107 protein-coding genes and 1 tRNA gene (2 of these 108 cut by a window edge) are annotated in these 114416 nt (G+C 62.8%); 61 read left to right on the top strand and 47 right to left on the bottom strand.

Features of this window, described 5'->3' with window-relative positions; genetic code table 11:
- The 8 genes from NKJ94_RS12975 to lpxK all read left to right on the top strand — a co-directional run.
- Positions 1 to 766 carry the 3' portion of an aminotransferase-like domain-containing protein gene (locus NKJ94_RS12975; protein ID WP_352525448.1) on the top strand. 623 nt of this gene lie to the left of the window's left edge, so the window shows 766 of its 1389 coding nt (coding positions 624–1389); the start codon falls outside the window, past its left edge; it ends in the stop codon at positions 764 to 766.
- Positions 767 to 824: 58 nt separating this feature from the next.
- A complete protein-coding gene (locus NKJ94_RS12970; protein ID WP_352525447.1) occupies positions 825 to 2075 on the top strand; it encodes an NAD(P)/FAD-dependent oxidoreductase in 1251 nt (416 codons plus the stop codon).
- Positions 2076 to 2306: 231 nt separating this feature from the next.
- Complete coding sequence (locus NKJ94_RS12965; RefSeq protein ID WP_352525446.1) at positions 2307 to 3650, top strand: TldD/PmbA family protein; 1344 nt, start codon at positions 2307 to 2309, stop codon at positions 3648 to 3650.
- Entirely contained in the window at positions 3637 to 4443 is an 807-nt protein-coding gene (locus tag NKJ94_RS12960) for a 3'(2'),5'-bisphosphate nucleotidase CysQ (RefSeq protein ID WP_352525445.1), read from the top strand. The genes NKJ94_RS12965 and NKJ94_RS12960 overlap by 14 nt, the downstream gene beginning before the upstream one ends.
- A 73-nt stretch (positions 4444 to 4516) precedes the next feature.
- Positions 4517 to 4762 carry a DUF4170 domain-containing protein gene (locus tag NKJ94_RS12955; RefSeq protein ID WP_352525444.1) on the top strand — a complete coding sequence of 82 codons (246 nt, stop codon included), beginning with the start codon at positions 4517 to 4519 and terminating at the stop codon, positions 4760 to 4762.
- Between the two features lie 5 nt (positions 4763 to 4767).
- Positions 4768 to 5547 carry a lysophospholipid acyltransferase family protein gene (locus NKJ94_RS12950; RefSeq protein ID WP_352525443.1) on the top strand — a complete coding sequence of 260 codons (780 nt, stop codon included), beginning with the start codon at positions 4768 to 4770 and terminating at the stop codon, positions 5545 to 5547.
- Positions 5544 to 6860 (top strand): lipid IV(A) 3-deoxy-D-manno-octulosonic acid transferase, encoded by a 1317-nt coding sequence (gene waaA, locus NKJ94_RS12945; RefSeq protein WP_352525442.1) that lies wholly within the window; start codon positions 5544 to 5546, stop codon positions 6858 to 6860. The genes NKJ94_RS12950 and waaA overlap by 4 nt, the downstream gene beginning before the upstream one ends.
- Position 6861: 1 nt before the next feature.
- Entirely contained in the window at positions 6862 to 7890 is a 1029-nt protein-coding gene (gene lpxK / locus NKJ94_RS12940) for a tetraacyldisaccharide 4'-kinase (protein ID WP_352525441.1), read from the top strand.
- A gap of 275 nt (positions 7891 to 8165) precedes the next feature.
- Here the strand turns inward: lpxK and NKJ94_RS12935 are convergent, their stop codons facing one another.
- Both NKJ94_RS12935 and NKJ94_RS12930 read right to left on the bottom strand, forming a co-directional pair.
- Positions 8166 to 8399: a DUF2093 domain-containing protein gene (locus NKJ94_RS12935; RefSeq protein ID WP_031193470.1), complete on the bottom strand. Its 234-nt coding sequence runs from the start codon at positions 8397 to 8399 to the stop codon at positions 8166 to 8168.
- 130 nt (positions 8400 to 8529) lie between these two features.
- Positions 8530 to 9456: a LysR family transcriptional regulator gene (locus tag NKJ94_RS12930; RefSeq protein WP_352525440.1), complete on the bottom strand. Its 927-nt coding sequence runs from the start codon at positions 9454 to 9456 to the stop codon at positions 8530 to 8532.
- 91 nt (positions 9457 to 9547) lie between these two features.
- Between NKJ94_RS12930 and NKJ94_RS12925 the strand changes: the two genes are divergently transcribed.
- Together NKJ94_RS12925 and NKJ94_RS12920 are read left to right on the top strand one after the other, a co-directional pair.
- The gene (locus tag NKJ94_RS12925) at positions 9548 to 10441 is read left to right on the top strand and encodes a DMT family transporter (RefSeq protein WP_352525438.1); all 894 of its coding nucleotides are present in this window, start codon (positions 9548 to 9550) and stop codon (positions 10439 to 10441) included.
- A gap of 79 nt (positions 10442 to 10520) precedes the next feature.
- A complete protein-coding gene (locus NKJ94_RS12920) occupies positions 10521 to 10865 on the top strand; it encodes a DUF2185 domain-containing protein (protein ID WP_352525436.1) in 345 nt (114 codons plus the stop codon).
- Between the two features lie 35 nt (positions 10866 to 10900).
- Here the strand turns inward: NKJ94_RS12920 and mutL are convergent, their stop codons facing one another.
- Positions 10901 to 12769 (bottom strand): DNA mismatch repair endonuclease MutL, encoded by a 1869-nt coding sequence (gene mutL / locus NKJ94_RS12915; RefSeq protein ID WP_352525435.1) that lies wholly within the window; start codon positions 12767 to 12769, stop codon positions 10901 to 10903.
- 88 nt (positions 12770 to 12857) lie between these two features.
- Entirely contained in the window at positions 12858 to 13760 is a 903-nt protein-coding gene (locus NKJ94_RS12910) for a LysR family transcriptional regulator (protein ID WP_352525434.1), read from the bottom strand.
- A gap of 104 nt (positions 13761 to 13864) precedes the next feature.
- Between NKJ94_RS12910 and NKJ94_RS12905 the strand changes: the two genes are divergently transcribed.
- Positions 13865 to 14854 (top strand): zinc-dependent alcohol dehydrogenase family protein, encoded by a 990-nt coding sequence (locus tag NKJ94_RS12905; protein ID WP_352525433.1) that lies wholly within the window; start codon positions 13865 to 13867, stop codon positions 14852 to 14854.
- Positions 14855 to 14875: 21 nt separating this feature from the next.
- On the opposite strand, the gene NKJ94_RS12900 is transcribed toward NKJ94_RS12905, so the two are convergent.
- Positions 14876 to 15778, bottom strand: a complete 903-nt coding sequence (locus NKJ94_RS12900; RefSeq protein ID WP_352525432.1) for a LysR substrate-binding domain-containing protein — start codon at positions 15776 to 15778, stop codon at positions 14876 to 14878.
- 92 nt (positions 15779 to 15870) lie between these two features.
- On the opposite strand from NKJ94_RS12900, the gene NKJ94_RS12895 reads away from it, so the two are divergent.
- From NKJ94_RS12895 to NKJ94_RS12875, 5 genes are all read left to right on the top strand, one after another.
- Positions 15871 to 17439 (top strand): trimethylamine methyltransferase family protein, encoded by a 1569-nt coding sequence (locus tag NKJ94_RS12895; protein WP_352525431.1) that lies wholly within the window; start codon positions 15871 to 15873, stop codon positions 17437 to 17439.
- 56 nt (positions 17440 to 17495) lie between these two features.
- Positions 17496 to 19145, top strand: coding sequence for an ABC transporter substrate-binding protein (locus NKJ94_RS12890; protein WP_352525430.1), 1650 nt, complete (start codon positions 17496 to 17498; stop codon positions 19143 to 19145).
- A 128-nt stretch (positions 19146 to 19273) separates the two neighbouring features.
- Positions 19274 to 19753, top strand: a complete 480-nt coding sequence (locus tag NKJ94_RS12885) for a DUF3828 domain-containing protein (RefSeq protein ID WP_352525429.1) — start codon at positions 19274 to 19276, stop codon at positions 19751 to 19753.
- Positions 19754 to 19757: 4 nt separating this feature from the next.
- Positions 19758 to 20315, top strand: a complete 558-nt coding sequence (locus NKJ94_RS12880) for a hypothetical protein (RefSeq protein WP_352525428.1) — start codon at positions 19758 to 19760, stop codon at positions 20313 to 20315.
- An 11-nt stretch (positions 20316 to 20326) separates the two neighbouring features.
- Positions 20327 to 21511 carry a mandelate racemase/muconate lactonizing enzyme family protein gene (locus NKJ94_RS12875; protein WP_352525426.1) on the top strand — a complete coding sequence of 395 codons (1185 nt, stop codon included), beginning with the start codon at positions 20327 to 20329 and terminating at the stop codon, positions 21509 to 21511.
- Positions 21512 to 21540: 29 nt separating this feature from the next.
- Here NKJ94_RS12875 and queF read toward each other — a convergent pair whose 3' ends face one another.
- Positions 21541 to 22002 carry a preQ(1) synthase gene (queF, locus tag NKJ94_RS12870; RefSeq protein ID WP_352525424.1) on the bottom strand — a complete coding sequence of 154 codons (462 nt, stop codon included), beginning with the start codon at positions 22000 to 22002 and terminating at the stop codon, positions 21541 to 21543.
- 113 nt (positions 22003 to 22115) lie between these two features.
- Here queF and NKJ94_RS12865 point away from each other — a divergent pair, with 113 nt between their 5' ends.
- Positions 22116 to 24161, top strand: coding sequence for an oxidoreductase (locus NKJ94_RS12865; protein ID WP_352525422.1), 2046 nt, complete (start codon positions 22116 to 22118; stop codon positions 24159 to 24161).
- A gap of 145 nt (positions 24162 to 24306) precedes the next feature.
- On the opposite strand, the gene NKJ94_RS12860 is transcribed toward NKJ94_RS12865, so the two are convergent.
- Entirely contained in the window at positions 24307 to 24714 is a 408-nt protein-coding gene (locus tag NKJ94_RS12860; protein ID WP_352525421.1) for a hypothetical protein, read from the bottom strand.
- Positions 24715 to 24831: 117 nt separating this feature from the next.
- Here NKJ94_RS12860 and NKJ94_RS12855 point away from each other — a divergent pair, with 117 nt between their 5' ends.
- Both NKJ94_RS12855 and NKJ94_RS12850 read left to right on the top strand, forming a co-directional pair.
- Positions 24832 to 25260 (top strand): MarR family winged helix-turn-helix transcriptional regulator, encoded by a 429-nt coding sequence (locus NKJ94_RS12855; RefSeq protein ID WP_352525420.1) that lies wholly within the window; start codon positions 24832 to 24834, stop codon positions 25258 to 25260.
- Positions 25261 to 25282: 22 nt separating this feature from the next.
- Complete coding sequence (locus tag NKJ94_RS12850) at positions 25283 to 25459, top strand: type II toxin-antitoxin system Phd/YefM family antitoxin (protein WP_352525419.1); 177 nt, start codon at positions 25283 to 25285, stop codon at positions 25457 to 25459.
- Between the two features lie 60 nt (positions 25460 to 25519).
- Here the strand turns inward: NKJ94_RS12850 and NKJ94_RS12845 are convergent, their stop codons facing one another.
- Positions 25520 to 27592: a putative bifunctional diguanylate cyclase/phosphodiesterase gene (locus NKJ94_RS12845; protein ID WP_352525418.1), complete on the bottom strand. Its 2073-nt coding sequence runs from the start codon at positions 27590 to 27592 to the stop codon at positions 25520 to 25522.
- A 266-nt stretch (positions 27593 to 27858) separates the two neighbouring features.
- Between NKJ94_RS12845 and NKJ94_RS12840 the strand changes: the two genes are divergently transcribed.
- Genes NKJ94_RS12840 through NKJ94_RS12830 form a run of 3 tightly spaced genes read left to right on the top strand, consistent with a single transcriptional unit; the run spans position 27859 to position 30800 of the window.
- The gene (locus NKJ94_RS12840; RefSeq protein ID WP_352525416.1) at positions 27859 to 29046 is read left to right on the top strand and encodes a glycine C-acetyltransferase; all 1188 of its coding nucleotides are present in this window, start codon (positions 27859 to 27861) and stop codon (positions 29044 to 29046) included.
- Positions 29047 to 29098: 52 nt separating this feature from the next.
- Positions 29099 to 30133 (top strand): L-threonine 3-dehydrogenase, encoded by a 1035-nt coding sequence (tdh, locus tag NKJ94_RS12835; protein WP_352525415.1) that lies wholly within the window; start codon positions 29099 to 29101, stop codon positions 30131 to 30133.
- Positions 30134 to 30176: 43 nt separating this feature from the next.
- Positions 30177 to 30800 (top strand): DUF4304 domain-containing protein, encoded by a 624-nt coding sequence (locus NKJ94_RS12830; RefSeq protein ID WP_352525413.1) that lies wholly within the window; start codon positions 30177 to 30179, stop codon positions 30798 to 30800.
- Between the two features lie 32 nt (positions 30801 to 30832).
- Here NKJ94_RS12830 and NKJ94_RS12825 read toward each other — a convergent pair whose 3' ends face one another.
- Positions 30833 to 31309, bottom strand: a complete 477-nt coding sequence (locus tag NKJ94_RS12825; protein WP_352525411.1) for a MarR family winged helix-turn-helix transcriptional regulator — start codon at positions 31307 to 31309, stop codon at positions 30833 to 30835.
- Between the two features lie 119 nt (positions 31310 to 31428).
- Here NKJ94_RS12825 and hmgA point away from each other — a divergent pair, with 119 nt between their 5' ends.
- The 5 genes from hmgA to NKJ94_RS12800 are packed head-to-tail and all read left to right on the top strand — an operon-like array spanning position 31429 to position 35530.
- On the top strand, positions 31429 to 32742 hold the full coding sequence (hmgA, locus tag NKJ94_RS12820; protein WP_352525410.1) for a homogentisate 1,2-dioxygenase: 1314 nt from the start codon (positions 31429 to 31431) through the stop codon (positions 32740 to 32742).
- A gap of 10 nt (positions 32743 to 32752) precedes the next feature.
- Positions 32753 to 33640 (top strand): MBL fold metallo-hydrolase, encoded by an 888-nt coding sequence (locus NKJ94_RS12815; protein WP_352525409.1) that lies wholly within the window; start codon positions 32753 to 32755, stop codon positions 33638 to 33640.
- Positions 33637 to 34650 carry a fumarylacetoacetate hydrolase family protein gene (locus tag NKJ94_RS12810; RefSeq protein WP_352525407.1) on the top strand — a complete coding sequence of 338 codons (1014 nt, stop codon included), beginning with the start codon at positions 33637 to 33639 and terminating at the stop codon, positions 34648 to 34650. The genes NKJ94_RS12815 and NKJ94_RS12810 overlap by 4 nt, the downstream gene beginning before the upstream one ends.
- Positions 34651 to 34667: 17 nt before the next feature.
- Complete coding sequence (locus tag NKJ94_RS12805; RefSeq protein WP_352525405.1) at positions 34668 to 34982, top strand: hypothetical protein; 315 nt, start codon at positions 34668 to 34670, stop codon at positions 34980 to 34982.
- Positions 34970 to 35530, top strand: coding sequence for a DinB family protein (locus NKJ94_RS12800; protein WP_352525404.1), 561 nt, complete (start codon positions 34970 to 34972; stop codon positions 35528 to 35530). Before NKJ94_RS12805 ends, NKJ94_RS12800 begins: the two co-directional genes overlap by 13 nt.
- A 23-nt stretch (positions 35531 to 35553) precedes the next feature.
- Here NKJ94_RS12800 and NKJ94_RS12795 read toward each other — a convergent pair whose 3' ends face one another.
- Together NKJ94_RS12795 and hppD are read right to left on the bottom strand one after the other, a co-directional pair.
- The gene (locus NKJ94_RS12795) at positions 35554 to 35778 is read right to left on the bottom strand and encodes a type II toxin-antitoxin system Phd/YefM family antitoxin (protein ID WP_352525403.1); all 225 of its coding nucleotides are present in this window, start codon (positions 35776 to 35778) and stop codon (positions 35554 to 35556) included.
- A gap of 50 nt (positions 35779 to 35828) precedes the next feature.
- The gene (gene hppD / locus NKJ94_RS12790) at positions 35829 to 36941 is read right to left on the bottom strand and encodes a 4-hydroxyphenylpyruvate dioxygenase (protein WP_352525402.1); all 1113 of its coding nucleotides are present in this window, start codon (positions 36939 to 36941) and stop codon (positions 35829 to 35831) included.
- 141 nt (positions 36942 to 37082) lie between these two features.
- Here hppD and NKJ94_RS12785 point away from each other — a divergent pair, with 141 nt between their 5' ends.
- Both NKJ94_RS12785 and NKJ94_RS12780 read left to right on the top strand, forming a co-directional pair.
- On the top strand, positions 37083 to 37550 hold the full coding sequence (locus NKJ94_RS12785) for an Lrp/AsnC family transcriptional regulator (RefSeq protein ID WP_352525401.1): 468 nt from the start codon (positions 37083 to 37085) through the stop codon (positions 37548 to 37550).
- Positions 37551 to 37559: 9 nt separating this feature from the next.
- On the top strand, positions 37560 to 37886 hold the full coding sequence (locus tag NKJ94_RS12780; RefSeq protein ID WP_352525399.1) for a hypothetical protein: 327 nt from the start codon (positions 37560 to 37562) through the stop codon (positions 37884 to 37886).
- A gap of 35 nt (positions 37887 to 37921) precedes the next feature.
- Here NKJ94_RS12780 and NKJ94_RS12775 read toward each other — a convergent pair whose 3' ends face one another.
- The 4 genes from NKJ94_RS12775 to aztA all read right to left on the bottom strand — a co-directional run bounded on the left by NKJ94_RS12775 (position 37922) and on the right by aztA (position 41049).
- Positions 37922 to 38260, bottom strand: a complete 339-nt coding sequence (locus NKJ94_RS12775) for a protein tyrosine phosphatase family protein (RefSeq protein ID WP_352525398.1) — start codon at positions 38258 to 38260, stop codon at positions 37922 to 37924.
- 122 nt (positions 38261 to 38382) lie between these two features.
- A complete protein-coding gene (gene aztC / locus NKJ94_RS12770) occupies positions 38383 to 39324 on the bottom strand; it encodes a zinc ABC transporter substrate-binding protein AztC (RefSeq protein WP_352525396.1) in 942 nt (313 codons plus the stop codon).
- A 22-nt stretch (positions 39325 to 39346) separates the two neighbouring features.
- Positions 39347 to 40222: a zinc ABC transporter permease AztB gene (aztB, locus tag NKJ94_RS12765; protein ID WP_352525475.1), complete on the bottom strand. Its 876-nt coding sequence runs from the start codon at positions 40220 to 40222 to the stop codon at positions 39347 to 39349.
- Entirely contained in the window at positions 40222 to 41049 is an 828-nt protein-coding gene (gene aztA, locus NKJ94_RS12760) for a zinc ABC transporter ATP-binding protein AztA (protein WP_352525395.1), read from the bottom strand. The genes aztB and aztA overlap by 1 nt, the downstream gene beginning before the upstream one ends.
- A gap of 230 nt (positions 41050 to 41279) precedes the next feature.
- Here aztA and NKJ94_RS12755 point away from each other — a divergent pair, with 230 nt between their 5' ends.
- A complete protein-coding gene (locus tag NKJ94_RS12755; RefSeq protein ID WP_095496140.1) occupies positions 41280 to 41624 on the top strand; it encodes a RidA family protein in 345 nt (114 codons plus the stop codon).
- Between the two features lie 168 nt (positions 41625 to 41792).
- Here the strand turns inward: NKJ94_RS12755 and hutC are convergent, their stop codons facing one another.
- Together hutC and NKJ94_RS12745 are read right to left on the bottom strand one after the other, a co-directional pair.
- A complete protein-coding gene (gene hutC, locus NKJ94_RS12750) occupies positions 41793 to 42533 on the bottom strand; it encodes a histidine utilization transcriptional repressor HutC (protein ID WP_352525393.1) in 741 nt (246 codons plus the stop codon).
- 30 nt (positions 42534 to 42563) lie between these two features.
- Positions 42564 to 43919 (bottom strand): formimidoylglutamate deiminase, encoded by a 1356-nt coding sequence (locus NKJ94_RS12745; RefSeq protein WP_352525391.1) that lies wholly within the window; start codon positions 43917 to 43919, stop codon positions 42564 to 42566.
- A 98-nt stretch (positions 43920 to 44017) separates the two neighbouring features.
- On the opposite strand from NKJ94_RS12745, the gene hutI reads away from it, so the two are divergent.
- From hutI to NKJ94_RS12705, 8 genes are all read left to right on the top strand, one after another.
- Positions 44018 to 45253, top strand: coding sequence for an imidazolonepropionase (gene hutI, locus NKJ94_RS12740; protein WP_352525474.1), 1236 nt, complete (start codon positions 44018 to 44020; stop codon positions 45251 to 45253).
- Positions 45250 to 46785, top strand: coding sequence for a histidine ammonia-lyase (gene hutH, locus NKJ94_RS12735; RefSeq protein WP_352525390.1), 1536 nt, complete (start codon positions 45250 to 45252; stop codon positions 46783 to 46785). The genes hutI and hutH overlap by 4 nt, the downstream gene beginning before the upstream one ends.
- Before the next feature lie 454 nt (positions 46786 to 47239).
- Positions 47240 to 48058 (top strand): N-formylglutamate deformylase, encoded by an 819-nt coding sequence (hutG, locus tag NKJ94_RS12730; RefSeq protein ID WP_352525388.1) that lies wholly within the window; start codon positions 47240 to 47242, stop codon positions 48056 to 48058.
- 42 nt (positions 48059 to 48100) lie between these two features.
- Positions 48101 to 49771, top strand: coding sequence for a urocanate hydratase (gene hutU / locus NKJ94_RS12725; protein ID WP_352525386.1), 1671 nt, complete (start codon positions 48101 to 48103; stop codon positions 49769 to 49771).
- Positions 49772 to 49779: 8 nt separating this feature from the next.
- Positions 49780 to 50367 carry a HutD/Ves family protein gene (locus NKJ94_RS12720; protein WP_352525385.1) on the top strand — a complete coding sequence of 196 codons (588 nt, stop codon included), beginning with the start codon at positions 49780 to 49782 and terminating at the stop codon, positions 50365 to 50367.
- A gap of 267 nt (positions 50368 to 50634) precedes the next feature.
- A complete protein-coding gene (locus NKJ94_RS12715) occupies positions 50635 to 59202 on the top strand; it encodes a glycoside hydrolase family 94 protein (protein WP_352525383.1) in 8568 nt (2855 codons plus the stop codon).
- A 364-nt stretch (positions 59203 to 59566) separates the two neighbouring features.
- Positions 59567 to 61336: a glucan ABC transporter ATP-binding protein/ permease gene (locus NKJ94_RS12710; RefSeq protein ID WP_352525382.1), complete on the top strand. Its 1770-nt coding sequence runs from the start codon at positions 59567 to 59569 to the stop codon at positions 61334 to 61336.
- A 270-nt stretch (positions 61337 to 61606) separates the two neighbouring features.
- On the top strand, positions 61607 to 62362 hold the full coding sequence (locus NKJ94_RS12705) for a heme ABC transporter permease (protein WP_352525380.1): 756 nt from the start codon (positions 61607 to 61609) through the stop codon (positions 62360 to 62362).
- A 13-nt stretch (positions 62363 to 62375) separates the two neighbouring features.
- Here NKJ94_RS12705 and NKJ94_RS12700 read toward each other — a convergent pair whose 3' ends face one another.
- Positions 62376 to 63434 (bottom strand): D-TA family PLP-dependent enzyme, encoded by a 1059-nt coding sequence (locus NKJ94_RS12700; RefSeq protein ID WP_352525378.1) that lies wholly within the window; start codon positions 63432 to 63434, stop codon positions 62376 to 62378.
- Between the two features lie 145 nt (positions 63435 to 63579).
- Between NKJ94_RS12700 and NKJ94_RS12695 the strand changes: the two genes are divergently transcribed.
- Entirely contained in the window at positions 63580 to 64266 is a 687-nt protein-coding gene (locus NKJ94_RS12695) for a D-lyxose/D-mannose family sugar isomerase (RefSeq protein WP_352525376.1), read from the top strand.
- Between the two features lie 40 nt (positions 64267 to 64306).
- Here NKJ94_RS12695 and NKJ94_RS12690 read toward each other — a convergent pair whose 3' ends face one another.
- The 7 genes from NKJ94_RS12690 to NKJ94_RS12660 are packed head-to-tail and all read right to left on the bottom strand — an operon-like array spanning position 64307 to position 70628.
- A complete protein-coding gene (locus NKJ94_RS12690; RefSeq protein WP_352525374.1) occupies positions 64307 to 64657 on the bottom strand; it encodes a hypothetical protein in 351 nt (116 codons plus the stop codon).
- 17 nt (positions 64658 to 64674) lie between these two features.
- Complete coding sequence (locus tag NKJ94_RS12685) at positions 64675 to 65541, bottom strand: RDD family protein (RefSeq protein ID WP_352525372.1); 867 nt, start codon at positions 65539 to 65541, stop codon at positions 64675 to 64677.
- Positions 65528 to 66559 carry a stage II sporulation protein M gene (locus tag NKJ94_RS12680; RefSeq protein ID WP_352525370.1) on the bottom strand — a complete coding sequence of 344 codons (1032 nt, stop codon included), beginning with the start codon at positions 66557 to 66559 and terminating at the stop codon, positions 65528 to 65530. The genes NKJ94_RS12685 and NKJ94_RS12680 overlap by 14 nt, the downstream gene beginning before the upstream one ends.
- Positions 66556 to 67818, bottom strand: a complete 1263-nt coding sequence (locus tag NKJ94_RS12675; protein ID WP_352525368.1) for a DUF58 domain-containing protein — start codon at positions 67816 to 67818, stop codon at positions 66556 to 66558. The genes NKJ94_RS12680 and NKJ94_RS12675 overlap by 4 nt, the downstream gene beginning before the upstream one ends.
- A gap of 44 nt (positions 67819 to 67862) precedes the next feature.
- A complete protein-coding gene (locus NKJ94_RS12670) occupies positions 67863 to 68819 on the bottom strand; it encodes an AAA family ATPase (protein ID WP_352525367.1) in 957 nt (318 codons plus the stop codon).
- Positions 68806 to 70005, bottom strand: a complete 1200-nt coding sequence (locus NKJ94_RS12665) for a DUF4350 domain-containing protein (RefSeq protein WP_352525366.1) — start codon at positions 70003 to 70005, stop codon at positions 68806 to 68808. Before NKJ94_RS12665 ends, NKJ94_RS12670 begins: the two co-directional genes overlap by 14 nt.
- The gene (locus tag NKJ94_RS12660) at positions 70002 to 70628 is read right to left on the bottom strand and encodes a DUF4129 domain-containing protein (RefSeq protein ID WP_352525365.1); all 627 of its coding nucleotides are present in this window, start codon (positions 70626 to 70628) and stop codon (positions 70002 to 70004) included. The genes NKJ94_RS12665 and NKJ94_RS12660 overlap by 4 nt, the downstream gene beginning before the upstream one ends.
- 46 nt (positions 70629 to 70674) lie before the next feature.
- Here NKJ94_RS12660 and NKJ94_RS12655 point away from each other — a divergent pair, with 46 nt between their 5' ends.
- Positions 70675 to 71562 (top strand): hypothetical protein, encoded by an 888-nt coding sequence (locus NKJ94_RS12655; RefSeq protein ID WP_352525363.1) that lies wholly within the window; start codon positions 70675 to 70677, stop codon positions 71560 to 71562.
- Positions 71563 to 71626: 64 nt separating this feature from the next.
- Here the strand turns inward: NKJ94_RS12655 and NKJ94_RS12650 are convergent, their stop codons facing one another.
- From NKJ94_RS12650 to NKJ94_RS12640, 3 genes are read right to left on the bottom strand one after another with little or no spacing between them, the layout of a single operon-like run.
- On the bottom strand, positions 71627 to 72406 hold the full coding sequence (locus NKJ94_RS12650; protein ID WP_352525361.1) for an N-formylglutamate amidohydrolase: 780 nt from the start codon (positions 72404 to 72406) through the stop codon (positions 71627 to 71629).
- The gene (locus NKJ94_RS12645; RefSeq protein WP_352525359.1) at positions 72406 to 73725 is read right to left on the bottom strand and encodes a type I glutamate--ammonia ligase; all 1320 of its coding nucleotides are present in this window, start codon (positions 73723 to 73725) and stop codon (positions 72406 to 72408) included. The genes NKJ94_RS12650 and NKJ94_RS12645 overlap by 1 nt, the downstream gene beginning before the upstream one ends.
- A complete protein-coding gene (locus NKJ94_RS12640) occupies positions 73722 to 74369 on the bottom strand; it encodes a cysteine hydrolase family protein (protein ID WP_352525357.1) in 648 nt (215 codons plus the stop codon). Before NKJ94_RS12640 ends, NKJ94_RS12645 begins: the two co-directional genes overlap by 4 nt.
- Before the next feature lie 266 nt (positions 74370 to 74635).
- Between NKJ94_RS12640 and NKJ94_RS12635 the strand changes: the two genes are divergently transcribed.
- The gene (locus NKJ94_RS12635; protein WP_352525356.1) at positions 74636 to 75100 is read left to right on the top strand and encodes a translation initiation factor 2; all 465 of its coding nucleotides are present in this window, start codon (positions 74636 to 74638) and stop codon (positions 75098 to 75100) included.
- 71 nt (positions 75101 to 75171) lie between these two features.
- On the opposite strand, the gene NKJ94_RS12630 is transcribed toward NKJ94_RS12635, so the two are convergent.
- Positions 75172 to 75972 (bottom strand): hypothetical protein, encoded by an 801-nt coding sequence (locus tag NKJ94_RS12630; protein WP_352525354.1) that lies wholly within the window; start codon positions 75970 to 75972, stop codon positions 75172 to 75174.
- 153 nt (positions 75973 to 76125) lie between these two features.
- Positions 76126 to 76437 (bottom strand): hypothetical protein, encoded by a 312-nt coding sequence (locus tag NKJ94_RS12625; protein ID WP_352525352.1) that lies wholly within the window; start codon positions 76435 to 76437, stop codon positions 76126 to 76128.
- 126 nt (positions 76438 to 76563) lie between these two features.
- On the opposite strand from NKJ94_RS12625, the gene NKJ94_RS12620 reads away from it, so the two are divergent.
- Positions 76564 to 76995, top strand: coding sequence for a YybH family protein (locus NKJ94_RS12620; protein ID WP_023674442.1), 432 nt, complete (start codon positions 76564 to 76566; stop codon positions 76993 to 76995).
- A 728-nt stretch (positions 76996 to 77723) separates the two neighbouring features.
- Positions 77724 to 78149, top strand: a complete 426-nt coding sequence (locus NKJ94_RS12615) for a hypothetical protein (RefSeq protein WP_023674443.1) — start codon at positions 77724 to 77726, stop codon at positions 78147 to 78149.
- 155 nt (positions 78150 to 78304) lie between these two features.
- Here the strand turns inward: NKJ94_RS12615 and NKJ94_RS12610 are convergent, their stop codons facing one another.
- The 4 genes from NKJ94_RS12610 to NKJ94_RS12595 all read right to left on the bottom strand — a co-directional run bounded on the left by NKJ94_RS12610 (position 78305) and on the right by NKJ94_RS12595 (position 81656).
- Entirely contained in the window at positions 78305 to 78727 is a 423-nt protein-coding gene (locus NKJ94_RS12610; protein ID WP_023674444.1) for a CBS domain-containing protein, read from the bottom strand.
- The gene (locus NKJ94_RS12605; RefSeq protein WP_352525350.1) at positions 78702 to 79211 is read right to left on the bottom strand and encodes a hypothetical protein; all 510 of its coding nucleotides are present in this window, start codon (positions 79209 to 79211) and stop codon (positions 78702 to 78704) included. Before NKJ94_RS12605 ends, NKJ94_RS12610 begins: the two co-directional genes overlap by 26 nt.
- A 1290-nt stretch (positions 79212 to 80501) precedes the next feature.
- Positions 80502 to 80575 (bottom strand) — tRNA-Gln (locus NKJ94_RS12600).
- A 148-nt stretch (positions 80576 to 80723) separates the two neighbouring features.
- Positions 80724 to 81656: a putative bifunctional lysylphosphatidylglycerol flippase/synthetase gene (locus NKJ94_RS12595; protein ID WP_352525349.1), complete on the bottom strand. Its 933-nt coding sequence runs from the start codon at positions 81654 to 81656 to the stop codon at positions 80724 to 80726.
- Positions 81657 to 81964: 308 nt separating this feature from the next.
- Between NKJ94_RS12595 and NKJ94_RS12590 the strand changes: the two genes are divergently transcribed.
- Positions 81965 to 83398, top strand: coding sequence for a Ppx/GppA phosphatase family protein (locus tag NKJ94_RS12590; RefSeq protein ID WP_352525347.1), 1434 nt, complete (start codon positions 81965 to 81967; stop codon positions 83396 to 83398).
- 37 nt (positions 83399 to 83435) lie between these two features.
- The gene (locus NKJ94_RS12585) at positions 83436 to 84131 is read left to right on the top strand and encodes an RlmE family RNA methyltransferase (protein WP_352525346.1); all 696 of its coding nucleotides are present in this window, start codon (positions 83436 to 83438) and stop codon (positions 84129 to 84131) included.
- A gap of 180 nt (positions 84132 to 84311) precedes the next feature.
- On the opposite strand, the gene NKJ94_RS12580 is transcribed toward NKJ94_RS12585, so the two are convergent.
- Positions 84312 to 85733 (bottom strand): MFS transporter, encoded by a 1422-nt coding sequence (locus NKJ94_RS12580; RefSeq protein WP_352525345.1) that lies wholly within the window; start codon positions 85731 to 85733, stop codon positions 84312 to 84314.
- Between the two features lie 292 nt (positions 85734 to 86025).
- Here NKJ94_RS12580 and guaB point away from each other — a divergent pair, with 292 nt between their 5' ends.
- The 3 genes from guaB to NKJ94_RS12565 are packed head-to-tail and all read left to right on the top strand — an operon-like array spanning position 86026 to position 88547.
- On the top strand, positions 86026 to 87528 hold the full coding sequence (guaB, locus tag NKJ94_RS12575) for an IMP dehydrogenase (RefSeq protein ID WP_352525343.1): 1503 nt from the start codon (positions 86026 to 86028) through the stop codon (positions 87526 to 87528).
- A 31-nt stretch (positions 87529 to 87559) separates the two neighbouring features.
- Positions 87560 to 88099, top strand: a complete 540-nt coding sequence (locus tag NKJ94_RS12570) for a hypothetical protein (RefSeq protein ID WP_352525341.1) — start codon at positions 87560 to 87562, stop codon at positions 88097 to 88099.
- Positions 88100 to 88127: 28 nt separating this feature from the next.
- Positions 88128 to 88547 carry an MAPEG family protein gene (locus NKJ94_RS12565; protein WP_352525473.1) on the top strand — a complete coding sequence of 140 codons (420 nt, stop codon included), beginning with the start codon at positions 88128 to 88130 and terminating at the stop codon, positions 88545 to 88547.
- 5 nt (positions 88548 to 88552) lie between these two features.
- Here the strand turns inward: NKJ94_RS12565 and rnd are convergent, their stop codons facing one another.
- Both rnd and NKJ94_RS12555 read right to left on the bottom strand, forming a co-directional pair.
- Entirely contained in the window at positions 88553 to 89710 is a 1158-nt protein-coding gene (rnd, locus tag NKJ94_RS12560; protein ID WP_352525471.1) for a ribonuclease D, read from the bottom strand.
- Between the two features lie 73 nt (positions 89711 to 89783).
- Positions 89784 to 91031: an MFS transporter gene (locus NKJ94_RS12555; protein ID WP_352525340.1), complete on the bottom strand. Its 1248-nt coding sequence runs from the start codon at positions 91029 to 91031 to the stop codon at positions 89784 to 89786.
- A gap of 303 nt (positions 91032 to 91334) precedes the next feature.
- On the opposite strand from NKJ94_RS12555, the gene NKJ94_RS12550 reads away from it, so the two are divergent.
- From NKJ94_RS12550 to aspS, 4 genes are all read left to right on the top strand, one after another.
- Positions 91335 to 92603, top strand: a complete 1269-nt coding sequence (locus NKJ94_RS12550) for an ABC transporter substrate-binding protein (RefSeq protein WP_352525339.1) — start codon at positions 91335 to 91337, stop codon at positions 92601 to 92603.
- A gap of 68 nt (positions 92604 to 92671) precedes the next feature.
- The gene (locus tag NKJ94_RS12545) at positions 92672 to 93544 is read left to right on the top strand and encodes a carbohydrate ABC transporter permease (RefSeq protein ID WP_352525470.1); all 873 of its coding nucleotides are present in this window, start codon (positions 92672 to 92674) and stop codon (positions 93542 to 93544) included.
- 34 nt (positions 93545 to 93578) lie between these two features.
- A complete protein-coding gene (locus tag NKJ94_RS12540) occupies positions 93579 to 94406 on the top strand; it encodes a carbohydrate ABC transporter permease (RefSeq protein WP_352525469.1) in 828 nt (275 codons plus the stop codon).
- Positions 94407 to 94622: 216 nt separating this feature from the next.
- On the top strand, positions 94623 to 96413 hold the full coding sequence (gene aspS, locus NKJ94_RS12535) for an aspartate--tRNA ligase (RefSeq protein WP_352525468.1): 1791 nt from the start codon (positions 94623 to 94625) through the stop codon (positions 96411 to 96413).
- A gap of 80 nt (positions 96414 to 96493) precedes the next feature.
- Here aspS and NKJ94_RS12530 read toward each other — a convergent pair whose 3' ends face one another.
- On the bottom strand, positions 96494 to 97684 hold the full coding sequence (locus NKJ94_RS12530) for an aq_1923 C-terminal domain (RefSeq protein ID WP_352525338.1): 1191 nt from the start codon (positions 97682 to 97684) through the stop codon (positions 96494 to 96496).
- A gap of 257 nt (positions 97685 to 97941) precedes the next feature.
- Here NKJ94_RS12530 and parC point away from each other — a divergent pair, with 257 nt between their 5' ends.
- Positions 97942 to 100194 (top strand): DNA topoisomerase IV subunit A, encoded by a 2253-nt coding sequence (parC, locus tag NKJ94_RS12525; RefSeq protein WP_352525337.1) that lies wholly within the window; start codon positions 97942 to 97944, stop codon positions 100192 to 100194.
- Between the two features lie 250 nt (positions 100195 to 100444).
- Complete coding sequence (locus NKJ94_RS12520) at positions 100445 to 101665, top strand: AI-2E family transporter (RefSeq protein WP_352525336.1); 1221 nt, start codon at positions 100445 to 100447, stop codon at positions 101663 to 101665.
- Here NKJ94_RS12520 and NKJ94_RS12515 read toward each other — a convergent pair.
- From NKJ94_RS12515 to NKJ94_RS12505, 3 genes are all read right to left on the bottom strand, one after another.
- Positions 101653 to 102549: a DMT family transporter gene (locus tag NKJ94_RS12515; protein ID WP_352525335.1), complete on the bottom strand. Its 897-nt coding sequence runs from the start codon at positions 102547 to 102549 to the stop codon at positions 101653 to 101655. The genes NKJ94_RS12520 and NKJ94_RS12515 overlap by 13 nt on opposite strands.
- A 124-nt stretch (positions 102550 to 102673) precedes the next feature.
- Positions 102674 to 103438 carry an arginyltransferase gene (locus NKJ94_RS12510; RefSeq protein ID WP_352525334.1) on the bottom strand — a complete coding sequence of 255 codons (765 nt, stop codon included), beginning with the start codon at positions 103436 to 103438 and terminating at the stop codon, positions 102674 to 102676.
- 136 nt (positions 103439 to 103574) lie between these two features.
- Positions 103575 to 104045 (bottom strand): RDD family protein, encoded by a 471-nt coding sequence (locus NKJ94_RS12505; RefSeq protein ID WP_352525332.1) that lies wholly within the window; start codon positions 104043 to 104045, stop codon positions 103575 to 103577.
- Positions 104046 to 104257: 212 nt separating this feature from the next.
- Between NKJ94_RS12505 and sthA the strand changes: the two genes are divergently transcribed.
- The 3 genes from sthA to NKJ94_RS12490 all read left to right on the top strand — a co-directional run bounded on the left by sthA (position 104258) and on the right by NKJ94_RS12490 (position 107463).
- Positions 104258 to 105646: a Si-specific NAD(P)(+) transhydrogenase gene (gene sthA / locus NKJ94_RS12500; protein WP_352525331.1), complete on the top strand. Its 1389-nt coding sequence runs from the start codon at positions 104258 to 104260 to the stop codon at positions 105644 to 105646.
- A gap of 159 nt (positions 105647 to 105805) precedes the next feature.
- Complete coding sequence (locus NKJ94_RS12495; protein ID WP_352525329.1) at positions 105806 to 107014, top strand: MFS transporter; 1209 nt, start codon at positions 105806 to 105808, stop codon at positions 107012 to 107014.
- 65 nt (positions 107015 to 107079) lie between these two features.
- Positions 107080 to 107463 (top strand): VOC family protein, encoded by a 384-nt coding sequence (locus tag NKJ94_RS12490; protein ID WP_352525467.1) that lies wholly within the window; start codon positions 107080 to 107082, stop codon positions 107461 to 107463.
- Positions 107464 to 107496: 33 nt separating this feature from the next.
- On the opposite strand, the gene NKJ94_RS12485 is transcribed toward NKJ94_RS12490, so the two are convergent.
- The gene (locus NKJ94_RS12485; RefSeq protein ID WP_352525327.1) at positions 107497 to 108165 is read right to left on the bottom strand and encodes an alpha/beta hydrolase; all 669 of its coding nucleotides are present in this window, start codon (positions 108163 to 108165) and stop codon (positions 107497 to 107499) included.
- 206 nt (positions 108166 to 108371) lie between these two features.
- Here NKJ94_RS12485 and NKJ94_RS12480 point away from each other — a divergent pair, with 206 nt between their 5' ends.
- Entirely contained in the window at positions 108372 to 109547 is a 1176-nt protein-coding gene (locus NKJ94_RS12480; RefSeq protein WP_352525325.1) for an OpgC family protein, read from the top strand.
- A 22-nt stretch (positions 109548 to 109569) separates the two neighbouring features.
- Here the strand turns inward: NKJ94_RS12480 and NKJ94_RS12475 are convergent, their stop codons facing one another.
- Positions 109570 to 110652, bottom strand: coding sequence for a LacI family DNA-binding transcriptional regulator (locus tag NKJ94_RS12475; RefSeq protein WP_352525324.1), 1083 nt, complete (start codon positions 110650 to 110652; stop codon positions 109570 to 109572).
- Positions 110653 to 110964: 312 nt separating this feature from the next.
- Here NKJ94_RS12475 and NKJ94_RS12470 point away from each other — a divergent pair, with 312 nt between their 5' ends.
- Positions 110965 to 111108, top strand: coding sequence for a hypothetical protein (locus NKJ94_RS12470; RefSeq protein WP_352525323.1), 144 nt, complete (start codon positions 110965 to 110967; stop codon positions 111106 to 111108).
- An 82-nt stretch (positions 111109 to 111190) separates the two neighbouring features.
- On the opposite strand, the gene NKJ94_RS12465 is transcribed toward NKJ94_RS12470, so the two are convergent.
- The gene (locus tag NKJ94_RS12465; RefSeq protein WP_352525322.1) at positions 111191 to 111559 is read right to left on the bottom strand and encodes a DUF423 domain-containing protein; all 369 of its coding nucleotides are present in this window, start codon (positions 111557 to 111559) and stop codon (positions 111191 to 111193) included.
- Positions 111560 to 111613: 54 nt separating this feature from the next.
- A complete protein-coding gene (locus tag NKJ94_RS12460; protein ID WP_352525321.1) occupies positions 111614 to 112873 on the bottom strand; it encodes a multidrug efflux MFS transporter in 1260 nt (419 codons plus the stop codon).
- A 170-nt stretch (positions 112874 to 113043) separates the two neighbouring features.
- Between NKJ94_RS12460 and NKJ94_RS12455 the strand changes: the two genes are divergently transcribed.
- The gene (locus NKJ94_RS12455) at positions 113044 to 113706 is read left to right on the top strand and encodes a GntR family transcriptional regulator (RefSeq protein WP_352525319.1); all 663 of its coding nucleotides are present in this window, start codon (positions 113044 to 113046) and stop codon (positions 113704 to 113706) included.
- Between the two features lie 96 nt (positions 113707 to 113802).
- Positions 113803 to 114060, top strand: coding sequence for a DUF982 domain-containing protein (locus tag NKJ94_RS12450; protein WP_023674477.1), 258 nt, complete (start codon positions 113803 to 113805; stop codon positions 114058 to 114060).
- 51 nt (positions 114061 to 114111) lie between these two features.
- Here NKJ94_RS12450 and NKJ94_RS12445 read toward each other — a convergent pair whose 3' ends face one another.
- Positions 114112 to 114270: a hypothetical protein gene (locus NKJ94_RS12445; protein ID WP_352525318.1), complete on the bottom strand. Its 159-nt coding sequence runs from the start codon at positions 114268 to 114270 to the stop codon at positions 114112 to 114114.
- Between the two features lie 122 nt (positions 114271 to 114392).
- Positions 114393 to 114416, bottom strand: partial view of an aldo/keto reductase gene (locus tag NKJ94_RS12440; RefSeq protein ID WP_352525317.1) — the end only. The gene runs 1020 nt beyond the window's last position; 24 of the gene's 1044 nt are visible here — the last part of the coding sequence; its start codon lies beyond the right edge, outside the window; the stop codon is at positions 114393 to 114395.

Genomic DNA, 114416 nt, shown 5'->3' with positions numbered 1-114416 from the left:
GAGAGGCGTCGCCATGGACCGTGGCGGCATGCGGGCCGACGCGTTCGACGCGGCCTGCGCGCAGCTTCGCCCACGCGCGGTCTTCCTGGTCCCCACGCTTCACAATCCGACCACCATCACGCTGGTCGAGGAACGCCGGCACGAGCTGGTGGCTGTGGCCCGCCGCCACAACGTCCTCATCATCGAGGATGATGTCTACCGCCCGCTGGCAGACAATCCGCCGCCATCGCTTGCCAGCCTCGAGCCCGAATTGACGGTTCACGTCGGCGCCTTGTCGAAATGCCTTGCCCCAGGGCTGCGGCTCGGTTTTGTTATCGCGCCACGCGCCATAGCCGGCCAGGTTGCAGCGGCTTTGCGCATCAACTGCTGGAGCATCAGTCCTTTGACTGCACTGATCGGCGCGCGGCTGATAGAAGAGGGCTTGGCGGCGCGCATCATAGAAACGCAGAAGCAGGAGCTTCGCCAGCGCCAGGCCATCCTCACCGAAATCCTCGGCCGCTACGATGTCCAGAACCACCCAACCTCGACGCATGCCTGGCTGCGCCTTCCGGAGCCGTGGCGGGGCGCGGGTTTCGCTCGTACCTGCCTGGAACGTGGCGTTGCCGTGCTCCCGGGTGATGCCTTCGCGGTTGGGCGCGAGCCGGTACAGCACGGCGTGCGTATCAATGTCGGCGCCGCGCGCTCGCTCGACGATCTGCGCACGGCCCTGAACACGATGGCCGAACTGTTATCGGCCGGCCATCTGCAATTGCCTGGCTTCGTCTAGATCATGATCCCAAAAGGTGGGAGCAGGGTTTCGGAACATCATGGTCAAGGATACGGTGGTGGCAACATCTGAGACCACTGACATCGCCATCATCGGTGCCGGCGTTGTTGGACTGGCGACGGCACTCCGGCTCGCAGTTGACGGTCGCGAAGTCCTGCTCATAGACGCCAATGAGCCGGGCTCCGGCGCCTCTTTCGGCAATGCTGGAACGCTTGCCGAATATGCCTGCATGCCGGTAGGCAATCCGGCCGTGCTGCGCTCGTTGCCAAAACTGCTTCTCGATCCGGACAGCCCCTTCGCGCTGCGCTGGGCAGCATTTTTCCAGGTCGCACCCTGGCTGCTCCGCTTCGTGCGGCAGTCGCTTCCAGCCGCCACGCGCGCCAATGCGCTGGCACTCGCGGGGCTTCTTGCCGAAGCCCTGCCCGCCCGGGAGGAGATGGTGGAGGAGGCCGGCATGGCAGACCTGCTGCGACGCAATGGCTGTCTGTACTTGTATCGTCGCGAGAGCGATTTCGCCAAGGCTGCCGGCGGCAGGGCGCTACGCGCCGGGTTTGGCGTCCATCAAGACGTTCTGACGCCAGCAGCGGTGGCCGCGCTGGAGCCCGGCCTCCCCCCAACCGGGGCCAGCGGACTGTACTTCCCGGACTCGATGAATGTCACCGATCCGAAGAAAATGATGCGGCGGTTGCTCAATGCCGCGACCGACAGCGGCGTTTCGGTGGCGCAGGCTGAGATAACCGGACTGCGGGTCGAGGCGGACGGTGTCAGGCTCAGCGGTTCCGGCTTTCGCGTCAAGGCGAACACGGTGGTGATCGCCGCGGGCGCGAAATCACAGGCGTTGGCGATGCAGGCCGGCGACAGGATCCCGCTCGAGACCGAACGCGGATATCATCTCGAATTCCCGACCGAAGCGCCTGTGCTCAATCGTCCGGTCTGTCCTGTCGATCTCGGCTTCTACATGACGCCGATGACCGGCCGGCTGCGTGTTGCCGGAACAGTCGAACTCGGCGGGCTTGCAGCGCCGGCAAATCCGCGCCGGCTGGCACTGCTCGATCGCGGTGTCCGGCAATTCTTTCCCCAACTCGGCCAGCCCTCATCCGAATGGCTCGGGTTCCGGCCGTCGCTGCCCGATTCCCTGCCGGTTATCGGTCCGTCGCGCGCCAGCTCCAGGGTGATCCACGCTTTCGGTCACGGCCACCTCGGCCTGACACTCGCTCCGATCACTGCACGCCTGGTTGCCGAGCGGATCAGTGGTCGCGGCGATCCAGGGCGTGTCGCGACGTTTTCGGCTGATCGCTTCCGCGCCTGACCGATCGAAGGTCACGCCTTCCGGTTGATCAGACCAGCCTAATGCGCAAGATCAAAGATCTACATGGTCTTTATGTGCGTCAAGAAGAACGGACGGCGCTATAGATCGGTCGCGCCGACCTCAGCCGATGCATTTGATTGCCTTCTCCCATTGCAGAAAGCGCACCGGGACAATAGATGGTGCATCAGCGGTTGCCCCTGCAGCCGGCCGCAAATAAACAGGATTATGTGCATGACCGATACGCTCGACGCAGCGAAATTGACCGATCGCGTCGCGGCCCTGGTCGAGGCTGCCAAACGGGCCGGCGCCGATGCCGCCGATGCGGTCGCGGTGCGCGGCCGTTCGACCGGCGTGTCGGTCCGGCTCGGCAAGGTCGAAGGCACAGAGGCGTCCGAGAGCGAGGACGTCTCGTTGCGTGTCTTCGTCGGCAGGCGGGTGGCGAGCGTCTCGGCAACGGCCGCGTCCGACCCTAACATGCTGGCCGAGCGCGCCGTCGCCATGGCCAAAGTGTCGCCTGAGGATCCCTATCAGGGTCTCGCCGATCCGGTCCTGCTGGTCAAGAAGCCACGCGACCTCGATCTGTTCGATGCCACCGAGGTTTCGGCCGACCGATTGAAGGAAGCAGCCCTTGCCGCGGAGGCGGCGGCGCTTGCCGTCAAGGGCGTCACCAATTCGGCCGGCAGCGGTGCCAGTGCCGGGCTTGGCGGGCTGGTGCTCGCCACTTCGCACGGTTTTGTCGGCCATTATGTCGCCTCGCGCTTTTCGCGCTCGACCAGCGTGATCGCCGGCGAGGGCACCGGCATGGAGCGCGATTACGAATTCTCCTCGCGCCAGCATTTTTCCGATCTCGACGCGCCGGAAGACATCGGCCGCAAGGCCGGTGAGCGTGCCGTACGCCGCATTGGCGCGCGCAAGGCTGCGACCGGGCCGGTCGACGTGGTGTTCGATCCGCGCGTGGCGCGCGGCATTGCCGGCCATCTCGCAGGTGCCATCAATGGCGCCGCGGTGGCGCGCAAGACCAGCTTTCTGCGCGACATGATGGGCAAGAAAGTAGCTTCGGCCGCAATCACCGTCAGCGACGAGCCGCTCCGGCGCCGCGGACAGGCCTCGCGCCCATTCGACGGCGAAGGCGTCGAGGGCGAAAAACTGTTCATGGTCGACAAGGGCGTGCTCAACCACTGGTTCCTGTCGACCTCGGCGGCGCGGGAACTAGGCCTCGTCACCAATGGGCGCGGCTCGCGCAACGGCTCCTCGGTCTCGCCGTCATCGACCAATCTCGCCATTGAGCCCGGCGAAAACACGCCGGAAGAGCTGATCAAGTCGCTCAAGACCGGTTTTTACGTCACCGAAGTGTTCGGCCAGGGCGTCGACATGGTGACAGGCGAGTATAGCCGCGGCGCTTCCGGCTTCTGGATCGAAAATGGCGAGCTGGCCTATCCCGTTGCTGAGGTGACCATCGCCTCCAATTTGAAGACCATGTTCCTCAACATGGTTCCGGCGAGTGATCTCGACCGCAATTTCGGCACCGCTGCACCCACGCTTTTGATCGAAGGAATGACCCTTGCCGGAGCTTGATCCGGTCGTCTCGGCCGGCGCTGCTGAAGACCTGCCGCTGCTGCGCGACGCTGCCCGCGAGGCGGGCCTCATCGCTATGCGCTACTTCAACAACAACCCGCAAGTGTGGATGAAGGGCGGCACCTCGCCGGTCAGCGAAGCCGACCACGCCGCCGACAAATATCTGCGCGAGACCTTGCTGGCGGCCCGGCCGGACTATGGCTGGCTGTCGGAGGAAACCGTCGACGACCCGGTAAGGCTTGTCGCGCGCCGCACCTTCGTCGTCGATCCGATCGACGGCACGCGCGGCTTCCTCGAGGGCCTGCCCACGTGGTGCGTCAGCGTCGCGGTGGTCGAGAACGGCCGCACGCTTGCCGGCGTGCTCGACTGCCCGGCGAAGGGCGAAATCTATTGGGCGCTGCCCGGCGAGGGCGCATTCCTGAACGGCAAGCGCATCGGCGTGCGTCCGCCGACGGAAACGGCCGAAATCGCCGGACCGAAGCCGATGATCGACCTGATGCCGGCGAGATGGCACAAACGGCTGAAGCGCGTGCCCTATATTCCTTCGCTCGCCTACCGGCTGGCGATGATCGCCGGCGGCCAGCTCGATGCCACCTTCGTCAAGGCCAACGCGCATGACTGGGACATCGCCGCGGCCGACCTCATCCTGCGCGAGGCAGGCGGCGCCTTGCTCGATCGGCACGGCCGCGCACCGCTCTATGCCGGCGAGGTGATCCGCCACGGGTCGCTCGCCGCCGGCAGTGGCGAACTCCTCACCGTGCTCGCCGGCGTCATCGCCGGGCTGGACAATTGAACATTATCAACGGTTCCAAAGTCGGCAGCTTTGGTCTAGACCTGTCCCAACTCACGATATGTGAAGGATCGACATGGCCGCTGAAGACGGAAAGAAACAGCTGTTGCACCTGGTGTTCGGCGGCGAACTCAAGAAGCTGGGCGGCACCGAATTTCGCGATCTCGACGCGCTCGACATCGTCGGCATCTATCCGGACTATCAATCGGCGCACGCCGTCTGGAAGGCCAAGGCGCAAGCCAGCGTCGACAATGCCCATATGCGTTATTTCGTCGTTCACCTGCACCGGCTGCTCGACCCCGAAAACAAGGCTGCCGGTTGATATCGATGAACCATGAATCGGTGAAGCGATCAGCCCCGCGGTCGGCGGTCAGACGTCGCAAGCCGAAGACGTTCTGGCGCAAGATCCGCGAACCGCTGGCGCAGTCGCGATTCGTCAAGAATGCCATTGCCGCCCTGTTTGCGTATTTCGTCCGCCTTGTCCGCCTGACCAACCGCATGGTCGACGGATCGGCGAAATTTTCCGGCGGCGCCTATGCGCAGCTCGAGCCCGGCATCATCGCGCTCTGGCACGGCCAGCATCTGCTGACCCCGGCCTATTATCCCAAAGGACGGCCCTTGGTTGCCATGGTGTCGCGCAGCGCCGATGCCGAGCTCAACGCGTTGATGGTCGAGAAATTCGGCATCGAGGCGGTGCGCGGCTCCGGCGGGCGCGAAAGCGCAAGGCATCTCGACAAGGGCGGCGCCAAGGCGCTCATCGCCCTCAAAAAGTCGCTCGCCACCGGCAAGAACGTCGCCATGATTGCTGATATTCCCCACGGCACGCCGCGCGATGCGGGGCTCGGTGTCGTTCTTCTGGCGCGGCTGTCCGGCCGGCCGATCCTGCCTGCCGCGATAGCCACCAGCCGCCGCAAGGTGATCGAGGGCAGCTGGGACAAGACGACGATCAACCTGCCCTTCGGCCGCTCCTCGATCGTCGTCGGCACGCCTGTCTTCGTGCCGGCCAACGCCGACGCGACGGAAATGGAACGCAAGCGCCAGGAGGTTACGGCCTCGCTCAATGCCGCAACCGCCGAGGCCTATCGCCTTGTGGACGGTTCGAAATGAGTGTGCGCTGGGCGCGCGCCTTCCTGACCGCATACCGTTTCGCGGGGGCCGCCGCCTACCCGTTGGCCGGGCCTTATGTCGCCTGGCGCACGTCCAGAGGCAAGGAGGATCGCATTCGCCGGCGCGAACGCTACGGCGTCGCCGGACGCGAGCGCCCCGAAGGCCCGGTGATCTGGATCCATGCAGCCAGCGTCGGCGAGACCATCGCCGTCGTGCCGCTGGTCGAGAGCATTCTCGATTACGGCGTCAACATCGTCCTGACGACGGGCACGGTCACCTCGGCACAGGTCGCCGAAGAACGTCTGGGTGACCGCATCATCCACCAATATGTGCCGCTCGACCTCAAGCCGGCGGTCAGCCGCTTCCTCGACCATTGGCAGCCGGACCTGGCGATCATCGCCGAATCGGAGATCTGGCCGATGACCATCCTGGAACTCGGCGCCCGCCGCGTGCCGCAGGTTCTGGTCAATGGCAGGCTGTCCGACCGCTCCTTCAAATCCTGGAAGAAGCGCGCCAACATCGCCGAAGCATTGTTCGAAAATCTCGCCCATGTCGTCGCCCAGTCGGATCTCGATGGCGAGCGCTTCCTTTCGCTCGGCGCCCGGCCGGTCACCGTATCCGGCAATCTCAAGGTCGACACCGCGCCGCCGCCGGTCGACGAACGGGCGCTGTCGGCGCTGAAACGCCAGATCGGCGCCCGCCCGACCTGGGCGGCGATCTCGACCCATGACGGCGAAGAGGTGGTCGCCGCGGAAGTTCACGCCATGCTGCACAAGCGGCATCACGGGCTTTTAACCATCATCGTGCCGCGCCATCCCGATCGCGCCGAGCAGCTGGCCGCGCAGATTTCCGGCATGGGCCTGAAGCTGGCGCAGCGCAGCAAGGGCGACAGGATCACCGCCGATACCGATATCCTGCTCGGCGACACGATCGGCGAGATGGGGCTTTATCTGAGGCTGACGGAAATCGCCTTTGTCGGCCGTTCGCTCACTTCCGAGGGCGGCCAGAACCCGCTGGAACCGGCCATGCTGGAGACGGCGGTGCTTGCCGGCCGCAACGTCCAGAATTTTCGCGAGGCCTATCAGCGCCTGCTCGACAGTGGCGGCGCCAAGCTGGTGCGCGACCGTGATATGCTGGCCGGCGCAGTCAATTTCCTTTTGACCAACGAGGCGGCCCGCCATGAGATGATGGCGGCGGGTGCGGCGACCGTCGACGAGATGCGCGGTGCGCTGGCACACACGCTTAGGTCGCTCGAGCCTTATATCCAGCCGCTGGTCGTCAAGTCGCGCCTGAAGGGCGCAAACGGGCGCTGACGTGACCTCGGAAGCGCCACCCTTCTGGTGGGAAGAGCCGGACTGGCGGGTCACGGCGCTGTCGCCGCTCTCCGCCGTCTATGCGCTTGTCGCCGGTCGCCGCATGCGGCACGCGCCGCGCGAAAAGGTCGAGGCGCCGGTGCTCTGCGTCGGCAACTTCACCGTCGGCGGCACCGGCAAGACGCCGGTGGCGATCGCATTGGCCGAACAGGCCCGGCGCATGCAGCTCAATCCCGGTTTCCTGTCGCGCGGCCATGGTGGCTCCTTTGCGCAGCCGCATATCGTCGATCCGCACCACGACGCCGCCAAGCATGTCGGCGACGAGCCGCTGCTTCTGGCCGAACACGCGCCGGTCGCGGTGACGCCGAACCGGGCCGCCGGCGCCAGACTTCTGCTGGAAAAGCTCGGCTGCGATTTCCTGATCATGGATGACGGTTTTCAGAGCGCGCGCATCCACATCGACTATGCGCTGGTCGTCGTCGACGCGCGCTATGGCATCGGCAACGGCAGCGTCATCCCCGGCGGGCCGCTGCGGGCAAACATCGTCGACCAGCTGGTCTTCACCAGCGCGTTGCTGAAGATGGGCGAGGGCACCGCGGCCGACACGGTCGTGCGCCAGGCAGCGCGCGCCGGGAGGCCGATCTTCGAGGCGCACACCGCCCCGAGCAGCAAGGTGACGCTGGCCGGCAGGCGGTTCCTGGCGTTCGCCGGCATCGGTCATCCCGACAAGTTTTTCGACACTGTCCGCGAGGCCGGCGGCGAGCTTGCGCTGACCAAATCGTTTCCTGACCATCATTTCTATGGCGAGGACGAACTTGCCGAATTGGCGGCGACGGCGCGTAAAGCCGGGCTTGGCCTCATTACCACCGCCAAGGACGCTGCCCGCCTGCGTCATGGCGCAGCGCCGCCGGAATTCCTCGGCCGGCTCGACGTGCTGGAGATCGACACCGTCTTCGAGCTCGACCACGTGCCGCAACGCATCATCGACGAGACACTGGATGCATGGCGGCAGCGCCGGCTGAGAGGCTGACCAGCAGCTGAGCACCGAGGCGATGCGGGGACGGGGATTTTGCATCTTTCCGCTGGTCGCGGCATATTTTGTTCTTGCTTTGTGCCGGCAGCTATGCTACTAATGCAGCTATGCTACTAATTTGGACATGGTGATGATTCGCCGACGACCCGCGCTCGAGCCCCGAGGCGGGTTTTTTGTTGTGAGATAACCTCTGAGGCCGGTGTTGTCGGCCTGACTTCGGGGCAGAGAGGGGCGCAAAGGATCGCAGCGGGGCGACTTCCATTTGCGTCAGACTACCGTCGGCGGCGCAGTTCCGGATGCGCTTCGATCTCACGGCGCAGCGAGGCGGCGGCATTCAAATAGGGTTCCTGCCTGGCGACACTCCAGTATTTGAGCTCGTCGAGCGGAATGCTCTCGCCGGTCACCGCGCAGCGCACGAAGGCGCCGGGGCTGGTCACCTGGAAGTCGCCGTCGAGGTAGCGGATGCGGGCTTCCTTGCCGCCGGGGCCTTCGAACCGGTTCATCATGGGGTGGTGCCGAAATTCATGACGATGTCATCGCCACAAATTGCGGCGAGGTCAAGCTTGGTTGGCCTTGCTTGGTTCTGTTTCCCGTGACACTTGCTCGAACAAGCCGGCAAAGCGGATGCCCGGCATCTCATTCCTCAGCCGTGATAAACTGCCCGATCTTCTCCGCTGCCAGCCCGGCTTGGACTGCGATGCGCCGGGCGAGCTCGGCGGCGGCAGCGCGCGGCCGCCCCAGCGGCCGGTCGAGCCAGTAGGATATCGGGCTGAGCGCACTGCGTTCGTCTACGGCGACGATGCGGCCCGAGTTCAACTGATCCACCGTCAATGGCGGACGCGCCAGCGCAATGCCGAGCCCGTGCGCGGCGGCGTCGAGTACGAGATTGTAATCCTCGAAACGGCGATCGTGCGGCCGCGGCCGATAGTCCATTTCCTGCGCCGCAAACCAGGCGCGCCAGGCCGAAGCGTCGGAATCGTTGATCACCGGAAATTTGAGCAGCCGGGCAGGATCTCCGCGGCCGATCTCCTTGGCCAATTCCGGGGAGGCGACCGGGAACACATATTCCTCGAAAAGTTGCACCGAGATCCGGCCCGGAATGCGGCCGCGCCCGCAGCGAATCGAAAGGTCGATACCCTCGTCGGCAAGATCGCCCTGGCGGATGTCGACGTCGAGCACGATGCGCAGCTTGGACGGGTGGTTCTCCAGCACCGCCATGCGCGGCATCAGCCACAGCCCGCTGACCGAGGGGATCGAGGTCAGCCGCACCACCGCCGTGCCGCGCGGCTCGATCCAGCGATCCGAATTGCTGGCGATCAGGGCGAAGGCTTCGGTGGTGCGCAGATGCAGGCGATTGCCCTCGACGGTCAGCGAGACGCCGCGCGCGCCGCGATCGAACACTTTCAGCCCGAGCCAGCCCTCGAGCTTGGCGATCTGCCGGCTGACGGCGCCATGGGTGATGTTGAGCTTCTCGGCCGCCGCCGAAAAGCTGCCGGTGCGCGCCGCGGCATCGAAGGCGCGCAAGGTTTCAAGCGGCAGCATCGGGTCTAAGCTGTGATCCATAGTCACAGGTGATCCTCGATTTGTTCGTTTGTCAACCGGCTCACTATGGCGTTTTCTCTGTTTCATGGCATTGAATCGTGGGGACACCGAGATGAGCGTTTACACCGGCACGTTGAATCCGACACAGCGGATGGATACCACAGCGGTCATCGCGGTGGCGCTGACGGTGGTTGGCTGGGCCTCTGCTTTTCCGGCGATCCGCGCCGGCCTCGCCGCCTTCGGGCCGCTGGAGCTTGGCGCGCTGCGCTTTGCCATCGCTGCGGTTCCGGCGGCGATCTTCCTTGCCATCAAGCGGCCGGCTCTGCCCAGGCTCGACGAACTCTGGCGCTTTGCTTTCGGCGGCTCCATTTTCGTCGCCTTGTACACGGTGATGCTCAATTTTGGCGAGCTGACCGTTTCGGCCGGTGCCGCCGGCTTCATCATCAATGTCAGCCCGATCTTCACCGCCATCATGGCCATGGCGCTGCTCGGCGAACGCTTCTCAGGCCTTGCCTGGGCCGGCACATTCCTGTCCTTCGCCGGTATCGGCATCATCGCCATGGGCGAGGGGCAAGGATTGCATTTCAACAATGGCGCGTTGCTTGTCCTCGGCTCGGCGCTGTGCTCGGCCGTCAACACCATCGTCCAGAAGCCGCTGTTTGCGCGCCATCACCCGCTGACGATCTCGGCCTCGAACATGGTGCTTGGCGCGCTCTGCCTGGCGCTCTTCCTGCCGAGCGGCCTTGCGCAGGCGGCGGTCGCCGATACCGCCGGTCTCGGCGCTGTCATCTTTCTCGGCATCGTGCCCAGCCTGATCGCCTACGCCGCCTGGGCAACGGCACTTTCCCGCCTGTCCGCCGCGCGTGCTTCGAACTTCCTCTATCTGGTTTCGCCGGTGGCCACCCTGATCGGCTTCTTCTGGCTGGGCGAAGTGCCGACCTTGCTCGGCATCATCGGCGGCGCGCTGGCGCTGGGTGGCGTCATCGTGGTGAATTTGAAGAGGTAATTACCTCAAATGCTTGACCGCTGACTACACATGGCAGCTGATCCTGATTAGGAATAAGGGCGCCATCAGTGAGCTTAGAATGCCCAAGACGTTTTTTCGGGACGCGTCAACGTTTCGCCCAATAGCGGTCGGTTACGGTAGTTGTATCGCGTCAGATCGCATTACCGTAGATGGCACACAAGTCGGCTATCTGTATCGTGAAACACCAGACGGTCCGATTGATAGCGGCTGGCGCTTTTTTTCTGGTGATGAATCTGACGAATATGTCAACAATCCGAATAACTTAAGCCTATTCGATGTTAACACAATTGCGAACTACGACCCGCTCATTATCCCTTGTCTAGAGGCGCCTTGCGGAAGTGCCTTTTTTCGAAGTGAGGGGAAGTTTGTCTATGAGAAGTTCGACCCCCCAGATGATGCCTAGAGCCGTCCATTTGGAGGCCGCTCAATGCGATCCCCTCATCGCCGCCCAAACAGCCGCTCGATATCCGCCAGCTTGAGCTCGATATAGGTCGGGCGGCCGTGGTTGCAGGTGCCGGAGCCCGGCGTCGCCTCCATCTGGCGCAGCAGCGCGTTCATCTCTTCGGGCTTGAGCAGGCGGCCGGAACGCACCGAGCCGTGGCAGGCCATGGTCGCGGCTATTTTGTCCAGCCGCCCTTTCAGCGTGTCGACCGTGTCGTTGTCGGCGATCTCGTCGGCAAGGTCGCGCACCAGCTGCTGGACATTGGTCTCGCCGAGCATCGACGGCGTCTCGCGCACCGCGACGGCACCCGGGCCGAAGCGCTCGATGCCAAGGCCGAAGCGGGCCAGCGTCTCGGAGTGCATGGCGAGCCGTTCGGCATCTTCCTCCGGCAGGTCGACGATCTCGGGCAAAAGCAGCATCTGCGACGGCACGGCGCGCGAATGCAGCGCATTTTTCAAGGCCTCATAGACCAGCCGCTCATGCGCCGCATGCTGGTCGACGATGACAAGCGAGTCCCTGGTCTGGGCAACGATGTAGTTCTCATGCACTTGCGCGCGCGCGGCGCCCAATGCCGTGCCGAGCAGCGTCTCTGCCGCCTGGTCCTGCCCGGCACGCGCGTCGGCACTGTGCAGCGGGCCGGCGTCGAACGCCGCTTGATCGTCTTCGCCGAATCCGCCATTTGCAGCATCGCCAAGACGCGTGTCCAGCGGACGCTGCGGCGAACGGGCGGGATCGAACCCGGCAAAGCCGGAAGCCCGATAGGCCGCCTCGTAGCTGCGGTGGCCGTTGGCCGGCCCGCCATGCGCATAGGAGGCAGCCCCTGGCCGGAACGCCGCCATCATGCCGGCAGCGCCGGTGGTGGCGGCGCGGATGCCGGCATTGGCCAGCGCTTCACGGATGGCGCCGACGATCAGCCCGCGCACCAGCCCCGGATCGCGGAAGCGGACGTCTGCCTTGGCCGGGTGGACGTTGACGTCGACGATTGCCGGATCCAGCGTCAGGAACAGCACGGTGACCGCATGGCGGTCGCGTGGCAGCACGTCGGCAAAGGCGCCGCGGATAGCGCCGGCGATCAGTCTGTCGCGCACCGGCCGGCCGTTGACATAGGCGTATTGCTGCAGCGCGTTGGCGCGCGTGAAGGAGGGGACCGAGACATGGCCGGCGAGATGCACACCGTCCCGCACGGCGTCGATGGCAATCGCATTGTTCGGAAAGTCGGCCCCCATCACCTGCGCCACCCGGCGCAGCCGGCCTTCGGGGCCGCCCTCGGTCGCCGGCAGTTCCAGCGTCGAGCGGTCCGGCCCGGCCAGCGTGAAGCGCACGGCGGGGAAGGCGATGGCGATGCGCTTGACCACGTCGCCGATGGCCGAGCTTTCGGCGCGCTCGCCCTTCATGAATTTGAGCCGCGCCGGCGTGGCGAAGAACAGGTCGCGCACCTCGACCGTGGTGCCGCGATTGGCGGCGGCCGGCTTCACGGCAGAGACGCGACCGCCGTCGATGCCGATCTCGGCGGCGCTGTCCCCCGACGCGGTGCGCGAGCGGATCGACAGCCGCGCCACCGAGCCGATCGACGGCAAGGCCTCGCCGCGAAAGCCAAGCGAGCGGATGTCGTGGATGTTGTCGGCGAGCTTGGAGGTGCAGTGGCGCGCGATCGCCAGCGCCAGTTCCTTTTCCGGAATGCCGGAGCCGTCGTCGCTGACGCGGATCAGGTTTAGCCCGCCGCCGGCGGTGACGATCTCGACGCGCGTCGCGCCGGCGTCGAGCGCGTTCTCGACCAGTTCCTTGACCACGCTTGCCGGACGCTCGATGACTTCGCCGGCGGCGATCTGGTTGATCATCGTTTCGGAAAGCTGGCGGATGGGCATGGCAGCACTATAGGCGGATTCGTGGTCGATGCGGGAGGGCAGAATTGAGGAAATCCACGCCGCGGGCCGCGACGGGCCGCTCGTGCATTCAAGTCATGAGTTTGGGCAGCGCTGCCGCCAGTGCATCGACGGCAAGGCGGACTTTCATCGGCAAGTGGGGCGTCTGCAACCACAGCGCATGAGCGTCATAGAGAAACCTCGGCTGTTCCGGCAACAGCGGGACGAGTACGCCGGCTTGAATGCGCTCGCGAACCATCCAGTATGGCAGCCAGGCGAGTCCCATGCCGGCGGCCGCGGCATCGGCGATGGCATCGAGATCGTCGAGCCGTAATCTGCTGACGGGCCTGACCTCCGCCGCGGGCTGGCCGTTGCGCGGAAACAGCCACGGCTGAACGGCACGCCCGGAACGGCGGTAGATGATCGCATGATGGCGGCCGAGGTCATCTATCGCCTGCGGCTGGCCGTGCCTATCGAGATAGGACGGCGACGCGCAGACGACCATGTGCTGGCGCGCGATGCGACGCGCTATCACCCCGGTCTGGTCCTCCAGATCGCCCGTGCGGACAGCGAGATCGCAGCCATCCTCTGCGAGATCGGCGATGGCATCGCTGAACGACAGGTCAAGTTCCAGCGCCGGATATTGCTGCGCAAGCCCGAGCAGGATCGGGGCAACGCAGCGCCGGCCGAAATGCACCGGCATGAGGACACGCAGCTTTCCGCGCGGCTCGGCAAGCTGGTCGGCCGCGAGTGCATCCGCGGCCTCCGCTTCAGTAAGCACCAGCCTGCAGCGTTCATAATAGGCGCGCCCGAAGTCTGTCAGGCTTTGGCGGCGCGTGGTCCTGTTGATAAGGCGCACGCCCAGACGCTCCTCGAGAAACCGGACATGCTTGCCGACCATCGGTCCGGACAGATCGAGAGCGGTCGCCGCGGCCGCGAACGAGCCCAGGTCGACGGCTTTGACGAACACGGCCATGCTGGTAAGGCGATCCATGATTCAAAACTTCCAGTTTCTACTGCTCTACTCAAGCGGCTATTTATCCGCCTCACTGCCGCTGGCATAGCATATTCAGTTCAAATATTTTTGAGTTGTGACCGATGGCGCGTGTTGTTCGCTTTTATGAGCTTGGTGGTCCCGAGGTTCTGCGCATCGAGAATGTCGACATGCCTGCGCCTGGGCCGGGCGAGGTCCAAATCCGTGTCAAGGCGTTTGGCATAAACCGGGCCGAGGCACTGCTGCGTTCGGGCACTTACATCCAGACCGCGCCGTCGCCTTCCGGCCTTGGGCTTGAAGCGGCGGGTATCGTTGAAACGGTCGGCGAAGGCGTGGACGGGTTTGCGCCGGGCGATGCCGTCAGCGTCGTGCCGCCATTGTCGATGGTCCGCTGGCCTGCCTATGGTGAGATTGCCACATACCCCGCCGAGCTCGTCGTCAAGCACCCGCCATCGCTGAGCTTGGAAGAGGCAGCCGCCGCGTGGATGCAATATCTCACGTCCTATGGTGCGCTGATCGACATTGCCAAACTTGGCAGGGAGGACTTTGTCGTCATCACCGCGGCATCGAGCAGTATCGGACTTGCCGCGATCCAGATCGCCAACATGGTTGGCGCGACCCCGATCGCGGTCACGCGGACGTCTGCCAAGAAGCGGGCTCTGCTCGAGGTCGGCGCCGCCCATGTCATTGCTTCAGCGGAAGAAGATCTGGAAGCCCGGCTGAAGGAAATCGCCGGCCCGGAGGACATCCGAGTGGTGTTCGACGCAGTCGGCGGCCCGATTTTCGAGCCTCTGACGGCTGCGATGGCACGGGGTGGCATTCTCATCGAATATGGCGGTTTGAGTCCCGAGCCGACACCGTTCCCGCTGTTCGCCGTGCTGGCCAAGACGCTGACGCTGCGCGGCTATCTCGTCGACGAAATCACTAGCGATCCGGCGAAGCTGGAGGCTGCCAAGGCGTTCATTTTCGATGGCCTGATGTCGGGATCGCTAAAGCCGGTAATCTCCAGGACCTTTTCGTTCGACCAGATCGTCGAGGCGCATCGCTTTCTGGAGTCGAACGAACAATTCGGCAAGATTGTCGTGACGGTTTGACCGGGCATTGATGGGATAGCCTCACGCCTGCGCGGCCAGCCAGTCTCGCACCTTGCGAGCATTGTCGCTGAGCTCGCGGTTTCTCGACCAGATGACATGAAAGCCCTTGCCGGTCGTCATCGTGTGGTTGGTTACGCGCACCAGCAGCCCCGATGCCAACAGCCGCTCGGCGAGGTGACCCCAGCCGAGCGCGATGCCTTGCCCTTCCATGACTGCCTGGATCACCAAGGCATAGTCGTTGATGCGCAAGCCACGCCCGGCATCGGCGATGTCGACACCGGCCGAGTGGAACCACTCGTCCCAGCTGGCGGCCTCGCGAAACGGCTCTTCGAGATGAATGAGACGGTGCGATGGAAGATCTGCGACGCTCTCGGGCAGCCCGAACCGTGCCACATAGCTCGCGCCCGCAACCGGGAATATTTCCTCATCGGCCAGCGGCAGCGAATGATAATCCGGCCAGTCCTTGGGCTCGCCACCACGAACGCCGAGCGGGATGTCTTCGGCGATGATGTCGAGATCGCGGTCGGCGGTCTGGATGCGCAGGTCGATCCCCGGCAATTCGTCGCGAAACTGCTGCAGGCGCGGCATCATCCAGAACGAGGCGAAGGCGGTTGAGGCGGAGAGCGTCACATGAGCGCCGACGACGATCTGGCGCAGATCCTCCGCCGACTTGCGGATGTGCGACAGGCCGAGCGAGACGTCGGCATGAAAGCGATCGCCGGCTTCGGTAAGACTGACCTGTCGATGGCGGCGCTGGAAGAGTTTCGCGCCGAGCTGTTCTTCAAGCCCGCGGATCGCATAGGACACGGCAGCCTGCGTAATGCCGAGCTCCCGCCCGGCGGCGGTAAAGCTCGACAGCCGCCCGGCGGCCTCGAAAACGATCAGGCTGCCGGCCGAGGGCAGCAGATGGCGCAAGCTCCGCATAAGCTGAGCTTATACAAGAGATCAGGATTTTCCAGCGTCACAGCTGCATTTTGTCCGGCTAGATTGGTCGCCAACAGCAAGATGGAGCCTGCATGAACGCACCGGCGGTTGAAACGACGACCGAACCGGCAAAACGCCGCGAGCGCGGTGGTGGCCGCATCGCCCGGCGCGAGCTGCGTTCGCATGGCTCGGAAGGGCTCAGCCGGCCCTATATCGTCCGCAACATTCCGACCTACGACATCCTGTCGGAGGAAAACCTGCTGCGCATCGAGGCGACGGCCGATCGTATCCTGGCCGAGATCGGCATCGAATTTCGCGACGATCCCGTGGTATTGGCGCATTGGAAGCGGGCAGGGGCCGCCATCGATGGCGCGCTGGTCAGGTTCGAGCCCGGCATGCTGCGTGAGATCCTGAAGACCGCGCCGGCAAGCTTCACCCAGCATGCACGCAACCCGGCCAATTCGGTCGAGATCGGCGGCAAAAGCGTCGTCTTCTCGCCAGCCTATGGCTCGCCCTTCGTCATGGATATCGACAAGGGCCGCCGCTACGGCACGATCGAGGATTTCCGTAACTTCGTGAAGCTGGCGCAGTCCTCGCCCTGGCTGCACCATTCCGGCGGCACCATCTGCGAGCCGGTCGATGTGCCGGTCAACAAGCGCCATCTCGACATGGTCTACAGCCACATCAAATATTCCGACCGCGGCTTCATGGGCTCGGTGACGGCCGAAAGCCGGGCGGAAGATTCAATCGACATGGCACGCATCGTCTTTGGCCGCGATTTTGTCGACCAGAATTGCGTCATCCTCGGCAACGTCAATGTCAACTCCCCGCTGGTCTGGGACGCGACGATGACGACGGCGCTGCGCGCCTATGCCCGCGCCAACCAGGCGGCGGTGATCGTGCCGTTCATCCTCGGCGGCGCCATGGGTCCGGTGACCAATGCCGGCGCCATTGCTCAGTCACTCGCCGAAACCATGGCCGGCTGCGCGCTGACCCAGTTGGAGCGGCCCGGTGCGCCGGTGATCTTCGGCAATTTCCTGTCGTCGATGTCGCTGCGTTCGGGATCGCCGACCTTCGGTACCCCGGAGCCGGCGATCGGCTCGATGGTCATCGGCCAGTTGGCGCGGCGGCTCAACCTGCCGCTGCGGTGCTCCGGCAATTTCACCACCTCGAAGCTGCCTGACGCGCATGCGATGAACGAAGCCACCATGTCGATGCTCGCGGCGGTGCATTGCGGCGCCAATTTCATCTTGCATTCGGCCGGCTTTCTCGACGGCCTTCTGTCGATGTCCTACGAAAAGTTCGTCATGGACGCCGATTTCTGCGGCGCGCTGCACACCTATCTCGACGGCGTCAAGATCGATGACAACCAGCTGGCACTCGACGCCTTCAGGGAGGTCGGGCCGGGCAGCCACTTCTTCGGTTCGGCCCATACTTTGGCCAATTACGAGACTGCGTTCTGGGATTCCGAAATCGCCGACAACGAACCCTTCGAGAAATGGGAGGCAGCCGGATCGGAAGATGCCGCGATCCGCGCCAACCGGCGCTGGAAGAAGGCGCTGGCCGAATATCAGCCGCCGCCGCTCGACCAGGCAATAGACGAGGCGCTGCAGGATTTCATGGACCGCAAAAAGAACGAAATGACGGATGCCTGGTACTGAACATCAGATGGCGATCAACGCCGCACGTCGCATAATGCGGAAAGACGGAGGAAAAAATGACACTCTTCAGAAGCAACGGTGATCGGATACCGAGCGCCATCGAAGCGATGGCCAGCGACGTTCGTGCAGGTCGTGTGGACCGGCGCGAGTTTCTGGCGCTGGCAAGCGCCTTCGGCGCATCGACGGCCCTTGCCTACGGCATGATCGGTCTTGCCGTCCCAGAACGGGCTTTGGCTGACGAGCCGAAGAAAGGCGGAACGCTGCACGTTTCGATGTCGGTGAAGGCACAAAAGGATCCGCGCACCTACGACTGGGTGGAACTTGCGAACATTTCACGCTGCTGGCTGGAGCCGCTTGTCCGCTACACCCGCCAGTTCACATTCGAGCCGGTCCTGCTCGAAAGCTGGGAGGTCAACGACGACGCCACCGAATATGTGCTGCACGTGCGTAAGGGCATCACCTGGAACAACGGCGATGCTTTCAGCGCCGATGATGTGGTCTACAATCTGACGCGCTGGTGTGAGAAGGCTGCCGCCGGCAATTCCATGGCCGCGCGCGTCGGTGCGCTGATCGACGCAAAAACCGGCAAGGCGAGGGATGGCGCGATCGCCAAGGTCGACGACAACACGGTGAAGTTGAAGCTGAACGAGCCGGACATCTCGCTGATCCCGAATTTCACCGACTATCCGGCGCTCGTGGTCCATCGCAACTTCGACGCTGATGGCGCCAATCCGATCGAGAAGCCGATTGGCACCGGGCCGTTCGAACTGGTGTCTTATTCGGTCGGTCAGAAAGCGGTCGTCAAGCGTCGTGAGAATGGCAAATGGTGGGGCGGCGAAGCGCTTCTCGACGGCGTAGAATTCATCGACTACGGAACCGATTTCAACGCGTCGATAAATGCATTCGACTCCGGCGAAATCGATCTCAACTTCGAGACGCCCGCCGACTTCATAGACATCTTGGACAAGATGGGGCTGGTAAAATCGGAGGTCGCGACAGCGACCACGCTCGTTGCCCGGACCAACGTCACGCACAAACCCTACGACGACAAGCGCGTCCGCAACGCCCTCCAGATGGCCGTCGACAACAAAGCGGTGCTCGAACTCGGCTATGCCGGGCGAGGCACCGTTGGTGAAAACCACCACGTCAGCCCCATTCATCCGGAATACTACGCGCTGCCCAAGAAGACACGCGACGCCGCGGGCGCCAAGAAGCTGATGGCCGAGGCTGGGCAGGCCGACTTCGAGCATGAACTGATCACCGTCGAGGACGATTGGCAGAAGAACACCGGCGACGCGATTGCCGGCCAGTTGCGCGACGCCGGAATCAAGGTGAAGCGCACCGTGCTGCCGGGTTCGACCTTCTGGAACGACTGGACGAAATACCCCTATTCGATGACCATCTGGTACATGCGCCCGCTTGGCGTCCAGGTGTTGGCGCTGGGCTATCGCACCGGCGAGGCCTGGAACGAAACCGGCTACTCGAATCCTGATTTCGACGCCAAGCTCAAGCAGGCTCTCTCGCTCATCGACGTGGAGAAGCGCCGCGAGGTCATGAAGGACGTCGAGCAGATCCTGCAGGATTCGGGCGTTATCGTTCAGCCGTTCTGGCAGAAGCTGTTCAGCCACACGAACAAGAAGGTGAAAAACTACGGTGTCCACCAGACCTTCGAGATGGATCTCCAGAACGTCTGGCTAGACGCCTGAGTTAACTCCCCAAGGCAGTCACCTATGCCAGCCGACGAAGCGTTGCAGGATTTCATGGACCGCAAGAAAGCCGACAGGCAAGATGCGTGGTACTGATAGCTTCTGTCAGTGAACAATCGGGGACACGCATGAAACAGCCACTTTTTGTTGCCGCGCTTTCGATTGCCTTGCCGGCGGCCGCGCTTGCCGGCCCTGCTGCCAACGCCGTGAAGTTCTTTTATGTCCCGTCGGTCAAATTCGAGGCCGATGCGCAATATCGCGACCGCTTCACCGCGCCGGTGACGAAACTGTTCGAACTGAACGACAATGCGGCAAAGAACCATCCAGATGAAGTTCCTTGCATCGACTTCGCTCCTGGTCTCGATGCGCAGGACTATGACGAGAAGACCGTAGCCAAGACGCTGACGCTGGCCGAAACGCTGGATGGCGACAGCGCCCAAGTGACAGCGACGTTCAATCTTTTCCCGGAAGGCGATGGTTCCAAACGCGAAATGGTCTGGTCGCTCAAGAAGATCGACGGCCAGTGGAAGATCGCCGACATCACCTCGAAGACCAGCGGCTGGACACTGAGTGCGCTCGAATGCCTGGCCGGGCAGCCCCCGGAGTGATGCCGTGCTCTGCTGCCGTCCCTGGGTTCTGGCGACTGCGTGCCTGCTGGCCGGATTGAGCAGCGCCGCCGCTCAGGGCCTGTTCGGCGCGCCGCCCGCAAACGCGCCGGCCGACAATGCGGCACCTCCGCCGGCAGCGTCGCCGCCGCCAGAAAACGCACCGGCCGCACCCGTGCAGCCTGGCTCGCCGACGGCGGTGGTGAAGCCGTTCTACGAGCATGCCGGGCTCGAGGTCGATCCGGCTCAGCGGGGCCATTTCACCGATCCGGCGAAGTCGGTGCTCGACAAGAGCGATGCGCTGCGGAAGTCGGGGCAGGGCGAATGCCTCGATCCCAACATGGCGCTCGACAATGCCGAATACGACAAGGCCGAGATCGACAAGAGCCTGAAGACCATCGAAGCGGTCAAGGGCGATGCGGCCAAGGTCGTCGTCGCCTTCATCGTCGCCGGCAACCCGCACCGGCTGGAGTGGAAATTCAGGAAAGTCGATGGCGACTGGAAGATATCGGACCTGCTCTCGGTGACAGGCGAATGGGCGCTAAGCCAATACCAGTGCGAGTGAGAACGGAACCGATGAAGATCACCAACATCCGCGTCACCCACGTCAACGTCCCGCTCGATGCTCCGTTCTGGTGGACGGCTGGTCTCTACGGCGGCGCCTCGAAATCGATCATCGAGGTCGAGACGGACGAAGGCGTGGTCGGACTGGGCGAGGCGCCATGGTGGCATTTCGGCGAGGTGATCAAGGCCGAGATCGCGCCGGCGCTGATTGGCGCCGATCCGCTCGACATCGCCGACTGCGAGGCGCGCTGCGTGCCGCCCTGGCAGATTACCGCCAACACCGGCGAGAATGCAGCCACGGTGGCGTTCGGCGCCGTCGAACTGGCGCTGTGGGATATAAGAGGCAAGGTCTTCGGCATGCCGCTCTACAAGCTGCTCGGCGGCGCGGTGCGCAAGGACATTCCGTTTTCGGAATATTTCGCCTTTCGCCCCGCTCAAGGCGGAGCCGGTGGCGAGATGACCGCCGAAGCGATCGTCGACTACTGTCTCGGCATGCGAGAACAGCACGGCTCGACGATCTTCGAGGGCAAGCTGATCATGGGCGATCCCGAGCTCGAGATCAGGACAGTGCGCATGCTGCGCGAGGCGCTTGGCGATAAAGCGCAGATCAAACTCGATTCAAACATGCAGTGGTCGCTGACCACAGCGCGCTGGGTGCTGCGCGAGATTGAGCCGTTCAACATCCGCAACTACGAGGATCCGGTCGCGACCTTCGAGGAGATGGCTGCGCTGCGCCAGCATTCGCGCATTCCGTTCTCGACGCACATCCCGGATCTCAGACGGGCAGTCGCGCTCGGTGCGCCGGATTACTTCGTCTGCAATTTCGCAGCACTCGGCGGATTGTCGAAAACTCTGAAATTCATCGCCGCCTGTGAGGCGATGGGCAAGGGGTTCTGGTGCTATTCGAACGATCTCGGCATCATGACATCGGCTTATCTGCACGTCGTGGCGGCAACGCCATGGATCAGCGAGGCGTCGCAATCGCTGTTTCGCTGGCAGATCGGCGACGTGATCAAGGACGGCCCGTTCAAACAGATCGCCAACACGGTGCGCGTGCCGGAAGGTGACGGGCTGGGTGTCGAGCTCGCCCCGGCGGCAATGAAACGCTGGTCAGCGCACTTCGCCGAACACGGGCCGATGCACCATTTCAGCGACCCGAACAACCCTAGCCGCTACCGGCGGCTGCCGCTCAACTGATGCAACGTATTTTCCTTAGAAACTCAGGCTCACCCGCGCCCGCGATAGGGGGCGACGCCGGTGTCGGGCAGCCACACACCTTCCGGCGGCGCGCCGGTTTGCCAGAACACGTCGATCGGAATGCCGCCGCGCGGATACCAGTAGCCGCCGATGCGCAACCACAATGGCTTGGTTGCGGCGATGATGCGGCGGCCGATCATGACGGTGCATTCTTCGTGGAAGGCGCCATGGTTGCGAAACGAGGTCATGAACAGCTTGAGCGACTTCGATTCCACCAGCAGCGCATCGGGTGCGTAGTCGATGACGATATGGGCGAAGTCCGGCTGGCCGGTGACCGGGCACAGCGAGGTGAATTCCGGGCAGGTGAAGCGAACGATGGCGGGCGGGCCGTCGCCGCGCGAAAACGGGACGGTTTCCAGGACGGCCGCTTCAGGGCTCTGTGGCGCCTCGACGTTGGCGCCGAGCTGGGTGAGGTTTTTCGTATCGGTCATGAGCAGGTTCCTTGCTGCATGTCGCCCAAAACTGTGCAGCGGATTTGGGACAGCGACATGCGTAAAAACAAAATTTGCCGCTCATTAGCACAATTTGAAACAGCAGGAAGACGATGACCAGCAACGATCCGCTTCTCCAGCCCTATCAGCTCAAGCATCTGACGCTGAAGAACCGGGTCATGTCGACCAGCCATGAGCCGGCCTATTCCGAGGACGGCATGCCGAAAGAGCGCTACCGGCTCTATCATGCCGAAAAGGCCAAGGGCGGCATGGCGCTGACCATGACCGCCGGCTCGGCGATCGTCTCGCGCGACAGTCCGGCTGCCTTCGGCAACCTGCATGTCTATGACGACCGCATCGTGCCGTGGCTCGCCGAGCTGACCGACGCCTGCCACGAGCATGACTGCAAGGTGATGATCCAGATCACCCATCTCGGCCGCCGCACCGGCTGGAACAAGGCCGACTGGCTGCCGGTGCTGTCGGCCTCGCCGGTGCACGAGCCGGCGCATCGCGCCTTCCCCAAGACCATCGAGGACTGGGACATCGAGCGCATCGTCGTCGACTACGCCGCGGCCGCCCAGCGCTGCCAGGCCGCTGGCCTCGACGGCATCGAGTTCGAGGCCTACGGCCATCTGATGGATGGCTTCTGGTCGCCGGCCACCAACCAGCGCGACGATGATTTCGGCGGCTCGCTCGACAACCGCTTGCGCTTCACCGGCATGGTGCTCGACGCGGTGCGGGCGGCGGTCGGCCAAAAATTCGTCGTCGGCATCCGCATGGTCGCCGACGAGGATTTCGAGAAAGGCCTGTCGAAAGAGGAGGGTGTCGAAATCGCCAGGCGGCTGGCTGGTTCCGGCAAGGTCGATTTCCTTAACATCATCCGCGGCTCGATCGAGACCGACGCGGCGCTGACCAAAGTCATTCCGGTGACCGGCATGCGCTCGTCGCCGCATCTCGACTTTGCCGGCGAGATCAGGGCGGCGACGAAATTCCCGACCTTCCATGCGGCGCGGATTTCCGACGTCGCCACCGCGCGTCACGCCATCGCCACCGGCAAGCTGGACATGGTCGGCATGACGCGTGCCCACATCGCCGACCCACACATCGTCAAAAAAGTGATGGAGGGCCGCGAGCACGAGATCCGCCCTTGCGTCGGCGCCACCTATTGCCTCGACCGCATCTATGAGGGCGGCGAGGCGCTGTGCATCCACAATGCGGCAACGGGCCGCGAGGCTGATATCCCGCACATCATCCCGAGGACCCAGGGACCAAAGCGGAAGGTGATCGTGGTCGGCGCAGGCGCCGGCGGGCTGGAGGCGGCGCGTGTCGCGGCCGAGCGCGGGCACCAGGTGACAATGCTGGAAGCATCGAGCCAAGCCGGAGGGCAAGTGCGGCTGGCAACGCAGAACCCGCGCCGCAAGGAATTGATCGGCATCATCGACTGGCGGCTGGCCGAACTCGACCGGCTCGGCGTCGAGATCCGCTACGACAGCTGGGCGGAGAAGGACGACGTGCTGGCGTTGTCGCCGGACGTGGTGGTGATCGCCACCGGCGGGCTGCCGCAGAACCCGCCTCTAACGGCGGGCGACCATCTCGTCACCTCGAGCTGGGACATCATGGCCGGCAGCATCAAGCCGGCCGAGAATGTACTGCTCTATGACGACAATGGCGGCCATCAGGGCATGGGTGCTGCCGAACTGATCGCCAATAGCGGCGCCAGGCTGGAGCTGGTTTCACCAGAGCGCTTCTTCGCCCCGGAAATGGGCGGCATGAACCATGTGCCCTATATGCGCGCCTTCCAGGAAAAAGGCGTCACCATAACCATCAACACGCGGCTGCATTCGGTGCGGCGCGAGGGCAATCAGCTGGTTGCGGAGCTCGGCTCCGACTTCGCCGATGGCTGGCGCGGAGAGCGGCGGGTCGACCAGGTGGTGGTCGAGCACGGCACGCTGCCGCTCGACGATCTCTACCTGGCGCTGAAGCCGCTGTCGAAGAACGGCGGCGCGATCGATTACGAGCGGCTGGTCAATGGCGGTGACATCTTTCCTGCGCGCAATCCGCAAGGCGGTTTCGTGGTCTTTCGCATCGGCGACGCGGTAGCCTCACGCAATATCCACGCTGCGATTTATGACGGCATCAGGTTCGGCTTGCGGATCTGAAGAATATTTTGGATTGATTGGTGGCGCGCAGCCGAACCTCCGTACGGAGAGCCACCACGGTACTTTGGCTCGTTCTGCGCGCCGCGCACGCCGCCGGCTACCGCCGGGCACCGTACGATCTGGCGATTGTTGTTGGCAGCCCCGCTCAAAACATTCTGGCGGTGGCCATGCAGAACACGGTGATGACCAGCAGCCCGCCGGCGATGCGTTCGCCTTTTGTCATCTTCGCGCGCAACTGGGTTTGCGTCGCCACATCAGCGCTAGCCAGCCGCCTGATGGCGGAACCTACCAGTGCGCCCTGAACTCCGGCGGCAATCAAGGCAGTCAAGATGCCCAGCGCCAGGACCTTCTCCATCGAGCCGAAAGAGCCGTTGTGGAAGAAATACCAGAGCAGCAAACCAGTGAGGAAAACCACGCCGGCCGCGCCCATTTGCGGCCGGAAGAAACGTTCCGCCCGGATCTCCGGTTCGCGGGCAACCGCGATGGTGGTGCCGGCCCAGAACACACCCGCCATGACGTGAAGGCCGAGGACGATGATGTAGACATATTGCATGACCGCATTTCCTCTCTTGCCCACCGCTAACCATATGGATAGATATCAAATGATTAGATGTCAATGTATAAGCTCGAGCCGGTTCCATAGGCTTTGCCCTTGTTCTAGTGTCGGATCATGACGCCCTTTGACCGTCCGCCGATCGGGATGAATCTCGCCCGCACCGCCAAGCTGGTCGCGCAGGCCTTCGACGCTGCCCTCGTCGAGGTCGGCGGCACGCTGCCGGTCTGGGTCACGCTGCTGTCGGTCAAGTCGCGGGAGCTGGCCAACCAACGCGAGCTCGCCGGCATGATCGGCATCCGGGGCGCAACGCTGACCCACCACCTCAACGCCATGGAGACGCAAGGCCTGCTGATCCGGCGCCGCGATCCCGAGAACCGCCGGGTTCACCAGGTGGAGCTGACCCCAGCCGGAGAGGCGTTGTTCCTGAAATTGCGCACCGCCGCGTTCGCCTTCGACAAACGGCTGCGGAAGGGATTGTCCGACGAAAGGCTGGCGGAATTTGCAGAGGTGCTGGCTGCGCTGCGGGCCAATGTCGAAGGCTAGAAATTTAGGCTAGGAAAACGCCGTGCGCGAAATTTCGCTGAAGGATGCCAGGGCTACACTCTCGGCGATGCTCGATCAGGTCGTCCGCGGGAGAGCCGGCCACATAACGCGGCATGGCCGCAAGCAGGCGGACATTTTGTCGTTCCAGGACTATGAAAGCCTGGCACGTGCGCCCAGTGCTGGCGGCTTTTCCCGCTGACAGGGACTACCTTCCGCCTCGGCTCGTCGGGTCGGTTCGCAAAGCCAGCCTGTGACGGATCTACGCCAGGCGGCCCTGCAGAACCGTCAGCTTGGCCTTCTTCGGTGCTCGTGCCACCAGCCATTCGCGCACGCTGTCCGGCGGCATCGGGAAAGCGATGGAATAGCCTTGCACCTGGTCGCAGCCGATCGCCATCAGTGAGTCGAGCTCGGCTTCGGTTTCGGCGCCCTCGGCAACGATCGAGATGCCGAGACCGCGAGCGAGCTCGGTGAGGGCACGCACGATCTTGGTGTTGCCGCTGTTCTCGTTGATGTTCTGGACGAAGCGGCGGTCGATCTTCAGCCGGTCGATCTCATTTGGATTGACATGGCTGAGCGATGCGTAGCCGGTGCCGAAATCATCGAGCTCAAGATGGATGCCGGCGGCGCGGATGTGCCGCAGCTTTGCCGCGATACCGGTCTTCTCGTCGTCGAGAATGACGGATTCGACGATCTCCAGCGATAGTTTGTGCGCGGGCAGGCCGGCCCTTTCCAGCGTACCGAACAGGAAGACTTCGAAATCTGTCTCGCGCAGCTCCGAACCGGACACGTTGACGGCGATCCGTCCGAAGCCGATGCCTGCGCGGTTCCATTCGGCTGCTTCGTTGATCGCCTTGGCAATGACGATCCGGCCGATCTCGGGCATCAGACCGCATTTTTCCGCGACCGGAATGAACTCGCCCGGCGCGATCATGCCGCGCTCGGCATGTCTCCAGCGAACCAGAGCCTCGATGCCGCTGATGGCGCCGTTCGACAGCGACACCTGCGGCTGGAAATAGACTTCGAACGCCTTCTCCGAGATGGCGGTCCTGATGTCGAGCTCGAGCTGCTTGCGATAATCGAGTTCGCGTCTCAGCTCCTCGGAGAAGAACGACAAGCTGCCGCCGCCGTGCTTCTTGGCGGAATACAGCGCCAGATCGGCATGGACGAGCAGATCCTGCGCATTATCGGCGTCGACAGGATAGACCGCAATCCGGGCACTTACGCCCGGATGGATCGTCGTGCCTCGAAAGACGATCGGCTTGTTGAGCTTGGTCAGGATGCGCCTGGCGACGGTATCGATGTCCTCGGTGCTGCCGGTGCCGTTGAGAATCATGACGAATTCATCGCCGCCGAGACGCACGTTGAGATCCGACGTACGGCACGAATCACGCATGCGTTGCGCAGCCGCCACCAGCACATAATCGCCAGCGGCGTGGCCGAACGTGTCGTTGATCTGCTTGAACCGGTCGAGATCGAACTGCACCACGGCAACCCGTTCACGCCGTCGCTGCGCGGCATTGATCAGCGTATCGAAATGCTCGGTCAGGAAGGTGCGGTTGTGGAGGCCGGTCAGCCCGTCATGCACGGCAATAAAGGCCATGGAATTGCGCGCATCGACCAGCTCGCGCGTCCTGCGCAGGATGGCATTCGACATCGGCCTGAAAATGAAAAGCGCCACCAGCAGGATGACGCCGATGGTCGAGTAGAACAATGTGCGGTTAAGATCGAGAAGTGTTTCGGATCGCTGGTCTGCAAAGGCGCTGATGCGCTGGCCAAGTGCGGCATAGCCCGACAATGTTGCGTTGGCAACGGAAGCGTTCAGGTTGACGCGCTCCTCTCCGCCCTTGTAGCCACCATTGCCGGCCATGTTGAGCCGCGATTCGAATGACGAGATCAGACGTTCGCCGTTGGCGATAAGCCCGACCGAGAAATAGTCGAGATGGTACGGCTTGGCGAAAAGCACGCTCTCGATCGATTTCGGATCGAACTTTGCCGGCGACGCCGGATCGGCGGCGGTCCGTTCGAGCAGAAGATCGTAGTTCTTCTCGAACTCCACCGTCGCTTGCTTAAGCGCGCTAACCAGGGCCGGCTGCTGGTCGCGTGAGGCGGTGCCGGTCGCGCCGGCAAGGAAGACGATGCGTTGCGACAGGGCTTTTTGTGTGCTGACCACATCGAGCAGTGCCTGGTTGTGCTGCTGGGCCGCCATCATCTGTTGCAGCAGGATGAAGGAGGCCACTACCATGGCGGCGATGATCAGCAGAGCCAGCCAGTAGCCGGACTTGATCAGGAGCATGAGCCTGCCCGAAACGGCGTGCACCGGCTGCTGCGACATTTTTGAGGCGGCCCCTCTCGCTAACGAATTCTTGTGCGAGAACCTTGGCTTCAAAGTGTTAACAGGTTCGGGAAAGCAACAGGCCGGCAGCAGCGGCGACGGTTGAAAGCTCGCAAAATGGTTATTGCGATCTTTCGCGGCACCTCTGCATTTGAACATCGTTGCCGCTGCCGTGCCATTGCCGCGCCACCGAAGCGGTCGCTTTTGCGATGGATTTTTCGTCCGCGCGGCGCGACAGTCCTCATCGATCTCAACAGGGCCTGGTCATGACCACAGCATTCCTCTCCCACATCGACAGCGAGCTTGAAGGGCTGAAATCGGCCGGTCTCTACAAATCCGAGCGGGTGATCACCTCGACGCAGTCGGCCGAGATCGAGGTGAGCGGCGAGAAGGTGCTGAATTTCTGCGCCAACAACTATCTCGGCCTCGCCGACAGTGCCGAATTGCGCGACGCGGCCAAGCAGGCGCTCGACCGCTACGGCTACGGCATGGCGTCGGTGCGTTTTATCTGCGGCACACAGGAAGAACACAAGCAGCTCGAGGCGACGATTTCTGGCTTCCTCGGCATGGAGGACACGATCCTCTACGGCTCCTGCTTCGACGCCAATGGCGGCCTGTTCGAGACGCTGCTCGGCGAGGAGGATGCGGTCATCTCCGATGCGCTGAACCACGCTTCGATCATCGACGGCGTGCGGCTGTCGAAGGCAAAGCGCTTCCGCTACGCCAACAACGACATGGCCGATCTGGAAGCGCGGCTGAAGGAGGCAATGGATTGCCGTTTTCGGCTGATCGCTACCGATGGTGTATTTTCCATGGACGGCATCATTGCCAATCTGAAGGGCGTCTGCGATCTCGCCGAGAAGTACGACGCAATGGTGATGGTCGACGACAGCCATGCGGTCGGCTTCGTCGGCAAGAACGGCCGCGGCTCGGCCGAACATTGCGGCGTCGAGGGCAGGGTGGACATCATCACCGGCACGCTCGGCAAGGCATTGGGCGGCGCGTCGGGCGGCTACACGTCGGGCAGGAAGCCGGTGGTCGACTGGCTACGCCAGCGCTCGCGCCCCTATCTGTTTTCCAACACGCTGATGCCGGCGATCGCCGGCGCCTCGATCCGGGTTTTCGAGCTGATCCGCAATGGCGATGCGTTGCGTCAGCGCCTATATGCCAATGCAGCGCGGTTTCGCTCCGAGATGGGCAGGCTCGGCTTTACGCTGGCCGGCGCCGACCATCCGATCATCCCGGTGATGCTGGGCGACGCGACGCTTGCGCAGGAGATGGCGGCGCGCATGCTGAAGCGCGGCATCTATGTCATCGGCTTCTCCTTCCCGGTGGTGCCGAAGGGCCAGGCGCGCATCCGCGCGCAGATGTCGGCCGCCCATTCCAGCGCCGACATCGATCGTGCGGTTGAGGCGTTCGCCGCAGTCGGTCGCGAACTCGGCGTGATTTCCTGAACGGCCGGAATCGAAAAGCCATCCCCGATCAAGACTTTCAAGGGACTACAGAATGTCGAACATGATGAAGGCCCTCGTCAAAGCCCGCGCCGAGCCGGGCATCTGGATGGAAGAGGTGCCGGTGCCGGAGATCGGCCCCAACGACGTGCTGATCAAGATCAGGAAGACCGCGATCTGCGGCACAGATGTTCACATCTATAATTGGGACCAGTGGGCGCAAAAGACCGTGCCGGTGCCGATGGTGACCGGCCACGAATTCGTCGGCACCGTCGCCGATTTCGGCGCGGCGGTGACCGAGTACAAGGTCGGCCAGCGCGTATCCGGCGAGGGCCATATCGTTTGCGGCCATTGCCGCAACTGCCGGGCGGGCAGGGGGCACCTTTGCCGCAACACGCTTGGCGTCGGTGTCAACCGGCCGGGCGCCTTCGGTGAATATCTGGCGATCCCGCAGCACAATGTCGTGCCGATCCCCGACGACGTGCCGGACGAGATCGCGGCGATCTTCGATCCCTTAGGCAATGCCGTTCACACCGCACTGTCCTTCGACCTCGTCGGCGAAGACGTGCTGGTCACTGGCGCCGGGCCGATCGGCATCATGGGCGCACTGGTGGCGCAATGCGTCGGTGCGCGAAAAGTGGTCATCACCGACATCAACCCGGTGCGCCTGGCACTGGCGAAAAAGCTCGGCGTTCAGCATGTCGTCGACGCATCGAAGGAAAAGCTGCGCGACGTGATGCCGGCGCTCGGCATGACCGAGGGCTTTGACGTCGGCCTTGAAATGTCGGGCGCAGCGCCCGCCTTTCGCGACATGATCGACAGCATGAACAATGGCGGCAAGATCGCCATTCTCGGCATCGCGCCGACCGGCTTCGAGATCGACTGGAACAAGGTCATCTTCAAGATGCTGCATCTGAAGGGTATCTACGGCCGCGAAATGTTCGAGACCTGGTACAAGATGATTGCGCTGGTGCAGGGTCCTCTCGATGTCAGTGGCCTGATCACCCACCGCATCGGCATCGACGACTATATTTCCGGCTTCGAGGCAATGAAGAGCGGCAATTCGGGCAAGGTGGTGATGGATTGGTGAGCGCCAAGCTTGCTGCCTTTATGTGAGTCACGCGAGTCCCAAAATGGCGGAAAACGAGCACGGACGTATCATTGCTTCGGAGGCAAAAACTGCATTGCAGCCGGCCGGATTTCGGCGAAGGGGACGGTCACGTGTCTGGATCGCTGATCGTGGCTTCTGGCTGAGTGTGGTCGAATTTCAGCCCAGCTCTTGGTCCAAAGGCACTTACCTGAACGTGGCGGTTCACTGGCTTTGGAGTTTGCCGCCATACACATTGACATTCGATCGGGTTGAGCGCGTTGGCTCCTTTGTTGAGTTCGAGAGCCCAGAGCAGTTTTTCCCCTTGGTAGGTCAAATGGCCAGGGAGGCAGTCGAAATCGATCAGGCTCACCGATCGATGTTCCCTTCCGTCCATGCGGCGGCGACGATCCTCGTGAATGAATTGCAGCCGGGTGCGTACGGCGAATGGCCCGCTCTCAATGCCGGGGTGGCGGCCGGCTTGGCAGGTGATTTTGAAACAGCGAGGCGGCTGTTTGAAAGCGCTCGAAGACACGCGGCTTCGCAGGCGCAGGTGATCCTGACTTACATTGATGATCCGGTAGCATTTCGAAGCTATGTCAGAGGCATCATTGAAGCCGAGCGCGCCTATTACGGTTTAGGAGCGTCGCCTGCCGCCGTAGCCTCCTGATTTCTGCGACGGTCGAAGCTGAGGGAGGATTTTCAACCCAAGGTGAGTTTTGCCTCCAGCGCCGCTACCCCACCGACAATCGCCGCCCGCTCTTCCGCACCAAGTCTCGCCAGCAATTCCCTTTCAAACGCCTTAGCCAACGGCACCATTTCGCAATAGGCGGCAAGGCCTGCCTTGGTCAACACCAGATGCTCGACCCGCCGATCCTTTTCATCGGGCGTGCGGGTCAGCCAGCGCCGGCGCTCGAGTTCGGAGACGGCGCGCGAGACCTTGGTCTTGTGCATGGCCGATTGCTCGCCAAGTGCCGTGGCCGTCATCGTGCCGTGCTGGCCGAGCCCGGCCAACGTGCGCCATTCGGGCCGGGTCAGGCCGTGACGGTCCTTGTAGACCCTCGAGAATTCGCGGCTGACGGCATCGGAGAGACGGTAGAGCCGGTAGGGCAGGAACGATTCCAGCTCCAGGATTTCCGGTTCCCTGGTTGGCCCAGACGGAGCAGGCTGGCGGGTCATGCCGAAATCACCGTTTGATGGTTACATTTTCGATGGTTACAAATGAAACCAGTTTGGTCAATCCGAGGCACCTTTCGAAGTGCAAAGGGATGCTCCGGAACTTAATTCGGGAGGATGCGATGGCTTTTTCCTACATGCCGGGTTTCGGCAATGACTTCGAGACCGAGACTTTGCCGGGCTCGCTGCCGCAAGGGCGAAACTCGCCGCAGCGGCCAGCCTACGGCCTCTATGCCGAGCAGCTTTCGGGCTCTCCTTTCACAGCGCCGCGAGGCACCAATGAACGCTCCTGGCTCTATCGCATCAGGCCGAGCGTCAGGCACACCGGCCGCTTCAAGCCGGTGAATTGTCCGCTGTGGAAGAGCGCGCCTAATCTCGGCGATCACGAACTGGCGCTCGGCCAGTATCGCTGGAGCCCGGTGCCGATGCCGAAGGAGCCAACCGACTTCATCGCCGGCATGCGCTCCATCACCACCGCCGGCGACGTGCTTGGCCAGACCGGCATGGCGGCACATGTCTATGTCGCCAACCGCTCGATGGTCGACGATCATTTCTTCAACGCCGACGGCGAGTTGCTGGTCGTGCCGCAGGTTGGAGCCTTGCGCTTCGTCACCGAGATGGGCGTCATCGAATTGCGGCCGGGCGAGATCGCCGTGCTGCCGCGCGGCTTGGTGTTCAAGGTCGAACTGGTGGACGCCGAAGTGCGCGGCTATGTCTGCGAGAATTACGGCGCCAAGCTGACGCTGCCGGATCGCGGCCCGATCGGCGCCAATTGCCTGGCCAATCCGCGCGATTTCAAGACGCCCTGTGCGTGGTTCGAGGACAAGGAGACGCCCTGCCGGCTGATCGCGAAATGGTGTGGCCAGTTCCATGTCACCGAGATTGATCATTCACCGCTGGATGTGGTGGCGTGGCACGGCAATTATTCGCCCTACAAATATGATCTTGCGACCTTTTCGCCGGTCGGAGCGATCCTGTTCGATCATCCCGACCCATCGATCTTCACCGTGCTGACCGCGCCAAGTGGCGAGGAAGGCACGGCCAATATCGACTTCGTCATCTTCCCGCCGCGCTGGCTGGTTGCCGAAGATACGTTCCGCCCGCCCTGGTATCACCGCAACATCATGAGCGAGTTCATGGGCCTGATCCATGGCCAGTACGACGCCAAGGAGGAGGGCTTTGTGCCCGGCGGCATCAGCCTGCACAACATGATGCTGGCCCACGGGCCCGATGCGCCTGGCTTCGAAAAGGCCTCGCGCGCGGAGCTGAAACCGGTCAAGCTCGACAACACCATGGCCTTCATGTTCGAGACACGCTTTCCGCAGATGGTGACACGCTATGGCGCCGAGCTCGAAACCCGGCAGGACGATTACATCGACTGCTGGGCCGATCTGAAGAAACGCTTCAACGGCACGCCCGAGGGCGACTGGTCTTGAGCGCCGTCGCATGACGGATCGTCTGGTGCTTCTCGGCTCGAAGGGAGGTCCGGCGCTGCGGCCGGGAGGGCCGTGGCCGAATTCGTCGCTGCTGGAATTCGGCGGCCGCAACATCGTCGTCGATTGCGGACTTGGCGTGACGCGCGGGCTGACGGACGCCGGCATCAGCCTGAAAGCGCTCGACCTGATCTTCATCACGCATTTGCATTCCGATCATGTGCTGGAACTCGGACCGTTGATCCACACCGCATGGACGACCGGTCTGGGGACAAAGGTCACCGTGTTCGGCCCGCCCGGCATCGGCTACTATTGGCAGCGCTTTTGTCAGGCGATGGAATTCGACATCGAGATCCGCATCGCCGACGAAGGCCGGCCGGATATCCGCGACCTGGTCTCGATCGTCGAGTTTGGCGGAGGCCGAGTGACCGAAGAGCGCGGCCTCAAGGTTTCGGCCTTGCGCGTCGACCACCCGCCGGTGACAGATTGCTTTGCGCTGCGCTTCGATCATGCGGGGCAAAGCATCGTCTTCTCGTCTGATACGGCGTTCTTTCCGCCATTGGCGGATTTCGCCGAAGGCGCCGACATACTGGTCCACGAGGCCATGTTGGAAGAGGGCATCGAGCGGCTGGTTGCGAAGACCGGCAATGGTGCAAGGCTGAGAGAACACCTGCTTGCCAGCCATAGTTTTGCTGGGGAGGCGGGGCGCATCGCCAGTGATGCAGGCGTCAAAAGACTGGTCCTCAACCACCTCATTCCGGCCGACGATCCCGAGATCGGCGAGGCCGACTGGATTGCCGCCGTCAGGAAAACATGGGTCGGCGACTTGACGATCGCCCGCGACGGCCTTGTTGTGGGATTAAGCAGCGCCAAAGCTGCACCAGGAGAGGAAACCGCATGAAGCTTGCCACATTGAAGGACGGGACGCGCGACGGAAAGCTCGTCGTTGTCTCGCGCGACCTGACGCGGTTTACCGATGCTTCGTTCCTAGTGCGGACGCTGCAGGCCGCGCTCGACGACTGGCGTCGAATCGCGCTGCATCTCGCTGCCATGGCCGAATCGCTGGAGAACAATGCGGTGCCGTCGGCCCGTTTTCACGAGCATGACGCCCATTCACCGCTGCCGCGCGCCTACCAATGGGCCGATGGCTCGGCCTATGTGAACCATGTCGAGCTGGTGCGGAAAGCGCGCGGCGCCGAGATGCCGGCAAGGTTCTGGACCGATCCGCTGATCTACCAAGGCGGCTCGGACGCCTTCCTCGCGCCGCGCGACCCGATCCCGATGGCCGATGAGGCATCTGGCATTGACATGGAAGGAGAGGTCGCGGTCATAGTCGACGATGTGCCGATGGGCGCAAGCCTCGATGAGGCGCGTGCGGCGATCCGGCTGGTCATGCTGGTCAACGACGTGACGCTGCGCGGCTTGACCGGACCTGAGCTTGCCAAGGGGTTCGGCTTCTTCCAGTCGAAACCGTCATCGGCCTTTTCGCCGGTAGCAGTGACGCCGGACGAACTAGGCGACGCGTGGGACGGTGGCAAGGTCAGCCTGCCGCTCCTGGTCGACCTCAACGGCAAGCCGTTTGGCCGCGCGAACGCCGGCATCGACATGACCTTCGATTTTCCGGCGCTGATTGCCCACGCCGCCAAGACGCGGCCGCTGGCCGCCGGCACCATCGTCGGTTCGGGCACCATCTCCAACAAGCTCGACGGCGGGCCGGGCAAGCCTGTCTCGGCGGGCGGCGCCGGCTATTCCTGCATCGCCGAGTTGCGTATGATCGAAACCATCGAAGCCGGCGAACCGAAAACTCCGTTCCTGCGCTTTGGTGATACCGTGCGTATCGAGATGAAGGACAGGGGCGGGCATTCGATCTTCGGCGCCATCGAGCAGAAGGTCGAGAAATACGCGGGCTAAATGGAGGCGATGAGGAAATGACAGGCCAGACATTCTATCTGCTGTGCGGTGTCTGGGCTCTTGCCATGCTGGCGGTCTTCATTCAGGCAATCAGGCTGAGCTACCGCATCGAGGCCCGCTCGCCCGACGTGACCAACCGCAGCGGCCTGCCACGCAAGGCAATGATGTTCCATGCCGTCACCAACACGAATGTCGCACGGGACCAGGAAACGCAAGGCATGCGGCGGCGCATGATCCGGCTTCTGCTGATCGTCATCGCCGGATTCGTGCTCATGTGGGCGGGCGGGCTTGTATTTGATCCGGTCAGCGGCGTGAAGTCATGGACCTGCTGAACCATTTCCGCCGCATGGCAGCCAACAATCTCTGGTCGAACGACCGGCTCTACCGCGCCGTGCTGCAGCTTGAGCCCGGTGAATTCGAGGCTGAAAGAACCGGCTTCTTTCCGTCGATCAAGGCAACGCTCAATCACATCCTGGCGGTCGATCATCTCTATCTCGATTTTCTCGAAGAGGGTGGCGTCGGCGCCGCCGCCTATGATGAGTTCATGCTCTTCGACGAAGCGGACGCGCTCTTTGGCAAGCGGGTGGCGACCGACCGGCGTCTGATCGCCTTTTGCGCCGGGCTGTCGGCAGACGATCTCGATCGCCGCGTCGCCACCGACCGGCGCGAGGATGGAAAAATACCGGAGCGCATTGGCGACCTGCTCGCCCATCTCTTCATCCACGACATCCATCATCGCGGGCAGGTGCACGCCATGCTGTCCGGCACGTCGGTGAAGCCGCCGCAACTCGACGAATTCTTCCTCGATTATGATCTGAAACTCAGGAAAGCGGAGGTGGAAAGGCTATGTTTGGGCAGTCAGGCTAACGCGACATCGTAGCAACGGACAGCTACCCAAAACCGTCACTTGGCACATCCGTCCCATTCGCGACTCAGTTCGTCAAAATCGTCTGCGATCCGGATTTTGCCCTTCAAAGCACCGATGCGAGGCAAGCGGTCGGGCTTCGCGGGCGCTACGAGGCGAGCCGCGACTTTGCCGTGACGGGTAATCACGATCTCTTCGCCGGCTTCCGCGCGGCTGACGAGTTCCGACAGTCTTGCCTTGGCCTCTGCGATCGGAATGCTCATGGCCAGAGTCTCAGCTATTACTGACCGAATCGCAAGAAGTCCGGTGCGGCCTACTCCGCCGCCTGCACCTTCAGCACGCCGCGCTTGATCTGGTCCTGCTCGATCGATTCGAACAAGGCGCGGAAATTGCCCTCGCCAAAACCTTCGTCGCCCTTCCTCTGGATGAATTCGAAGAAGATCGGCCCGATCACGGTTTTCGAAAAAATCTGCAGCAGGATCTTGGTCGTGCCGCCGTCGACCACGCCCTCGCCGTCGATCAGGATGCCGTGCTTTTTCATGCGCTCGATCGGCTCTTCGTGCCCATTCACGCGGGCGAAGGACATGTCGTAATAGGTCTCGGGCGGGCCCGGCATGAACTTCAGCCCGTTGGCGGCCAGCCTGTCGGTGGCGCCGTAGATGTCGTCGGTGCCGACGGCGATGTGCTGGATGCCCTCGCCATTGTACTTCTTCAGATATTCGGCGATCTGGCTGGTCTCGTCCTTGGACTCGTTGAGCGGGATGCGGATCTTGCCGCAAGGCGAGGTGATGGCGCGGCTGACCAGCCCGGTAATCTTGCCGTCGATGTCGAAGAAATGGATCTGCTTGAAGCCGAACAGGTCGCGGTAGAAATCCCACCATTTGTCCATCTGGCCGCGATAGACATTGTGGGTCAGGTGGTCGAGATAATAGAACCCGACGCCTTCCGGCCTGGGGTCGCGCTTGCTGAGCCAGTCAAACTCGGCGTCATAAGCCGAGCCCTTCTCGCCGTAAGTTTCGATGAAATAGAGCAGCGAACCGCCGATACCGACGATCGCCGGCACATCGAGTGTCTTGTCGGCGCCTTCATAAGGGGTCGCGCCCTTGGCAACGGCATGGTCGAACGCGTGCCTGGCATCGACCACCCGCCATGCCATCGAGGCCGCGCAAGGGCCGTGCTTGTCGACGAATTTCATTGCATGCGAACCGGGTTCGGCATTGACGACATAGTTGATGTCGCCCTGCCGCCAGACGGTGATGTTCTTGCTGCGGTGCTTGGCCACCCGCACATAGCCCATGCGGGTGAAAAGCTCGGCGAGCTTTTCCGGCTCGGCATGCGCGAACTCGACGAACTCGAAGCCGTCGGTACCGGCGGGATTGGCTTTGCTGATCTTGGCGGGCGGTGCGTCGTGCGGGAAGGGACCCATGGCATTGCTCCGAAATCTGGCATTGGCCGCGTCGGCCATATCTGAGCCCAATTATAGCGCGGAGCGAGCGCACATTGCTTGCATTCAAACACTTGAAATGATCTGATCATGCGCAAGTTGTGCATAGTGGAGCGGAAATTTATGGATGACGCGCGCATTGATCAGTTTGACCGCAAGATAATGGCTCTGCTGCAAGGTGATGCGCGGCTGACCAACAACGATCTGTCGGAACGGGTGAACCTGTCCGCGTCGCAGTGCTCGCGTCGTCGCCAGCGGCTGGAGGAGGACGGCTATATCAAGGGTTACCGGGCGGTGCTCGACCGCGACAAGCTCGGTTTTTCCCTCGTCAACGTCATCTCGGTGACGCTCGCCACCCACAACCGCGACAATGCGCGGCGTTTCGGCGAGTTGGTAGCGCGACTGCCGCAGGTGCAGGAAGCGCACGCGCTGACCGGCGAGATGGACTACATATTGAAAGTGGTGACGCCCGATCTCAAATCATTGTCGGAGTTCGTCAACGGCGTGCTCCTGCCGCACGAATCGGTGCAGCACGTAAAGACCGCGATCGTGCTGGAGACGCTGAAGGAAACCGGCGCGCTGCCGATTTGAGTTCAAGCCATGACCACCTTTCAGATCGCTGGTTTCATCATTTTTATAGGCGGGATGGTTCCTTACGCCATTGGTAGCTTAATCCACATCGCGCATAATCCGGAGGCCTTGGACCTGAGCTTTCGGGTTAATCCTTGGCCTTCGTGGCCCTATGGCTGGGTCGAACTCACTCATCCGAAGTCGCGCTGGTGGTGTGGCATCGGCTTTCCAACGTGTCTCGCGGGCTTCATCCTGCTGTTGGTCAGCACGATCCCGCTCGGTGATCTCGCCCTATACACCGCTTTGTTTGGAGCCTTCTTCGGCCTGCATGAACTCATAGCAAGGCGACGTCGCTAGCCAGCCGGCTGACGGATTCCAAGACCGGACTTACGTCACCCCTTTTGCTGCTGGATCAGTCCATACAGATTTGTGCAGCGGGCGCCGGAACGGCAATAGGCGAAGACCGGGCCTTCGAGTTCGTCGAGCGCTTCGGCCTGGTCCTCGACATTCTCTGCGGTGATCTGGCCGCTGATGACCGGGATGTAGCGGAAAGCAAGCCCAGCGCCCTCGACCGCCGCCTTGACGGTGTCGGCCGATGGCTGGCCCGGCTGCTCGTCGTCCGGCCGGTTGCAGATCACGCTCTTGAAGCCTGCCGCCTTGATGGTGGCGACATCCTCGGGCTGGATCTGGCCGGAGACCGAATAGTCCTCGCTGATCTGACGATATTCCATAGCTGTGTCCTCGCAATCTGGCTAGCGGCAGTCTTGCCACTCCCGGACCCGGTCGGCAACCGCCATTAGATAGAAATCCGGCCGGGCTATTTCAGCCCGACCGGATGGAGTGACTGGACCGCTCAGCTTCCGAGGATCGCGCCTTTGATCTGGGCGATGTTGTTGTGCATCAGGTCGATATAGGTCGAGGCCGGGCCGTCGGGCCGCGACAGCGCATCGGAATAGAGCGTGCCGCCTACCTTGATGCCGGTCTCGCTGGCGATCTGCTCGATCAGCCGTGGATTGGTGATGTTCTCGACGAAGATCGCAGCCGCCTTGTCCTGCTTTACTTGTCTGACCAGCTTGGCGACGTCGGCGGCCGAGGGCTCCGACTCAGTCGACACTCCTTCCGGGGCCAGGAAGGTCAAGCCGTAGGCCTGCTCGAAATAGCCGAAGGCATCATGCGAGGTGATGACGACGCGCTTCTCTTGCGGAATCGACTGGATTGCGGCCTGCACTTCGCCCTCGAGCGCATCGAGCTTTTGCGTATAGGCGGCTGCATTGGCCTTGTAGCTGTCGCAACCCGCAGCGTCGGCCGTGCAAAAGGCATCGGCGATGTTCTTCACATAGATTTTCGCATTGGCGATCGACTGGAAGGCGTGCGGATCGGTGACCGTCTTGCCGCCACCGGCATCCGCGCCTTCGGCGGCGTCGGCCTCGGCGAATTCGGGTTTGAAATTGATCGGCGTGACCCCCTTGGTCAGCACGGCGACAGTCGCCTTGGTGGCGCTGGCGTCGACCAGGCGCTGCAGAAAACCTTCGAAATGCAGGCCGTTGACCAGCACGATGTCGGCCTTGGCCATCGCCACCGCATCGGCTGGGCTCGGCTCGTAGACATGGGCGTCGCCGTCCGGCCCGACGATGGTGGTCAAATCGATCCGGTCGCCGCCGACGTTTTTGGCGAAATCGGCGATGATCGTGAAGCTGGCGACCACTTTCAACGGCTCTGCGAAGGCCGACGATGCGCTAAAGGCGGTTAATGTTATAACGCTCACGGCCAAAGCGGCGCGGATCGATTTCAGCATGGACAGGTCTCCTTTGTTGGGATCAGGCGGTTCTGTGGCGGTGATGGACGATGCGGGCGCGCAGGATGCCGCGCGTGCCGAACAGGATCGAGGCGAAATAGACGACGCCGGCGGACAGGATAATGGCCGGGCCGGAGGGCAGCGATGCATGGTAGGACAACAACAGCCCGGCTACGCATGAGGCAAAGCCGATCAGCACCGCCAGCACGCACATCGGTTCGACGCGCATGGTCCAGAAACGGGCCGCCGCCGCAGGCAGCATCATCAGCCCGACCGACAGCAATGTGCCGAGCGCCTGGAAGCCGCCGACGAGGTTGAGCACGACGAGGCCGAGAAAAATGAAATGCACCGGGCTGCCCAGCCGGCTGACCGAGCGCAGGAACAGCGGGTCGAGGCATTCGGCGACCAGCGCCCGCCAGAAGATGGCGAGGCTGACCAGCGTCACCACGACGATGCCGCCGATCAGCGTCAGCGCCTCGTTGTTGAGCGCCAGCACGGTGCCGAACAGCACGTGCATGAGATCGACGCTGGAGCCGCGGATCGACACCATCAGCACGCCGATGGCCAGCGAAATCAGATAGAAGGCCGCCATCGAGGCGTCCTCGCGCTGGATCGTGAAGCGCGAGACGGCGCCGGCGCCGAGCGCCACGATGATGCCGGCGATCAGTCCGCCGACGGTCATCGGCAGGATCTCCAGGCCATAGAACAGGAAGCCGGCGGCGGCGCCCGGCAGGATGGCATGGGCCATGGCGTCGCCGGAAAGGCTCATGCGCCGCAGCATCAGGAACACGCCGACCGGGCAGGCGCCGAGCGACAGCATCAGTGAGCCGGCGAGCGCCCGCTGCATGAAGGCGTAGTCGGCGAAAGGGGCGACGAACAGACCGTAAAGCACGTCCATCATGCCGCCCTCGGCCCGGAGCCGTGATGATGGTCGTGGTCATGGGGATGTTCGTGGCCACTGTGCTCGTGCCCACTGTGCCCAAGATCGTGTTCGCCAGGCTCACACCACGGCGCGTTGTCTTCCCAGGCTTCGTGGAAGCGGCGCGCGCGCAACAAATTCTCTGGCCGCAACGTCTCCTTGGTCTCGCCCCAGGCGATCGGCTGGCGTGCCAGAAGCAGTGTTTCGGGGAAATTCTGCCGCACCAGGTCGAGATCGTGGACGACGACCATGATGGTGCGTTCCTCGCCATGCCAGCGCTTGATCAGCGCGATCAGGTCGCCGACCGTCTTCGAGTCGACGGCGTTGAACGGCTCATCGAGCAGGATGAGCTCGGCATCCTGCAACAGCACGCGGGCAAACAGCGTGCGCTGCAGCTGGCCGCCCGACAAGGTGTCGATCGGGCGCTTCTCGAAGCCGCCGAGGCCGACGGCCATCAGCGCCTTGCTGACCGAATCGCGATCTTCCCTGGTGTAGCGGCCGAGCAGCCCGCGCCGTGGCCACAGCCCAAGCGAAACCAGATCGACGACCCGGGCCGGAAAGGAACGGTCGAGCTCGGATTGCTGCGGCAGATAGGCGGCGCGCACGCCGGGCGCCCGGATCACCGCGCCGGCCATCGGCTTCAGAACGCCAACGATGCCCTTCATCAGGGTCGACTTGCCGGAGCCGTTGGCGCCGACTATCGCCGTCAGCGATCCCTTGCGGATCGTGCCGTCGAGGTGATGGATGGCCGGGTGGCTGTTATAGCCGAGCGTCAGGTCGCGGAAGGTCAGGCAGGTTTGGCTCATGTGACGACCCGTTGGAACGATGATCGGTGCGGCGGGGCAGCGGCCGATTCGATATGTGATGTTATTACATTAGTCAACAAGCCAATCGGGCGGAATTGCGACCGGGCCGTCGTCTTGTGTGCTTTGGCTTGGCTCAAGAAGTTCCGCTCGAGCGGCCTTGCCCCCGGCGAACCCGGACCCTAAACAGGCGCAGCCGACAAGAGAAGGCCGGACAAGAGAAGGAATATCCAATGAGCATTCGTCGCATCGATGTAGGCCCGCGCATGAGCCAGATCGTCATCCACGGCAACACCGTCTATCTGGCCGGTCAGGTCGGCGAGCCGGGCGGAAACGTCGGCGCCCAGACCAGGGACATCCTGGCGGCGATCGACGAATTGCTGGCCAAGGCCGGCACCGACAAGACCAAGATCCTGCAGGCGATCATCTGGCTGGCCGACATGAGCACCTTTGCCGAGATGAATGCGGAATGGGACAAATGGGTGCCGCAGGGCCACACGCCGGCTCGCGCCACCGGCGAGGCCAAGCTTGCCGGACCGGAATATCTGGTCGAGATCATCGTCACCGCGGCAATTTGAGAGGCGGCTCCTAACCCTCCCCCTCGAGGGGAGGGTCGGCGAGTAGTCGGAGCGAAGCGGAGACTGCGAGACGGGGTGGGGTCGGCGAGGTTGCACCGACCCCACCCCGCGTCACAAAATGCCGCCATGCGGCAATTTGCTCCGCGACCCTCCCCTCGAGGGGGAGGGTTACCCCCTTGACGGCGTGAACCGTGCCACCAGTGTGTGGCTTTCGGCCGCGTAGGTGAAACGGACATGGGTGACGGGGTGCTCGGCGCTCCATGTCCGCCGCTCGATCACCAGGCACGGCGCGCCCGTCCCGATGTCGAGTGCCGCGGCAATGTGCTTTTCGGCGGCAACCGCGCGGATGCGATGCTCGGCGGCACTCCACGGCACGCGGCCGATCAGCCACGGACCGGGCGCGGTGTCGACAAATTCTTCATTGGAAGCTTCGCTCACGGCAGCCAGGTTGATCAGCCGCTGCTCGTGGGCGAACGGCCGCTTGCCGGCGAAATGCCGGCATTCCAGCGCCAGCACCGGCCCGGCGACGTCGAGTTCCAGCAGCGCGCGATCGTCGGCGCTGCTGCGCCTTCTGTTTCGCGCCATGCGCTCATAACGGTATGGCAGGCCAAGCGCCTCGACCTCGATCCGGATGTCGTGGATCTCGAGAACGGCCGCCTGCGATTGCGGCCGGCGGACAAAACTGCCGGAGCGGCGGCGGCGCTCGATCAGCCCGGCCTTGGCCAGCTGCGACAGCGCCTTGTTCACCGTCATGCGCGAACAGCTGTACTCGGCCGTCAGTTGATGCTCGAACGGGATGCGGTGGCCGGGCGCCCAGGCGCCGGACAGGATCCGCTCGCTGATGTCCGACAGAATGCGCTGGTGTAGCGAGAGCGCCTCGCCGCTATCCACTGTCTCGATCATGCCCATGCGCCACTTGCCCGTTGAATGAGGTCCGGCTCATCCGGCCGAAAGTTCAGTCATGACCTTGCGGAAGCGCCCGGCAATGGCATCGCGCTTTGCATGGATGCCGTCGCTGACCAGTTTCCTGCCATGCACCCAGACGCAATCGACTTTGGTGCCGTTGGCAAAAATCCAGGCGTCAAGGATTGCATCACCTGCCTTACCAGCCAGCGATGGATGGTTGTGGTCGAGCGAGACGAAATCGGCTGAGCCACCAGCGGCGATCCGCGAAGCGCCGGCGCCCAGCGCAGCACTGCCACCGTCGAGCGCCGCATCGAACAAAGCGCGGCCGGTCGAGCCGCCGGCAACCGCCATGACATTGCGGGCGCGGTGGGCGAGGCGCTGCGAATATTCGAGCTGGCGCAACTCGTCGGGCAGGCCGATCAGCACGTTGGAATCCGAGCCGATGCCGAAGCGGCCGCCATGCTGCGTAAACAGCGGCGCGGCAAAGGTGCCGTCGCCGAGATTGGCTTCGGTGATCGGGCAGAGGCCGGCAACGGCGCCGCTTTTCGCCATTTGGACCGTCTCGGCTTCGGTCATGTGGGTGGCGTGGATCAGGCACCAGCGCCGGTCGACCTCGGCATTGGCAAGCAGCCATTCGACCGGCCGCGCGCCGGACCAGGCAAGGCAGTCCTCGACCTCCTTCATCTGCTCGGCGACATGGATGTGGATCGGCCCATCCGGCGCAGTCATTGTGACCGCGGCGAGTTCCTCCGGTGTCACGGCCCGCAAGCTGTGCGGGGCGACGCCGACGACGGCCTGCGTCAAGCTGCGAACGGATTCGCGGCTTTTCTCAACAAGCCGCGAGAACTGGTTCACATCGTTGATGAACCGCCGCTGCCCTTCATTCGGGACAGCGCCGCCGAAAGAGGAATGCGCATAGAACACCGGCAGCAGCGTCAGCCCGATGCCGGTATCGGAAGCTGCAGCAACGATGCGCTCCGCCATCTCGGCGATGTCGGCATAGGGCTGGCCGTCACGGTCATGGTGCAGATAGTGAAACTCGCCGACCCGCGAGAACCCTGCCTCCAGCATCTCGACATAGAGTTGGGCTGCAACCGCCTCGACCTGGTCCGGGGTCATCGACAGTGCAAAGCGGTACATCACCTCGCGCCAGCTCCAGAAACTGTCGGCGGAAGGGCCGCGCAATTCGGCAAGGCCTGCCATGCCGCGCTGGAAGGCATGGCTGTGCAGGTTCGGCATGCCGGGCAGCAGGATGGCATGGCGTTCGTCGCCAGGCAGAGGCAAGGTGTTGGCCTCGACCGTTGCGATACGACCGTTGGTGACAACGATGCGCACATGGCTGTGCCAGCCGTCAGGCAAAAGCGACTGTTCCGCAAAGATCGCCGTCACGTTTTTCTCCAAATCCCGGTCTGCCATGCGATGATAGCGCTTGCAGTGCCTTTTGATATGTATATACATAATCACCGCCGATTGAAACGGAAAAGATGATGGCTGGAGAGAGCAAAGGCCGGGCAGGGGAGGTTCGCCTCTGGCGCAATGCGCGCCTCGCGACCATGGTCGAAAACAGCGCCGGACTTGGCATTGTCGAGCACGGTGCAATCGCCGCGCGCGATGGCCGGATCGTCTATGCCGGGTCGGAAGCCGACATGCCGGCAGCGCTCCGCGAGAACGCCGAGCTGATCGACTGCGAAGGCCGCTGGATCACGCCTGGCCTGATCGACTGCCACACCCATCTCATCCACGCCGGCAACCGCGCCAACGAATTCGAGATGCGGCTGGCCGGCGCCACCTATGAGGAGGTCGCCAAGGCCGGCGGCGGCATCGTTTCCTCGGTCACGGCGCTGCGTGCGGCGAGCGAGGCCGAACTGGTCGCGCAGTCGCTGCCGCGCCTCGATGCGCTGATCGCCGAAGGCGTCACCACCATAGAAATAAAGTCGGGCTACGGCCTCGATCTCGAAAACGAGAGGAAATCGCTGCGCGCCGCGCGACGGCTGGGCAGTGAGCGGCCGGTGACGGTCACGACGAGTTTCCTCGGCGCTCATGCGCTGCCGCCCGAAGCAAAGGGTGACAAGGACGCCTTTATCGACCTTGTTGCAAAGGAGATTTTGCCGGCCGTCGCTGCCGAGGGTCTGGCCGATGCCGTCGACGGCTTTTGCGAAGGCATCGCTTTTTGGCCGGAGCAGATCGCACGCGTGTTCGATGCGGCAAAGGCGGCGGGCCTGCCGGTAAAGCTTCATGCAGACCAGCTGTCCAATCTCCAAGGCGCGGAACTTGCGGCGCGCTATGGCGCCCTGTCGGCCGACCATCTCGAATATACCGATGAAGCCGGTGCTGCAGCGATGGCAAGGGCTGGAACCGTGGCGACGATCCTGCCCGGCGCCTATTATTTCATCCGCGAGACCAAGAAGCCGCCGATCGCCCTGTTTCGCCAGCATGGCGTCAGGATGGCGGTCGCCACCGACAACAATCCGGGCACTTCGCCGCTGACCTCGCTGCTGCTGACCATGAATATGGCGGCAACTTTGTTCGGCCTGACGGTCGATGAATGCCTTGCCGGCGTCACTCGCGAAGCCGCCCGCGCGCTCGGCTTGCTTGGGCAGGCCGGCACGCTGGAGGCCGGAAAATCCGCCGATCTGGCGATCTGGGACATCGAGCGCCCGGCCGAGCTCGTCTACCGCATGGGCTTCAATCCGCTGCATGCCCGCATCTGGAGGGGACAATGACCGAACTTAAGCTAACGCCAGGCGATGCGACGCTGGCCGACTGGCGCGCCATCTATCGCGGCGCCGTGCCGAAGCTCGACGATGCCTGCCGCCCAAAGATCAAGGCCAGTGCCGAGGCCGTCGCCAGGATCGTTGCCAAGGGTGAGCCGGTCTATGGCATCAATACCGGTTTCGGCAAGCTGGCCAGTGTCCGCATTCCGGCCGCCGACCTGGAGACGTTGCAGCGAAATATCGTGCTGTCTCATGCCGCCGGCGTGGGCCAGCCGATGCCGGTGGCAATTTGCCGGCTGATGATGGCGCTGAAGCTGGCCAGCCTGGCGCAGGGCGCCTCCGGCGTGCGGCCGCGGACCATCGAACTGCTCGAGGCAATGCTGGCCAACGACGTCATTCCCGTGGTGCCGGCGCAAGGCTCGGTCGGTGCATCCGGCGACCTCGCGCCCCTGTCGCACATGACCGCGGTGATGATCGGCGTCGGCGAATGCTTTACCCCGCATGGCCGCTTCCCGGCCAAGGTCGCCTTTGTCTCGCACGGCCTGGAGCCGGTGACATTGGGCGCCAAGGAAGGCCTGGCGCTGCTCAACGGCACGCAGTTTTCGACCGCCTATGCGCTGGCTGCATTGTTCGAAGCGGAAGTGCTCTATCAGTCGGCGCTGGTCGCCGGGGCGCTGTCGACCGATGCCGCCAAGGGCTCCGACGCGCCTTTCGATCCACGCATCCATCTGCTCAGGAAACATCCCGGCCAGATCGAGACGGCCGAGGCGTTGCGCAATTTGATGGCCGGCAGCGCCATCCGTGAATCGCACCGCGTCGGCGACGAGCGCGTGCAGGATCCATACTGCCTGCGCTGCCAGCCGCAGGTGATGGGCGCCGCGCTCAGCGTGCTGCGTCAGGCCGCCGACACGCTCGGCACCGAGGCCAACGGCGTCACCGACAATCCGCTGATCTTTGCCGAGGACGACACTGCGCTTTCGGGCGGCAATTTCCACGCCGAGCCGGTGGCCTTCGCTGCCGACATGATCGCGCTCGCCGTCTGCGAGATCGGCTCGCTGTCGGAGCGGCGCATTGCCATGCTGGTCGACCCGGCGCTGTCGGGCATGCCGGCCTTTCTGACACCGAAGCCGGGGCTGAATTCAGGCTTCATGATCCCGCAAGTCACGGCGGCAGCGCTCGTCTCGGAAAACAAGCAGAAGGCCTATCCGGCCAGCGTCGATTCGATCCCGACCTCGGCCAACCAGGAAGACCATGTCTCGATGGCGGCGCATGGCGCGCGCCGGCTCATCGGCATGGTCGAGAATGCGACGGCCGTCATCGGCATCGAATTGCTGGCCGCGGCGCAAGGCTGCGATTTCCAAGCACCGCTGGCATCAAGTGCGGCATTGGAGGCGGTGCGCCGGCTGGTCAGGACAGAGGTGCCGCATCTCGACAATGACCGCCATTTCCACCCAGACATGGAGAAGGCCATCGCCATGGTGCGCAGCGGCGCGGCAGTGGAAGCGGCAAGCGCGGTGAAGCTGCCGGGGATTACGTCATGAGACTGTTATCGCTGCGTTACGCCACGATGGGGCGCTGTCCCGCCGATCTCAGCTCGGCAACACCGGAACTTTCAAAGCCGGAAACAAAAAACCCGCCTCGGGGGCGGGTCGTTGGTGTGAATCAGCACCATACTGAAATTAGTAGCATAGCTGCCGGCACAAAGCAAGAACAAAATTCGTCGCAACCGGCAAAAAGATGCGAATTCCCTTTATCGGCTCGCCTTATCCGTATTCCCGGGGTCGGTGCGCAAGGTCGCGTTCCTTCGCGCCCCCCTCTGTCCTGCCGGGCATCTCCCCCACGAGGGGGGAGATTGGCCGTCGTCTCGGCTTTCGCCAATCTCCATCGTTGCAGGACCGAGCGAGGCGCCGCAGCTGGCAATCTCCCCCCTCGTGGGGGAGATGCCCGGCAGGGCAGAGGGGAGCGCCGTAGAGCTCCAACGCAGGAGAATCTTCTATGACCGTGCCTTCCTGGCTCACGGTAACGCGTGGCACGGCGCCGCTGCTGGTCTCGATCCCGCATACCGGCATCGATCTGGCCGGCCTCGACAACCGGCTGGTCTCGACCTGGATCGGCCGCCGCGATGCCGACTGGTGGATCGACAAGCTCTATGATTTCGCCGAGAGCCTCGGCGCGACCGTCGTGCATACGGCGATCTCGCGCACCGTCATCGACGTCAACCGCGATCCGTCCGGCGCCTCGCTCTATCCCGGCCAGACAACGACCGGCCTATGCCCGACCGAGACTTTCGACGGCGATCCGCTCTACCGCGAGGGTGAAGAGCCGGGACCGTCGGAGATCGACGAACGCCGCGCAAAATTCTTCGTACCCTATCATGCCGCCCTGCAGGCCGAGATCGACAGGCTGCGCGCCCTGCATGGAAAGATCGTCGTCTACGACTGCCATTCGATCCGCTCGGTGCTGCCGCGCCTGTTCGAAGGCACATTGCCGGTCTTCAATCTCGGCACCAATGACGGCAAGAGCGCCGATCCGACGCTGCAGGAGAAAGTTACGCAGATTCTGGCGTCAACCGACGAGAGCTTCGTGGTCAACGGCCGCTTCAAGGGCGGCTGGATCACGCGCCATTTCGGCCGGCCGCAAAACGGCGTCCACGCGCTGCAGATGGAACTCTCCAACCGTGGCTATCTGCGCGAGCCCGAAGGCAAGGGCGTACCCGACAATTGGCCGGTGCCTTACGACGCCGAATTCGCGACCCCGATCCGCGTCACGCTGAAGAAGATCCTGGAAACCGCGATCGACTGGACCGAGCGCTGATGCGCGCTGCCGCGCACCTCATTCGAAAGGGACAATGACGCCATGACCGATCCTCGCCACAACATTCGTGAAGTGCGCAGCCCGCGCGGCAGCGAGCTCAATGCCCGCACCTGGCTGACGGAAGCGCCGTTGCGCATGCTGATGAACAATCTTGACCCCGACGTCGCCGAAAACCCCAATGAACTAGTCGTTTATGGCGGCATCGGCCGGGCGGCGCGCACCTGGAACGATTTCGATCGCATCGTTGCCTCCCTGAAGACGCTTGGAGACGACGAGACGCTTTTGGTGCAATCCGGCAAGCCGGTCGGCGTGTTCCGCACTCATCCTGATGCGCCGCGCGTGCTGATCGCCAATTCGAACCTCGTGCCACACTGGGCGACATGGGAGAAATTCAACGAGCTCGATAAGAAGGGCCTGATGATGTACGGTCAGATGACGGCCGGCTCGTGGATATACATCGGCACGCAAGGCATCGTGCAGGGCACCTACGAGACCTTCGTCGAGGCCGGCCGCCAGCATTACGGCGGCAATCTCAAGGGCAAATGGATCCTGACCGGCGGCCTCGGCGGCATGGGCGGCGCCCAGCCGCTGGCCGCGGTCATGGCCGGCGCCTGCTGCTTGGCAGTAGAATGCGATCCCGACCGCATCGATTTCCGGCTGCGCACCCGTTATGTCGATGAGCGTGCCGACACGCTCGACGAGGCTCTGGAAAAGATCGGGCGCTGGACCAAAGCCGGCGAGGCAAAATCGGTCGGCCTGGTCGGCAACACCGCCGACATCGTGCCGGAACTGGTGCGGCGCGGCGTGCGCCCCGACATCGTCACCGACCAGACCTCGGCGCATGATCCGCTCAATGGTTATTTGCCCAAGGGCTGGTCGCTGGCCGAATGGCGCGAGAAACGGACGTCCGACCCGAAGGCCGTTGAAAGAGCTGCCCGCGCGTCGATGCGCGAGCATGTCGAGGCGATGGTGGCGTTCTGGAACGCCGGCGTGCCGACGCTCGACTACGGCAACAACATCCGCCAGGTGGCGAAGGAGGAGGGGTTCGAGAACGCCTTTGCCTTCCCGGGCTTCGTGCCGGCCTATATCCGTCCGCTGTTTTGCCGCGGCATCGGCCCGTTCCGCTGGGCAGCACTTTCCGGCGATCCCGAGGATATCTACAAGACCGACGCCAAGGTGCGCGAGCTGACGCCCGGCAATACCCATCTGCACAATTGGCTCGACATGGCGCGTGAGCGTATCGCCTTCCAGGGGCTGCCGGCGCGCATCTGCTGGGTCGGCCTTGGCGACCGCCACCGGCTCGGCCTCGCCTTCAACGAGATGGTCGCCACGGGCGAACTGAAGGCGCCGGTGGTCATCGGTCGCGACCACCTCGATTCCGGCTCGGTCGCCTCGCCGAACCGCGAGACGGAATCGATGAAGGACGGCTCGGATGCCGTCTCCGACTGGCCGCTGCTCAACGCCCTGCTCAACACCGCTTCCGGCGCCACCTGGGTATCGTTGCACCATGGCGGCGGCGTCGGCATGGGCTTCTCGCAGCATGCCGGCATGGTCATCGTCGCCGACGGCACGCGCGAAGCGGCCAAGCGCCTGGAACGGGTCTTGTGGAACGACCCGGCAACCGGCGTCATGCGCCACGCCGATGCCGGCTACGACATCGCGATCGAGTGCGCCAGGGAGAACCAGCTCAACCTGCCCGGCATATTGGGCTGAGCCGCGCCTTGCACATCCTTCGGGCAGCCGAATACCGGTCAATGCCGTGGAAGAATGGCGGCGGGGTGACGACGGAGATTGCCGTTTCGCCGTCAGGCGCCGGACTCGATGATTTCGACTGGCGCGTCTCGATGGCGCGCGTCGAGGACAGCGGGCCGTTCTCCGGCTTTGCCGGCATCGACCGGACCTTGGCCGTGCTGGAAGGCGAGGGCATGGTCCTCGATATCGCCGGCCGGCTGCCGGTCGAAGTCACCAAGGCTTCCGCACCGCTTGCCTTTCCGGCCGACGTGCCGACGCAAGCCACGCTGATCGCCGGTCCGATCACCGATCTTAACGTCATGACCCGCCGCGCCCGGGCGATCCACACGGTCGAGCGCCTTCTGATTTCGGCTCCGACGGAAATCCGGGCTGACGCCGATGCGACGCTCATCCTGTGCGTCGACGGCGGGTTCAGGGTGGCCGGCGCGGCACCCGCGCAACTGGGGCCGCTCGATACATTGTTGCTCGGACTGGAAGCACCGGAACTGCGTCTGGACCCCGTCCGGCCGGCGATGCTGTTCGTGATCCGCATCGACCGCATTGCCGGCAACGATTAACGCCTGTTTCCAAACATGATCGCGATGCCGGCCAAATATCGCGTAAGCTGGTCCCGGCATCACGAAAAAGCCTGAATCTTCCGCCGATCAGAAGCCGAAACGATGCTCGGAGTGCTCGCCTGGAAGTTGTCGAAAGACGACACCTTGTCGTAGTGCGGAAACAAACTTTCGGCCAAGTGTTGCGATGCAACCAATTGCATTTGGACCGGTTTTAGGGACATTGCCGTGGCGGTGACGCCGCACTGCGTCCCCAACACGGAACCTTAGATGAATATCCAGACCAATCTCGCACAGATCGAAAAGACGAGCGCCAGCTTCCCAGCTGTCACCGACGAGCCGATACGCTCCAATTTCCTGCCGGAAGATCGGCTGCGAGCGTTGGGCTCAGCCCTTGCCAATGGCGATGCCAAGGATTTGTTCGGTCTGACGCCTTTCGATTTTCAGGCGCGCATCCGCGACAGCGCCAAGAAGATTCTCGATGTCTACCGTTCCACCAACGCCGCACAGGCGAGGGGCGAAACGATCACGCCTGCGGCACAGTGGCTGCTCGACAACAACTACCTGGTCGAGGAGACCATTTTCCAGGTCAAGCGCGACCTGCCGCGCCGCTTCTACCGCCAGTTACCGACGCTGAAACTGTCCGACGGATCCAGCGTGCCGCGCGCACTGGCGGTCGCATGGACCTATGTCGCCCATTCCGACAGTTCCGTCTCGTCGGCCATGTTCAAGGCGATCGTCGAAGGCTTCCAGTCCGTCGAGCCGCTGAAGATCGGCGAACTATGGGCGCTGCCGTCGCTGCTGCGCTTCGTCCTGATCGAGAATCTTCGCCGGATCGCGGTCCGCGTCAATCGCACGCGGGAGTTGCGCCAGATCGCCAACGAGGTCGCCGACCGTGTGCTGGCGACGGACGACAGCGCCGACCGGCAGGCGATACTTTCCAGCTACAGCGCCCATGCGCAGGACACCACCTTCGCCACCCAGTTGCTCTACCGGCTGCGCGACGGCTCGCAAAATGCCGGCAGGGCGCTGGAATGGCTGGAGGGCGAACTTGAAAGGACCGGCTCCGACGCCGAGGAAATCATCCTCAGCGAGCACCGCACGCTGTCCAGCGGCAATGTGACCACCGGCAACATCATCCGTGGCCTGCGCCTCATCAACGACATCGACTGGACGGTGTGGTTCGAGGGCGTCAGCCGCATCGACACCTTGCTGCGCGAGCGCACCGATTTTGCGGCGCTCGATTTCTTTTCGCGTGACCAATATCGGACTGCGATCGAGGAGCTGGCACGCCGTTCCGATCTTTCCGAATTTCGCGTTGCCGAAAGGGCGATCGAACTCGCCGGCCATGCTGCCGATGCACCGGGCTCCGAAACTGGTCCGATCGCTCACACCGACGTCGGCTTCTTTCTGGTCGGCCCGCGCCGGACGGAGCTCGAGCGGTCGATCGGCTACCGGCCGACCATCGGCAAGACGATCAACCGGACGTTCCGCAAGACCGGATGGCTGGGCATCGTCGTGCCGGTGTTTGCGCTGACGGTCCTGCTTCTGGTCGTTTCCGGCAATGCGCTCGCCAATCTCGGCCTGTCGGTGCCACCTATCGTCTTGATGCTGGCCCTGTTCGCGGTGCCGGCCAGCGAAGGCGCGCTCGCATTCTTCAACACCGTCGTCTCGCTGTTTTTGAAGCCTACGCGTCTCATCGGCTATGATTTCAGGCACGGGGTGCCGTCCGAGGCGCGCACGCTGGTGGTGGTGCCGTCGCTGATCGGCTCGCGCGACGATGTCGAGGAGAACATCCGCAACATCGAAGTGCATCACCTTGCCAACACGGCGGGTGAGATCTATTTCGCGCTGCTTTCCGACTGGCCGGACAGCAAGACCGAGATCGATACGGCGGATGTCGAAATCCTCGAATTCGCCCGCGCCGAAATCGCCAGGCTGAACGCCCGCTATCCCTCGGAAGGCGCGCCGCGCTTTTATCTGCTGCATCGGCGCCGGCTCTACAACGCGTCGCAAGGCGTCTGGATGGGTTGGGAGCGCAAGCGCGGCAAGCTGCACGAGTTGAACCTTCTGCTGCGCGGCGACAGCGACACCACCTTCCTGCCACTGGAAATGCCATTGCCGGAGAACGTCGTCCACGTGATGACGCTGGACGCCGACACCCGCACCACCCGCGACGCCGTCGCTGCGCTGGTCGGCAAGCTTTGCCACCCGCTCAACCGTCCGCATTTCGACGCGGCACGGCGCGAGGTTACGGCAGGCTATTCCATCCTGCAGCCGCGCATCACCGCGTCGCTGACCAGTGGCGACGAGGCATCGTTCTTCCAGCGCGTGTTTTCCGCCAATCGCGGGCTCGATCCGTACGTCTTCGCCGTCTCGGACCTCTACCAGGACATCTTCGGCGACGGCTCCTTCACCGGCAAAGGTCTCTACCATGTCGATGCCTTCGAGGCGGCGCTGAAGGGCCGTATCGAGGAAAACACCATCCTCAGCCACGATCTGCTCGAAGGCGCGCTGGCGCGATCGGCTTTGGTCACCGACGTCGAACTGGTCGAGGACTATCCGACCCGCTATTCGGTCGACGCATCGCGCCACCATCGCTGGGCACGCGGCGACTGGCAGCTTCTGGGCTTCATCCTCGGCCCGCGCTCAAGCGTGCCGGCGCTGTCGCGCTGGAAGATGGTCGACAATCTGCGCCGCTCGCTGACGCCGATCTTCTGGGTGATGGCCGCGATCGCCGGCTGGACGCTGCTGCCCTTCACGCAGGCCGCGCAATGGCAGGCGCTGCTGATCCTTACGCTGTTCATGGCGCCCACTTTCGACATCGTCAACGCCATCCTGCCGAAGAGCGGCGACCAGACGCCGCGCGGCCATTTCTCGGCATTGGCGCGCGACGTTGCCTTCGGTACCGCCCTGGTGGCACTGAAGATCGTGCTGATGGCGCACCTTGCCTGGATGATGGGCGACGCGGTCATCCGCACGCTCTACCGCCTGTTCGTCAGCCGCCAGAACCTGCTCGAATGGCGCACCGCCTCGCAGGCACACAAGGGCGGCGACAACGATCTCGGCTCCTATTACAGCATCATGTACGGGGCGGTGATCATCGGCGTCGTCGGCCTCGCGGTCCCGGTGCTGGCCGATTCCACCGGGGCCTTCGTCGCCTTCTTCTTCGCCTTGTTCTGGATCGGCTCGCCCGCCATCGCCTGCTGGATCAGCCGTTCGGCCGAAACCGAGGACCGCCTGCGCATATCGGCGGCCGACATTCACGCGCTGCGCACCGTGGCGCGGCGTACATGGCATTATTTCGAGACCTTCGTGACGGCCGAGCATCACCATCTGCCGCCGGATAATTTCCAGGAGAGCCCGGCCCCCGTGGTGGCGCCCCGCACCTCGCCGACCAATATCGGCGTCTACCTCCTGTCCGTGATTTCGGCACGCGATTTCGGCTGGATCAGCCTCTCCGACGCCGTCAACCGCATCGACGCGACCATGTCGACCATCGAGAGCATGCCGCGCGACCGCGGCCATCTCTTCAACTGGTACGACACCACGACGTTGAAGCCGCTCTATCCACTCTACATTTCGGCCGTCGACAGCGGCAATCTCGCCGGGCACTTGGTGGCCGTAGCCGCTGCCTGCGCCGAATGGGCGGAAGCACCGTCGGTCCATGTGCAGGGCGACTTCGAAGGCATCCTCGACACCGTCACCATCCTCGACGAAAGCCTTGAGGAACTGCCCGACGACCGGCGTCAATTGCGGCCCTTGCGCCAGCGGCTCGCCGACCGTCTCGACGGCATGCGGCGGGCGGTGGATTTGATCAAGGCGCAGCCAGAGATGGCGTCGATCCGCACTATCAACCTGGCCGTCCTGGCCGGCGAGATACGCAAGCTCGCGACAGCCATCCACACCGAGGCCGCATCGACCCAGAGCGACACGATCGCCGATTGGGCGGCCAGGCTCGAAGCCACCTGCGAGGCGCATGTGCACGACGCGCACAGCGACGAAAACGCCGTCGCGGCATTGCGGGCCAAGCTTCTGACCTTGCGCGAGCGCACTCGCCGTTTCGCCTTCGAGATGGATTTCTCGTTCCTGATGCGGCCCGAACGCAAGCTCTTGTCGATCGGTTACCGGGTCGAGGAGCATCAGCTCGACGAAAGCTGCTACGACCTTTTGGCCTCCGAGGCGCGGCTGACCAGCCTGTTCGCCATCGCCAAGGGCGATTTGCCGACCGAGCACTGGTTCCGGCTCGGCCGGCCGATCGTCGAGATCGGCTTCCAGGGCGCACTGATGTCCTGGTCCGGCTCGATGTTCGAATATCTGATGCCGCCGCTGGTGATGAAGGAGCCGCAAGGCAGCATTCTCAACCAGACCAGCAAGCTCATCATCAAGCGCCAGATCCAGTATGGCCGTTCGAAGAACGTTCCTTGGGGGATTTCGGAAGCGGCCTACAACGCCCGCGACCGCGAACTGACCTATCAGTACACCAATTTCGGCGTGCCCGGGCTCGGCCTGAAGCGCGGTCTTGGCCAAAACACGGTGATCGCGCCTTACGCGACCGTGCTGGCAGCGCAGTTCACGCCACGCGAATCCGTGCAGAACCTAGCCAGGCTGAGGCGGCTGGGCGCACTTGGCCGGCATGGTTTTTACGACGCGGTGGATTTCACGCCGCAGCGCGTCCCCGAAGGCACCGACCACGCCGTCGTGCTGAACTACATGGCCCACCACTCCGGCATGTCGATCGCCGCCGTTGCCGATGCGATCTTCGAGGGGCGCCTGCGCGATCGCTTCCACAGCGATCCGGTGATCGAGTCGGCCGAATTGCTGCTGCAGGAAAGGGCGCCGCGCGACATCCCGACCGCGACCGTCAGGACCGAGGCCGACGAGCGCTCGAAGGACGAGACCGAGCTCGAGAGCCCGGATACGCGCATTGTGCTCGATCCGCTCAGGGCGCTGCGCTCGACCAGTGTCATGTCCAACGGCCGCTACTCGGTCATGGCCACTGCCACCGGTTCGGGCTACAGCCGCTGGGGCGAACTTGCCGTCACGCGCTGGCAGCCGGATCCGACCGAGGACCGCCTTGGCTCCTATATCTTCCTGCGCGACGCCAGCAATGGCGACTGGTGGTCGGCCACAGCCGAGCCGAAGCGTGCCGCCGACGAGCGCGTGCAGACGCTGTTTTCCGACGACAAGGCGAGCTTCGTCAAATCGGTAGGGTCGCTGCGTTCGGAGGTCGAGTGCATCGTCATCTCGGAAGGCAATGGCGAGGGCCGGCGGGTGACGCTCTACAATGACGGCGCTGCCGACCGCCACATCGAAGTGACTTCATTTGCCGAACTGGTGTTGGGCTCCGAGCCGTCGGACAATGCCCATCCGGCCTTTTCGAAGATGTTCGTGGAAACCGAGATCGCGCCGAACAACGGCGCAATCTTCGCCACGAGGCGCAAGCGCGAAAAGGACGAACCCGACGTCACCATGGTGCATTTCGTCACCGATCCGTCTGGATCGGCGCGCGACGCCGAAGCGGAAACCGACAGGCGCGCCTTCATCGGCCGTGGCCGCACCATCACGGACGCGGCTGCCTTTGATCCCGGCGCCAAGCTTGGCGGCCATTCCGGTTTCACCTTGGATCCGATCGCCTCGCTTCGCCGGCAGGTGCGTGTGCCAGCCAACAAGAAGATTTCGCTGACCTTCTGGACCGTCGTCGGCACCGATCGCGCCGAGCTGGACGCCGCCATCGCGCGGCTCGACCATCCTGAAAGCTTCGCCCGCCAGGCGATGCTCGCCTGGACGCGCTCGCAGGTGCAGACCCGTCACCTCGGCCTCAGCCTGTCCGATGCCGCCAATGTGCAGAAGCTGGCGCGCTATCTGATCTATCCCGATCCGTTCCTGCGCCTTCCCGGCGAATCCATCGCCTCCGGCCTCGGCAGGCAGTCCAGTCTGTGGCCGACCAGCATATCCGGCGATTTTCCGATTTTCCTGGTCAGGATCGCCGATGTCGCCGATCTGGAGATCGTCGCCCAGGCGCTTCGCTTCCAGGAATACATGCGCGCCCGCGGCATGATGATCGATTTTGTCGTCGTCAACGAGCAAGCGTCGTCCTACGTCCAGGACCTGCAGCGCGCGGTCGAGACGCTCTGCGAAAACAGCCGGTTGCGCGGCAAGGAACTCGGACCCCGCCAGCATATCTTCGCGGTGCGCCGCGACCTGATGGAGGAAACGACCTACAAGACCTTGCTCGCCGTCGCCCGGGTGGTGCTGCATACGCGCAACGGCACCATCTTCGACCAGATCGAGCGCGCCGAGGCCGCGGCACTGCAGGCGCGAGACGCCCTTCAGCCGGCCGACTTTGCAGCACTTCGCGAGCCGTCCTTGCCGGTGCCGACGGCGCAAGCGTTTGCCGCCCAGGCACTGATCGAGGGCCGCGTCGACGGCAGCGGGCTCGACCAATGGAACGGTTTCGGCGGCTTCGATGGCGGCGGACGCCACTACGTCGTGCGTCTTGCCGGCCGGCGTACGACGCCGCAGCCATGGATCAACGTCATCTCCAACCCATCGTTCGGGTTCCACATTTCGGCTGAAGGCGCTGCCTTCACCTGGAGCCGCAACAGTCGCGACTATCAATTGACGCCATGGTCGAACGATCCGGTCACCAACCGGCCGGGCGAGGGCATCTACATCTACGATCACGCCAGTGGCAAAGCGTTCTCGCCGCTGGCCGCCATGGTGCGTGACCCGACAATGACCTACGAAACCTGGCACGGGCAGGGTTTTTCGACGTTCCGTTCAAAGCGCGGGCCGCTGTCGATGGACCTGACCCATGTCGTCGATCCCGTCGATCCGGTGAAGATATCGCGGCTGCGCATCCAGAATTCGGGATCGGTGCCGATGCGGCTGCGCGTCTATGCCTATGCGGAGTGGGTTCTTGGCGGCCATCGTTCGCGCACCGCCGCAAGCATCGTTCCGTCCAGGGATGCCGCAACCGGCGCATTGCTGGCGCAAAATCCCTATGGGCTCGATTTCGGCGAGCGGATCGCCTTCCTGGCCACCGACGGCGCCGTGCATTCGGTCACCGCCGACCGCGGTGAATTCATTGGCAGGCTGGGTACCAGCGAGTTTCCGCATGCCGTGCTGAGCGGCGCCGGCCTGTCGGGCCGTGTCGAGGCCGGCGACGATCCCTGCGCGGCCATCGCACGCGACATCGACATCGCTGCCGGTGGCGACGTCACGCTGCTCTGGCTGCTCGGCGACGCAGCCTCGCCCGAGGAGGCCAGCGCACTGGTGCAGACCCATCGCTCCAGGGATTTCGATCAGCGGCTGGCCGACAACGAGCGCACATGGCGCGGCTTTCTCGACACCATCCAGGTCGAGACGCCGGACAAGGCACTCGACGCCATGGTCAATCACTGGCTGCCCTATCAGAGCCTGGCCTGCCGCATCCGTGCTCGCTCTGCGTTCTATCAGGCGAGCGGTGCCTTCGGCTTCCGCGATCAGTTGCAGGACACCTTGGCCTTGCTGGCCCATGACCCCCAGCTGGCGCGTGATCAGATCCTCAACGCGGCGCGGCGGCAATTTCCCGAAGGCGACGTGCAGCATTGGTGGCTGCCGCGCACCGAGGCAGGCGTCCGCACCATGATCTCGGACGACGTGGTCTGGCTGGCCCACGCCACGGCGCGCTACATGCTGGTGACCGGCGACACCGCGATCCTGAAGGAGCAACTGCCCTTCATCGAGGGGCAGGCGCTGGGCGAAGGCGAGCACGATGCTTTCTTCATCCCGGAAATCTCGAAGAAGACAGCCTCGCTCTATGACCATTGCGCGCGAGCGCTCGATCTTGCCGTCAAGCGCAGCAGTCCGGCCGGGCTGCCGCTGATCCTGGGCGGCGACTGGAACGACGGCATGAACCGCGTCGGCGAGCACGGCAAGGGCGAGAGCGTATGGCTGGGCTGGTTCCTGCTGAAGACGCTGGGCGACTTTGCCGCTGTCGCCAAGGCGCAGGGCGACGCCAAGCGCGCGCAAGCCTGGACGAAGCACGCCGAGGTGCTGAAGCGGGCGCTGGAAAGCACGGCGTGGGATGGCGAGTGGTATCGGCGCGGCAGCTTCGACGACGGCACGCCGCTCGGCTCGCGCAATTCGGACGAGTGCAAGATCGACTCGATCGCCCAGTCCTGGAGCGTGCTTTCGGGCGAGGGCGACGCTGCGCGGTCGACGACGGCAATGGGGCAGGCGATGAAAGTGCTCGTCGACGACGAGCTCAAGATCGTCAAACTGTTCACCCCGCCCTTCTCCAGGACGGAAAGGGACCCGGGCTACATCAAGAGCTATCCGCCGGGTGTCCGTGAAAACGGCGGCCAATACACGCACGCGGCGACGTGGTTCGTCATTGCGCTCGCCGAGATGGGTCGCACCGACGATGCCTACCGCTGCCTTTCGATGCTCAACCCGGTCAACCATGCGCTCGATGAAGCCGCGGCAGAGCGCTATCGGGTCGAACCCTACATCGTCGCGGCCGACGTCTATTCCGGGCAAGACAAGGGCGGCCGCGGCGGCTGGACCTGGTATACCGGTTCGGCGGGCTGGCTTTATCGCGCGGCGGTCGAGAGCGTTCTCGGCATAGAGCGCCGCGGACAGCGCATTCAATTCACGCCGAGACTTCCCAGCCATTGGGACGGCTATACGGCGACCCTGAAGATGCTGGGCGCCGAGATCAAGGTACGCGTCGTCCGCGACAAAAAGGCCCGGGCCATCTCACTTGAAGTGAATGGCACGAAGACCAAATCTTCGTCCTTCGAGCCAAAAGCCGGAGACAATGCCGAGGTGATCGTCAGAATACCGGCCTAGATTCAAGGGGTTGGAGCGTCCCTTGCGGTTCCTCAGGGAACGCACGGCGCTCCAAGTCTCTCTATCGATTATATTTGCATTTTACCTTGCTGAATGCCTGCATTCGACTTTGGATGTCGTGCTCAAGGTTTTTACTGATTAAAATTGTGGCAGTGCTTTCCAGCTGCCATGATTTTGCCGCAACGCTGACATTTCACCTTTTATCTCAAACTGTTAGACGATCACGGCAAATTTCGAAGCGTCGTCATCTTTTGTTCGCGGATTGGGAACGGAAGAGGTAGACGAGCATTGTTTTGCGATGCGTCAACCGGTACGAGTCAAAAAATGACGCACTGCACCATAAATAATTGGCGGAGTAGCTGAAGTGTCACTTCTGCAAATCTACTGGCGAGCGCTCGGTTATCTCGCCGCCGACAGGAAACGCGTTGCGTTTATCTGCGGGGCGAATGTCACGCTTGCCATTATCGCCATCCTCGAGCCGATCATGTTCGGCCGGGTGATCGATGCCATTTCGGACCGCGGCTCGGTGTTCTCGACGCTCGCAATGTGGGCCGGCATCGGCGCTTTCAATATCGTCGCCTTCGTTCTGGTGGCGCGCGGCGCCGATCGCTTTGCCCACCAGCGGCGCAGCGAGGTTCTTTGCCAGTCGTTCGAGCGCGTGATCACCATGCCGCTTGCCTGGCATCATCAGCGCGGCACCTCCAATTCCCTGCATACGCTTCTGCGGGCGGTCGAGACCCTGTTCAGCCTCTGGCTCGAATTCATGAGGCAGCACCTGTCGACAGCGGTCGCGTTGGTTCTGCTGGTGCCCACGGCGCTCAGCATGGATATCCGCATGTCGATGGTGCTGCTGGCGCTTGGCGCGCTCTATGTCGGCATCGGACGGCTGGTGATGCGGCGCACCAAGGAAGGCCAGGCGGCCGTGGAGCGTCACTACCACAAGGTGTTTGCGCATGTGACCGACTCGGTCAGCAACGTCGCCGTCCTGCAGAGCTATAACCGCATCGGCCACGAGACCGAGGCGCTGAAGCGCTACGTCAAGAATCTGCTCGATGTGCAGAATCCGGTGCTCGACTGGTGGGCAATGGCCAACGCGCTGCATCGCCTGTCGTCGACGATTTCGATGATGGTGGTGCTTCTGATTGGCGCCTACCTGGTGACGCACGGCCAGTTGCGCATCGGCGACGTCATAGCCTTTACCGGCTTTGCCACGCTGCTGATTGCCCGGCTCGACCAGATGTCGGCTTTCGCCAACCAGATTTCCGAGGCACGCGCCAAGCTCGAGGAATTCTATCATCTCGAAGACTCCGCTTCCGATGCCGCCGAGCCCGACGGGCTGCGCGACCTCGTCAACGTCACCGGCCATGTGCGTTTCGAGAATGTCTGCTTCGAGTTCGGCAATTCCGGGCAGGGCGTCGACGACGCGTCGTTCGAGGTCCAGGCCGGTCAGACCGTCGCTATCGTCGGCCCGACGGGCGCCGGCAAGACGACGCTCATCAACCTTTTGCAGCGCGTCTTTGCCCCGTCCGGCGGACGCATCCTGATCGACGGCATCGATACCCGCACGGTGACCCGCAAGTCGCTGCGCCATTCGATCGCCACCGTGTTCCAGGATGCCGGCCTGCTCAACCGCTCGATCGAGGACAACATCCGCGTCGGCCGTGCCGAGGCGACCTATGACGAGGTCCATGCCGCGGCCAACGCCGCCGCCGCGCAGGATTTCATCCTGTCGAAGAGCGAGGGCTACGACACGGTCGTCGGCGAGCGCGGCGGACAGCTGTCCGGCGGCGAGCGTCAGCGCATCGCAATTGCCCGCGCCGTGCTGAAGGACGCGCCCATCCTGGTTCTCGACGAGGCGACCAGCGCGCTCGATGTCGAGACGGAAGACCGCGTCAAGGAAGCCATCGACGAGTTGCGGCGCGGCCGCACCACCTTCATCATCGCCCACCGCCTGACCACCGTTCGCGACGCCGATCTGGTCGTGTTCATGGACAAGGGCCGGGTGGTCGAGATGGGCGGGTTCACCGAACTGTCGCTGCGCAATGGCCGCTTCGCCAGCCTGCTGCGCGCCGGCGGCCTGCTCAACGACGAGGAGGTTCGCCGCCTCAGCCGTCCGGTGAACGAAGCCGCCTGAGCGTGGCGCGGTTCTCCTTCTCCCCTTGTGGGAGAAGGTGGCCGAGCGAAGCTCGGTTGGATGAGGGGTGCTCCAGCTTGACGTCAACCTCCATCCAAAATCGAGATTCAGGCGCACGGCAGATAGGGTCATGGCGCCTCACTCCGTCCAGCACCCCTCATCCGGCTCGGCGCTAACGCGCCGATCCACCTTCTCCCACAAGGGGAGAAGGAGAGACGCGTCTCGGCGCTGTGGTTGCCGCAACTCCGCCGGCGGTCTATGTAAGGCCGCATGAGCGACACGACTTCACGCCTCTCCGGCTGGATGGACCTTGCCAACCCGACGCGGTTCGTCGGGCTGGCCGACAAGGTCGTGCCGTGGCTGGCGAGCGTGGCCGCCATCATCCTCGCTGTCGGTCTCTATATGAGCTTCACGGCGCCTGAGGATTTCCAGCAGGGCATCACCGTGCGCATCATGTATATCCACGTGCCTTTCGCCTGGCTTGCCATGATGTGCTACACGCTGATGGCGGTCTCGGCGCTGGGCACGCTGGTCTGGCGCCATCCGCTGGCCGACGTGGCGTTGAAATCGGCGGCACCCATCGGCGCCGTCTTCACCGCCCTTGCGCTGATCACCGGTTCGATCTGGGGTAAGCCGATGTGGGGCACCTGGTGGGTGTGGGATGCGCGGCTGACCTCGGTCTTCATCCTGTTCCTGATGTATCTCGGCATTATCGCGCTGACCCGCGCGCTCGACGATGCCGGGCGCGCCGCCTGGGCTGCGGCAATCATCACCCTGGTCGGCTTCATCAACATCCCGATCATCAAATTCTCGGTCGACTGGTGGAACACGCTGCATCAGCCGGCTTCAGTGTTCCGGCTCGGCGGGCCGACCATCGATCCAAGCCTGTTGTGGCCGTTGCTGGTGATGGCGGTCGGCTTCACCGTATTGTTCTTCGCGCTGCATCTGATGGCGATGCGCACCGAGATCCGGCGCCGCCGGGTCATTTCGATGCGCCGCGTCGCGGCGAGGCAAGCCGAACGGTAGCCAACCGACGGGATCAGGCCATACGCCCGCGTGCTGCCACCGCCAACGTTTCCAGCACCCTGTCGCCTTCGATCAGATGCACCTCGTCGAACAGATTGGTGACGACGCAGCAATGGTCGGGCACGACGCGCACGCGCTCGCCGATGCGAAGCTTGGCGTCGCCTGACAGCGTGACATTGCCATGCTCTTCGCTGAGGCCGGTCACCTTCGCGCCGGGAATGCCCAGCAGCTCGCCGAAGTCGGCGAGCCCCAGCGTGTCGCTGGACAGGGCCTTGCTGCCGGCGTCGAGAATGGCGCGTGTCGGCGTCGGGTGGCTGACCACCGTCGACAGCACCGTCAGCGCGCAGTCGTCGAGGCTGCCGACGCCTTTGGCGACCTGATAGCGGTCGAGATAGATGTAGGTGCCGGGCCGGTACTCGGTAACGACGCTGTCCTGACCCGAGCGCCAAATATCCGGCGTGCCACCGCTGGAGATGCACTCGCAGGCTAGGCCTGTCTCCGCAAGGACATCGCGCGCCAAGGAAAGCCAGGCTTCGGTCTCGGCGGCGCGGCCCGCCGCCGGGTAGGTCATCAGGCCGCCGAAGACGAGCCCCGTGGCCTTGTCGATCTCCCTGGCCAGCGCGACAGCTTCGCCGGCCGATTGCACACCGCAGCGGCCCCTGCCGGTGTCGCATTCCACCAGCACCGGCAGGCGGTGGCCGGGATCGCTGAAGGTTGCGGCGAGCCCGTTAAGCGTTTCCATGCTGTCAGCCGTCACCGACAGGGCCACCCGCCGGTGCAGCGCCAGCAAGCGCTCGAGCTTGGCTCTGCCCAGAATGTTGTAGGGCAGAAAAATGTCGGTCAGCCCGGCGTCGGCCATGACCTCGGCTTCGCCGATCTTCTGGCAGGTGATGCCGACGGCGCCGGCCGCGACCTGCTTTTTTGCCCAGTAGGGCAGCTTGTGGGTCTTGATGTGCGGCCTGAGCTTCAGCCCGTGCCGGTCGGCATGGGCCTGCGCCCGCGCGATATTGGCTTCGGCGCGGCCGGTATCGATCAGGATCGCCGGCGTATCGAGGTCGTCTATGCTGCGCATGGTCCCACCATCGGAAAATTGGTTGACCTTATGGCCCTGATCGGACCGCATGTCATGGGGCCAGCGACCGCAGTTTGCATCGACACCGGATGGGCGTTCGGCTATGCGGTTAGCGTTTGGAACGCGACGGGAAGGAACCACGACCATGAAACGCTCCGCCATCAACGATATCATCCGCGACGCCGACGCCTTCATTCGTTCGTTCGGCTACATCATGCCGCCCTTCGCCTACTGGACCCCGGAAGATATGAAGGCGCGCCGGCAGGATTCGTCGGCGATCTTTTCCTCGCGGCTTGGCTGGGACATCACCGATTACGGCCAGGGCAAGTTCAACGATCTCGGCCTCTTCCTGTTCACCGTCCGCAACGGCCGCTACGAGGACATGAAGAAGGGCATGGGCATGCTCTATGCCGAGAAGATCATGATCTCGCGCAAGGATCAGCTGTCGCCGATGCACCGCCACAACATCAAGGCCGAAGACATCATCAACCGTGGCGGCGGCAAGCTGGTGCTGGAGCTGTTCATGCACGATCGCGATGGCGGCATCGATCCGAAGGCCGAAGTATCGGTGCCTGTCGACGGAACGATCCACAGGCTGCCTGCGGGTGGGCTCCTGAAGCTCGACCCGGGCCAGAGCGTCACTTTGCTGCCTGGCGTCTGGCATGCCTTCTGGGCCGAGGGCAAGGACGTGCTGATCGGCGAGGTCTCGACCGTCAACGACGATCTCACCGACAATGTCTTCCGCGAACCGATCGGCCGCTTCGCGGACATCGACGAGGACACAGCGCCGCTGCACCTGCTGGTATCCGACTACGAGAAGTGGGTGGGGTAGGGCAGGAGGTAGCGCTGGTTGGAAATGCCGGAGCTGATAGCTAGGAGTCCCAATTCAGCTGCTGAAAAAATGTCCGAATGTCGATTGTGCTGTCACTGAATTCGCTCGTGCTGTGCAGTGAAAAAACGATATCCACCGTGGGCGGCGCTTCTATTCTCGCTATTATTAAGCGCGCTCCGTCATCCAGGATCTCAACGCCCATTTCTCGTTTCCAATTTCCTCCCGCTTGCTGAAGTCGGGGGAAGGAATCGTCGAATTGCTCTCGCATCGATTCGTCGTTTGGAAAGGGAGTGTCGGTGAGGCTGCTGAATTCTTCCCAAGACCCAGAGACCGCCGCCTGAATTGCGCGATCTATCCTGGATTCCTCAGTCGCGCTAATTTTGACCTGCATCTCGTCCCTCCTCCGGTCTACCGCGCATGCTTGTCGGCCCTGCGGTTGCCCAGCAGCAGCTTGCGCTCGAGATGGGCTCGTAGCTCCCCATAATACGCCGTCAGGAATGTGCGCGCGTCATGGGCTTGTGGCGCTGCGCCGATCTTGCGTCCGATCGTTTCGGCAACGGTCCGCAGTGCGAAATAGTCGTCGCGGCGCAGCACCTCCTCCAGCTTGTGGAGTTCGGCAATTCCATAGGCATCGAGCTGGGCGTGGCTGAACCGGAACGCGCCAGAGCCCGCATCCTGCCGGGCCGACAGATCTTCCAGCAAGGCGCGCTTCGGCGCCTCGACCACCCAGGTCCCCGCCAACAGGTCGCCGATCCGCATGCGGTCGCGATTGAAGAGCGGAAACAAGGCAAACAGCAGCGTCCACACTAGGCCGAACACCGTCGTCAGCGTGTCGGCAAGGTCGGTCCCGCTGCGTCCAACGATGATCGACAGCGGCAGGAACACCTCGATCTCGCGCATCAGGTTGCGGGCGATGACCTGGTCGATCGACAGGCCGTCTCCGCTACGTGACGCGACCCGGATGCCGACGATCCGCTTGCCGGGCGTAGACGCGCGCCGGCCCGCTTCGAAGATGATGAAGTAGGCATTGCGCAGAAAGAAGATCAGGATAATCCAGACGACGAAGAGTGGCTGAAATCCCTCGCTGCCAAGGCCTCCAACCCCAAACAGCGCGACGATCGTGATCACGATTGCAGCCACGGCGATGAACACGACGTCGAGGAGGAAGGCGGCAGCCCGCGTGCCGGCGTCGGCGAGCCTAATCCGAAGGTCGACGCCTTCGGGCGTGATCAGCGGCCGTATAGCCGCAAAGGCGGCGCGTCTAACGATCGCCATGCCGCACCGCCCGGAACAAATAGAAATAACCGATCCACAGCGCCAGCATGCCACCGCCAATGGCATAGCGCGTAACGTCGCTGGTGATGGTCTGCCTGCCGATGCCCTCGAGCAGCCCGGCAAACAGCAGCATGACCGAGACGCCGACCATGGCGTTCGCGGCGATGCGTCCGGCACGAGCCGCTGCCGCCATGCGTGTCAATTCGCCGGGAAAGGCGATGCTGGTGCCGATGCGCATCCCGGCCGCGCCGGCCAAAGCGATCGCGAACAATTCGGTGGTGCCGTGGATGGCCAGCCACCCGCCGAGCTCCATGCCAAGTCCCTTGGACCAGTACACTTCGAACAACGCGCCGATCATGCAGCCGTTGAACAGCATCAGCAGTACCGTCGGCACGGCGAAGGCAAAGCCAAGGGCGAAGGCCAGGATTGCGACCTGGACGTTGTGCGTGAACAGATAGGCGGCAAAGCCTGAGAGAAAGCCGTTGTCGCCATCATAAAGCATGCTGCGCAGCAGTTCGGCCGAGGCATCGGGGCCGCGGCCCCCCGCCAGGCTGGACGGGATGATCGCGTCGAACCAGCTCTTGTCGGATGCCACCAGCCAGGCGCCTGCACCAACGCCGATCACCATCAGCACGACCGACGCCAATGTCTCGCGCCACAGATCGCGAATGGCCCCGGGCCAGTCGTGCAGGAAGAAATCGGCAATCCGCTGCCGCAACCCGCGACGCGCGCCGTAGAGATAGAAATAACCTCGCAGCGACAGCGCTTCGAGATAGCCGATCAGCGCGTTGTCGAGCGACGTCGCCCGTGCCACCGAAAGGGAAGATAATGCCGATCGATAGAGCAGCGGCAGCGACAGCAGCTCCTCTTCGGAAAGCGTCCGCGGCGCGCGCTTCTCGACACGCGCGAGCAGCGCCTCGAATGCTTTCCAGTCGGCCTCGCGCTCCCGGCGGAAGCTGGCCAGCGACTGGCGTACCGCGTCGCCGCGTACAGCATTGCCGGGTCCTGGCGCCGTCACAGCAAATCCTCCTGCTTGAATTGCAGGTAACGCTCGACCAGCGCAGGGCCCAGCCGGTTGTGGTCGGCTTCGATCACATGCGCCCCAAGCAGCCGCAGCCGGCCGATGACGACCTGCCTTTCGCGCAAAAGCCCTCCGGCGACGACCGCGCGGGCAACATCCTCGCCGGAGCGTGGCGGCATGTCGGCCAGGCCCTCCACTTCGGTGTCCTTCATCATCATGAACAGCACCAGATGCCGTTCGGTGAGCCGGCCCACGGTCCGCAGCATCAATTCCGCGCTGATCGGATCGACGAAATCGGTGAAGATGATGACCAGCGAACGGCGGTCGAGCCGTGCCGCGAGCGTCGTCAGCGCCAGGGTGAAATTGGTCTCCTCGCTGGAATAGTCGATCTCGGCGGCCCGTTTCTGGATCATCGCAAAGCTGGCGGAGCCGCGCACCGCGCCGCTCGAAACGCGCGGCCGGGCATCGAAGCCGAACAGGCTGACCATGTCGCCGCCCTTCAGCGCGATGAATGCCGACAGCAAGGCGGCCGTCACCGCCCGGTCCACCTTCGGCACCCCGTCGACCGGCTCGCACATCAGGCGTCCGCTATCGATGGCCAGCACGATGTTGTTGTTCTCCTCGATGCGGAACTCGCGCGCCAGGAGCTTGCCGTGGCGGGCGCTGCGCTTCCAGTCGATCATTCGCCGGCCCATGCCGGGCTGGTAATCCTTGAGCGCGTCGAACTCCCGGCCTTGACCGGCGCGGCGCTGCGCATGGCCTTCGGCGAGGGCCGCATACTGCAGCAGCGCGATCGCCTCGCCGCGGGCGCTGCTGACGTCGGGCAGCACCGCTACCTTGCTTTCCACCGGCAGCACGACCTGGTTCCAGACCAGCCCGAACGGCCCGCGCCAGCGCAGCCAAAGACGGTCGAAGCTGGCGACGCCGCGCCGCAGCGCCTGGAAGCGGAGGTCGAGCGACCCGCCTCCGGCGGTTGCCAGCAATGCCCCGCCGCTGTCGCCCACCGACGCCAGGCGCGCATCGTGCCCGACGCGAGCCTCCATTGCGCGCGGCCGGCCTGAGTAACGGGCGGCGACGTGCGCGCTGAACTGCCCGCCGACCCCGACCTGCTGTGGCGCGTCGATGCTGGCATTCAGCGATGCCCGCCCGCGTCCCGCCGCGGCATCCACCGCCAGGAAGGCAAGCAGCAGGCAACCCCACAGCAATCCAAGATACCAGAACGACGGCAGTGCCAGCGCGACCAGGAAGGCCGGCACTGCGCCGGCAGCGGCTGCCCATACGGCTCGGCCGCTGGGATAGATCAACGTGGTGCTTCCGTCTGGTCGACCAGATCGGAGACGATCTGCTCGACCAGACGGCCATCGATCTGTGCGGCAGGCGAAAGGATGACGCGATGGCGCAGCGCCGGCACCGCCAGTGCCTTGACGTCGTCGGGGATCACATAGGCGCGCCCGTCCAGCGCCGCCCGGGCACGCGCCGCCCGTGCCAGCATGGCACCGGCGCGTGGACTGGCCCCGACTTCCAGATCGGCATTTTCACGCGTGGCGCGTACCAGGGCCGCAATGTAGCCGACGACGTCGTCGACAAGGGTGACGGAGCCGACGGTTGCAAGTGCCTCCTGCAGCATCTCCCGGTCCGTCTGTGCCTTGATGCCGTATTGCGCGATGTCATGTGAGGCGGAGCCGCCGCCGTGATGGACGATGATGGCGCGTTCTTCCTCGGGGCCGGGATAGCTGACGCGGTGCTTGAACAGGAAGCGGTCGAGCTGCGCCTCGGGCAGCGGATAGACACCCTGGTGCTCGATCGGATTCTGGGTCGCGACGACCATGAAATTGCGGCCGAGCGAATGCGTGGTACCGTCGAACGTAACCGCATGTTCCTGCATCGCCTCGAGCAATGCGGCTTGCGTCTTGGGCGGCGTGCGGTTGATTTCGTCGGCAAGCAGGAGATCGCAGAAGATCGGGCCGCGCGTCAGCGTGAACTGTCCGGTCTGGAAGTTGTAGATGTTCGAGCCGACGATATCGCCGGGCATCAGGTCCGGGGTGAACTGGATCCGCCCGTAGGCCACCCCGAGGGCCTGGGCGAAGCAGCGCGCGGTCATTGTCTTGGCCGTGCCCGGAGGACCTTCCAGCAGGATATGCCCGCCCGCAAACAAGGCGATCAGCATCAGGTCGACCGTATCGTGCTGCCCGGTAATCGCCTTGGCCACTTCTCCCCTGATCCGTGTCGCCATGGCCTTCACATCATCGACGTTCACCGAGCCTCCTTGCCGTCCAGTCGTGCAGCCGCTCTGCCGCCTGTTGCATCTGGTTCAAATTCTTCGCCTCGCCTGCGGCTTGCGAGCGCGTCGTAAATCCATCGACTTGCTCCTTATCGCGAGAGTCGAGCCAGTGGTCGAGCGCTTTGCCTTGCAATCCTTGCGGTGCCCCGAGCAGTGCGCCGGCGCGCACCCGCATCAAGGCCGCATAGCGGTCGCCCAGCTCGTCCAGCCGGCCGGCGCGCCGCATGAGCATCGCCGTCGTATCGACCAGCGCACGTTTGCCGAAAGCAATCGCGCGCTGATCGGCACGCGGCGGGCCGAACCGGCCAAGGCCATGCAGGAACGCCAGCGCCGCAGCGATCAGGATCGTCAATGTCAGCGCCAGGAACGGCGGCTCGACCAGAAGCTTGGCCAGATCGTACTTCCGCCCCGCGCCGTGCAGCGTCAGATCGAACATCACCGGCCCGTCGTCGGGCTGCAGCCACGAGATCAGATCGAGCGCGGCCGCCGCCTTGTCGGGATCCCCGAGCGCGGCATTGTTGATCAGATCGGGGTCCGTCAGGATATAGAACTGCTTGTTCCCCACTTGGGTCAGGACGGCCTGGCCTTTCCCGGCTGCAATGACCGGGTGTTCGTCCGGTACCCACTGCAATTCGTCCGGGGCGTTGACGAGCCGGCCCTCGATGTCGAGCTGCTTTGCCGTACTCTGGCCGGCACCGATCTTTGCATCGGCGATCCGACCAAGCCATTCGTTCACCACCGAACCGGGCAATCGCCCGAATTTCATGTTCCATCCTTCGTGCTCCTGCAGCGGCAGGATCTGCCATTTGGGCAGCACGAAGAGGGTGTGCTGGTCCTGGCGAAGTTTTACGATGTGGTCGAGCGCCTCCGGATCGCTGTCGGGCGAGATGGTGACGATCAGCAGCATGTCGGTGCCGAGATCGTCCTCGGTCCGCGCCATGGCCGGCGCTTCGCCGGTGAGCCGCAGCCACTCCGCCAGACCGGCGTAGCCAACGCCGCTTTTCGACAGCGGCGTGGCGCCGCCATTACCGGGTTGCCGGAAATCGGGGGCATAGGTGGACAGCAGGAAGAAACCGGCTGCCGCAAGCAGGCTGGCGAAAATCCCCCAAAACAGCGTTTTTCGATTGAACGGCTCCTGCGCCTCGACCGCCGGTGCGCTCACGTCCAGGCATCCCGGAAGGCAAAACGTTCATAGGCGCCGCGTGCTTGCCGCCAGCCTTCCGCGCCGACCGGCCGGCGCGCGAACAGCGCGGCTTCGACGATGCGGGCGATCTCGGTAAAAGCGCTGCGCGCCCGTGCCGGCAGGGAAGGGGCACTGGCGATGTCGCGCGCGGTAAGCGACGGGCGCAGGAAATCGGGCAGCCGGCCGGCAATATCGGCGACGCTGCGCCGAAGCAGCAGGTGAACTGCTTCGTCATAGTCGCCGCGCGCCGCCAGCGCATCGGCTTCCGACAGCAGGATCTGCGCGGCGCCGGCGTCGGGACGCCAGGTCTCTTCGGCCTCGACCTCGGGCCGCGCGCGCTGCCACGGCAGGCGCCAGGCGATGCCTTTCACCTCGAGGAAGACCAGGAGCAGGATGATGGCGACGCCTGATATCACGGCGCCCCAGAACAGATAGATCATGTAAGGACCGAGCCACGACAAAAGGTCGAGCAGCGGCTTCAGCCAGTCCGGCGGCCGGGGCGGCACATAGGCCGGCAGATCGAACTGGATCGAACTATCCGCGATCAGCTGCTTGTGCAGATTGGTCAGCCATTCGGCTTCCGCTGTGCCTGGCTGTGCCACCGCCACCCGCTCCCCTGCAACCTGTGGTTCCCAGCCGACACTGACAATGCAGCACAAGAATTGCAAGTGGGCTGGACGCCCACCGTTAATCTTGGCAGAACTACTATTAGGGCGCCGTGATACTGCTACGGCGAAACACGGGGGGGAAATCATGGCTTCAACGACACTGGAACGGCCTGAGAAATTCGAGATCGGCAGGGTGTTCAACAACAGCTTCGCCGTGATCGGCCGCAACATCGGCTTGTGCCTTGGGCTCGCGCTGCTGTTTTCAGGCTTGCCGGCGATTGTTCTTCGGCTGTGGAGCCAACCGCAAATAGATGCGGTTCTGCAGGGCGACCCCGGCGCCGCGGCCGATCCCTCGATGATGTTTCGGAATTCATGGATTACGATTATTGCGGGATTGCTATCGTTCGTTTTCGCGCTGCTGCTCCAGTCGGCGCTGGTCCGGGCGACGATCGAGGACTTGAACGGCAAGCGGCCGACCTTTGGCGACTGCATTCAGATAGCCATCCGCAATTTGCTGACGACCCTTGGTATTGGCCTCCTCGTCGCCCTGGGTGCGGGCTTGGCGTCGATAGCTTTGCTGGTTCCCGGCATCATCTTATGGCTCGGATGGTGCGTGGCGGTGCCGGTTCTGATCCAGGAGCGGCTTGGCGTGTTCGGTTCGATGTCGCGCAGCCGTGTCCTGACCAAGGGCAACCGCTGGCCGCTATTTGGCCTGTTCTTGATCCTGATAGTCATCGCGATGGTCATCCAGTGGGTAATGCTGGCGGTCATCATCATGTTTGGCGGGATCATTGCAGATGTGGCGGCAGCCTTGGTGTCGACCGTACTGTCGATGGTGCTGTCGGTGGCCACGGCTGTTAGCTATGTCGAGCTGCGGCAGGTCAAGGAAGGCACCAGCGTCGAAGAACTGTCGCAAATCTTTTCCTGAGGTCGGGTGGAGGCTTTTCACCGACGGCTGGGCTCTCGCGTTGCGCTCACGTAGCCGAGCTTGTTCACGAAGCCTTTGTCTGCTGCGCCGGCAACGCTGCGGCCAGACGCTTCGCCCATTCCTCGATGCCGGTGCGGCTCGCCAACAGGTCCTGCCTGATCTCGATGAGGATGGCGGGAATGCCGCGATCGTCGCCATGGATCGGTATGGCGTAGTCGCCATCGCGGCTGATCACATAAGGCTCGTTCGCCGCGACATTGAGCGCACGGTCGGTGCTCAGGCCGGCAAGCACGGCCTGGCCGAAATCGATTGCCCGATCGTAAAGCACGCCGGCGTGCCAGGACCTGCTAACACCGAGGAAGACCGGCGTGAAGGAATGGATCGTCGCGATCCGCGTCGGTCTGCCCTTCTTCGCCCGGTCGTCGAGATGAGCGGCCACGCGGTCATGAAACGGTGCGAACATGATCTCGGCGCGCCGGCTCCGCTCCGCCGCATCAAGGTCGATATTGCCGGGGATGTCAGTGTCCTCCGACAGCACCGGAATGCTGCCGCTGGAACCAAGCGGCCGGTTGAGATCGATCAAAAGCCGCGAATAGGAGCTGAGGAAAGCCGGAGCATCGAGCAGCTTCGACAGAGTGCGGGTCACTTCGGCGGCGCCGATGTCCCAGGCGATATGGCGATGCGAATGGCTGCTGTCGAGGCCGAGTCGCCCATACTTGGCCGGTATGTGATTGGACGCGTGCTCGCATATCAGAACGATATCGGAACGACCCGTTTCGTTGATCGCTTCGACCACCGGAGGCCAACCTTTAGGCTGAATGGCGCTGGCAACCTGTGCAGCCATCAATAGAGCGTCCGGTAGAGGTCGCAGACAGCCACTGGATCCAGGCCGGCGAGGCGCTCGATCTCGTGCCGCTTGAGGCCGACAAAGGTCTCGACGAAGACCGGTGCGAACCATCCGGTGACGGTCTTGTCGGCGAGGAGTGCGTCGAGTGCCGCCGGCAGCGTTTCCGGCAGCCGCACGAGGCCAAGCTTGTTGCGTTCGGCGGCGCTCATCTGCGTCGGGTCGCCGGTGACCAGCGGCGGCGCCGGCAGCTTGGCCTTCAGGCCCTCCATCCCGGCGCGCACGATGGCCGCCAGCGACAGGTAGGGATTGCCGGTGGCGTCGGCGGCCCGGTATTCGATGTTGTATTGTCGCGCCGGATCGCGCCCGCCGATCGTCACGGTCGGGCAGATGCGCAGGCTGGCCTCGCGGTCGCGATCGGCAAGCCAGGTATAGGACGAGCTCCAGCTATGCGGCTTCAGCCGATAGTAGGACGACACACTCGCCGCCGTCATGGCAGTAATCGCGGGCAAGTGGCGTAGCACGCCGGCACAGAACGAAGCGGCCTGGCTGGAAAGACCGCCCGGCTGTGCCGGATCGTAGGTCGCCGGTTTGCCGGCCTCGTCGACGAAACTGAAATGGATGTGGACGCCGTTGCCGACGGCATCGGGAGCGGTTTTGGGCGCGAAACTCGCCCGCCAGCCGGCAGTGCGCGCCACTTCGCGCGTGATCTCGCGGATGGCGACGGCCCGATCGGCCGCGGCAAGTGCATCGGCTGGCTCGCACGTCACCTCGAATTGGTCGGTGCCGAATTCGGCGATCACCACTTCGGGCGCGACGCCGGCTTCCTCCAGCGCCGCCATCAGATTGGCGGCAAACGGGTCGGCGCGACGCAGTGCGGCGAACGACATCGAATGAGCCGGTGCGAAGTCGGCCTCGATATGGAATTCATGCTCGAAGGCGGCGATAACGGAAAGCCCGGCTGCTGCCTTCAGTTCCGCCAGCGCACCCCTGAGCATGGTCCGCGTGCAGCCGACCCACGGGCTGCCGTCGAGTTCGACAATGTTGCCGGCGACCATGTCGAACGGCGTCGCCGATCCGGTCAGCGCCGTGCGAAACCGCGCGTTGAGATCGGGAATGAGCCGCACGTCGCCGGACGAACCCCACGGATTGGGGTCGACGATCGAGTTGAACGGCGTCAGCGACAGGTTGGCCTGCAGCCAGCCGACGCCGGTCGCCGCGATCTTCTGCAGCCTGCTTTCGACGACCGAGCGGCCGCGCGTGATCGCCGAAAGATCGGTGGTGACGACGGCAACGAGCGGTTCGACGGTCGATGTCATGCAGCTTTTCCCAAGGCTTCGAAACGGGCAGTAACGATGGCGGTATCTGCGACCCAGCAATAGCCGCCGAAGGCCTCGAGCGCGCCATCATGGCGCTCCTGCGAGGCGGCGGCGCAGGCATCCGATACGCAGGTGACGAGATAGCCGCGATCAGCGGCATCGCGCACCGCCATGTCGACGCACTGGTCGGTCATGATGCCAGCGACGATCAGGTAGCGCACGCCGAGGTTCTTCAAGACATAGTCGATGTTGGTCGAGTTGAAGACGCCCGACGACGTCTTCGGCAGCATGATCTCGTCGCCGACCGGCGCCAGCGATGGCACCGGCAGGCCTTCCGGCCGGCTCGGCGCGATATGGATCGGCGTCAGCTTGTGGTCGAGCGAGCGGTCGCGGCCGTCCTCGGTCAGGCTCTGGATGATCGTGTGGATCACCTCGACGCCGTTGGCCCGCGCCGCCGCCAGCAGGCGCTGTTGGCTGGGGATCGTTTGCGATGCCGTCTGCCGGTAGAAATAGTGGTCGGGGCCGCGCTCCGGATGCGCCGGATCGGCGCCGGGCTCCAGCCAGACCCGTTGCATGTCGACCAGCAGCAGCGCGGTTTCGCCGGCCCGGAACGGCTCGTTTCGTTTTGGCAACGCTGGCGTCATGCTTGGGGGTCCTGTGTTGGTGATTTGGGTGAGGCCGATTGGGGTTCCGGACATTTTGCCTGCGTCGTTGTCCTCCGCACCGCGAGATCACGGCATCGATATTGCGCAGAATCTGGAGCGCAGTAATCGTTTCTTTGCTGTGGACAAGAGAGAAATGCCTTTTTTGTAAATGACGCCGCGCCTTCCAGGTCTACTGTCGCCCTTCCGTGAACTCGCTTGCGCGCGCCTCGCCGTTGCGCCACTAGTGCAACTGGGGGGACTTTCAAATGAAAATCTATCTTTGTGCTGCCTTGGCGGCAACAGTCGCTATGTCGGGCTGCGCGTCGGTGGTGCGTGGCACAACCGATAAAATCGCTATCAATTCCGTCCCGCCGGACGCTGCGATAAGAACTTCACTCGGTCATTCATGCCCGGCTTCACCTTGCACGGTCGAAGTAAGTCGGAAGGAGGAGTTCACCGCTTTTGCCGAGAAGGAAGGTTATAAGCCGGGCAGTATTTATATCGGCACGACCATGAGCGGGAAGGGTGCTGCAGGTCTCGCCGGCAATATACTGCTCGGCGGAGTGATAGGAGTAGGCGTGGATGCGGTGACGGGTGCGACGCTCGACCATTCTCCGAATCCCGCACTTATAACCCTGGTTCCAGTCGACGCGCCTGGCGAAAGCACTAAGGCGGTTGTTCCTCCGCCTGCACCTCCGGCAAAGAACAACAGCTCGCACGCGGGGGTGTAGTCTGCTCCTGCAGCAACGCTGTAGTCCGTCAAAACACCCTCCCCACCGTTGCGATTTCACACAGTCTATAGCTACTGTTTGAGCTTTGCCGTGATGCATTCGATCGACGGCAACGGAGTGATGCCGTCTTTTGTTGTCTCTTCCAGGCGCGATTTGTTGTCATCGATAGACGAACAGTAATAAAGTTTCTCCAATATAATTCTTCTGACTGGCTCAAGTGGAAGCGAAATATATTCGAAATAATTTCCCTTGACTGGGAATCCGTTTACATAGTCAAGAGCGCCGTGTAAGCAAGAATCTGTGTAGGTCTTGTTGCCAATTCCGAACTTGGTTCTGTCGACAAAAATCAAACCGACAGACACCCACGTATTTCGGTCAATAAACTTATATGCGGTGCAGCCGTCGCTGTTGAGGCTGGCCTTAGAGGCATACGATTTGTACGCCTGCAGCAACTTCGAATTTTTCAATAATTTTTCAGCATCCCTCGAAAATGTATCATAATTTATTGAAATGACCGAAATTTGCGCCACTACGGGCGCCTCAAACATCTGGAGGATACTTCTATGGTCGACATTGTACCTGCTTATAGATTCAGCTATTTCAGAATTGCCATCGACAATCTCGTACGGTCTCAGATACGATGGCCATACAAAGATCTCCATTCCTTGATCTAAACCTGATAGGTAATGAAGTGCGAAATTTTTAACATTATTGTCGCCGCTACTAGCGCAGTACCCTTTCACAATCACCATCAAAGAGCCGCAACTTATTATAAAAAGTATTTTCCAAAAGTTCTTCGATGCAGGTTTAGCCATACTTCCATCCGTTTTAAATTTTATATGTTGTGCTTTGCATTCGATCTCATCGCTCATGAAACGCCTCATCCGTCATCTCCATCAACGGATCGAGAAGGAACTCGATTACGCGGCGATTCCCCGTCTTGACCTCGGCCGTTACCGACATTCCAGCCGTTAGAAGTACGTCGTTGCCTTCGACGCGAATCGACGTCTCATTCAGCGCGATCCTTACCGGGAAGACCAGCGGCCGGCGGCGTCGCGCGCAGTCTCTTCCTTCGAATTGCGGTGACAGTGCACTATTTTCTTTTCGCCGCCTGCCTCGTTTTCCGGGTTTTCACGGCTTTGCCAATTTGCCTGGCGATGCTCCGCCCACGGGTGTATCGATAACCGCGACATCGGCGACGCGGCAATACTCGATGAGCAGTTCTTGTGGAACACATAGTCTTCGGACGTGAAAACACTTTGGCTCACCCGTACGGTGCTGGGGATGCGGCAGACCGGGAACGCCGGCAAGGTGCACCATGCGGCGGGGGCGAACATGGTAAAAAGTGCACTCACCGTAATTCTGATCTATAGTCCGGACACCAGCCCGAACGCCTACGGCAAGGCGAAGGGCGGATGAAGCGCTTGATAGAGCTCTCTTTTTAGTCATGTGGCGATGTTAAGATGTTAGCCTCCGACCTGACGAAATTTATCGAGCAGGATCATCTGGCTCTCGATGCCTTCGTAAAGGGCGATCCTGAGCCCTTGAAAAACCTCTACTCGCGACAGGACGACGTCATTATTGCCAATCCCTTTGGCCCGCCGGCGAAGGGATGGAGAAAGGCCGCTGAGACCATGGAACGGGCCGCCACCAATTACCGGCACGGCAAGGCCATCGGCTTTGAGCGCATCTCGGAGTATGCGACAGCCGACTTGGGATACATCATCGAGGTCGAGCGGTTCCAATCCAAGGTCGGTGGTGGCAACAAACTGGTGCCGATTGCGCTTCGAGTCACCACCATATTCCGGCGCGAGGAAGGCGCGTGGAGGATCGTCCTTCGTCATGCCGATCCGATAACCTCGGCACGCCCGCCGACGTCCATTGTCGGTGAGTAGAAGGGTTGGGAATTACTGGGAATTACGGTGACAGTGCATTAATTCTTTTCGCCGCGTGCCTCGTTTTCCGGGTTCTCACGGCTTTGCCGATTTGTTCGGCGATACTCTCGGCCCACAGGTACATCGAAAACCCCGACATCGGCCAGCGGCCATGCTCGATGAGCATTTCTTCTGGAACTTACAGTCTCCGGACGTGAAAACACTTCGGCTCGCTCGTACGGTGCCGGGGGATGCGGCAGACCGGGAACGCGGGCAAGGTGCACAATGCGGCGGAGGCGACATGGTAAAAGTGCACTGTCACCGTAATTCATCCTTAGCGGCCAATTTCCCGCGTCGCATCAACAATCTAGGTCATTTTCGGTTTCGCTTTAGGCAGCGCGGCCAGCAAGAGCTGGTGCTGTTTCTTCTTTCTCTTCGACGTGAGGGCTCACCCATTCGTCGGTTATCACGCGGCTGACCAAGGTGCCCGGCACCGCTTTTCTCAAGGCACGCAGCAAAAAGTATAAACCCGCTCGGACAGTCAAGAGGTGTGGTAGGCAGGCCATGCGCAGCCAGCCGCAGCGAGCCGCCAAGACGCGCGAAGCACTTCGGCGGTGTAGGACAGCGGCACGCCAGAACGCGCGCAGGCCAGGCGTTGGCTTGCCCAATTGTGTTTTGACTATTTGGCTGAACGGGCGCGTAAAATATCAGGTTCGCCCGGTCGGGCGAACTAACTCAGGGAGGATGTTATGAAGATGAATCGACGTAATGCTCTCGCCCTTGGTGCCACCTCGTTGGCGGCCCCGCTATTGGTCGCAAAGCCCATTCCGGTAGCGGCCAAGACCTACGGTCCGACTGATGGCAAAGAGATTTTTCCCGGCGTTCGGCTCGTCGAACTGGGAACACGAGACTCCCATATCAAGGGGTACAAGAAAATTGCCATGGAAGACGTCGTCTACCAGCCAAAGGCAACTAGCCCGCTCGGGGATGTCATGGCCGACGATATGGTCTGCACGGTCACTGAAGGCGAGCTGCAGGTCACGGCCGGAGACATGCAGTTCACGGCCAAGGAGGGTGACGTATGGAGCTGCGGCAAGGGTAGCACGAAGGAGGCTGCTACGAACAACGGAACAGCGGTCGCAGTGATGCGGGTGATTAACCTGAAGGCTGCATAAAGTTACCCACACTCTGGCGACTGCAGACGCTCCAGCCGGCTTCGGCCGGCGGGCTTTTCCGGTGCGCCACGGCCTCGATGACCGGACATTTCTGCCGGCGCGCTGTGGCCAGCGCGGCGGCAGACTGAGGCCTTAGCGCACGGGCGAGCCGCCCTTCAGTGGTGGTGGGCGGAAACGCTCTTGACGTATTCGGACACCAGTTCCCTCGGTGCCGACTGACTGACGTCGCCGACGCTAAGGATGCCGACCATCCGCATATTCTTGTTGATCACCGGCAACCTGCGGATTTTCAGTTCTTCCATGTGCCGTACGGCCTTGGCCAGATCGTCGTCTTCGCGGCAGCAGTGAATGCCGGCCGTCATAACATCGCGCGCCGTTGCGATGCGGCCGTCGAAACCATCTTCTGCCAGTCCGTTGCAGACAATATCGCGGTCGGTCACCATTCCGATCAGTCGGTCGTTCTCTCCAATGGGAATCGACCCGATATCCTGGGCTCGCATCATTTTCGCCAGTTCGGTGACAGCGGTTTCGGGGCTGACCCAGTCGACACCCTTATGCATTGCGTCTTTGACTTTCATGGCGGACCTCCCTTGCTGGGTTGGTGAATGTCCCCCTGTCCCATTCTAACGCGGACGGGGTTTGGCTGCCAGAGGTCATCATCCAGACCCGCATTTTGCGGTGGTTGTCATGCGGAATTACGGTGACAGTGCACTTTTTACCCATGTCGCTCCCGCCGCATGGTGCACCTTGCCCGCGTTCCCGGTCTGCCGCATCCCCCAGCATCGATAACCGCAACATCGGCGACGCGGCAATATTCGATGAGCGGTCCTTGTGGAACGCATAGTCTTCGGACGTGAAAACACTTTGGCTCGCCTGTACGGTGCTGCGGCAGACCGGGAACGCGGGCAAGGTTACACGATGCGGCGGGGCGAACATGGTAAAAAGTGCACCGTCACCGTAATTCCGGTGCACTATTTTCTTTTCGCCGCCTGGCTCGTTTCCGGGTTTCGCGGCTTTGCCGATTTGTCCGGCGATGCTCTCGGCCCACGGGTGCATCGACATTGGCGACGCGTCAATACTCGATGAGCAGTTCTTGTGGAACACATAGTTTTCGGACGTGAAAACACTTTGGCTCGCCCGTGGTGCTGGGGATGCGGCAGACCGGGAACGCGGGCAAGGTGCACCATGCGGGGGGAGCAACATGTAAAAAGTGCACTGCCACCGTAATTCCCGAGTGCGGTTAACGAAGTGTGGGATCACATCGCAGGCCGGCTATCTACAACAAACAAAAAATGCGAGGTTTAGGCGCTCGTATCGTTGGTCAGCGATAACAATCCATCGGCAGGTCATCTAGGCGAGCGCTACAAAGTGAAGGGGGGCGGAATTGACAGCAGTATGTAGCGCAATCCTAGCTGCATTTGGCAGCGCCTGGGTGCAATTCCTATCGGATACTGTCTCCACCCTCATCGGGGTCATGGCAGGTTTCGCGGTATCTATCTATCTCAGTAGAAAACAGATTCAGTATGACTCAAAAAAGGATCAAGAGTCGCATATACAACTTAGCATCTCGAATCTGAAGCAGGTCGTTTATTCGTGCGCTTCGAACCTAGAAAACTTGCTTAATATGAAATTCCAGATGATAGGTAACCTGCAGTCCGATTGCGACAAAGTTAGACCCGCAATCAATGAATTTCGACATCCACAGGAAATTGTCGATATTTCAGAGACGCTCAGAACGTTTTTCGTGGGGTTCCCACGAATAGGAGTGATGAAATTTCCGGGTTTATGAGCAATTTAGTGACGTCGTGAACGATATACCCATGCTTCTTTCAATTATTCATAAGACGGAATTTACTCTCGACGATTTGAATAATAGAATTTCTTCGCGCAACTACTTGATAGACAGACACTCTGTGAAGAATATAGATGGACTTAACGCACACGCAGTTCTTTATTTTCACCAGATGATATTGTCAGAATCTTACAACATTATTCAATACGTCGACGACGCTCTATTCTTCTCAGATTTGCTGAGTGAGCAAATTATAAATTACGTGAAATATAAACACCCAGGACAGAAAACTATTACATTTGCTCCGTCGGAACATTTAAAGGCCCTTATGCCTCCAAAAAATTACGTGCAAACTTATCGAGATCAGTTCCGTGATTTTTCAGCGACCCCTAAAACAAAAAAGCAATTTACTCTTGCTGATGCATTCTCGAGGCAAGCCCTGTAGGTCCGGTGCTAGGGGATGCGCATAGACCTCCGCCCCCTTAACCGGAGTGCGGACCGCCGAAATCGAAAATGCACGTAATTCGTTGATTGACTGATTTTATTTACTAAAAGGAAAGTGGCTGGGGAACCTGGATTCGAACCAGGACTAACGGAGTCAGAGTCCGTGGGTCTACCGTTAACCTATTCCCCAGCAGGCGCGTTTGATGACAAACCGCGCGGGCATGGCGACAATGTCGCCGCGCGTGCCTTGTAGCCGCCGCCGGAAAATAGTCAAGCCTGCCCGGCCTTTCAATCGCCGCGTTTTAATCGCGGCGTTCAGTCGCCACGCCTTTCGCGTATCAATTCTCGCTGCGGCTGTATTGTGAGTGCTCGAAGAACAGCACGACGCCGAGCGCGATCAGCAGCGGGATGATCAGGTAGAACAGCCGGAACACCAGGAGCGCTGCCAGTACGCCGACCTGATCCATATGCGACAAGCCGGCGAGAAAAACCACTTCGAACACGCCCAGCCCGCCCGGCGCATGCGAGATCTGCGCGATCGAGAATGACACCAGGAAGACGCCGAGCACGACGAAATATCCGGGATTGCCGGCGGCGGGCAGGGCGAAGAAGATGATCGCCGCCGCCGCCAGGAGCTCGATCGGGCCGACCAGCAATTGCCGCGCGACGATCGGCAGCGCCGGATAGTGCAGCTGGAAGCTGCCGATCCTGAGCGGTCTCAGATGCAGCCAGCTGCCGAAGACATAGGCCGCCACCACGAGCAGCATGGCGAACCCTGCTGCTTGCGATAGCCGATGATGCGGTATGCCGGAAAACCGGTCGATCACCTCGGGCTCGAGCAGCAGCACGATGCCCGAGACGAACAGCGTCGACAGCACGAAGGTGATCCAGCAGATCGCCACCAGAATGCCGACATCCTGGCCGGTCAGGCCCCTGGTGCCGTAGGCGCGGTAGCGGATCACCGCGCCGGAAAACACCGAGCCGCCGATATTGTGCGACAGTGCATAGGTGGTGAACGAGCAGAAGGTGACGAATAGCCACGAGACTTTCTTGCCGATGTGCAGAAGCGCGATGTGGTCGTAGCCGGCGAGCGAGGCATAGGCGATGACCGAGCTCAGCCCCGCGAGCACCCAGCCGCGCGCCGGGATGGCGACGATGCCGTCCCAGACGTCGTCGAGCGAGATGCCGCGCAATTCGTGCAGCAACAGCCACAGCGAGAACACCACCGCGGCGATGCCGATGACGGGCCAGAAATAGCGGCTCCAGTTCATTGCCTGACGATCATGCGTTGCAGCCCGTACCCGTTTTCCGGTTCGCAGCAGGAAAACCGCCCGCGATCCCGAAGGGTTCACCCCTCCATTTCAGAAATGCCTCATTGAAGCCGGCTATTCAACCGGGAAGGCGCCGGAAGGCTCGCCATCATCGGGCCGAGCGCGGGGGCGAGACAATGCCGCCGGCAAAATTCGCCGCGAGCACTCTTGGTGATCCGGCCCGGCGCTGATAGTCTGGCCGCAACTTGAACATGTAAAAGCGCCTGCTGCGTCCGGTCTCGGTTCGCGCGGCGCCGGAAGGAACGACAGTGGAAGACCACGAAGCCGGCGCTGGCGCGCCGGAAGTGGGCGTGTCCAGGGGTTCGCCGACGCCGTCCGGCCAGGCAAGCCCATCCACCGGACGCTACGGCCGTCAGGTGCAGCCCCGGTCCGGCAATGGACAGGCTGGCGACACAACCCAGGACCAGAAGGGCCAGCACCAAAAGGGCCAGGACCAAAAAGGCCCGCATCAGAACGGCAAACCCAAGAAGCGGCGCAAGCGCCGGCGCGGGCGCAAGGTTTTCGCACGCGACGAGGCTCGTCCGCTGGCGGCCGGCACTTCGGTGCCCGCCGCCAATGATGCCCCGGCCGCGCGCCGGCCCCAGCCAGCGGCCTCGCTCGCCGCCCCCTCTTCAATCGCGCAATTGCCTCCAGCCTCGCCAAGGCCGGAGCAAGGTGCCCGCACGCCGCCACCGCTGCAGGAATTGCCGGTGTTTGCCGCGCTCGATCTCGGCACCAACAATTGCCGTCTGCTGGTCGCGGTGCCGACGCGTCATGGCCAGTTCCGCGTCATCGATGCGTTCTCGCGCATCGTCAGGCTGGGCGAGGGCCTTACCGCCAATGGTCGGCTCGGCGAGGCTGCAATGGACCGCGCGGTCGAGGCGCTGAAGATCTGCGGTGACAAATTGCGCAACCGCAAGGTCAGGAAGGCCAGGCTGATCGCCACCGAGGCCTGCCGCACGGCCGCCAACGGCGTCGAGTTCCTCGAGCGCGTCGAGCGCGAGGCCGGCCTGAAGCTCGAGATCATCGACCGCCAGACCGAGGCGCGGCTGGCGGTGTCGGGCTGCGGCTCGCTGGTCGAGCGCGACACGCAAGGCGTCGTGCTGTTCGACATCGGCGGCGGCTCTTCGGAGATCGCGCTGATCGACCTAACCGGTCACCGCTCGCCGAGACTTGCCAACCACATCGTCTCGTGGACCTCGCTGCCGGTCGGCGTCGTCTCGCTGGCTGAGCGTTTTGGCGGCCGCACCGTGACACGCGAGATCTTTGGCGCCATGGTCGAGGATGTCGCAATACGGTTGCGCGCCTTCGACGGGCGCGACCGGCTGAGCCATCTCCTGTCCAGCCCGAAATTCCATTTGCTCGGCACCTCGGGCACGGTGACGACGCTTGCCGGCGTCCATCTCGATCTTGAACGCTACGACCGCCGCCGCGTCGATGGGCTGTGGATGGACCGCGACAGTGTCGACCGCATGGTCGAAAAGCTGGTCGGCTGGGATTTCCAGCAGCGCGTCGCCAATCCCTGCATCGGCGCAGACCGCGCCGACCTGGTTCTGGCCGGCTGCGCCATATTGGAGGCGATCCGCGCCGTCTGGCCGTCCGAACGACTGCGTGTCGCCGACCGTGGCCTGCGCGAGGGCATATTGAGCGAGTTGATGGCCGATGACGGCGTCTGGCGCAACAACGGGCGAGGCAGGGCATGATCCCGAAAAGTGGCATGCTCAAACAAGCAATCAAGCAATGACCAAGAAACCGGAAAGACCGAGTTCGGCCGGCATTCGCGTGCTGAAGACAAAGATCAAGAAGAAAAGCGGCTTGAAGGAATCGTCGCGCCGCTGGCTGCAGCGCCACATCAACGATCCCTATGTCCAGCGCTCGAAGGCCGACGGCTATCGCTCGCGCGCAGCCTACAAGCTGATCGAGATCGACGACAAGCACCATCTGCTCAAGCCCGGCATGAAGGTGATCGACCTTGGTGCGGCGCCCGGCGGCTGGTGCCAGGTCGCCGCCGCACGTACCAAATCGACAGCCCAGCAACCGAACGTCGTCGGCATCGATTATTTGGAGATGGACGCGGTGCCGGGCGCGCCGGTGCTGCTGATGGATTTCCTCGATCCGCAGGCACCCGAGAAGCTGGCCGAGGCGCTGGGCGGTCCGCCGGACATCGTGCTTTCCGACATGGCCGCACCCACCACCGGCCACAAGCGGACCGATCACATCCGCACCATGCATTTGTGCGAGGTGGCGGCCGATTTCGCGCTGTCGGTACTGAAGCCGGGCGGACATTTCCTCGCCAAAACTTTTCAGGGCGGCGCCGAAAACGAATTGCTGGCCAGGCTGAAGCGGAATTTCCGCTCGGTCCATCACGTCAAGCCGCCAGCCTCGCGCGATGAATCGGTGGAGCTTTATTTGTTGGCGAAGGATTTCAAGGGTTAGCGTCGTTTCCTTCTCCCCTTGTGGGAGAAGGTGGCCTCGCGAAGCGAGGTCGGATGAGGGGTGTTCCAGCTTGGCAACACGCTTGCAGTTGTTATCGCCTCATTTCTTCCAACACCCCTCATCCGGCTCGGCGCTGCGCGCCGAGCCACCTTCTCCCACAAGGGGAGAAGGGAAGGAGCATCAACTCCCGGACGGGCTCACCGGCTCCAATGTCTTCGGCGGTGTCAGCCGGCCATGTCCCGACACGGCATTGCCGGCGTCCGGGGCCAGCCGCATGAACGACAGCGAGGCCGCCGCCGACACCGCCGCCACGATGAAGAAGGCGGTGTGGAAGTCACTCAGCGTCAGTGGGCCGCCATGGATATTGGTCGACACTTCCAGGATGCCGCCGGCCAGCGCCACGCCTAGCGCGATCGCCAGCTGCTGGAACACCGCGGTGATCGGCGTTGCCTTGCTGGTGTCGGCGGCCGAAATCTCGGCATAGGCAAGCGCGTTGATGCCGGTGAAGAACATCGAGCGGATGAAGCCCCCGGCGAGCAGCATGGCGAGGATCAGCCCATAGGGCGTGTCGGGTGTGAACAGGCCGTTGATGGCGATGGACGCGGCAGCGACGAGCGAGCCTAAAATCAGCACACGGCGGAAGCCGGCGACCCTGAAGATCAGCGCGGTGACGAATTTCATGCCTATGGCGCCGATTGCCGAGACGAAGGTGATCATGCCGGACTGGAACGGCGTCAGCCCGAAACCGATCTGGAACATCAGCGGCAACAGGAAAGGTACGGCACCAATGCCGATGCGGAACAGTCCGCCGCCGAGCACCGACGAGCGGAACACCCGATTGCGAAACAGCTCGAGCGCCAGCAGCGGATTCTTGGCGCGGCGCGCGTGCAGCAGATAGAGCACCGCCGACGCCAGACCGACGGCTACGGTGACAAAGCCGGCAGCGGGCGGCAGAGCCGGCAAGCTAACCACCGACAGGCCGAACACGATGCCCGATGCCGCCAACCCGCTCAGCACGAAACCGGTGAAATCGAGCGGCGGCGTCTCGGCAGGATCGGTTTTCGGCAGGAAACGCGTGGCTAGCCAGATGCCGATCAGCCCGATCGGCACGTTGATCAGAAAAATCCAGTGCCAGGAAAAATAGGTCGTGATGAAGCCGCCTACCGGCGGGCCGACCAGCGGGCCGACCAGAGCCGGGACGGTCAGCCACGACATGGCAGAAACGAGTTCGCTTTTCGGCGTCGCGCGTACCAGCACCAGACGCCCAACCGGCGTCCTCATGGCGCCGCCAATGCCTTGCAGGAAGCGTGAGACCACGAAAGCCGGCAGCGAATTGGAAATGGCGCACGCGACCGAACCGACGATGAACACGGCGATCGCGGCACGGAAGACATTCTTGGCGCCGAAGCGGTCGGCCATCCAGCCGCTGATCGGAATGAAGATCGCCAGCGATACCAGATAGGCGGTCAGCGCCAGCTTGAGCGCGATCGGGCTGGTGTGGATGTCGATGGCGATCGCCGGCAACGATGTCGCAATGACGGTCGAATCCATGTTTTCCATGAATAGAGCGACCGCCAGGATAAGCGGAATGGTGCGGTTCACGATGAATCCGACCTTGAGATGTGCGTCGCGATTGCTTGCCGGCCTTGGGGGCCAAACCGACAGGTAGGGCGGTATCATGGCTTGGCCCGGATGTCGCATTAATTTGCTGTCACGTTTGTGCGACCGCAAGTCGTGCAGCACCTGCGGCAAATGCAGCTTTGCCACTACACAACCATCGGCTTTTCAACGGCGACGGGACGTGTTACGAGCCAGCGCCAATCCTGAAAGGGAAGAAGACGAGTCGGCGCTGTCCATTAGGGCGAGCGCCTTTCCTGCATTCCGAGGGCTGGCCATGGCAAAAATCATCGAGACGTCCACCGGCGCATTGGCGCTGACCTTTGACGACGTGCTGCTGCAGCCGGGTCATTCCGAGGTCATGCCCGGCGAGACCGACATCCGCACCCGCATCGCCGGCGACATCGACCTCAACGTGCCGATCCTGTCGGCCGCCATGGACACGGTCACCGAGGCGCGACTCGCCATCGCCATGGCCCAGGCCGGCGGCATAGGCGTCATCCACCGCAATTTCTCGCCGGCCGAACAGGCCGAGCAGGTGCGGCAGGTGAAGAAATTCGAATCCGGCATGGTGGTCAACCCTGTCACCATCGGTCCCGAGGCGACGCTTGCCGATGCGCTGGGTCTGATGCGCACCTACAGCATCTCGGGCATCCCGGTGGTCGAGAACGGCGGCGCCGGCGGCCACACGGTCGGCCGGCTGGTCGGCATCCTGACCAACCGCGACGTCCGCTTCGCTTCCGATCCTGCGCAAAAGGTCTACGAGTTGATGACCCGCGAGAACCTGATCACGGTCAAGGAGAACGTCGATCAGGACGAAGCCAAGCGGCTGCTCCACCAGCACCGCATCGAGAAGCTGGTCGTGGTCGACCGGGACGGCAATTGCGTCGGGCTGATCACCGTCAAGGACATCGAGAAGTCGCAGCTCAACCCGCACGCCACCAAGGACGCGCAGGGGCGCTTGCGCGCCGCCGCCGCCACCAGCGTCGGCGATGACGGTTTCGAGCGGGCCGAGCGCCTCATCGACGCCGGCGTCGACCTTCTGGTGATCGACACCGCGCACGGTCATTCGCAGCGCGTCCTGGATGCGGTGACGCGGGCCAAGAAGCTTTCCAACTCGGTTCGCATCCTGGCCGGCAACGTCGCCACATCAGAAGGCACGCTGGCGCTGATCGATGCCGGCGCCGACGCGGTCAAGGTCGGCATCGGGCCGGGCTCCATCTGCACCACCCGCATCGTCGCCGGCGTCGGCGTGCCGCAGCTCTCGGCGATCATGTCGGCGGTCGAGACGGCGCAGAAATCGGGCGTCTCGGTCATTGCCGACGGCGGCATCAAATATTCGGGCGATCTCGCCAAGGCGCTTGCCGCCGGCGCAAGTGCTGCGATGATCGGTTCGCTGCTGGCCGGCACCGACGAGAGCCCGGGCGAGGTCTATCTGCACCAGGGCCGCTCCTTCAAAGCCTATCGCGGCATGGGCTCGGTCGGTGCCATGGCACGCGGCTCCGCCGATCGTTACTTCCAGGCCGAGGTGCGCGACACGCTGAAACTGGTCCCGGAAGGCATTGAAGGGCAGGTGCCGTACAAAGGACCTGTGTCTGGTGTGCTGCACCAGCTTGCAGGCGGCCTGAAAGCCGCTATGGGTTATGTCGGTGGCCGCGACCTTGCCGATTTCCGCGAGCGCGCCACTTTTGTGCGGATATCCAATGCCGGACTTCGTGAAAGCCACGCCCATGACGTCACGATTACCCGCGAAAGCCCGAATTATCCTGGCGGGGCCTGATCGCCATGCGCCTTGGCGCAATCTGGCGGCAATGATCCTGCGGCTGTCGCGCCACGCCGCCGCACTCTGTTTCGCCACCGTGGCGGTTTTCATCATCATGACGGCGATGGAATTCCTCTATTTTCGCCAATTGAGCGGCGGTCTGCCGTCGCTCGACATGCGCTATGCCGGTTTCACCCCGGATGAGGGCATGGCCTGGCTGACGGCGCTCGGCCGGCGTGGCAGCGAGATCATTCTCGTCTGGCATTACCTGACCTTCGACCTGCTGTTTCCGGCGCTGCTGTCGCTGACGATGGTCAGCCTGATCCTGGCCTCGGGCCGGCGGCTGAAGAATTTCCGTGCGCTGCCTGCGCAAACCCAGTCGATATTCGCAGCTGTGCTGGTGCTGCCCTACCCACTTGCCGACTATGCCCAGAACATCGCCGTGGCTCGTCTTTTGTCCGATTTCCTGTCGGCCAATCCGGATTCGCTGTCCTTTGCCTCAGCGCTGATCGTCACCAAATTCGCGCTTCTGGCGGTGCCGGTGACCATCATTGCGGCTTTTACCCTGATGGCTCAGAAACGGCCTTGAAGGCTGGGTGACAAAGACAGGGGGCGTCTTGAACCAGACCGCGATCTTCTGGCCGATGCTGGCGCAGGTGCTGCTGGTCTATGTCGTCTATGTCGTAATGGGCCGGCGCCGCTATGGTGCGGTCAGATCGGGCGAAGCCAAGACCGGCCAGTTCAAGACGCGCTCGACGGAGCCTGGTTCCAGCGTCACCGTCGCCAACAATCTGAGCAACCAGTTCGAACTGCCGGTGCTTTTCTACGTGTTATGCTTGACGCTGCACGTGACCAATGGCGTCAATTATTTGACCTTGGCACTGATGTGGATCTTTGTCGTCTCCCGCTATCTTCACGCATCGGTCCACTTGACCAGCAATCGGCTAATCCTGCGCAGCAGGGCATTCTACCTAGGCGCGGTAGTTCTCGCACTTGGCTGGATATGGCTGGCGCTGCATCTGCTCGGCTTGGTCTGAGCAGATCAAGGCTGCACGTCGAACAGCGCGATCTTGCGCTTGTCGAACTTGATGGCGAGTTCGCCGCGCACCAGCTTGAGCGCGGCCTCGCCGAAAACGGCGCGCCGCCAGCCTTGCAATGCCGGCACGTCGGCTTCCTCGCCCTCGGCAGCGATGCGGTCGATGTCGTCACTGGAGGCGAGTACCTTCGATGCGACGCCTTCCTTTTCGGCAACGATCCGCAGCAGCACCTTCAACAACTCCGCAGCGGCGCTCGACCCCTCCGGCGGCTGGAAGCTTTTCGGCAGCTTCGGCATCTCTTCCCTGGGCAGGGCAAGGGCAGCGTTGACTGCGCCAAGCAATGCCGTCGCGGTCGAAGAGCGTTCCCAGCCCTTCGGCGTGGTGCGCAGCTTGCTCAGCGCCGCCGCGTCGCGCGGCGCCTGCTGCGCCACTTCGTAGATCGCATCGTCCTTGAGCACCCGGCCGCGCGGCACGTCGCGCTCGCGCGCTTCGCGTTCGCGCCAGGCGGCCACCGCCTGCACGATCGCCAGTTCCTGCGGCTTGCGCAGCCGCATCTTGAGCCGCTTCCAGGCATCCTCGGGATGCGGATCGTAGGTCTCGCGCGAGGTCAGCACGTCCATCTCCTCGTTCAGCCAGTGGGCGCGGTTTTCCCGCACCAGTTCGGCGCTGAGGTGGTTGTAGACCTCGATCAGGTGGGTGACGTCGGCAAGTGCGTAATCGAGCTGCTTTTCGGACAGCGGCCGGTGGCGCCAGTCGGTGAAACGCGAGGACTTGTCGAGCCGCGCTCCGGTGATGCGCTGCACCAGCTGGTCGTAGGAAACGCTGTCGCCGAAGCCGCAGACCATCGCCGCCACCTGGGTGTCGAACACCGGATGCGGCACCAGATCCCCGAGATGCACGATGATTTCGATGTCCTGGCGCGCCGCATGGAAGACTTTGACGATCGCCTCGTTGGCCATCAGCCTGAAGAACGGCTTCAGATCGATTTCGGGCGACAGCGGATCGATCAGTGCCGTCACCCCGGGCGCTGCCATCTGGATCAGGCACAGGATCGGCCAGAAGGTCGTTTCGCGAATGAATTCGGTATCGACGGTGACGAATTCCGCCTTTTCGAAAGCGGCAATAACGGTCTCGAGTTCTTTCTGGGTGGTGATGACGTGCATCAAATCGCTTTTGGCAAAGGGCAGGGTCTCTTTCAATTTCAGCCGCGCGCGCTTTCGTCAAGCGTAAGCACCTTTATCGGGGCTTTGCGGGCTCATCGGGATCAGCGTTCCTCTTCGCCAACCGAGCAAAAACCGTCGACGTGCGCAACAGGGCGGTAAAACGGCTGCGATGGCTCGCCGGCACGGCAGACCGCGCCCGCATCCGGTAAAGGATGACGGCCACGAAGACCGCATAGACGATGGCGCTGAACACGAACAGCGCGCTCGGCCCGAAATATTGCATCGCCGTCGAGGCGGCGAACGGGCCGCCAATGGCGCCGAAGGAATAAAACAGCATCAAGGCTGCGTTGATCAGCACGAACTCGCCCTTGTCGGCGCGGTCGTTGGAATGCGCCGCCGACAGCGAATAGAGCGGCATGGCGAAGCAGCCGAAGATGAAGACGAGCACGAAGTTGAGGAACGGGCTGCCGCCTGCCACGAACGCCAGCGCCAGCGCCGCCACCATCGCACAACACGTCGTCATCAGCAGAACCGAGCGCCGGTCCCAGCGGTCGGAGAGATAGCCAAGCGGGTATTGGATGATGGCGCCGCCGAAAATCCCGACGCTGACGAAGGTGACGACGTCGGCGACCGACATGCCGATCTGCTCTGCATAGACCGGCGACAGGGTGCGGAAGGCGCTGTTGGTGACGCCGACGGCGATGCAGCCGAAGCAGCCAAGCGGCGAGATCCGCCAGACGCGCGCCAAATCGAGCTTGACGTCTTCCGGCGGCGTCGGGTTGGAGCGGTCGCCGAGCGAAACCGGCACCAGCGAAACGGTGATCATCATCGACATGATGGCGAAGATGGCAAAGCCGCCGGCGCCGAAGATCGGGATCAGGAATTGGGCGCCCGTCACCGAGCCGATATCGACCATGCGGTAGATGGCAAGCACCCGCGCCCGGTCGGTGTTGGTGACGCCGGAATTCAGCCAGGCTTCCATGATGGTGAACAGGCCGGCAAAGCAGAACCCGCCGGCAAAGCGCACGGCGCACCACATCACGGGATCGATGACCAGCACCAGCAGCAGCGTTCCCGCCGAGGCGATCGCCGCCAATGCGGAAAAGGCGCGCACATGGCCGACGGACTTCATGATGCGGGTGACGGCAAGGCAGCCGAGCAAAAAGCCGGCGAAATAGAACGTGCCCATCAGACCGATCGAGGAGGCGGGAAAACCTTCCTGCGCACCGCGCAGCGCGATCAAGGTGCTCTGCAGGCCGTTGCCGCCGAGCAGGATGCCGGCGGCGATCAGGAGCGGGATCAGCGGGCGGATGGAGGACATGAAGGGAAAGCCTGTCGTTGATCCTTCTTGAACCATCGCCTTTGCCAATACCAGCGGCAATTCCCGGTGGCGTTGGGGCCAGCCAGGGCCACGGGTGCCTCAGCTTCTATTTTTACCGAGCTGGGAACTTGCGCTACCGCGTGGCGCTGGATGCTCCGCGTTGGGAACCCAAGGCGTACCTTTGTAGTTCAGTGCTGGTGGGCGAATGCGCGTCTTGTGAGCTGCCGGTGTGTGGAGGACGGTGTCGGGCATCGATGTCGTTTCTGCTGCCCGGCCTGAAGCTCCAGAGGGAGGTCCGCCATCATGAAGTATCATCCCGCATTTGCTGCATTTGCCGTGGCTGCAGTTCTGGCGGCCGGCCCGGCGCGGGCCGTCGACCTCGCTATTGTTTCGGGCGATACCGGTAACGGCCAGAGAATCCTTCGCGAGATACTCGATCAATACGAGAAGAAGACCGGCAACAAGGTTACCGTCGTTCCGGTGCCGCCCTCAGGGACGGACCAGTTCGGCCAATACAGGCTCTGGCTCGCCGCCGGGAGCAGCGACGTCGACGTCTATCAGACGGACGTCATCTGGGCCCCGCAGCTCGCAAAACAGCTCGTTGACCTGACCGAGGCGACCAAGGATGTCGTTGGCGCCCATTTCCCATCGATCATCCGATCGCAGACCGTCGATGGCAAACTCGTCGCCTTGCCTATATTCACCGATGCGCCGGCGCTCTATTACCGCAAGGACCTCCTCGACAAATACGGCGCCAAGGTCCCAACCAACTGGACCGAACTTGCCGACACCGCCAAGCTGGTCATGGACAAGGAGCGCGAGGCCGGCAACAAGGACATGTGGGGCTTCGTCTTCCAGGGCAACGCTTATGAGGGGCTGACCTGCGATGCACTCGAATGGGTGAAGTCGAACGGCGGCGGCCAGATCATCGAGCCGGACGGCACGATCTCCATCAACAACCCGCAAGCAGCCGCTGCCCTCGAAATGGCGAGGGGCTGGGTGGGAACGATCTCGCCTCCCGGCGTTCTGGCCTATCAGGAAGAAGAGTCGCGCGGTGTCTGGCAGACCGGTAACGCCGTCTTCATGCGCAACTGGCCCTACGCCTACGCGCTTGGCAACAGCGAAAGCTCCCCCATCAAAGGCAAGTTCGAGGTGACGACGCTGCCGCCGGGGTCGGGTGAGGGCGCCCGCCCGGCAGCAACGCTCGGCGGCTGGAATCTCGCGGTTTCCAAATATTCGAAGAACCCGGACGCAGCAATCGAGCTGGTCAAATGGATCGCCTCGCCTCAGATGCAGAAGTACCGCGCCTTGAAGGGGGCATATCTGCCGACCATCCAGGCGCTCTACGACGATGCCGACATCGCCAGCGCGCAGCCGGTCATTCCGCGCTGGAAGGAAGTCGTCCTCAACGCGGTGCCGCGTCCCTCGGCCCAGGCCAAGAGCAGGTACAACGAGGTATCGAGCGAGTTCTGGACCGCCGTCCACAACACCATGTCCGGCGAGGGCGCGGCCGCCGACAACCTTGCCGATCTCGAGTTCTCCTTGACCAGGCTCAAGGGCGCCGCCTGGTGATCTCACCGCGCCGAGGCTCACTGCTGGCGCGTCAGCGCACGCGATCGGCATGGCTGTTGCTTGCCCCGATGCTCATCGTACTCGCCGCCGTTGCCGGCTGGCCCTTGATGCGCACGATCTATTTCGGCTTCACCGATGCCTCGCTCGCCGACCTCGAAGCCCGTCGCTGGATTGGCTTCGCCAACTATTTCTCGGTCCTGCAAATGCCGAGCGGCCGGGTCATTTATGACGGGCTGTTCGTCGACCCGGTCTGGTGGCGCGCTGTCTGGAACACGGTGCGCTTCGCGGTGATTTCGGTCACCTGCGAGACAGTGCTCGGCATGATCGTCGCGCTGGTGCTCAACACCCAATTTCGCGGCCGCGGCGTCGTGCGCGCCGCGATTCTAATCCCTTGGGCGATCCCGACGATCGTCTCAGCGAAAATGTGGCAGTGGATGCTCAACGATCAGTTCGGCATCATCAACGACGTCCTTCTCAAGCTCGGCCTGATCAGCACCAAGATCGCCTGGACGGCCAGCGCCGACACGGCGATGGTCGCCATCCTCGTTGTCGACGTCTGGAAGGCGACCCCGTTCATGGCGCTTCTCATTCTCGCCGGCCTTCAGATGCTTCCGCAAGAAATCTACGAGGTCGCCAAACTCGACGGCGTCAGCCCGTGGAAAGTGTTCTGGAAGATCACTTTGCCGCTCATCCGACCGGCGTTGATGGTAGCCATGATCTTCCGCGGTCTCGATGCGCTGCGCATCTTCGACCTGATCTACGTGCTCACGCCAAACAACATACACACCAAGTCGATGTCGGTGTTTGCCCGCGAGAGCCTGTTTGAGTTCGACAAGTTCGCCTACGGTTCCGCTGCATCGACGCTGCTCTTCCTCATCCTCGCTCTGCTGACCATGCTCGTTCTCTGGCTCGGCCGGATAAGGCTGGACAAGGATTACTGATGATATGGGGACTACTGATCATGTTGGACTACTGATCATGTGGATCGTCAAGCGCACCGCTTTCTACCTCCTCGTCGCCGTCATAGTCATCGTCGCGGTGTTCCCGTTCTACTACGCTATCATCACCAGCCTGAAATCGGGGACGGCACTCTTCCAGATCGACTACTGGCCGAAGACGATTAGCTTCAGCAATTACAGGACCGTTTTCACCGAGGGGACCTTCCTGCGCAACCTCGTGAACTCGCTGTTCATCTCGAGCGTCGTTGTCGCCATTTCGCTGTTCCTCGGCGTCACCGCCGCCTATGCGCTAGCACGCATCCGCTTCCGCGGTCGCTCGGCTCTGCTCCTCATTATCCTGTCCGTCTCGATGTTCCCGCAATTGGCGGTGCTTGCCGGGCTTTTCGAGCTGATCCGGGCCTTCGGCCTCTACAATTCGCCGTTCGCGCTGATCTTCTCCTACATGATCTTCACCTTGCCGTTCACCGTCTGGGTGCTCACCGCCTTCGTTCGCGACCTGCCGATCGAGATGGAGGAAGCGGCGATCCTCGACGGTGCTACGCCCTGGATCATCATGAGCCGCGTCTTCCTGCCGCTGATGTGGCCGGCGCTGGCGACCACCGGGCTTCTCGCCTTCATCGGTGCGTGGAACGAGTTCCTGTTCGCTCTGACGTTTACCTCCAACAACGAGCAGCGAACTGTGCCGGTCGCGATCGCGCTGCTCTCCGGCAGCTCGCAGTTCGAGATCCCGTGGGGCAACATCATGGCCGCATCGGTGATCGTCACCGTGCCGCTCGTCATCCTTGTCCTGATCTTCCAGCGCAAGATCATCTCCGGCCTCACCGCAGGCGGGGTCAAGGGATGAGGTGCATTAGTTGAACTGCCGGCACAGAGCAGCAGACTCAGATTAACGCCTCTCGCATGAATTGATGCCGGCGGGACAGGGGCGGGAAGAAACGCGAACTCGTGCCGGCGCCGCTTGCCTTGACAAATGCACCCTCTCATGTGCTTTTCGCGCAAATTTTCGGGCCGGGCCATCATGCCTCGGCCACAACCCAGCACCCGGACTTTAAGAATGACAATGCATCGTTACCGCAGCCATACCTGTGCCCAATTGAGGAAGGTCGATGTCGGCTCGACCGTTCGCCTGTCGGGTTGGGTGCATCGCGTGCGCGACCATGGCGGCCTGCTGTTCATCGATTTGCGCGACCATTACGGCCTGACCCAGATCGTCGCCGATCCGGATTCGCCTGCCTTCAAGATCGCCGAGACGCTGCGTGGCGAATGGGTCGTCCGCGTCGACGGCGAGGTCAAGGCGCGCCTCGCCGACACGGTGAACCCCAATTTGCCGACCGGCGAGATCGAGATTTTCGCGCGCGAGATCGACGTGCTGTCGGCGGCCAAGGAATTGCCGCTGCCGGTGTTCGGCGAGCCAGATTATCCGGAGGATATCCGCCTCAAATACCGCTTCCTCGACCTGCGCCGCGACACGCTGCACAAGAATATCGTGGCGCGGACGAAAATCATCGCCGAGATGCGCAAGCTGATGGGCGAGGTCGGCTTCACCGAATTCTCGACGCCGATCCTGACCGCCTCGTCGCCCGAAGGGGCGCGCGACTTCCTGGTGCCGTCGCGTATCCATCCCGGCAATTTCTACGCGCTGCCGCAGGCGCCGCAGCAGTACAAGCAGCTGATCATGGTGTCTGGCTTCGACCGCTACTTCCAGATCGCGCCGTGCTTCCGCGACGAGGATCCGCGCGCCGACCGCCTGCCGGGTGAATTCTACCAGCTCGACGTGGAGATGAGCTTCGTCGAGCAGGAGGACGTGTTCAACACCATGGAGCCGGTCATGCGAGGCGTTTTCGAGACCTTTGCCGCCGGCAAGCCGGTGACGCAGAAGTTTCCGCGCATCGCCTACGACGTCGCCATGCGCAAATACGGCACCGACAAGCCGGACCTGCGCAACCCCATCGAAATGCAGGCCGTGTCCGACCATTTCCGCGATTCCGGCTTCAAAGTGTTCGCCGACATCCTTGCCAACGATGCGAAGGCCGAGGTCTGGGCCATTCCGGCGAAAACCGGCGGTTCGCGCGCCTTTTGCGACCGCATGAACTCATGGGCGCAAGGCGAGGGCCAGCCCGGCCTCGGCTATATCTTCTGGCGCAAAGAGGGCGACAAGCTCGAAGGCGCCGGGCCGCTGGCCAAGAACATCGGCGAGGAGCGCACCGAGGCTATCCGCCTGCAACTCGGCCTTGCCGATGGCGATGCCGCCTTCTTCGTCGCCGGCGACCCGAAGAAGTTCGTCTCCTTCGCGGGAGCGGCGCGCACCCGCGCCGGCGAGGAGCTCAACCTTGTCGACCGCGACCGCTTCGAACTGTGCTGGATCGTCGATTTCCCGTTCTTCGAATGGAACGAGGAGGAGAAGAAGATCGACTTCGCGCACAATCCGTTCTCGATGCCGCAGGGTGGCATCGATGCGCTTAACGGCGAGGATCTGCTCGGCATCAAGGCGTTCCAGTACGATATGGTCTGCAACGGTTTCGAGATCGCTTCGGGCGGCATTCGCAACCATCTGCCCGAAACGATGGTCAAGGCATTCGAGACTGTTGGCTTGGACCGCGCAACCGTCGAGGAGCGCTTCGGTGGCCTCTACCGTGCCTTCCAGTATGGCGCGCCGCCGCATGGCGGCATGGCGGCCGGCATCGACCGCGTCGTCATGCTTCTGGTCGGCGCCAGGAACCTCCGCGAAGTGACGATGTTCCCGATGAACCAGCAGGCCTACGACCTGTTGATGAACGCGCCGTCGGAAGCCAGCCCGCAGCAACTTCGCGAATTGTCACTGCGCGTCGTGGCGGCGAAGAAAGAGGTTTAGGAAACGCTCTGAACCGGTTCTGTGGATTCATAAAAAAGCCCGGCATCACTGCCGGGCTTTTTGCTTGAAGGCTGTATCGATCAGTCTTCGTTCGCCGTAACCGTCACGCCCAGCGTTTTCGGCAGGTCGAGTGGGTTGGACATGGCGCCCGCCATGATCAGCGCGAACGGCACCGCTGCCGGCGGCTCGGCCGAGACCTCGATGCTTTGCGGGTCGTCGAGGAATTTGTTGACCGCGGCCGAAACCTGCGCCGTCAGTTCCGGATTGTTGAGCTGCGCCATGCCGAATGGCACGATCGCCTTGGCCTGGTTGGCGATGTCCTTGCCGGACATGCCCTGCTGCTTGCCGGCATAATCCAGCACCTTTTTGGTCAGCGAATCGTCATCGAAGCGGATCGAGGCGCTGTTGAACGAAAGCTGCTGCAGCAGCCCGAGCATGGCCATGCCTTGCGCCGAATTGTCGGCGCCTTCGGGTTGCGCTGCCATCTTCTTTTGCATCTCCTGCAGTGACTTGATGACGTCCAGCGTGTAGCCGCCGAGATTGAAAGTCATGCCGAACGTGCCGGCATTGTCGACCGAAATTTCATATTTCGACAAGTCCATCCTGCCGTCGGTAGGCTGCCAGGTACCTTCCATCTCAAGATTGCCTGAGATGTTCTGGTAGCCGAGCGCGTTGATGACTTCCTTGGACTTCGGATCTTCGACCAGCGTCAGGTCGGCAGTGAATTTTTCCGTGGTGCCGGAAAACTCCATGGCCTTGCCGTCGGCCGGCGGCGTGATTGCGATGGCAAGCCCGTCCATCGAGAACGCGGTCTTGTCGGCAACCTTGACCGTCATGTTGTCGAGCTCGGCCGATTTGTACATCATCAGCGAGCCCAGCGGACCGCTTGCACCTTCGGCCGGCACCGTCATGTCGTGGATGACGAAGGGGCTGAGATTGAGCGTGACGCCATCCTCGCTGTGTTCGAACGGCGAAGTCGATACGGTCGCGATTTGATAGCCGCCATTGGCTTCGGTCACGCCTTCGAGCTTGACGTCACCGATCTTGAGCGCCTCCTTTTCGGCCGCCGGTTTGACCGCTACGCCTTGCAGAACCATGCTCGAGGTGTCGCCGGTTACTCCGGTCCAGGAGAGGTCGACGCCCTGGGCGGCGAGGGCAGCCTTCAGTCGGTCGGCGACCGCGGTATCCTGCGCGAAGGCCGCATTCAGCGGCAGCGTCAGCAAAAAGGTCGAAAAAGCCAGTCTTTTAAGTGTCGAGTTTCTGATCGTCATCGAGAGCTCCCCTGAGAGTGTCCTGAAATTCTTTTCTTCGCGTCGTCACCATTCAGCGACGAACTGGACCGGAAAAAGGCGGGCCTCGGCACAATGGTCGAAAATAGCGGCCAAAGGCAAACCCGATCCATCAGGCTTGCGATAGAAGCAGACGGATTGATGTTGGCCGGCGTCGCGACGCTTCCAATTCCTGTTGCATAGGAGGACGTATGCTGGCGCCTCTTGCCGCGAATCACCCGCTCGGCTAGTGCCAGCCGATGGGAAAAAGGCTTTTGCCGCCTGAAACTGGCGGCGGCGACAATATCGAGCCGGTCGATCTGAAGAAGGCGCTGGAAGAGCGCTATCTCGCCTACGCGCTGTCGACCATCATGCACCGGGCGCTGCCCGACGTGCGCGACGGACTGAAGCCGGTGCATCGCCGCATCATGCATTCCATGCGCCTGTTGCGGCTCAACCCCGACCAGGGCTTTGCCAAATGCGCCCGCATCGTCGGCGAGGTGATGGGCAAATTCCATCCGCACGGCGACCAATCGATTTATGACGCACTGGTGCGGTTGGCGCAGGATTTTTCGATGCGCTATCCGCTGGTCGACGGGCAAGGCAATTTCGGCAATATCGACGGCGATAATGCCGCCGCCATGCGCTACACCGAAGCGCGCATGACGGAAGTGTCGACGCTGCTGCTGGAAGGCATCACCGAGGACGCCGTCGATTTCCGCCCGACCTACAACGAGGAAGACGAGGAGCCGGCCGTGCTGCCCGGCGCCTTCCCGAACCTGCTTGCCAACGGCTCGTCCGGTATCGCCGTCGGCATGGCGACCTCGATCCCGCCGCACAATGCCGCCGAGCTTTGCGACGCCGCGCTTCACCTGATCGATCATCCGGATGCGCCCGTCACCAAGCTGATGGACTTCGTGCAGGGGCCGGATTTTCCGACCGGCGGCATCATCGTCGACAGCCGTGCCTCGATCCTCGATGCCTATGAGACCGGCCGCGGCGGCTTTCGCGTCAGAGCGAAATGGAGCCAGGAGGACCAGGGCAGAGGCACCTGGAACATTGTCGTCACCGAAATCCCCTACGGCGTCCAGAAGGCCAGGCTGATCGAGAAGATCGCCGAGCTTTTGATGGCGCGCAAGCTGCCGCTGCTCGAGGATGTCCGCGACGAGAGCGCCGAGGACATCCGCGTCGTACTGGTGCCGAAGAGCCGCTCGGTCGATCCCGGCATCATGATGGAATCGCTGTTCAAGCTGACCGAGCTCGAAAGCCGCTTTCCGCTCAACATGAACGTGCTGTCGCGCGGCAAGGTGCCGAACGTGCTGTCGCTGAAGGGCGTGCTCAAGGAGTGGCTGGAGCACCGCCGCGACGTCTTGATCCGCCGCTCCAAGCACCGCCTCGGCGAAATCGAGAGGCGGCTGGAGATCCTCGCCGGCTACCTGATCGCCTACCTCAACATCGACGAGGTGATCAGGATCATCCGCGAGGAGGACGAGCCCAAGCAAGTGATGATGGCCCGCTGGTCGCTCACCGACACCCAGGCCGAGGCCATCCTCAATATGCGGCTGAGGGCGCTGCGCAAGCTCGAGGAATTCGAGATCCGCGAGGAATTCAACGGCCTGAGCGGCGAGAAGAAGCAAATCGAGGCGCTGCTCGCATCCGATGCCAAACAGTGGGCGACGATCAAGTGGGAAGTCGCCAACGTTCGCCAGAAATACGGGCCCGAGACCGAGATCGGCAAGCGCCGGACCGAGTTCGCAGATGCACCCGAACATGACCTGACCGATATCGCCCATGCCATGATCGAGCGCGAGCCGGTCACCGTCGTCGTTTCGGAAAAGGGCTGGCTGAGGGCCATGAAAGGTCATCTGACCGACCATTCGACTCTGACCTTCAAGGAAGGCGACAGCCTCAAGCTCGCCTTCCACGCCCAGACGACCGACAAGGTGCTGGTCTTCACCACCGGCGGCAAGTTCTACACGATCGGCGCCGACCGGCTGCCGGGTGGGCGCGGCCATGGCGAGCCGATCCGCATCATCGTCGACATGGACAATGACCAGGACATCGTCACCGCCTTCGTCCATGACCCCAAGCGCAAGCTGCTGCTGGTTTCGCATGACGGCAACGGTTTCATCGTGCCGGAAGAGGAGGTCGTGGCCAACACCCGCAAGGGCAAGCAGGTGATGAACGTCAAGGCGCCCGACGAGGCCCAGCGCTGCGTGATCGTCACCGGCGACCATCTCGCCATCATCGGCGAGAACCGGAAGATGCTGGTGTTCCCGCTGGCCGAGATACCGGAGATGGGGCGCGGCAAGGGCGTGCGCCTGCAGAAATACAAAGATGGCGGCGTCCTCGACCTCAAGACCTTCACGTTCGCAAGCGGCCTATCCTGGCAGGATTCGGCAGACCGCATCTTCACCAAATCGCGTGACGAGCTTGCCGAATGGATCGGCGCCCGCGCCTCGGCCGGCCGCATGGTGCCGAAGGGGTTCCCGAGGACTGGCAAGTTCGGGTGAGGCTGCAATCTCCCCCCTTGAGGGGGAGATGTTGCCGAAGGCGACAGAGGGGGTCGGCACGTCCTGACGCGACCCCCATCGCCAACGGAGGCAGCTGGCGCTTCACGCGCGGCAACCCCCTCTGGCCTGCCGGCCATCCCCCCACGAGGGGGGAGATCAGCAGCTTCCCTGTCACCATTTGGAATGTCGTCACGATTGCTGCACTATATCAGTGCATAAGCGATGGGATGGGCCAGGGAGAGTTGGGCGCTTGAAAGAAGCCAGAATCCAGAAACCGGAGCGGCAGCAGCGCCTGTTCGGCCTGTCGACGCCGCTCAGGGCCGCCGTCATTCCGCCGCTGTCGGCGGCGCGCTGGCTCCTGGTGCTGATCGTCGCCGCCGGCGTCTATTTCTTCCACGGCTTCCTGTTCCCGGTCCTTGCCGCCCTGGTGATCGCTTTCGCCAGCTGGCCGCTCTATCGGCGGCTGCTCGCCGGCGTCGGCGGCAACCGCACGATCGCCGCGACGCTTGCGATCCTTTTCATCCTGACCTTCCTGGTAGTGCCGATCGCGCTTGCCGGCACCTACGCCATCAACGAGGTGCGCGAATGGGTCGGCTGGGCGATCGAGACCAACCGCTACGGCGCGCCGACGCCGCACTGGATCGCCACGCTGCCTGTAGTGGGCGAATGGCTGAACGAGCAGTGGACGGTCAATCTCGGCCATCCCGGCGGTATCGGCGAACTGATCCAGCTGATCAGCGGTGCCAATATCGGCAGCATCTATCGCGGCGTGCTTGCCGCCGGCGGCAGCGCTTTCGGCCTTTTGCTGACGCTGCTGTTCATGATGATCGCGCTGTTCTTTGCCTATCGCGACGGCGAGCATTTCGCCGGGCAGGTCGACCGCCTCGGCGAACGCATCCTGCCGGCCAGATGGGAACGGATCTCACGCGTGGTGCCGGCGACGATCTCGTCGACGGTGACCGGCATGACCGTTATCGCCATCGGCGAAGGACTGGTGCTGGGCATCGCTTACTGGCTGGCCGGCGTGCCGTCGCCGGTGACGCTCGGCGCGCTGACCGGCATCATGGCGCTGATTCCCGGCGGCGCGCCGCTGTCCTTTACGCTGGTCTCGATCTATCTCGCCGCCAGCGGCTCGCCGATGGCCGGCCTGGCGCTGTTCATCTGGGGCGCGGTCGAACTCTTCATCGTCGACAAGACATTGCGCCCGAAGCTGGTCGGTGGCCCGATAAAGCTGCCCTTCCTGCCGACTTTTTTCGGCCTGATCGGCGGCGTCAAAACGATGGGTTTTCTCGGCCTGTTCATCGGCCCGGTGCTGATGGCCCTGCTGGTCGCGATCTGGCGCGAATGGCTGCGCGAGGTGGAACTGACCGATGAACTCGCTGCCGCCGAACCGACGGAGCAGGATGACGCACCGCCGCAGATCGAAATTGTCGCCGACCGCGCCGCCGCGAAAAAGAATCAGGCCGGGTGACTGACGGCGAGCGTGGCGCGGCGCTTGCGCCCCTCGTGCAGCTGCCAGAGCGAATGGCCGATCAAAGTGACGATGAGGATCGCGCCACCGATAAGGCTGTTGCGCGACGGCGTTTCGGCGAAGATCATCCACACCCAGACCGGCGCCAGCACGGTTTCGAGCAGATAAAACATCGCCACTTCCGGCCCGGAAATGTATTTAGGCCCGTTGGCGAGGCAGAAGAACGAGATCGGCATGATGACGGCGCCGTTGAAGACGATCCACCACGGTGCGCTGACCTGGAAACCAACCTTGGAGACCATGAGGGCGGCGACGGCAAGCGGCAGGACGACTCCGATCAGCGCGGTGAAACCCATATCCTTGCCGCTCGCGCGAGAGATGGTGATGGCCGCGGCGATCATAAAGGCCGAGCATAGCGCCATCAGGTCGCCGAAGAGATGCCCGGTTCCGACGGAATCGCCGACGATGATCACGACGCCGGCGATCATCAATGCCAGCGCTGCAAGCGTCAGTGGCCGTGGCCTCTCCTTCAGGAACAGCCACGACAAAAGGGCCGCGAACATGGTGGTGAAGGCCAGGATGAAAACGAGGTTTGCGGTCGAGGTGTTGTAGACGCCGGTAATAAAGGCGATCGAGCCGAGCCCGTAGAGGGCGGCAACGACAAGCCCCGACCAGCCCGGGATAAGCTGCGGTGCGTTTGTGCTCAGCGACCGCCAGACCGCCCAGATAATGAGGGTTGCGACGAAGGTTGTGCCGGTGCGCAACAGCAGGATCGTCCATGCCTCGCCGTCGGCGAGCCGGATCAGCGGAATGTCGACAGTCAGCGTCAACCCCCCGATGGCGGTGATCAGAAGGCCTTTCTGGTGGTCGTTGTGGGAAGACATGCCGCAATTCTCGCGATGAGCTTGGAGGCGCAAAATTTGACCCGCCCGGTCTTCCAGCCGATCGGCCGGAAGCCCAGCGGCATCCTCCTCGAAACAATCTAAGAGTGAATACCGAAAGCGGAAATCAGCGCGAAACCGCTTCGTGATTGTAGCGTTCCCAGCCTTTCGGGCCGAGATGCTCCTGCGGCTGGAAGCGCATCTTATAATTCATCTTGCGCGAGCCGTTGACCCAGTAGCCCAGGTAGACATGGGGCAGGCCCATCGCCCTGGCGCGGGCGATGTGGTCGAGGATCATGAAGGTGCCGAGCGAACGGTCCACGAAGTCCGGGTTGAAGTAGGAATAGACCATCGACAGGCCATCGGCCATCTTATCGGTGAGCGCCACGGCGATCAGTTCACCCTGGCCCTTGCCGGTGATGAAACTGTCGGGCCCGCGGCGGCGGTATTCGATGACCTTGGTGTCGACATGGGTATCCTCGATCATCATGGCGTAGTCGAGCACGGTCATGTCGGACATGCCGCCACGGCGGTGGCGGGCGTCGAGATAGCTGCGGAACAGCGAATACTGCTCGGTGGAGGGTTCGGCGTCGTGCATGGCGCCGACCAGATCCGAATTATGCTGTATGACCCGTTTCATGTTGCGGCTGGCGGTGAATTCCTGCGCCAGGATACGCACCGACACGCAGGCGCGGCAGGTCTCACAAGCCGGCCTGTAGGCGATGTTCTGCGACCGCCTGAAACCGCCTTGCGTCAACAGATCGTTCATCTCGGGGGCCTTGTCGCCGACCAGGTGTGTGAACACCTTGCGCTCGAACTGGCCCTCGAGATAGGGACATGGCGAGGGCGCGGTCAGAAAGAACTGTGGCGACTGGGTCGGGTGCTGCGTCATCGAGCCTTGGAAACACTCCTGCGAATCGCTCTACCTTTGGCGCGGATGCCGAAAAATTCAACAGGATTGTGAAGGCCTGGGTGATTGGACGTCTTCACTTTTGTGCGCAAAGGCTGCGGCCGCGCTTCAAAGCCGCTCAGCGGCCGCTGCGGCTGACGACCGTGCCGAGCAACAGGTCGTGCAGCGTGCGCTTGCGGTCGGAAAACAGGCTCACCAGCAGGACCAGCGGCGAAAGGATGACATTGCCCGCCCAGAACAGCACCGAATGCACGACGGCGGTCAGCCCGTCGATGCGGCTGCCGTCGAGCCGGTCGAGCCGGATGCCCATCATCTTCATGCCGGTTGTGGCCTGGTCTCTACTGCCGAGCGTGTTCCAGATGTAGAGGATGGCGACGGTCGGCACGAGAATGGAAAACAGCATCCAGCCGAGGCCAAGCGTCAACAGCCCGAACAGGAACACCAGGATCGCGAAAGGAATGGTGAGCAGCGCCACGATGAAATAATCGATGACGAAGGCGAGAATGCGCCGCGTGCGCACGCCGTCATAGGCGCGGACATCTTCGAGCCTGCTGGTGATGATTTCGCCGTCGAGAACGCGAGCGTTCATGTCATTTCCTCGTAATCGAACCCGGGTTAATGCACGGGGCCGCCTCTCGGTGAAATGGTGAAGGTTCGCGGCGGAATCAAGATCGAGCCTTTTGCCGCCGCGTAGATAGTGACGGAGTGCCTGGTGCCGTCTGACTTGTTGAATTCATGGCGCGGATAGCGTTAGCTTGTTGCGGCGCAACAAAAGGTGCCGAGCCGAGGGGACGGGGCGACATGGACTACGACATGCTGGTCATCGGCAGCGGCCCTTCCGGGCGCCGCGCTGCGGTGCAGTCGGCCAAGCTCGGCAAGTCGGTGCTGGTGGTCGATAGGGGCCGGCGCCTCGGCGGCGTGTCGGTGCATACCGGCACCATCCCGTCGAAGACGTTGCGCGAGACGGTGCTCAACCTCTCAGGCTGGCGTGAGCGCGGCTTTTATGGACGCGGCTACCGTGTGAAGCAGGACATTTCGGTCGGCGATTTGGTCGAGCGCCTGCACAAGACGCTCGACCATGAGGTCGAGGTGCTGCAGCACCAGTTCATGCGCAACACGGTCAAGAGCGCGCGCGCCGCGGTAAAATTCCTCGGCCCCAACAAGGTCAGCCTGACCACCGACACCGGCGACTACAGCGAGGTTGGCTTTGCCCATGCGCTGATCGCGGTCGGCACCCGGCCGCACCGGCCGCGCGACGTGCCCTTCGACAAGACACGTGTCTTTGACAGCGATGAGATGCTGGAACTCGACCGCCTGCCGCGCACGCTGACGGTGATCGGCGCCGGCGTTATCGGCGTCGAATATGCGACGATTTTTTCGGCGCTCGACGTGCCGGTCACGCTGGTAGAGCCCCGCAACACCATGTTGGATTTCGTCGACCGCGAGATCGTCGATGACTTCATCCATCAGATGCGCGACCGCGGCATGACGATTCGATTGGGCAGTGCCGTCAAGGAGATCGCCTCGAAACCCGATTACGCCGAGGTGACGCTGGCCGACGGCCGCACCATACGTTCCGAGATCGTGCTTTATGCTGCAGGGCGTACCGGCAATGTCGGCAGCCTGGGGTTGGAAGCGGTCGGCATCGAAGCCGATTCCCGAGGCCGCATCAAGGTCGATCCGCAGACCTTCCAGACCAGCGCGCCGAACATCTATGCCGCCGGTGACGTCATCGGCTTTCCGAGCTTGGCCTCGACCTCGATGGAGCAGGGCAGGGTGGCTGCCTGCCACGCGTTCGGCGTGCCCTTGCCGCCGCCGCCCGAGACCTTTCCTTACGGCATCTACGCCGTGCCGGAAATCTCCACCGTCGGCCAGTCCGAGGAGCAGGTGCGCGAGAGTGGTGCCGCCTATGAGGTCGGCGTGGCGCGGTTTCGCGAGACATCGCGCGGCCACATCATGGGCGTCAACACTGGCTTCCTGAAGCTTTTGTTCTCGATAGAAACACGCCGTCTGCTCGGCGCCCATATTGTCGGCGAGGGCGCGACCGAACTCATCCACATTGGCCAGGCGGTCATCAATCTCGGCGGCACTGTCGACTTTTTCGTCAACAACACCTTCAACTATCCGACGCTGGCCGAAGCCTACAAGATCGCCGGGCTGGATGCCTGGAACAGGATGGGGCGGGCGTAGACGATGATCCCGAATCGAAGGACCGCGTCAGCGAAAAGTGGGCATCGGTTTTGCTGCGCGGACCTTCGGATGGGGGCAGGACACTCAGCAGTGGCGCATTGCAACCGACATGGTAGCCGTTGCGTTTCAGCCAAACGGATTGCCGAACAGGGCAAAGCAATGACTGGGGCAGCGCCAAGGAAAACCTTCGCCTGGATTTCCCGAAACACGGTGCTTCTGGCGCTGGCGAGCCTGTTTGCCGACATTTCGACAGAGATGCTTTATCCGATCCTGCCGATCTTCCTAACACAGACTCTGCACGCAAGCGGGAGCGTCGTCGGTCTGGTCGACGGAATCGCCCAGGCGACGCAGAACATCGTGCAAGGTTTTTCGGGCTGGCTCTCGGACAGGTTTCAGAAGCGGAAACCGATAGCCCTCATTGGCTATTTTCTGGCCTCTATCGCCAAACCGCTGATCGGCATGGCCACGGTGTGGCCGATGGTCCTGGGCGCGCGGTTTGTGGATCGGCTCGGTGCAGGCTTCCGATCCGCTCCGCGCGACGCGCTCCTTGCTTCGTCCGTGGCCGAGGAGCACCGAGGCAAAGCATTCGGCCTCGAAGGCATTGGCGATAATCTGGGAGCGTTTCTGGGGCCACTGCTCGCGGTGCTGCTTCTCATCGCGCTCAAAGTCGATATCCGCTGGATCTTCTATCTCGCGCTCATTCCCGGTCTCCTCGCCTTCCTCATGGTGGTGTTGGTGCACGAGCAGCCACTGGCCGTAGCCGCAAAGGCCAAGATCGACGTCAATCTGCGGCAGTTTCCCAAAGCCTACTGGACCTATCTCTTGGTGACAGCTCTCTTCGGCATCGGCAATTCGAGCAATGCATTTCTGATTCTGCAAACACAGGATATCGGTGCCTCTTTGGAGGCAACCATTCTTATCTACGCAGGCTTCAATCTCGTTGCGGCGCTGACTTCCTACCCGGCCGGCTTTCTATCGGACCGCTTCGGCCGCAAGGGCGTGTTACTGTCGTCCTTCGTCATCTTCCTGATCGCCTATCTCGGCTTCGCCTTGACCCGGAACATCTATCTGATCGGGCTGCTTTTTGCCTTCTACGGGTTCTATCAAGGCATCTTCCGCTCAGTCGGCAAGGCATTCGCCTCGGACTTCGTGCCGCAAGAGCTGCGTGCCAGCGGCATCGGCTGGTACAGCACCACGGTCGGCCTGCTGGAACTCGCGGCAAGCGTTGTCGCCGGACAGCTCTGGGATCGTGTAAGCCATGAGGCGGTGTTCATCTACGGCGCTGTCTTCGCCGTGGTCGGCAGTGCTGGTCTGCTTGCCCTGCTTCCCTGGCGAACCAACGGTCATAGTGTGTCGGCGGCGTCGTAGTGCCGCCGGGGCGTTGCCGATGATGAGCAGCCTTTGATAAAACGTTCTACTCAAACGGAAGGTCCCTGATCATGACGCCCGTCAGTGTTCGCTATATTGTCGACGATGTCGCTGCTTCCATCGATTTCTACGTGAAGCATCTGGGCTTTGCCATTGAACGGGATGCGCGGCCGGCTTTCTGCTCGGTCACGCACGGCGATCTGCGGCTTCTGCTGAGCGGGCCGGAGAGCTCGGGCGCACGGGCGATGCCGGATGGCCGCCGGCCGGTGCCGAGAGGGTGGAACCGCATCCTGCTGGTGGTGCCGGATCTGAAGCAAGAGGTTGCGCGCCTGAAGGGCGCCGGGCTCGCCTTCTGCAACGATATCATCAACGGCGTCGGCGGCTCGCAGACCCTGCTCGAAGACCCGTCCGGCAATGTGATCGAGCTGTTCCAGCCCGCCGCACACTGACATTCGATGGTCGGGCCCGCGTTGTGCGTGCGCTCAATCCGCTCGTTCAGCAGTTGCCTGACCCGCCAGCCACTGCCTGACGATTTCAGCATCCGGATCGCCGATTTCGTGGCCTGAGGCAATGGTGTGGGCCTCCACCTTGGCGCCACGCGAACTGAGCAGCGCGACCAGCGCCGGTGCGAAGGGCGCGTAGATCAGGTCGGCGGCGCCGGCGATGATCAGAGCCCGCGCCTTCGACAGGTCGGCCGGCGGCACCTCGTCGAGCACCGGCATCGGACGCAGCAATGCAGCGCGCTCGATGAGGCCAGGATGCAGCAGCATGACGCTTGAAACCAGATTGGCGCCGTTCGAATAGCCGAGAAAGGTCGCGCGGCGGAGATCGAGGCTGTGGCGCTTCGCGACGCCGGCGACGAAGCCTGCAAACGCATCTGCCTCCGCGCGGATACTTGCCTGCTCGAATCGCGTCGGGGTGATTCGCGTGAACCAGCGGAAACCGTCCTCCTGAGGGATGCGGCCACGGACCGTAACCAGCGCCGCGTGCGGCGCGATTTGCCGACCAAACGGCAGCAAGGTCGTCTCGTCGACACCCGATCCATGCAACAGGAACAGCCAGTCCCCGGGTAAATTGGCGGGTCGACGGAGCCGGTAGAAAAAGCCTGAATTCTCCTGCAAAATACCGTCTTCGAGGCTTTCCTCGGCCATAGTCACATCCTTTTGATTTCGCGTTACTTTCGTTAATTTGCCGGCTTCAAAACGGAATATTTTCAAGCTCCGCGAAAGTTGATTGAACCGGGCGCATTTCAGTCCGTTTCTTCGCCGATATAATCCCCGCGGGAGGGATCGAAGCAGTGTGCGCCGGGGTGGTCGCATTGCCGGGCATGAACAACCAGCTTTAAGGCCTTTTATCGATGACCATGCCAGTTTCGCCGGAACGCGATACGCGTATTGATGTGTTCCGGGCTCTCGCCCTCCTGACCATATTCGTCGACCACGTGCCGGGCACCGTGTTCGAAACCCTGACCTACAAGAATTTCGGGTTTTCAGATGCGGCCGAGGCCTTCGTGCTGATCTCCGGCATGTCCGTCGCTCTCGCCTACGGCACCAAATTCCAGCCGGGAAACCGGCTGATTGCAACGCTGAAAATGTGGCGCCGCGCCGGCGTGCTCTATGTCACCCACATCGTCACGACGATGGTGGTGATGGCCATTTTCTGCGCGGCGGCTGTGTTTGCGAAACGGCCGGACCTTCTGACGCTGATCAACATCGAGCCGCTCGTCAGGAACCCGCCACAAGTCCTGGTCGGCATCGTCACGCTCGGCCATCAGCTCGGTTACAACAACATACTGCCGGTCTATGCGGCGCTGCTGTTGATGGCGCCGGCCTTCCTGCTGTTCATCAGCTACAGGCCACTGGCGGCGCTTGCCGTATCCGCAGCCCTTTGGCTGATCGCCGGAATCTACCAGATCGCGCCGCCGAACTACCCGGAGCCCGGTTTCTGGTTCCTCAATCCGCTGTCATGGCAATTGCTGTTCAATATCGGCATGGCCAGCGTGTTGCATGTGCGGCGCGGCGGCACCATCCCGGTCAATCGCTGGCTGGTCGGCGCGGCCGCCGCCTATGTGCTGACGGCGCTCGTCTGGGTGCACAGCCCGTTGTGGGGGCATGTGTCGTGGCTCGACCTGCCGGTGGTGCTGACCGGTTTCGACAAGACGTTCCTGTCCTTGCCGCGGCTGCTGCACATCCTGGCGATGAGCTACCTGGTCGTCGCCTTGCCTTTCGTCTCGAACCTGTTTCGCACCGGCCGCGACAATCCGCTCGCCATATTGGGCAAACGCTCGCTGCCCGTTTTCATTGCCGGCACGGTGATTGCCATGGCGGCACAGGTGATGAAGCTGATCAACCCGGGCGGCTTTGCCTATGACAGTCTGCTGCTCGCCGCCGGCATCGCCATGCAGTTCGCGCTCGCCTTCTATCTGGAATGGCTGTCCGCTATCGGCTGGTCCGGCAAGGGCAAGCCGGTCCGCAACGAGGCGTCGCCTGTCCGTCCATCCTTTGGCATCGGTCCCATGGCGGCCAATCGATAAGATTTGGAGCCGATCTGCCCAGTCAACCTGTGCCTGGCGGCGGCCCGGACGACGCCCTGACGACAAGTTCGACGCCGAGCGTTTCTCGCCGCACCGTGCCGTCGAAGTCGAGGATCCTTCGCGCCGCCCGGCGACCGATCTCGGCGATCGGCTGGGCGACGGTGGTAAGTGGAGGATCGCAAATTGCGGCTTCAGGCACGCCGTCGAAGCCGACGACGGAAACATCGCGAGGGACCGCAATGCCCCGCGCGTTGAGCCATTCCAACGCTTCCATCGCGACCCGGTCCGACATCGCCAGGATGGCGGTCGGCGGTTCTGCCGAGGCGAAGATGGTTTCGAGGCCGGCCTTTGTGCTGGCCTCGTCGTTTTCAGTCTCGTAGACCGGCACTTTGGCGGTATCGACACCGAACCGGGAAAGCTCTTCGAGATAGCCGAGGAGGCGGTCACGGGTTCCCGTATAGACCGCCGTCCGGACCCGCTCGGGCGAGACAAGACCGGTGCTGTCGTCGGCGAAGGCCAGCGACAGCACGGCGAAGCGGCGATGTCCAAGTTCCGCCAGATGGCGCGCCGCGAGCCGGCCGCCGGCAACATTGTCGACGCCGATCGCGGAGACCGTGTCGTCCTGCGAGCCGAGCTCGAGCGCGACGAAGGGGAGCTTGCGTTCGCGCGTCAGCTCGACGAGGCGCGGACCGCCCTCGATGCAAAACAGGATGAAGCCGTCAACCAGGGCGCTCTGGATGTTCCAGGCAAGTTTTTCCTCGTTGCCGGCCGACACGAGGGCTATTCCAGCGCCGGTGGCGTCGCATGCCTCCGAAATGCCGGCCATCATCACGCGGGCAAAAGGGTCGTCGAAGAAATAGGACAGCGGCTCGGTGGTGGCGACGCCGATCGCGTTGACCTTGCCGGCACGCAGCAGGCGGCCCTTGGGATCGGGGCCGGCATAGCCCAGCGCCTCGGCCGCCGCCTTGACGCGCGCGCGGACTTCCTCACGCACGATTTCGGGACGGCTGAAGACATTGGAGGCGGTGCCGTGTGATACGCCCGCGGCTTTGGCGATGTCCGCCAGCCGGATGGGCCTCCTGCTGCCTTCGGTGAGTGATGCCATTTGTTTGTCTCCGGGACTCCGGTCCAACAGTATCGCCGATTACCTACCACTTTCGTTGGATCGATTCAAATTTTTGCTTGACATTTATGGTGCGACGCGTATTCTTTGAATCGATCCAAGAGCGTTTTTCGTCCCCAGATTGGATCGATACAAGAGGAGAGTGCCATGCAGGAGGCCCGGAAGCGGCGAGACAGGACCGGTCCGTGGATTCGCGACCTGCGTTTCCTGGTGGGACGCAAGCGGAGCTGATCTGCAAAGTATTTTTGTGCCTGCTGATTGGATCGATTCAAATAAGCAAGAGGAGATGAAGTCATGCACCCGATCAACCATCTGTTCGAAGACATCTATCGCAATTATTGGGGCATTTCGCCGGCCACTGAGCGGCCGGAACGGCGGCGTGTAGTCAAGGCGACCAAGCGCGATGGTCAACTCCGGCCCGAACGTCGGCAAGACTGAGTTGGCAAGACAGAGCCCGCAAGACTGAGCCAGTGGATCGAGGGCCGCTGGCGAAGAGCAGCAGCCGCCATTGGCTGCCGCGTCAAGGGCGCGGGCGTACGAGCGCCGAGGCTGCCATCACCAGCCAGCCGCCGATGAGCACGGTGCCGCCGATCGGCGCCGACATCGGGAACAGCCGCGAGCCAAGGAAGTCCCGGGCGAGGAGATCTCCCGAGAACAGCAGAAGCCCGATGAGAAGGATGAGGCTTCCGGTTCGCAGGATGCTATTTCCACCGAGCAGCCCGACGGCAAGGAAGACTGGTGCATGCATGAGCAGGAAGGACGCGGCCGTACCGACGAAAGCGCCGCCGAGATGCGCCGCCGCCGCCGAAAGCGCCACGCCGGTTGCGCCGCACAGTCCGCCGGCAAAAACAAGAATGCTGCTGCCTGCCGTGTGTTCGGCCATGCTCATTTCCACGCCTCCGTGATTCCTGGCGACCGCCTGAGATAGTGCTTGCGAACCGTGTCAGGATTTGCCGGCTTCCGCCAGCATGTCGCGTTCGCGGCGTGACTGCACCAGCCAATTATAGGCCGCTCCGCCCGCCATCAGCACGGACGTGCCGAGAAACACCGCGCGCATGCCGAAATGGCCGCCGACGAAGCCGCCGAGCAGCGGCCCGGCGACCTGCCCGACATATTGCGCCGAGATCGATAAGCCCAGCACATTGCCGCCGACGCCGTCCGGCACATTGTGGCGGATGACGCTGGTGATGCAGGGCAAAAGACCGCCAAGCGCCAGGCCCATCAGGAAACGCAGGCCGACGAGCTGCCAGCCCTGCGTGACGAAGGCCTGCGGGATCAACAGTAGCCCCGAGACTGCGAGTGCGGCAACGATGACGTTCCAGTGGCCGATACGGTCGGCGAGCTTGCCGAGCCGCGAAGCCGACAGGATGGCGCCAAGCGCTGCCGCCGACATGACGATGCCGGAGACCAGCGTGACGCGACTCTGATCTTCGATGAGCTGCTGGACGTAAACCGTGATGATCGGCTCGATCGACATGGTGGCGAAACTCAACAGCATGCCGGTCGCCAGCATGGCGACGACGGGGCGCTTGTCGGGAATCTGCGACCAGCCGCCTTTCGCTTTTTCTTCTGACGCGGCCTTGGCGGCAACCAGGCGAGGGGCCTCCTTGATCAGCAAGGTGGTTGCCAGAAACGCCAGGAAAATGACGCCGCCGGCGAGCAGGAATGTGGCGCGGATCCCAATCAGCGGCGGCAGCGCGCCGCCGAGCAACGGGCCGACCAGGGCACCGGCCGTGATGCCGGCCGACAGCACGCCCAGCGCCCAGCCGGAGCGATCCTTCGGCGTCTGCATGGCAACCAGGATGGTCGAGCCTGAAGAATAGCCGCCAGCAAAGCCGATCAGTAGGCGCAAGAACACCAATTGCCAGACGGTCTGCACCATGCCGGTCAGCGACATGCACAGCGCCATGCCGAAACTGGCACGCACCAGCATCAATTTGCGGCCGTAGCGGTCGCCTAGCCGCCCCCACAGGGGTGCGACCAGCGCGGCAGCAAAGAAGGTGGCGCCGTAGGCGATGCCCGACCACTGCACGATCGCCGCATGGCCCTCGGCGCCCAGCTGCTCGACGTAGAGCGGCAGGAAGGGCAACAGCAGCGTCATCGCCACGAGCGTGCTGAACGAGCCGGCAAAGCAAACGGCGAGATTGCGGCGCCAGTGGATGTTGTGGGTGTCTTGCACGGCGAGGGTGGCGTCTTGGGGCATATCAGATACTGCTATCGTTAGCTTGCTGCGGATACCACTTTGGTATACCAAACTGGTATCCGTCATGAACGCAAGGCTGGCCGCTGTCAATGCGGTCCCTGCAATGTGATCGCCAACAGTGGCCGGTGAACAAGAGGGCCGACGAACCGGCTCCAGCAAACGGAACGCCAATGTCGCAGATGCAGAACGTCGAAAAGCAGCTTCGCGAGATGATCCTCGGGCTCGAGATCGGTCCCGGCGAGCGGCTGACGGAGCGCTGGATCGAAAGCCGCTTCGGCGCCTCGCGCACGCCGGTCAGGGCGGCATTGCTGCGATTAGAGACCGAAGGCCTGGTCTGCCGCGACGGCCGCGGCTGGACGGTCTCGCCCATCAATCTTGCTGAGCTGGAGCAGATCGCGGTCTACCGCGAGGCGGTCGAGGTCGCGGCACTCAGGCTGACTTGTGCCTTGCAGGATAGGAGTGCCGTCGAAATCATCGAGGCGATGCTCGATTCTTGCGACGACAAGACGCCGCGCGAGGAATGGCATCGCGTCGGCATGGATTTTCATATCGAGCTGGCACGCCTGTCTGGCAACGAGTTCCTGTTCAGGGCGGTTCGCGACGCGATGACGCGGCTGTCGCGCGCCCGATGGCTCGAGGTTCGCGACGAGGCGGCACTTGGCCGTGCCTGGGCAGAACACCATGCCATCCTATCGGCGGTGCGGGCAGGCGATGCCGATGGGGCTGCCCGCCTGCTTTCAGCCCATATCGTCGGCAGCCGCGACCGGCTGGTAACGTCGCTGCGCAACGACCGGCGCGGCCTGCGCGCCAGGGGATTTGCCGTCGTCGCCTGAGTCCGGATCCGCGGCCATTGATCACGAAAAAGGCAGATGAGCGAAGAAAGCTACTTTCGGTCTCGCTTCGCAAATGCTGATGGCGTAAGAGCGGCGATGGAAAACAATCGATTTGACACACCCGTGACCGTCAAGGGCGCGGCGGGAAGCAACCAGCTCTTGCGTACGGCTCGCGAGGCTTCCGACTACCTCCTCAACAATTGGCCCGGCAAGCGCAGCCCCAAGCATCGCGAAGCGCTGCAGGCCTGTCACGATGCGCTGGCCGGCGACAAGCCGGCCATGAACGCAAGACGGGCCTTCATTGCCGCCGCCCGCGAAGTGAACGTCTTCGTCAGCGACAAGGCGCCCGCCTAAGGCATAGCGGGACTTGACCGAGATCCGGCCCGCCTGGCGGGCCGGATCTCATCACTCTGCCGTTTCGGTTTTGGTTTGGGACTCGCTTTCGTCCTCGGGCGTCGACCGTTCCTTGGCCGCGACTTTGGCAGCCTGCTTTTCCGCCTTCTTGGCAGCCTTCTGCCGGTCGCGTTCCTTGCGTTCCTGACCGTAGTTCGGTGCTCGCGCCATATCGTTTCCTTTCATTGTGCTTGGCCCTTGCCTAGGAGCATTGAGCCACAAATACAACACCGCAGGGCACGATCGGCTCCATATCTCAGCGCAGTTCCGGGAGTCCGGCTTCAGCCCGTTTTTCAGGCGCCGTCCCGGTCGAGAAC

The sequence above is a fragment of the Mesorhizobium sp. M0060 genome, from assembly GCF_040323155.1.
Lineage (GTDB): Bacteria > Pseudomonadota > Alphaproteobacteria > Rhizobiales > Rhizobiaceae > Mesorhizobium.
Note: the sequence above shows the minus strand (reverse complement) of the source record. Positions and strands in the feature narration are given on the sequence as shown.

Coding starts and splice junctions, on each gene's coding strand:
- NKJ94_RS12715 (WP_352525383.1), top strand. CDS start 50,635: ATGAATATCCAGACCAATCTCGCACAGATCGAAAAGACGAGCGCCAGC.
- NKJ94_RS12950 (WP_352525443.1), top strand. CDS start 4,768: ATGAACCATGAATCGGTGAAGCGATCAGCCCCGCGGTCGGCGGTCAGA.
- sthA (WP_352525331.1), top strand. CDS start 104,258: ATGGACTACGACATGCTGGTCATCGGCAGCGGCCCTTCCGGGCGCCGC.
- guaB (WP_352525343.1), top strand. CDS start 86,026: ATGGCAAAAATCATCGAGACGTCCACCGGCGCATTGGCGCTGACCTTT.
- NKJ94_RS12530 (WP_352525338.1), bottom strand. CDS start 97,684: ATGACGATCAGAAACTCGACACTTAAAAGACTGGCTTTTTCGACCTTT.
- aztA (WP_352525395.1), bottom strand. CDS start 41,049: ATGAGCCAAACCTGCCTGACCTTCCGCGACCTGACGCTCGGCTATAAC.
- parC (WP_352525337.1), top strand. CDS start 97,942: ATGGGAAAAAGGCTTTTGCCGCCTGAAACTGGCGGCGGCGACAATATC.
- NKJ94_RS12830 (WP_352525413.1), top strand. CDS start 30,177: ATGGCGGAAAACGAGCACGGACGTATCATTGCTTCGGAGGCAAAAACT.
- NKJ94_RS12645 (WP_352525359.1), bottom strand. CDS start 73,725: ATGACATCGACCGTCGAACCGCTCGTTGCCGTCGTCACCACCGATCTT.
- NKJ94_RS12485 (WP_352525327.1), bottom strand. CDS start 108,165: ATGGCCGAGGAAAGCCTCGAAGACGGTATTTTGCAGGAGAATTCAGGC.
- NKJ94_RS12455 (WP_352525319.1), top strand. CDS start 113,044: ATGTCGCAGATGCAGAACGTCGAAAAGCAGCTTCGCGAGATGATCCTC.
- NKJ94_RS12925 (WP_352525438.1), top strand. CDS start 9,548: ATGAGCGTTTACACCGGCACGTTGAATCCGACACAGCGGATGGATACC.
- rnd (WP_352525471.1), bottom strand. CDS start 89,710: ATGCACGTCATCACCACCCAGAAAGAACTCGAGACCGTTATTGCCGCT.
- NKJ94_RS12480 (WP_352525325.1), top strand. CDS start 108,372: ATGACCATGCCAGTTTCGCCGGAACGCGATACGCGTATTGATGTGTTC.
- NKJ94_RS12465 (WP_352525322.1), bottom strand. CDS start 111,559: ATGAGCATGGCCGAACACACGGCAGGCAGCAGCATTCTTGTTTTTGCC.
- NKJ94_RS12690 (WP_352525374.1), bottom strand. CDS start 64,657: ATGCAGGTCAAAATTAGCGCGACTGAGGAATCCAGGATAGATCGCGCA.
- NKJ94_RS12505 (WP_352525332.1), bottom strand. CDS start 104,045: ATGAACGCTCGCGTTCTCGACGGCGAAATCATCACCAGCAGGCTCGAA.
- NKJ94_RS12555 (WP_352525340.1), bottom strand. CDS start 91,031: ATGTCCTCCATCCGCCCGCTGATCCCGCTCCTGATCGCCGCCGGCATC.
- NKJ94_RS12795 (WP_352525403.1), bottom strand. CDS start 35,778: ATGAGCATTCCGATCGCAGAGGCCAAGGCAAGACTGTCGGAACTCGTC.
- NKJ94_RS12595 (WP_352525349.1), bottom strand. CDS start 81,656: ATGAACTGGAGCCGCTATTTCTGGCCCGTCATCGGCATCGCCGCGGTG.
- NKJ94_RS12825 (WP_352525411.1), bottom strand. CDS start 31,309: ATGACCCGCCAGCCTGCTCCGTCTGGGCCAACCAGGGAACCGGAAATC.
- waaA (WP_352525442.1), top strand. CDS start 5,544: ATGAGTGTGCGCTGGGCGCGCGCCTTCCTGACCGCATACCGTTTCGCG.
- NKJ94_RS12695 (WP_352525376.1), top strand. CDS start 63,580: ATGAAACGCTCCGCCATCAACGATATCATCCGCGACGCCGACGCCTTC.
- NKJ94_RS12545 (WP_352525470.1), top strand. CDS start 92,672: ATGCTCATCGTACTCGCCGCCGTTGCCGGCTGGCCCTTGATGCGCACG.
- NKJ94_RS12510 (WP_352525334.1), bottom strand. CDS start 103,438: ATGACGCAGCACCCGACCCAGTCGCCACAGTTCTTTCTGACCGCGCCC.
- NKJ94_RS12615 (WP_023674443.1), top strand. CDS start 77,724: ATGAAGATGAATCGACGTAATGCTCTCGCCCTTGGTGCCACCTCGTTG.
- NKJ94_RS12650 (WP_352525361.1), bottom strand. CDS start 72,406: ATGGCTGCACAGGTTGCCAGCGCCATTCAGCCTAAAGGTTGGCCTCCG.
- aspS (WP_352525468.1), top strand. CDS start 94,623: ATGCATCGTTACCGCAGCCATACCTGTGCCCAATTGAGGAAGGTCGAT.
- NKJ94_RS12625 (WP_352525352.1), bottom strand. CDS start 76,437: ATGTTCGCCCCCGCCGCATGGTGCACCTTGCCGGCGTTCCCGGTCTGC.
- hutC (WP_352525393.1), bottom strand. CDS start 42,533: ATGGGCATGATCGAGACAGTGGATAGCGGCGAGGCGCTCTCGCTACAC.
- NKJ94_RS12965 (WP_352525446.1), top strand. CDS start 2,307: ATGACCGATACGCTCGACGCAGCGAAATTGACCGATCGCGTCGCGGCC.
- NKJ94_RS12935 (WP_031193470.1), bottom strand. CDS start 8,399: ATGATGAACCGGTTCGAAGGCCCCGGCGGCAAGGAAGCCCGCATCCGC.
- NKJ94_RS12955 (WP_352525444.1), top strand. CDS start 4,517: ATGGCCGCTGAAGACGGAAAGAAACAGCTGTTGCACCTGGTGTTCGGC.
- NKJ94_RS12805 (WP_352525405.1), top strand. CDS start 34,668: ATGACAGGCCAGACATTCTATCTGCTGTGCGGTGTCTGGGCTCTTGCC.
- NKJ94_RS12860 (WP_352525421.1), bottom strand. CDS start 24,714: ATGCAATATGTCTACATCATCGTCCTCGGCCTTCACGTCATGGCGGGT.
- NKJ94_RS12885 (WP_352525429.1), top strand. CDS start 19,274: ATGAAACAGCCACTTTTTGTTGCCGCGCTTTCGATTGCCTTGCCGGCG.
- NKJ94_RS12635 (WP_352525356.1), top strand. CDS start 74,636: ATGAAAATCTATCTTTGTGCTGCCTTGGCGGCAACAGTCGCTATGTCG.
- NKJ94_RS12630 (WP_352525354.1), bottom strand. CDS start 75,972: ATGAGCGATGAGATCGAATGCAAAGCACAACATATAAAATTTAAAACG.
- NKJ94_RS12930 (WP_352525440.1), bottom strand. CDS start 9,456: ATGGATCACAGCTTAGACCCGATGCTGCCGCTTGAAACCTTGCGCGCC.
- NKJ94_RS12445 (WP_352525318.1), bottom strand. CDS start 114,270: ATGGCGCGAGCACCGAACTACGGTCAGGAACGCAAGGAACGCGACCGG.
- NKJ94_RS12890 (WP_352525430.1), top strand. CDS start 17,496: ATGACACTCTTCAGAAGCAACGGTGATCGGATACCGAGCGCCATCGAA.
- NKJ94_RS12640 (WP_352525357.1), bottom strand. CDS start 74,369: ATGACGCCAGCGTTGCCAAAACGAAACGAGCCGTTCCGGGCCGGCGAA.
- NKJ94_RS12570 (WP_352525341.1), top strand. CDS start 87,560: ATGATCCTGCGGCTGTCGCGCCACGCCGCCGCACTCTGTTTCGCCACC.
- NKJ94_RS12920 (WP_352525436.1), top strand. CDS start 10,521: ATGCCCAAGACGTTTTTTCGGGACGCGTCAACGTTTCGCCCAATAGCG.
- NKJ94_RS12705 (WP_352525380.1), top strand. CDS start 61,607: ATGAGCGACACGACTTCACGCCTCTCCGGCTGGATGGACCTTGCCAAC.
- hutG (WP_352525388.1), top strand. CDS start 47,240: ATGACCGTGCCTTCCTGGCTCACGGTAACGCGTGGCACGGCGCCGCTG.
- NKJ94_RS12895 (WP_352525431.1), top strand. CDS start 15,871: ATGAACGCACCGGCGGTTGAAACGACGACCGAACCGGCAAAACGCCGC.
- NKJ94_RS12845 (WP_352525418.1), bottom strand. CDS start 27,592: ATGTCGCAGCAGCCGGTGCACGCCGTTTCGGGCAGGCTCATGCTCCTG.
- queF (WP_352525424.1), bottom strand. CDS start 22,002: ATGACCGATACGAAAAACCTCACCCAGCTCGGCGCCAACGTCGAGGCG.
- NKJ94_RS12655 (WP_352525363.1), top strand. CDS start 70,675: ATGCAGCACAAGAATTGCAAGTGGGCTGGACGCCCACCGTTAATCTTG.
- NKJ94_RS12900 (WP_352525432.1), bottom strand. CDS start 15,778: ATGCGGAGCTTGCGCCATCTGCTGCCCTCGGCCGGCAGCCTGATCGTT.
- NKJ94_RS12605 (WP_352525350.1), bottom strand. CDS start 79,211: ATGTCGATGCACCCGTGGGCCGAGAGCATCGCCGGACAAATCGGCAAA.
- NKJ94_RS12700 (WP_352525378.1), bottom strand. CDS start 63,434: ATGCGCAGCATAGACGACCTCGATACGCCGGCGATCCTGATCGATACC.
- NKJ94_RS12495 (WP_352525329.1), top strand. CDS start 105,806: ATGACTGGGGCAGCGCCAAGGAAAACCTTCGCCTGGATTTCCCGAAAC.
- hutH (WP_352525390.1), top strand. CDS start 45,250: ATGACCGAACTTAAGCTAACGCCAGGCGATGCGACGCTGGCCGACTGG.
- NKJ94_RS12475 (WP_352525324.1), bottom strand. CDS start 110,652: ATGGCATCACTCACCGAAGGCAGCAGGAGGCCCATCCGGCTGGCGGAC.
- hmgA (WP_352525410.1), top strand. CDS start 31,429: ATGGCTTTTTCCTACATGCCGGGTTTCGGCAATGACTTCGAGACCGAG.
- NKJ94_RS12450 (WP_023674477.1), top strand. CDS start 113,803: ATGGAAAACAATCGATTTGACACACCCGTGACCGTCAAGGGCGCGGCG.
- NKJ94_RS12585 (WP_352525346.1), top strand. CDS start 83,436: ATGACCAAGAAACCGGAAAGACCGAGTTCGGCCGGCATTCGCGTGCTG.
- NKJ94_RS12460 (WP_352525321.1), bottom strand. CDS start 112,873: ATGCCCCAAGACGCCACCCTCGCCGTGCAAGACACCCACAACATCCAC.
- aztB (WP_352525475.1), bottom strand. CDS start 40,222: ATGGACGTGCTTTACGGTCTGTTCGTCGCCCCTTTCGCCGACTACGCC.
- hppD (WP_352525402.1), bottom strand. CDS start 36,941: ATGGGTCCCTTCCCGCACGACGCACCGCCCGCCAAGATCAGCAAAGCC.
- NKJ94_RS12865 (WP_352525422.1), top strand. CDS start 22,116: ATGACCAGCAACGATCCGCTTCTCCAGCCCTATCAGCTCAAGCATCTG.
- NKJ94_RS12910 (WP_352525434.1), bottom strand. CDS start 13,760: ATGGATCGCCTTACCAGCATGGCCGTGTTCGTCAAAGCCGTCGACCTG.
- NKJ94_RS12785 (WP_352525401.1), top strand. CDS start 37,083: ATGGATGACGCGCGCATTGATCAGTTTGACCGCAAGATAATGGCTCTG.
- hutI (WP_352525474.1), top strand. CDS start 44,018: ATGGCTGGAGAGAGCAAAGGCCGGGCAGGGGAGGTTCGCCTCTGGCGC.
- NKJ94_RS12685 (WP_352525372.1), bottom strand. CDS start 65,541: ATGGCGATCGTTAGACGCGCCGCCTTTGCGGCTATACGGCCGCTGATC.
- NKJ94_RS12515 (WP_352525335.1), bottom strand. CDS start 102,549: ATGTCTTCCCACAACGACCACCAGAAAGGCCTTCTGATCACCGCCATC.
- NKJ94_RS12470 (WP_352525323.1), top strand. CDS start 110,965: ATGCACCCGATCAACCATCTGTTCGAAGACATCTATCGCAATTATTGG.
- NKJ94_RS12810 (WP_352525407.1), top strand. CDS start 33,637: ATGAAGCTTGCCACATTGAAGGACGGGACGCGCGACGGAAAGCTCGTC.
- NKJ94_RS12855 (WP_352525420.1), top strand. CDS start 24,832: ATGACGCCCTTTGACCGTCCGCCGATCGGGATGAATCTCGCCCGCACC.
- NKJ94_RS12905 (WP_352525433.1), top strand. CDS start 13,865: ATGGCGCGTGTTGTTCGCTTTTATGAGCTTGGTGGTCCCGAGGTTCTG.
- NKJ94_RS12800 (WP_352525404.1), top strand. CDS start 34,970: ATGGACCTGCTGAACCATTTCCGCCGCATGGCAGCCAACAATCTCTGG.
- tdh (WP_352525415.1), top strand. CDS start 29,099: ATGTCGAACATGATGAAGGCCCTCGTCAAAGCCCGCGCCGAGCCGGGC.
- mutL (WP_352525435.1), bottom strand. CDS start 12,769: ATGCCCATCCGCCAGCTTTCCGAAACGATGATCAACCAGATCGCCGCC.
- hutU (WP_352525386.1), top strand. CDS start 48,101: ATGACCGATCCTCGCCACAACATTCGTGAAGTGCGCAGCCCGCGCGGC.
- NKJ94_RS12840 (WP_352525416.1), top strand. CDS start 27,859: ATGACCACAGCATTCCTCTCCCACATCGACAGCGAGCTTGAAGGGCTG.
- NKJ94_RS12775 (WP_352525398.1), bottom strand. CDS start 38,260: ATGGAATATCGTCAGATCAGCGAGGACTATTCGGTCTCCGGCCAGATC.
- NKJ94_RS12550 (WP_352525339.1), top strand. CDS start 91,335: ATGAAGTATCATCCCGCATTTGCTGCATTTGCCGTGGCTGCAGTTCTG.
- NKJ94_RS12815 (WP_352525409.1), top strand. CDS start 32,753: ATGACGGATCGTCTGGTGCTTCTCGGCTCGAAGGGAGGTCCGGCGCTG.
- aztC (WP_352525396.1), bottom strand. CDS start 39,324: ATGCTGAAATCGATCCGCGCCGCTTTGGCCGTGAGCGTTATAACATTA.
- NKJ94_RS12610 (WP_023674444.1), bottom strand. CDS start 78,727: ATGAAAGTCAAAGACGCAATGCATAAGGGTGTCGACTGGGTCAGCCCC.
- NKJ94_RS12780 (WP_352525399.1), top strand. CDS start 37,560: ATGACCACCTTTCAGATCGCTGGTTTCATCATTTTTATAGGCGGGATG.
- NKJ94_RS12620 (WP_023674442.1), top strand. CDS start 76,564: ATGTTAGCCTCCGACCTGACGAAATTTATCGAGCAGGATCATCTGGCT.
- NKJ94_RS12875 (WP_352525426.1), top strand. CDS start 20,327: ATGAAGATCACCAACATCCGCGTCACCCACGTCAACGTCCCGCTCGAT.
- NKJ94_RS12755 (WP_095496140.1), top strand. CDS start 41,280: ATGAGCATTCGTCGCATCGATGTAGGCCCGCGCATGAGCCAGATCGTC.